This is a genomic window from Leuconostoc aquikimchii (assembly GCF_040838325.1).
Lineage (GTDB): Bacteria > Bacillota > Bacilli > Lactobacillales > Lactobacillaceae > Leuconostoc > Leuconostoc aquikimchii.
Window position 1 is genome coordinate 57,672 of record NZ_JBFPER010000001.1, and the last position, 115,343, is coordinate 173,014.

Sequence of the window (115,343 nt, forward strand, 5' to 3'; positions counted from 1 at the left end):
ATTGATAATGCTTTGTTTCGTCTTTATTAATAAAAACAAAAGTGTAGGTTAGAAAAATAATTAGCAAGACGATTGGCCCTATTAGGGATGTGAGTGCAACCGAATGCGTTGCACTAAATGCTGAATCATCTAAAAATGACGGTAAATTGAATAAAAAATGGGTTGCAAATGGGATTAATAAGCTTCGTGATCGAATATACAGCATACTGACTAAACATCCAAATCCAAAAGTATAAATCATCTGTCCGAGTGTTTGTATCACATTTTGATTAAGTAAGTTCATCAAATGAGACAACGAGAACATAGAAGCAGATAATAAGATGCTAAGCTGTACACGCCATTTATGATTTTTAAAATAAACCAGTAATGCGCCAAAAACAAGGCCACGATCGATATACTCTTCGAAAAAAACACTGGTGACAACAACGAGTAAAATCATGAGATAGTGTGGGATGTGATTCACGATCAGACTTAATTTGCCAGGTTCATCAACAAAAAATAGTAATAAGCGTAAAGCGTACAGAAGGATTGGTATGATATAAACTGATTTATCTAACCAAGTATCATGTGCTGGTTTTATGAATACTTTGGTTAATTTGTATTTGTGATTAACTAAGTATAAGATACCTATACTTAATAAAGAATTCAGAACCACGATCGTATATTGTGATAACTGTGTCGAATAGGCCAGTAAGTTCTCAAAACCAATTGTGAATACGAGGCTACCAAGCCATACTAACAAAATTTGTATCAGTAAATTTTTTCTAGATGTCATAGTGTTAGTGTAGCATAAGTTAGCTGGTTTCAAAAAGTGCCATTTTGGCAATGTAAAATTGATGGTGCTGTTGTATGATGAAGAGTGTACTGACCATATGTTGATGTTATGAACTAGTAATATCTAGTTGAATAGGGTTAATCTATGAATTATTTGTAATATATTAAAAACAAAAAGGAGGCTTATATAATGTTATCAAACAAAGAACTAAAAAGGTTATCAGTTAAAGATTTATCTGAGATTAAAGGTGGCTCTCAAATGATCTCGCGTGGTGCTTTGTACATGCAAACACCATCTCAACGTAGATCATTTGGTCATGGATTTTTGAATGGATTCAAAAAAGCTTGGTCTTAAGAACAAAAATATATGGAGGTGAAGGAAATGACTGGTTTAGAAAAATTAAATCAATTAAATGATAACGAGTTGAGCACTGTTTTAGGTGGTAAAAAGAGCAGTAACTACTCAGCGGGACAAGCTTATGGATTTATGGCTGGCGCAGTAATTAGAGGCGCTTTGTTTTTCTATTGATACTGAATATGAAAAAAATAGTATTAGATCGCGATTTTTATAAAAAGCATGACATCTATTTTGGGGTTATAGCATTAATATTCTCTTTAGTGATACTTCAAAGAGCACTGAGTGTACCACTTTTAATATTTAATGCTATTTTCTTAATATTATCCCTTATAAAGATTACTTTTTCAGTTATTTCGATTAGACGAATAAATTAAAGTATAAAATGATATTTGTTAGCACCGTAGTCAGTACCGTTGCTAACAAATATTTTTTTGTGCCAATAGATATCGTATTAAGTTAAATATCTGAATGTTAATACCACAAAAAGCAATAAATGTCACTAATATATTTCAGCAAAAATTTCGATAAACATGTGTAAAATTAGGGGTTGTAATTTGCTAAACTGTAAATTAGAGGATGATAAATGTTTATCAAAAAGCTTAGTTACATCCCTCAAGTCGACGAACGTGATTGTGGTGTTGCAGCCTTGGCAATGATTGCCGCACATTATAAGACACGGTTATCCTTGGCACATTTACGAGAAATAGCCAAGACAGACATGGAGGGCACCACAGCATTAGGCATTGTTAGGGCAGCACAAGCACTTGATTTTGATACCACGCCTGTTCGGGCAGATCTTTCTATATTTGACCAGAAAGATTTGCCATATCCATTTATTGCACATGTTCAAAAAGATGGTAAATACCCACATTACTATGTTGTCTATGGTGTACGAGGGAATAATTTATTAATCGCTGATCCAGATATTACCGTTGGTAAAACAAAAATGTCAAAAGACTATTTTGCTAAGGAGTGGACGGGTGTTGCGATATTTATTGCCCCCAATCCAACTTATAAACCAACTAAAGATCAAAAGCGATCATTAAGTGCGTTTATACCCATTATCGGTAAGCAACGTGGGTTAGTGACTAACATCGTGATTGCAGCGTTGATGGTTACCTTAGTTAGCATTTTAGGTTCTTATTATTTACAGGGGATTATTGATACTTATATACCAGATAATATGAAAAACACCTTAGGTATTGTTTCGGTGGGACTCATTGCTGCTTATGCGATCCAACAAATGTTATCATATGCTCGAGATTATCTGTTAATTATTATGGGGCAAAGATTATCAATTGATATTATCTTGTCTTACATTAAACATATTTTTGAACTACCAATGTCTTTTTTTGCAACCAGAAGAACGGGTGAAATTATTAGTCGTTTCACGGATGCGAATGCCATTATTGAGGCGCTAGCTAGTACGATATTATCTTTGTTTCTAGATGTTGGCATACTAATGATAGTCGGGACAGTGCTGGTTATTCAAAACACGACATTGTTCTTAGTGTCATTAATTGCGGTGCCAGCTTATGCACTCGTAGTCTGGCTATTTATGAAACCCTTTGCCAAGATGAATAATGATCAGATGCAGGCTGGTTCGATGCTGAGTGCTTCAATCATTGAAGACATTAATGGTGTCGAAACGATTAAAGCATTGAACAGTGAACAGACTGCTTATAAAAAAGTTGATCATGAGTTTGTGACTTATTTGGATAAATCATTTATCTATGCAAAAACGGAAGCCATTCAAAATGCACTCAAGAGCTTATTACACTTAATTTTGAATGTTGTAGTCCTTTGGATTGGGGCACAACTGGTCATGTCAAACAAAATAAGCATGGGGCAGTTGATTACATATAATGCGTTACTTGGATTTTTTACTGATCCGTTACAAAATATCATCAACTTACAAACGAAGTTGCAGCAAGCTGCAGTTGCTAATAATCGTTTGAATGAAGTTTATTTAGTTGATTCAGAGTATCAAGAACATACAGCATTAAGTGAAGAAATAGCAGATAGCAGTGACATCAGCATGACACAGGTCACCTATAAATATGGATTTGGTGCACCGGCTATTGATGAGGTGTCGCTTCGCATTAGGGCAGGTGAAAAAGTAGCTTTGGTAGGGGTGAGCGGTTCGGGGAAATCGACATTAGTTAAGTTGTTAGTTAACTTTTTTCATCCAGAGTCTGGCACGATTATGTTAGGCAATAGTCGTTTAGAGAATATAGATAAACATGAGTTACGTGCTTATATCAATTATTTGCCACAAGAACCTTATATCTTCACGGGTTCAATTATTGATAATTTAGTACTCGGAGCTAAACAAGGCACCACACAAGCAGACATTATACGTGCGACTGAATTAGCTGAGATTATAACTGACATTGAAAATATGTCACAAGGATTTAATACAGAACTAGCAGAGAGTGGTAATATTTCAGGTGGTCAAAAGCAACGAATTGCTTTAGCACGAGCGTTACTTGTTGATTCACCAGTATTGATATTAGATGAATCTACTAGTAATTTGGATGTATTGACGGAAAAGAAAATCATTCATAATTTGATGTCATTAACTGATAAAACAATTATTTTTGTTGCTCATCGCCTGACAATATCCAAAAGTGTACAACGTATTATTGCCATGCAATCGGGGAAAATCATTGAAGATGGGTCTCATGATGAGCTACTGGCACAAGCAGGTTTTTATGCCTCGTTGTTCAATGATTAGGGGGTTAAAGCATGTTTGATTCAAAATATCTAGAAAGTGGCGAGTTTTATCAACGACGTTATAAAAATTTTTCGACATTAATTATTATCCCTTTATTTATATTATTAATTGCAGTTATCTTGTTTGGTATGTTTGCCACAAGAGAAATCACAACAAAGGCAACGGGTCAAATTGTACCAGCTCAAGTATTATCAATTATTCAATCGACAAGTAATAACGCTATTGATGAAAACAAATTATCAGAAAATAAAGTCATTAACAAAGGGGAACTATTGGTCTCCTTCAAACACGATGATGAGCAGTTATCTACGCAAGTATTAACGCAACAAATTAACAATGTCACTGAGCGACTACAAAGTCTAGCAACCTACAAAATGAGTATTGATTCAGGTAGTAGTCAGTTTTCTGGGCAAGATAAATTTGGTTATGATAGTTTATTCAATGATTATATTGCCCAATCTAGTGCATTAAATGATGATTTTGCACAACAAACAAGTGATAAAGTGACTGCAAATCAACAAGCAGATCATCAAATTGATGTTTTAAAGCAAAATCAAACAAAAAATAATGATAAATTACAACAATATCAGGATTTACGCAATGCTATTGATCATGATTCAAGTGTTAAACATAACACGTATCAATCTCTTTACGATAGCTACATTGCACAACAGAAAGCGGCGACGACACCAGCAGAAAAGGAACAAATCAAGCAAGCGGCTGCAGCGAATGTTCAACAACAGATTGATCAATTAAGTAACGGTAATGATACGTATGATACACAAATAGCTGGCATTGGTAAAAGTGGCCCGTTGTCAAAAAGTAGTACTTTAGACAAGGTGGCTGATTTAAAAAATCAACAATTAGCCAGTGTGCAGAAAGAAATTAATACCGACCAGGAAAATCTTGATGAATTAAAAGCGAAACAACAATCTGCCAATAACAGCTACCAAGATACAGTGATTAAGTCACCAGAAGCAGGCGTTGTGCATTTAGAAACTGATAAAAGTAACACTAAATATTATCCGAAAGGGACCACAGTTGCTCAAATTTATCCCAAGTTATCTGATAAAACAAAATTAGAAGTGATTTATTATGTCCCAGCAAGTAACATTGTCGGACTCAAGATCAATCAAAAAATACGGTTTACCGCGAATCAAAATGTCACACAACCAATGGTGTTAGATGGGACAGTCAAAGAAATAGGGACAGCCCCTATAGCCTCTAAGGAAGGGGCGTTTTATAAATGTGTTGCGGCATTAACAGTTTCTCGTAGTCAGCGTGACAACATGAAATATGGAATCAATGGTCGTGTCACTGTTATAAAAGGTAAGAAAACCTGGGCACAGTATTATAAAGATAAAGTAATGGGAGATCGAAATGATTGATAATTATGGTTTTTGTGAGTTAAATGAAGCGGACTTGGCGGCTATATCTGGTGGTAGTTCTGAAGATATTGCACAGAATTTGAGAACATTACGGGTTACTTCTCATTTGAGTAGAGAAGAATTAGCTGATAAGCTAAATATTGAATTGTCAACACTTGCACGATACGAAGTGGGAAACCGTATCCCAAGTATTGATACAATTATTACCATTGCAAAAATATTTAATACAGATGTTAGTAATATTATTCTGTGACGGTGTGGATCATAGTTTATAAGGGTTAATTTATTGATGATAAATACAATTAGGATGGACAATTTTATGGAATTAAAAAAGAGGGTTCAATATTTTTTTGATTTCTATGACAATATGTCACAATATTTTTTCAAACAAAGATGTATAGTTAGATGAAAGAAAGGGGGATAATTAATATGAAAGAAATAAATAATTTTCAACGCATTAACAACGATGATTTGAATAAGATTTCTGGTGGTGTTTTTTCAACAGATGGAGAAATTGTTGGATCAGGTTTGTACTTGCTTCTAAGTCAGTAGTTCGGACTATTTTTTATCTAGGTCTGTTTGGTTAAGCAACTTTCTTATTGTGATAAAGCAAGCCTTTTTTACGTCGATACGACTAACTTTGTGGTCATCTTAGCACTGATTTGATGGACCAAAATCTTGTGGATAGTTAAATCTGACAACGATGCAAGATAACCCCATTGTCAATCAGTTAATTTTAAATAAGTGACAGGCATGGGTAGGTTTTAGATGTTTATCAAATTTGGCTGCTTTTATCAAACGTCAATACGCTTGATGCCATGATGTAAATGTAAGCCAGTTAAGGCAATTTTCAAGCGTAGTATTTCATAAACACGATAGTTTTTCTGCCGAATTTCAAGCAGTAAATCTATCAAAATAATACCCTCACGTTGGCGAGTCGGTTCGTGATAATGTGCCCAATCAAAAAGCAAAGTACATACTTTGATTGAAATCACTAACATCTTCAGCACCGTGACTAACTTAAATCCTTTGTTTACAAGGGTTTGAATGATTCGCAGATGGGTCTTACGCGGTACTTGTGCTTTTTTGACCCAGTAACACAGTCTCAAATGCTTGTTAGGCAATGCATGGTAGAATTTTATTTTCTTCTTGTAGGCGGTCGTATGCTTTTTGAAGCGGTTGACCTTGATTATCCGTGCCAATGACTTCAGCTTTTTAACCCAACCAGTGATATTTTGGACATCTAAGTGGTATTCATTGGCTAACGAATTAGCTGAATGACTGTGGTTGTACAAGGTAACAATTGAAGATTTGAATTCTGGGGTATATGCTTTCGTAAAAGTTCCTATACGATATTGTCTTGGATGATAGCCTAGAAAGAAAATAGTCCAGAATTTCAGTATAGGAGCATCGGATTACAATTAAGGATGAATCATAATGAAGTTAAGATGTGTTGTTGTAAATTCAATGTCAATAAAAGTGAGCGTTCACTTTCTAAGGGATTTGTTGATGATTATGAGAAAAAGTGTAATTTGTAAAATTGCTGTAAAAGATGCTGGCATGGCACTAGCGGGTATACTTCAAATTATGATTTTTGTATCTTCTGTCCAAACGTTTCTGCTATTGGCTGGTCTTATTATTATCAGTGTTTTTATTTTTTATATGTTGGACATACTCTTTTTATCTTATACGCATAGTGGTAAAAAAAGGGTTGATAAATATACCAAAAAATTATAACAATAGGTTTTTTGTTTTTTAAACAATTCATAGAAGAAGCTTAATGGCTTGAATTAAACACAGTATTTTATAAGGAGATGTATTATGGAAAATTTTACAATTTTGGATGACACACAACTAGAAAAAGTTAATGGAGGGGGCCGATTAGGGACATTTATAGGCACTACAGCTTGGGCAGCAGGGACTGGTGCAATTGCTGGTGCTGCTGGTGGACCAGTTGGTATAGTTGGTGGTGCCGTTATTGGAGCACAGTTTGGTATGGTTGGTGGCGCAATGAAAGCATGGGGGCAGTAAATAAAATGGATAACGTTCTATGTGACTTCGAAGTATTAGATGACATGGCTCTTTCTGATATACAAGGAGGTAGAAATGCAGCAGCCTGCATGGCTGGATATACAATAGCAGGCGGGGCGACGTTAACTCCGTTTGGAGTAGCGGTTGGTTTAGGAATAGGTTCAATGGTATGCTTTCCTGGAAAAGCATCTTAGTTGTTTATTGCGTTTTGAGATCAGCATATCTTCGGTAGTGGCAACAATATTAAAAATAATTAATTATATTCATCGCTATCATGCTCCATATAGTGAATAGTTTTACATGTGGATAATACTTAATTGTAAATCAATTCTACCAGGAAGGTGTTATGAAGTTTAAAAAGTGGACCGCGATTTTAGGAATTCTCAGTGTTTTTTTTATATTTGGTATAACAAAAGTTGATGCTTCTGAAGCCATTGCTGAAAAAGGAGATCAAATTAGTTTTTCGGACTATAATCAAAATATTTCTCAAACAGAATCTATCAACCCGGCACAATTAGTCTCCATGGTGGAGAGTAACAAAACATTTGTCTTATTTGTTGGTTATGAAAACTGCCCTTACTGCAGAGGTTTTTCTCCAACGTTAAAGCAATTTATGGAGAGTTCTAATATCAGAATTAAGTATTTAGATATCAGTAAAATTACTTCAGACCAAATAAATAATGATTTTATAGACGTATATAGTAAAACTTTAGGTATTACGGTCGCACCAACTATTTTATTAATCAAACATGCAAAGGTAATTCATTCTTATGTGGGTAGTGACACTAACCTAAATCAATTGAATACATTAAAAAAATATAAGTATACTGATTAGTTTACTCTTTGAAGTACTTTGGCTGTATAAATTTGCAATTTGAATTTGATTATATTTAAGGGGCTCCCCCGTAAGTTGGATTTTACCTAACTTACGGGGGAGCCCTTTAGGGCTTTAGATTAGATGGTAATTATTTGAAGAGATGCTTTAATACCGACCAGCAAAATCTTGATGAATTAACAGAGAAACAACAATCTGCTAATAACAGTTACCAAGACAGTTATTAGGTCCCAGCAAGTAACATTATCGGACTCAAGATCAATCAAAAAATACGGTTTACCGCGAATCAAAATGTCACGCAGCCAATGGTGTTAGATGGGATAGTCAAAGAAATAGGGACAGCCCCTATAGCCTCTAAAGAAGGTTCGTTTTATAAGTGTGTCAGCATTAGCGGTTCCTCGTAGTCAGCGTGACAGCATGAAGTATGGGATCAATGGTCGTGTCACTGTTATAAAAGGTAAAAAGACGTGGGCACAGTATTATAAAGATAAAGTAATGGGAGATCGAAATGATTGATAATTATGGTTTTTGCGAGTTAAATGAAGCGGATTTGGCGGCTATATCTGGTGGTAGTTCTGAAGATATTGCACAGAATTTGAAGACAGTACGTTCAACTTTAGGTATGAGAAGAGCGCAATTAGCAGATAGATTACATTTGGACGTTACTACGATTGCGCGCTATGAAGAAGGCACAAGAGTGCCTGATATTGATACATTAATTCAAATATCGCGTGTTCTTGGTGTTGAAATAAATGATTTGATATTTTAAGTTAGGGTGTTTGATACTAAGGAGTTAATAACGATAATTAGATAGGTATTTCTTGTGCCATTTTGATAACTGAGAAAAATATATTTTTGAGGGGTGGATTTTTATGAAAGCCAAATTATTTGTGTTATTTTTTTCTATTATGGCTGGTCTTATTTTGGGGTGGAATAATTGGGGCTTATGTTTGGTTTTGACAGTATCAATATATGTATTAGTCAGTGGATTATTACATGATAATTCAAAAAAATGAGGGCATTTAACATGAACAACAAAAAAATAAAATTTTGGCAGATGGTTAATGAAGTTGCCACAGACTCGAACAGCGATATTTCTGGGCAAGAGCGCGAAATTTTAGCGCATACTAATCAAAGCATGAAAGATGGTATTGTTGATATCAAAGTCGCGGAGGATCTTAAATATAAACTTTCAGAACAGTTTTTAACGCAGGGAAGTCTATCCGCAAGATTAGTTCCCATTCAGTCTGAATTATTAAGATTATACTTAGGGTATGGTAGAAGAGATAACATTAGTTTGTGAGTGATTAAAATTAAATCATCAAGAATTTCTGCGGTCACATGACATGTAATTAATACAAACAATATAAAAAAACAATCAACGAGTTCACATCGATGATTGGTTCATTAAGCTTAATTTATTATTTGTTAGCTTTTTTTCTTGCTAGGTTATTGTAGTGTTTTTGGCCAATTTTAGTCTTTTTACCATACCAATACACATACAATCCCATGATTAAACTGGCAAATAATATAAAAATCGCCATAGGAATAATACGTGTATTTTTTACGGGATCAATCACGAAGTTTGATATGACTAATAATATGCCAAAAACAATACCTGAGAAAAGGCTATGCTTAATTACTGTATCCATGACCAATACCTTTCTATATCACAAAATTTTAAAAATTGCCGCCGCCAAAACTCATACCTAAGCCAGTACCAAAGCCCTGATATTTATTTTTAAATTCTTGACTTGTTATTTTTAAATAAAATGGTGATAGGCTTTTAGATAATTTTTGTTGCATCACTAAAGGTGTTAGCGATAGTTCTAAGCCGCTAATAATCCTTGGAAAATAAACGTGCTTTTCCAATTGTTGTTTAGCGAACTGTAATATGGACCGTTCATCTGTTGTCAAGTCTACCTGTATTAGTAAGTTAATGACGTCATTTAATATGTCAAGTTCTTTATCTTTTTTAGACATTTTTAAAACCCCCAATTATAGTTATTAATTGTATTATAGTCGTGATTTTTATAACAATCAAGTGCCATTATGGCACATTCATTTACAAACTGGCAAAGTATAATTAAAATACTGGATAAATTTTTCATGAAAGAATGTTTCTAGCAAGATGAGTATAAGAGTGATATAATTTATACAAATAGTAATATTAAAAAGGGGGATAAAAAATGAATAAGTTATTAAAAAGTAGTTGGGAAAGAATGCCTAGTAACCAAGCGCTATTTATAAAATCTTTCGTACAGGTCTTTACTGTCATTGGGGCAATTCAATTAGGAATGAACGTGATATCCCATGATTTTTTGATTGCTGAGTTTGATAAGGTAGCTATTTTTTCAGTTATTTTTAGCATGGTACTCGTTAGGGAGAAGCAGAAGCGTGTTAGAAATTAAAACAACTGATATCAACTAGCAATTATAATGTTAGTAAATGTCAGCTGCTGAAATGTTTTTGAACGATGATTTCTAATCGTGATAAATTAATAAAAGTAATTTTTTTGGGGGGATAGAAATGATTGATAAGGATAATTTTTACAAGTTAAATGAAGATGATTTGGCTGCTATATCTGGTGGTAGTTCAGAAGATATTGCACAGAATCTAAAATCATTAAGAAAAACACTAGGTTATAAAAGGAGCGAATTAGCAATTATGTTAAACATTAGTTCATCAACAATTGCTAAATATGAAAGTGGGTCAAGAATACCTGATATTGATACAATTATTCAATTAGCTGAGTTATTCAATACAAATGTTAACAATTTAATTTATAAGTAGGATTGCGATGTAGTTATTTTTAGGTACAAATTTTATAATCAAAGTAATGATAATTATACCTTGGACAATATGTCCTAATTTTTAAATAGAAGTTATTATATAATATAAATATCTTATATAGAAGGAGAATTATTCATTATGAAGCAATTATCAGAACAGGAACTAGCACAAGTATCTGGGGGATTTTGGCCTATAGCTGTGGGTGCATATCTTGGATATCAAGCGTTTGAGCATAGTGACCAAATCGGAGCTGGTTGGAAGCATGCTGGAAAAGGGCATCTGTAATAATAAATGACGCTTATAAAAACATTTTTGAAGTTATTTATTATTATTGGAATGGTTCAATTGTTAATAAATATTGTATCTAATGATTTTTGGATAGATAATGTTGAGAAAGTATTCGTTTTTTCCATTGTTATAACTATGGCAGAAGTGGGACATAAGAGAGGTAAATAGGATGACAGAAAAACATTTTGAATTTATTGCTGAAGAAGAGTTAGCAAATATTATTGGTGGTAGTAGTGATGGATTTTGGTATGCATTTGGGGAAACTGCTCATAAATTTATGAATAGTCCAATTAAAAGCCATCAATCAGGATTTACTGGAAATCATTGGAATTAAAAGTATCTTTAACTATTAAAAATACTTTTAATTCCAAATAGCATGCATAGTTATAAAGACATAACAGACAGTATGAAGTGACACAGACTATGTCGAAGTTACTTCAAATTGGCGGTTGTGTTTTTTTAAATTAGTACTGACAAATAATGTGTAATCGATAAGAAGGTGGGGTGTATGTTAGTTAAACGAATAATTCATAGCATATTCAGAAATTTAAAGTACTTTTTTGAGCTAATATTAACAACTTTACTCATCGTATTAATTATTTCAATACCTAATATCTTTTTGTCTATGGGAGATTTAAAGCAATATGCAGTTATTCTTATGCCTATATATGTTTCCTTGGAATGTTGTGTTGCTTTTTGTGGTTATCAATATTTGATTAAACGGTCGGATATTATTTTCGAACGTGTCAATATTCAGAAACTTATTTTCGTTATGATGATGATAATCAGTACCTTATTAATTATGAACTATGGCATACCAGCTATATTTAGCAATAATCAATCAAGCGGGATAAACGAAAAAAACATTGATATATTACTCAATGGATCAATAGGCTGGTTACCAGTACTTCTATTTAAATTTAGTCTCGTTGTTTTGGGACCAGTTATTGAAGAAATATATTTTCGAGGTATTATGTTTGAAGAGGCACAAACTTTGGGGAAATTTGTTCAGATTGTCTGGCCCACTGTCATCTTTTCAGCAATTCATTTTCCTCTAACATTAGAACAATGGGTTACTTACTCAGTAGCTGGTGGGATGTTAATGTTGGTAAGGGTATTGACAAAAAGGTTGCAATATTCAATCATTTTTCATATATTACACAATTTCATAGTCTTAGTATCTTAAAAATATGGATTTTATGCTAAAAATTGGATTGATTTTATATGATAAGTTGTTACTCGAACGCAGAGTTCAAAAGGAATTATGATCAAATGGATAACACTAAAAGGGGGGAGTAATAATGTCAGCTATAAAATGGTTTACAGGTGGTCAAGAGAGAGGGAAATCTGCGTTAGAGCTGCTCATACAATTACGTCAGCAACTAGATGATGTGAAGTATAGTGAGTTGCAACATGTTTTATCAGAGTATTTTAATGACATTAAAACAGAATCAGGATCGATACCATTGATACTCAGCAGAATGAATCTTGAACTATCACATATCATGCTAAAAAATCACACAGTGTTACCAGAAGGCGCGCAACAAACGATGAAGAAATTAACTGAACTGAGTCAAATAAGGTATGGGTATTAATGTTAATGCAATAACTGACAGCATGCACTTAACATATTTTCGTTAAAAGTCAATAATATATATTAACCTAAAAATCCAAAAACTTGTGTAAAATTGGCTATTTGCGTTTGCTATAATGTGTGTTAGAGGCTGATAAAAAATGAAACAGAGTTCTCACTAGGGGTACCTATACTTGAAGTCTGACGATGCCACTTAAAAGTTGCATTTAAGATCGAAAGATATAGGTTTTTTTAATTCATATTAAGAAGGGACAATCATGGACAAAACACAGCTATTAGCAGTATTAACGGCATTCAAAAACGGTAATATGAACGAACAACAAATAGTTGATCGGGCATGTGATCGTATCAGAGATAATGTTATGGCGTCAGCTTGCAAACCCTGATGTCAATATACCAAGTCGGTTCTTTTTTAGTCGGTGACGTGTCGCGTATTAAGTAAGAGAAGGGTCAATCATGGGTAATAAAAAGCAACAATTATGGGATAATATGTCCACGTTAATAAAAGATGACACACTTAGTCAAATGGAAACAGACATTTTGGTCATCGCTGATAAAGCCTTACGTGGTGGGATAGATGATCGTAGAATTGCTAGGAATTTAAAACACGAATTATCGTTCTTGTCATTTAATCAGCCACTGTCTAAAAACATGGTGCCTTTTTTTTCAGAACTATCCCGTTTATACTTGGACTATGGCCGTCGTGATAATATTAGTATATGATCTATTGTGCGTGTATAATCTAAGGACGTACTATCGATATAGGCAGTCATAACAAATAAAATAGTGAGAGGTGAATAGTGTGGTTAATCACAGTGCTTTAAATGATTTTGTGACAAAAAGCGGGACGAATGAACCTGTGTCTCTTGATCCAAATGATTTATTATCTCATCATTTAATGATTGTTGGTGCGACAGGTAATGGCAAGTCGACATCATTATTATCGTTAGTCGAATCGTTACAGCAGTTGCAACAAACGAGTATTATTTTTGATGCAACAGGTGAGTATCGTCACATACCAAATGCTATTACCTATACTTTAGGAGAAGATGCCAATTTAGATTTTTCAGAATTGATAGCCCATGATGCTGCCCACATATTAGGTATCAACAGCGATCATTTAATCCAAAAAATAGCGACGGCAATCGAATCACTTAGGATTCAGAAAAATGTCATCAAAAATGATGGCACCTATATCAAAATCAATAAAAAACTGACGACATTTAATCAAGAACAGCAAGAGCTGTCAGTCTTTGGCTATGATTATGATGCAACACTGTTGATGTCACAAGTCATTCAAGAATTTGCTGTACCATTTGGTGATGCAAAGGCAAATTATGATTTGTTAGGGCAAGAAATAGATCATGCAGCGGTAAGAGCACATTGGGGTGAACTATTAAGTGGTCAATCTCGTGTGGGACAAGCTACTTTAAATCGTGTATTTAATATGCATCATCATACTAATGTGCCGCGGGCAACGCAGACAGATATATTTTATATTTTAAAGTTGTTTTCTGAAAGTCGAAGCCAGAAACGCACACTTGTCATTGATGTAAGTCAGTTAAAAACAGGGAGCGCAGTTAGCCGATTAGTATTGTCACTATTACTTAAAAAGTTGTTGGCCATCAGAACGGCCAGTACGGCGCGTTTCCCAATCACAATTTTTCTTGATGAGGCACACCGTTACATGCCAGATAATCAAGCACAACTTAATGATACTGGTTTATTTAAAATACTGCGTGAGGGACGGAAATATGGTATTTATTCAGTGGTCTCAACGCAATCGCCATTAGACATACCTACACAGTTAAGCGGGCAATTTGGTAGCGTACTGATTCATCAATTAAATAATCCAGATGAATTGCAACAGATAGGCACTTTAAAAAATATGACGGCGTATCGTCATTTAGCTGTCGGGCAAGCCATACTAAAAATGTATCGTAATTCCCATACAATGCTAGTAAACGTCGTGAATCCAACGACTAAACATGACACAGCGTCGCCGAAGTTTAGGTAAACAGGCCAAATAGCTAAAAAATGTCTGAATGAGATATATTGATATGTCATTCAGGCATTTTTATTGTTGCTTCGTTTGTATTTATCATAGTTTGTGCTTTTCTAGCTATGATTGTGTTGAGAAACTTGCCGCAACCAACAGTTGCAACCTCAGCAATCAAAGGGTTACAGCAATATTGTATATAAGATTTTAAAAAATATTGTTTCATGTATAATCAAATTCATAAGTGTTGTCATCTAAACATGCTAGGAGAAAAGAGTATATGAAAAATGTTTTTAAATCGCAATTGAGCCTATTACGGCAAAAGAAGCGTTTATCACAAGAAGCTTTAGCTCAGAAATTATATGTGTCTCGGCAGTCCGTATCTAAATGGGAACATGGTGAGGCTGAACCAGACATTGATAAGTTAATTGCGTTAGCAGAGATCTTAGCAGTTGACTTAGATTTTCTACTATCAGGTCAACAAAGCAATGACGATTTAATTATGCAAGTACAGAAAATTAGCAAGAAATTTAAAAAAACAGTACTTAAAGATATTAATTTATCAGTATATGGCCGTGATCGCATTGCGCTGTTGGGTGCTAATGGATCAGGAAAGACAACGATTGTTAATACAATCGTTGGGCTGGTTAAGCCTGATAATGGCCAAGTAAAGCGCTTTTTTAATCCAAGTGCTGATCTAAGTGTTATGCCACAGAAAAATGTATTAATTGAGTCCTTAAAAGTGCGAGAACATGTGACGCTATCAACACAAATTCAAAGACAGTATTCACCGACATTTGTGACTGAAATGATTAAAAAGTTCAATCTAAATGAGCAGTCACAAGTTATTATTAGCCAATTGTCTGGTGGTCAAAGAAGAAGACTAGCCTTACTGATTAGTTTGTTGAAACCAGCAAAACTATTAATTTTGGATGAACCAACAGTGGGGATGGACTTGGAATCAATCGATTTTTTTTGGCACTATCTGGATCATGTTGGTGGCAGTGTGATAACGATTACACATGATTTTAACCAAATCGATCACTATTTTACGCGTGTTGTGTTGTTAAAAGATGGGGTGATTGCAAAAGATGAATCAGTGGCAGCAATACATGCCAACAACCAAACCATTGAACAGTGGTATCGGGTTAATAATCAGGCAGTGGGGTAGCATAGGATGATTATGTGGTTGGATATTAAAGAAACATCTCGTAATAAACGTTTTCTATTGTTTACGCTTATTTTTCCACTGGCTTGGTATGTGATGATGATTAGCATGGCCAAAGCATCGGGATTTTTCACGATGTCAAATGCCTATCTCTGGCTGAGTGCTGCGTGTGCAATTGGCATTGCTGGAAATGCTGTCGTAACTTTTTCGAAGAAAATTAGTCACACTAGAAAATTTTATCAGCTGCAGGCCCCCCATACATCCAACTACAGTATGCGGTGTTGGTTGATGGATCAAATAGCAGTGCAACTTATTTTAAATCTTGCCATTTGTGTTGTGATTATAGGGGCTGGTTTATTGATGCAGTCGTTAGTGTTTAATTTGAATATTGTTATCATGTTAGTCCTGTTTTCTTTGATGGGTATTTACTTAAGTGCTATCGGATTTTTATTAGGTATTTTTGTAGATAGTAGGACGCTTGATGCGCTCAGCATGCCATTGAGCATGGGGTTTTGTATGCTAATGATACGATTGGATACATGGTTGTCTGGTACTGTTATAACAGTGATAATGATGATTCAAAAATTTTTTCCAGGATATTATTTGTTTGATATCGTACAAAAAATGATTTTGAAGAAAAATCTTAACGACGCACTACTAAGATTTTTGCTTAGTTGTTTACTCATTGTGATACCATTTATGATTATAATTATTGTGCAACATCAAAAGCATGGCCCTAACTTGTCAGCAGATGAGGTGACACAATGATTAATCTGCATGAGTATGTTAAAAGTCAGTATGAATCTGGTGTGTATAGCAATTACGGAGAGCAAACAAAACAGCAAATAAACGATTATGATTTGGGTTGTCAACAAGCTAGGCAAGACTTCATCAACCATAAGCGCCGTCATTATCCTGACGTTTTGTTACGATTGTTGAATGTCGTAGTACATGGTAAACTAACTGAAGTTGCAGTATTTGTCCAAGGTTATTATGATCAAATGTATATATTGCGCCATAGATAAGTTGTTTTAGTATATCATGTCACAAAAAAAGCTGAGAATTTCAATTCTCAGCTTTTTATAATACGGTTGTTTTTTCAGGTTGTTTGCCACGTAACGCGATGTAAAATTCTGCTCGAATGGCAAGTGTATAAGGTAAAGTAAATAAATTAGCGAGACCAAAAGTGAAGAATCCTAAGAAATACCAGCCAATAAGACTCAAGTACATCATGAATAATTGGCCTTTATAGTCAGTCATTAATTGTTTGGATTGCGTGATATAGTATTTAGCTGATTGAATATCACGGCCAGCGCGCAGGTCATCACGATATAAATATAGCGCTTGCGAGTATGAAAAACTCTTGATAATACCGGGTATGATGAACAACAATGTCCACAATAACGTATAAACAGCGCGTAGATATGCAATTTGAAATGCAGTACTAGTTAACAAGTTAAAACTAGCTTTAATTGGTGACTCGGGTGTCTTATCAGTTTCGTGCCAATCAATAAAGCCACTAATTGTACTTTCAGTAAAGAAATCACTGATGGCTGTCATCAGTATGCCGATCATAATAATAATAATGAAAACGATGAGACTAACAATTGTAAGAGCTAGCCAATTGTCTTGGAAAAAGTGACCCATATTGCTTGCTGTATCAGTTACTTTTTGTGCTGTTGGATTGAAATCTGGTGAAAATGTTATGTCCCGATAATTATGATCCGACATGACACCGAATACAGTGAAAATCATTGGCACTAACGATAGTAAAAATGCGGCCTTAAAATGTGTTGTGACGCGTGACCACGCGATGTTTTTAATTTGTCTATTATTTGTCATATTGTTTAAATTACTCCCACTAATTGTAAAACAATGGTAACAAGAAAAAGGGATATTTGCAAGTTAAACCTGTTATATAGTAGGCGGAAATGAGGTGATTCGTGACATAAAAATAGTTGTTTATGTCACAGCAAAATGGCTAGCATTTAATATTCAAATTATGATATACTATTTTGGTTGCTGAAAAAAGGTAAACGCAAGTCAAAAGACTTGAAAAAATAAAAAGTGGGGGAATGGTTTATGAATAAAGCAGTACTGGGATCGTTATTAATTGGAGGAGCACTAGCGTTTGGTGCGGTGACTAAGGCTGATGCAAAATTGTATTATATACCTTTTAATTTTACAATTAAACCAAATAGTGCAGCCAGTTATACTGGAACACGCTATCGCAATACATCGAATTATCAAGATAATTTTAAAGTTGGTGTTGGTAGCTCTACTGAAGGATATAAAGTTAATTATTCTTTCAGATTACAGGCTAATAAATGGTTTGGTTGGGGGGATGCATCTCGAATTGTGTTAGCCGGACCATATTTAGATTACGCTTACTCGCCAAGTGATGGTTCAGCAGAAAAAAAGAATACACGTCTTAAAGCGGCTAATCCTGCCAGTGATCCATATTCATATCAAGTTTCAGGCTGGTGGGACGAAGCAACAGGGTACCTTGCAACAACGGATTCACGTCGAAAAAATTAGTTAGGAGAAAATAATGGCAAGTAATTTTTTTATTAGCCGTATTCTTGCTAGCCATGCTTATCAAATGGTGATGGCTGTTATTATCATGATTATGATTGGAATCTTTATTGGCATCCACCCGTTGAACTATGGATTATACGAAGGTCATGCGCTATGGCGTATGACTTTTGTTTTGGTAAGTAATGGGGATAGTTCATTTAGCTTTTTGAGTACAACTATGCATAGTATGTTACCATTATTCATTTTAGGTAGCGTAACATTGAACCAAATTAATGACCACAAATCTGGTTTTAATTTATCAGTCATCGCACGATTAGGACAGAAAAAACATTTGCAACAATTATATATTGGATCAGGTATAATGAGTGCTTTGTTATTTGTTATACCATTAATCATTAACCATTTAGTTGTGTTTGTTACTAAATTATTGGTTTCCAAAACTTATGTTGATCCACTGAATGCAGATGTTATGCTACCTTTAAAAACGGATGCAATTTGGCAATGGGGTGTGTGGAGCTGGCAGCATCTAATTGTCACAGACTTGGTATATAGCATTTTAAATACCTGGTTATTTATATTATTTGGTACATTGCTCGTATCATTAGCATTGCTAATCACAAAGACATACCAGTTAGTATTATTGACATTAGCCATGTATCTGCCATTTTGGGGAGGATCATATAGTGTTAATAAGCTAATGCAACCAATAGTGCCTGCATATATAGAAAAAATTATGTTTGCCTATATTGCCTTGACTGTTTGTATATTAGTAATTAATGTTACAGTTTACCGTTATTTTGCAAAGCAGGTAATTTGATGAATAAAATAAAGCCGCTACTTATCTGGATGCTTGTTACTGTTGTCATTTTCCTGATTTTTTTTCTTCATTGGTATAAATTTGGTATGGTTTATGATTTTAAAGATTGGACACGATATGAAGCAAGTTTATATTTGGGATTTCTTGTTTGGTGGACATTATTTGTGCCTTCCTTTTTGGCATTAGCCATGACAAACTTATCAATTAATCCGCAAAGTATCATTCGACAGAAGAGTCGTGTTAGTATATTTAGAAAAAATGTATCTCATGGTATACGAGATGCTTTTGTTTTTGTCATGATTACTGGTGTCATGGGACTGCTACGCTTACCATTTATCACGATGAACAGGTATGAATTGCGCACGTTCTTATTATTGTGGCTGATGCAATTAGTAACAGCTTTTATAGCGCTGACTATGATGCATGTATTCATGATGCTTGTTTATAATTATACGAACAGGCGCTGGCTGTCTTTGTTGGTTACGGCGTCAATTTCCATCATATTAATGGCATCAACAAGGTTGCCAGTCGAGTTACCTTGGCATTATTATGCAATTATTACAATGATTGGGGATTGGACGAATATTGTTGTGTTGATACCCTACTTTATGATTATTCTATGGATTTTGATGATTATAGGTATTTATTTAATTGGTGAATCGAAAGCAAAATGGTTGACATGGTACAGATAACAAAATTTCAAATCATTATATTTATCGTGTTGTCGGTATTATTGGTCGGCGGACAACAGTTATTGTATGATGAACCAATCTACTTGATTGATACAACAGTCCTAACTTATACACAAAAAGCCACTTTAGTAACGGCACAATTAGCACCAATGACCCTGATAATTGGTTGGGAAGAGCGTATGCAATCAGGGCATAGTCTGAACTATGTGGTGAGGCAAGTGAATCGCAGACGATTGATGATTAATAGCTATTTATTGTCTACAAGTGTGATTTTGTTAGGTGTTCTATGTGTAGGGTCACTGCAATTGATAATGACACAACAGTATCGTATTGATACTAGGTGGTTAGGAGTCATGTTGTTCTATATCATGTGGCATATGATACAACGGATCATAGAAGATAGAAGCAATAGTACTCTTGGTGTTTCTATCATAGCTAGTGTGTTTGGCTTTGGTCTATTTGTTAACATACCAATACTACAGTCACTACTATTTGTCTTTGGCAAGTTATCATCGTTGAATGCTTGGAACAGTGTCACTTTAGCTATCATCATTTTCGGATTGGGAATTGCGTTGAAATACTCGTATATAAAAAAGCAGGTAATCTAATGATTGAAGTAAATAATATAACAATAACCCTTAAAAAAGATACGGTATTAAAAGAAGTTTCATATGCCTTTGAATCTGGTAAGATTTATGGTTTGCGTGGTCGTAATGGGGCAGGTAAAACAATGCTTTTAAGGGCATTAGCAGGCTTAATACCTGTTAAAGAAGGTCAAATTAAGATTGATGATCAGGTGTTAGGAGATAAAATCGACTTTCCACCGAGTATGGGGCTGTTAATAGAGAATAATAACTTAGCACCTGAATTTACATTAACAAAAAATTTACAGTTACTGGGCAAAATTAAAAAGGTGGCGACTGATGACGATATTGCGACCACTATTACACGGGTTGGTCTAGATCCAAAAGACACACGCAAGGTGGCAAAGTTTTCTTTGGGTATGAAGCAACGTGGTGCGATTGCCCAAGCGTTGTTTGAAAAGCCAATGTTGATTCTATTAGACGAGCCAACGAATGCGATTGATCAACAAGGTGTGATAGAGATACGTGAGTTACTGGCTGCTGAAGCCAAACGTGGCGCAACAATCATCTTAGCAAGTCATAATCCAGAAGACTTGTCAGTATTAGCAGATGAAATTATTGATCTATCTCATGGGGAGATTGTAAAACATGCGTAAAAAATGGGTGATTATAGCAATTATTGTTTGTGGTTTTGGCATTTCTTTGTGGCGTGTGATACCGGTCATTCAAGAATATGTGATGCCAGAAGGACCTAAGACAATGCTTGGAACTACTAAAAATAACGCGACAACAAAAGTTGTTGAAAACATTGGTGGCGTTAAAGGTATGGATCAACTTGGCTTGGCAGCGGGTGTCTATGATATTACCATATTGTCTGATCATCTAACCAATTCACCTGACCTACCAGATGGTCAAAAAGGTGATCGTTATCTTGGCCTATCCCTAACAAAGTCAAGTAGTTTCAATGTAGGTCATCAAGAGGCGGTTAAGTTTGAGCCAGCTGCGTTTAAAAAATTAGTATTACAAGATGGCGCTTATACGATTTCAATACCAGGAAATTATGTGGTTAATCGACAAATTCCTGAAGGACAGTATAAAGTAGACATTCATGAAATTAAGCGTGATAATCTGAGACGAGAGAAATATAATCCAGCCACCATAGCCGTAGACAGCCGATTTTTGAATGGTAATGGTGGTGGTGACGGCAATGGCGGTGTCATATCATCCACTTTACAACGTTCAAGTCCGGTTGTCGTTCTTGAAAAGCATCGACTATTGAGTATTTCATTTTCTGGCGTGAATAAAGGGAGTTACGTTAAACTCACACCATTGACGGATTAAGTATTTGATCATGTGATATTAACGTATAAAAAATTTTGAATTTCACATATCACAGATGTTATCTGTTATAATGAAGACATCATTAGTTGCTAAAGAGGCAAATGGGTGTGTCAAAGAAAGTTAGTGGTTGCTGTAAACTAACCCGCCGTTGTCTCGAGTTACACAACGTAAAAAACATGACGTATGCCGCGATAAGGCATTTTAAGTGGTAGGTCCGATGACTTACAATTTAGGTGGTACCACGGTAAAAACCGTCCTATGTTTATAGGGCGGTTTTTATTATGTATAAATTAAGGAGAAAAAAATGAATTTTATTGAAGAATTAAAATGGCGCGGCGCGTTAAACCAAGTGACGGATGAAGCAGGTTTACTTGAAGCCATGGCAGATGGCAAAATGGGTGCCTATGTTGGGACCGATCCAACGGCTGATTCATTACATTTAGGCCATCTAATTCCATTTATGGTATTGAAGCGGTTTCAAAATGCCGGTGGTAAAGCAGTTATCATTATAGGTGGTGCGACGGGTGCCATTGGTGATCCACGACCAACCACAGAACGTAAACTACTCACGCAAGAACAATTGGCTGAAAACGAAAAAGGTATTACAGCACAAGTTACTAGACTTTTCGGTGATAATGACACACGCATTGTTAACAATAACGACTGGTTAGGAAAACTGACACTCACAGACTTTTTACGTGATTATGGTAAGTTATTCTCGATTAATGTGATGTTGAAAAAAGATGTTGTAGCGTCACGTTTAGAAACGGGAATTTCTTTTACGGAATTCACTTATCAAGTGCTACAGGGCATTGATTTTCATGAATTGTGGCGTCGAGAAGACGTGAAATTACAAATTGGTGGTTCTGACCAGTGGGGAAATATCACATCGGGGATTGATTTGATTCACTCACTTGAAGGTAATGCGGCCAAAGCCTTTGGTTTGACCATTCCTCTCATGACAGATTCAACGGGTAAAAAATTCGGAAAGTCTGAAGGCAACGCGATTTGGTTGGACCCTGAAAAGACATCACCCTACACATTCTACCAATTCTGGTTGAACCAAAATGATGCTGATGTCGTTAAATATTTGAAATATTTTACCTTTTTGACTATTGAAGAAATTGATACGTTGGCCAAAGAAATCGACATTAATCCCGGCGCGCGTGAAGCACAACGACGCTTAGCACAAGAAGTTACCAAGTTTGTTCATGGTCAGGCAGCTGTTGACGCTGCTGAACAATTATCAAAATCGCTGTTTAGTGGTGATGTTGCAACATTGTCATCAGCACAAATTGCTGATGCATTTGGTGGTGTCCCTAGTTTTGACATCACCGCTGAAAGCAAAAATATTATTGACTTTTTGGTTGATGGTGGTGTGGAGCAGTCTAAGCGACAAGCACGTGAAGATGTTAACAACGGCGCAATCACAATTAATGGTGAAAAAATAACCGATGTGGCTACTGAAATTGCACCAACAACGCACTATGATGGTAAATTTGTATTGGTACGTCGTGGTAAGAAAAAGTATTTCTTAGGCAAAGTACAATAATGAGAAGCAATCCTTTAATTTAAAGTGTATGATAGCGTTAGTATTAGGATAAATAAAGGGAGCATATGATGAAAATTTTAATGTACAATAGTGTGGATAAAGAGGTGTCTTACGTTAAGGCGTGGGCGGCTAAGACAGGACATGAGGTCGTAACGGTATTTGAACCATTATCGGTAGATAATGTTGATAAAGCACAGGGATTTGACGCTGTCACGACACAACAAACAACTGATGTGCCGGCACCTATCTATCAAAAGCTTGCTAGTTATGGCATTAAACAAATTGCCTTACGCCAAGTTGGGTATGACGTGTTTGATTTGCCAGCTGCTTTTAGTAATCATATTCGTCTGTCAAATGTCGCCGCCTACTCACCTCGCGCTATTGCCGAATATACGCTAACACAATTATTTAATATCCTACGTAACAATAAAAAATTTGATCGTGCCATGGCAACTGGTGATTATACATGGGCTGCGGGTGGACAAGTGCGCGAGATTTATCAACTAACAGTTGCAGTGATTGGTGTTGGTCGGATTGGCACAGCATTTGCACAAATGTTGCATGCATTAGGGGCCAAAGTGCTCGCTGTGGATCCTATCTATCATGCACAAAATGAAGCCTTTGTTGAATATACAACTTTGGATGATGCGTTATCACGTGCAAATGTGATTAGTTTTCACACGCCATTAAATGCCGAAACGCAAGGGTTGGCAGATCAGGACTTTTTTGCCAAGGTTCAACCAGAGACGATTATGCTTAATATGGCGCGTGGTGGCATTGTTGATATGGACGCCTTAGAGTCTGCTTTGTTATCTGGTCAACTTTACGGTGCTGCATTTGATGTGACGCCAAATGAAAATGAGTTTATGGACCAAAAACAAGCAGTAGCGGAATTACCGGAAAATATTCAACGACTCATTCAATTAGATAATTTTTACTTATCACCACATATTGCATTTTATACGAATACAGCTATCAAAAATATGGTTGAAATTGCACTAGATGATGCGGTTATCATGGCAAATGGTGGGCACACCGAAAACGAAATTTTGAGGTGAAAAAATGAAAATTGGCTTTATTGGGACTGGTGTCATGGGCACAGGCATCGTTAATAATTTCTTGCATGCTGGACACCAAGTGACGGTCTATAACCGCACACAATCCAAGGCCGACAACGTTATTGCCAATGGCGCTGTATGGGCTGATACACCGGCCGAAGTCGCGCGCGTGTCAGAAATCACCTTGACGATGGTTGGTTATCCAAAAGATGTTGAAGATGTTTGGATGCGAGAAGATGGGGTGTTTGCTGGTGCTAAAGTCGGTGATATTTTAATTGATATGACAACATCAACGCCAAAATTAGCTGAACAATTGGCTGAAAAGGGTGAGCAATTAGGCTTTCAAGTGCTAGATGCCCCCGTTTCTGGGGGTGATATTGGTGCTAAAAATGGCACCTTATCCATCATGGTTGGTGGGTCAGCGACAACTTTTGAACAAGTTTTGCCAATATTTCAAGATATTGGGCAACAAATTGTGTTGGTGGGTTCAGCAGGCAAAGGGCAACACATGAAAATGAGTAACAACATTGGCGTTGCTGCAACAGTTATTACAATGGCAGAATCGATGGTTTACGCAAAGGCAGCAGGTTTGAATATGACGGATGCTTACAATGTGTGGCGTAGCGGGGCAGCAGGATCTTGGTCTGTTACAAATTATATGCCACGTGTGATGAACGGTGATTTTGCTGCGGGATTTTACGCTAAGCATTTGTTAAAAGATCTTAGAATTGCACTTGATGCGGCAGCTGATATGCAAATTAATTTGCCAGGTGCACAGTTAGCAGAACAACTTTTTGCTAGATTGAGTCAAGAGCACGGTGATGAAGGTGTGCAGGCGATTGTTAAGTTGTGGTCAGAATTTCAGTAAGTCATGATACTGTTTCACGTGAAACGAGACCAATGACAACCAGTTTCTAAGTGTCAAGTGACAGCTAATTTGAATTAATCTTTGACTAACATATACCCTCAAGTGCTGAATAACATTTGGGGGTGTTTTTGTAGGTAATCAGAACAGGCGATGAGAAAAAATTCCAAAAAAAGCTAGTTGCCAATTTAATTTTGGCAACTAGCTTGTAAAATGTCATTCATTTACTATGCTACACTGTGACTTACTTGATTATTCTCTCGTGAAATTTTCTAACACACCAGCTGGGTAACGACTTCCTGCTGAACCGTTTGGCAATATAGCTAGAATATCATCTAGGTCCTGACGTGAAAGTTTTACTTGAGTAGAACCTATATTTTCTTGCAACCGCTTAATACTACGCGTTCCAGGAATTGGTACGACATTTAAATCTTGATTCATTAACCAAGCTAATGCTAATTGCGCAACAGAAATATGCTTATTTTCTGCAAATGCTTTTAATTGGTTGACGGCGTTAAGATTGTATTTGAAGTTTTCTTCGTTCCAACGCTCGTCATGGCGACGCATATCATCTTCCGGATATTCGCTTGCTGGTTTAACAGCATCAGTTAAGAAGCCTCTACCTAATGGTGCGTAGGGTACTAAACCAATGTTTAATTCTTGCAGTGTTTCTATAATATGTCTATCTTCAAGTTCGCGTTCAAAGATTGAATATTCACTTTGTAACACTGAAACAGGTGTTATCTTGTTTGCACGACGAATGCTATCGGAACCTGAATTACTTAGTCCAAAGTATTTAACTTTACCTTCTTTAATTAAATCACCAACAACACCAGCTACTTCTTCAATTGGCACGTCTGGATCTGGAATATGTTGATAAAATACGTCAATATAATCGGTACCAAGTTGAAGAAGACTATTTTCAGCAACTTTTCGAATGTTATCGGGCCGACTATTAAATTTTGAAGTGATGGGTTTAGCAGACATGTCGAATCCGAATTTTGTCGCTAAAACAATGTCATCACGAAATGGCTTAACAGCTTTTCCAACAATTTTTTCATTATCACCATATACTTCAGCGGTATCAAAAAAATTAACACCAAGGTGATAGGCTTCACGAATCACATCTACACCCTTTTGAGGATCAGATGCGCCATAAGCGACTGAAAATCCCATGCCGCCTAGTCCAATTTTTGAAACGCGTAGACCTTGAGTGCCTAAAGTAATTTTATCCATGTTATCAATTCCTTTCAAAACAAAATAATAGTGAGAAATAGTTCTTATACTAACTTCTTACTTATATATTAACACAATTAAATAAATAATGTATACAAAAAGTGTCTTTTTTGTATACACAGTATATTTTAATGTCTTTTTGCAACAAAAATAAGTATAATAAAAATAAAGGAAAGTTTAAATGGATGATACAAAAACGCAAGAAACACGAATTAAGTTACTATCAAAAGTATTGCCACAGATAAGAAAAAATGGTTTTCAGTCGTTAACAATGGATGAAATAGCTAAGTTAATGGGCGTTAGTAGAGCAACCTTATACAAGTATTTCTCTACCAAAGAAGCGATTATTAGTTTTATGATTAGTGAGTGTGTTGAATTTATACACAAAACCACAGAAATTACTGATATATCAGATTTTGCGAACTGCTTTCAACAAATATTCGAGCAATCTGTCTTATTAATTGAATATTGTACAGAAATTTTTATGACAGAAGTTAAGATGGCTTATCCGGAAAATTATGTCATTTTGGATGACGCATTAAAAGTACGGAATAGTGACATTTTAAATTTCTACAATGAGGGCATTAAGCATGGTATTTTTAATAACATTAATGGCATAATTGCGATTAAACAAGATGAAATATTACGTAGCATGTTAAATATTTCATTTTTGATGGCAAATAATTTAACGGTAAGAGATGTTATTTCAGAATACTATCTCATTAAAAAAATACAGCTGTTTAGACCAGATAAAATTAGTCTCGTTGATGACCATGTTATGGCGAAAAAAATTGATTATTTAGCTCATAAAATTACTCAAAACTTAATTTAGTAATCATGTTAAAATGAAATGATTATCCAAAAAAGTACGCATATGAAATCAATAAAGGGAAGTTTAAATGGCAGAAATAAAGCAACAGACAACGACTGGGCATAAAACCAGTCATTTTAAGGTACGGTTAGTTATTTACCTGAGTTACATTGTGCAAGGTTTTGCGTTAATTATCTTAGCACAGACGGTCCAGCAATTGAGCACATTGTGGCAAAGTTCTATTGCAAGTGCAACTGCTGTGGTTTCGGCAATTGGCATTGGAAAACTCATTGCTTATCCAATTTTAGGAGAATTATCGGATCATTTAGATCGAAAGAAACTGCTCAGTATAGCAGCAATGACGTATATTTTGTTTTTTACATTATTACCATTAACACACACCATTTTTTTAGCGATTATCGTTACAACTTTGGCTGGCTTAGCTAATGCGGCTTTAGATGCAGTTGCATATCCAACGTTACTAGAGATCAATCACGGTAAGTCGAGTGGTAACGTCTTAATTAAAGCAATGATTTCATTGGGCGAAGGGTTACTGCCCATCATATTAGTGACATTGATTAATCAAAAAATTTGGTTTGGCTGGTTATATTGGTTAGCAACTGCGATCTTAATTGTAAATCTTGGCATCATGCTGTCCATTAAATCTAAAACATTTTATACAAAAGCTCAGGTAACGTCAAAAATCATTAAAACTAAAGTTAAATGGCAGTGGGATATCACAAAAATACTTTTCTTAGTTTATGGGTTTAGTTCGATGTGGTTGATGCTTCATTTTACGCAGTGGGTTACACGGTACTTTCATGTTGTGCAGTCATTTACGACTGTTAATTCACATTTGCTCATGACTTTTTATAGTGTTGGGTCGTTAATTGGTGTGGGATTACTGTTTTTAATTACCAATCAAAGGTGGATACGCGAAGCCACATTACTTGTTTTAACGGCTATTGGGACAATATTAGGTTTGGCTGTGGTTGTTTCAAGCCAAGAGATGTGGCTTGCCAGTTTCGGTTGTCTTATTTTTGGTATTTCTGCTGCCGGTGGGTCATTGCAACTAGGATTAAGCCAATTAATTGCACATAATTCAAAATTTGCTGGTCGACTCACAGGTCTTTATTTTTTCTTTGGTAGTGTGGCATTTTTCTTAATGCCAATCATTACCGGATTGTTTGCTACAAAACATTTAGCAAACATTATGACTAGTTTATTCATTATTGCTGGTTTGAACTTGAGTATTGTCGTATTTAATTTTCTTCATGAACGTAGTAGATGATTTATTTTGATTGCTTCAACAACTAAAACCCGATAACTGACACATAATGTGCAGGTTATCGGGTTTTATTATGTTAGAAGTGTGAATAATAAATAGACCTTATTGGTTACTAAACACTTGCTTTGCTATGGAAATTGCGTTTAAAACTCTTGGAAAGCCGACGTAGGGTAAGCAATGAATAAAAATTTCAACAATCTCATCACGTGTTACGCCAACATTTAAAGCACCTTGAATATGAATGTTAAGTTGACTTGCTGTGTCGCCTTGGGTGAGCAATGTCGTCAGGGTAATCATCTCTCGTTGTTTCATATCTAAAGTTTTTCGTTGGTCAGCTTCATCAAATGCCAATAAAGTTTTTTGATTCAAAAGCGGTGCGATGTCTGCTAAACTATCTGAAACGAGTTGACTCGCTTCTTTGCCAATGACTGATTCACGTATTTTTAAACCATTTTCGTAATTATCCATAATATTTTCTCCTGTTTTCATATGATAAAATAAGTATAAACTATCAAGTAAACTTTATAGCAAGCGATAATGACATTTAAAAAGAGGCAATTATAAATGACCAAAACTTATAAAATATCAGAAGTCGCTGCTATGACAGGACTATCAATCCCAACTTTACGTTATTATGAAACATTAGGACTGTTGAAACCAGTTCGGCAAGAAAATAATTACCGTCTGTTTACTGACAAGGAGTTAAATTGGATTGAGTTTATTAAACGCGCTAAAGCAACTGGTATGCCACTTGCTAAAATTATGACATATGCTAAATTACGAGAGCAGGGACATGAAACAATTAAAGCAAGAATCGCCATTTTAGAACAACAAGAGCAGATACTTCATGAGGAACAAGAGAAAATACAAGGCCATATTGATTTTTTACAAAAGAAAAAGCAGTACTATGCACAAATCACTGCTAAAAACGAGGCGTAACACATAAATGATGGTTTTTGAGTCATTCAGTACGCTTTGTCAAATGATTTTGGCAGTGTGTATAACCTATAACAACTACTTTTGACTGAAAAATTAACGATTCTACGGTACATTAGATGAAACAGAAAGGAAACGCATTAATGAAATTAGGGAAACAAATAAAAGTTATCCTGATATTCACAATCTTTTGTTGCTTACTGTCATTTTTGACGTTTCTTTAGATGATTTAGTCAAAGGAGACTTAGTGTTCATGGAAAACGAATTACAAAACAACGACAGTCGTCATAAAATGAATCAATATGCGGCCATTATGATGACTTCATTTGTGTTAACTGCCTTGTCGTTAGGTGGCGTTTTTTGGTTAAGAGGGTTACAGTGAGTCTACTGGTACCACTTTTTTTATTGGTACTCGGTATATTTAGCACATTCAAAATAGAAAAGTTAAAAAAATCCGCAGACGTCAGCACGTTTGCGGAAATTATCGCTTTTTCAAAGGGTAAACCATTAGAGCAATTGAAAAGAAATCGCCAAGTTAGTACCAAATTTTTTCAAAAAATTGGTGTGGTGACTTTGTTTACAGTAGTATTTTTGATGATCTGTTTACTCGCTATAGGGATTGCTTACTTATTGAAATAATGGGCAATTTTTTTGAAATTAGTAAATGTATTCAAGCAGAATGACGAGTATGTAAAGTTAACAGCAATGGCGCGAACGTTTGTTCTTTTTCGCGGATTGGATTATAATAAGAATAGTATAGGAAGGTTTCATGGCTCTCAAAAGTTTGAATTATGAGAGCTATAGCAAACTAATAAATTTTTAACTGAAAGCGGTTTTTTATGAAACAAGCAGTTTTTTTAATGTTAGATGACTATGCTGATTGGGAAGGTGCACATCTTTCAAGTATGTTGAACGTAGAATCAGATTGGGACGTTAAAACTGCCTCCGTTAAAAAGGAAGTTGTTTCGATTGGCGGCTTAAAAACATTAGTTGATTATCAATTAGAACAGATACCTGTTAACAGTGACCTTTTGATATTAATTGGTGGTAATTCTTGGTCTCTCGAAAATAACAGCTTAAGGCAATTAATTGCTGAAAGATTAGCGAATAATAAACCGGTAGGTGCAATATGTGGAGCGGTCGATTACCTGGCTAAAAATGGTTTACTGACACATTTTAAACACACCGGTAATGCGCAATATCTATGGCAAAATTTTGACCAATATCAAAATAAAAATGATTTTATTGAAAAACAAGTAGTAAGAGATCAAAATTTAGTAACGGCGAACGGGACTGCATCATTAGAATTCACCCAAGCAGTATTAAAAATGATTTGTTTTAAGAATAGTGCACAAATAGATAAAAATATTGATTTATATAAAATAGGTTTTTATCAATATTGTGCTAAGTATGGGAATCCATTTAATTGAATTTTAGAATCAAGTATGCAGTTGGTTATCAGTGGGCCAGCGACTTAGAAATAGTTGTTTAAGCAATCAATTCAGATCAGCCAATGCTTTTTATTCAATGCTAGCCTGTTATGTCTGAAAAATCAAACACCTTGTTTAAGTCATCGGTTGTTAGATACTTTGACAAGTAATGTTTCTCGTTATTAATGAAATTCGAATTGTGTTCTGAGAGATATGAGATTAAGTTTGATTTTTTAATTAATATTAAGCCTAACTCTTTTTTATTTTGTAGATATAATGCCAACCCTTGTAGATTAAAAAGTCGTGCACGGTGATAATAATCTTTTTCTTGTTGATTAAAATAATTGGTTAGTTTTTGGATTAATAAGTCAGCAGTGTCAAGGTGGTTATAATCATTATGATTGCTGGTATCATTCGCACATGTGCAGGAATTATGGCTAAATTATCGCCTTTAGGGAAAGAAAATTAAAAGAATGGTGATTACCGACCATTCTTTTAATACGATTAATTATTCATTTCTGAAATTAACTATATCGTGGTTATCCGCGAGTAAATGGCCCCTTTGGTGCAATTAATTCAAGATTTGTACCATCCGGATCAGTGAAATAAGCGACGCCGGTACCAAAGCCACTTTTTAACCCATCTTGTGTTTCAAAAAATATGGGTTTACCGTCGGGATTGACACCAATAGTTTTTAAGCGAGCAACCGCAGCATCGATATCATCAACTTCAAAACACATATGCATGGCACTAATTTGGCCATTTGAATAATGCGCTTTACTTGGTTTTGGTTCAACATATTCTAGAATATCGATGTTGACGTTATCTAGATGAAGATTGGCGAATTTGATTAATGTGTCGTCCAATCCTTGTGTTTCTGCCATACGCTTGCCGCCGATTTCATCTTTATTTGCTATCTTTTTCCCTGTTAATGCCTCATAAAATATGATTGAATTTTCTAAATTACTTACAGTGATACCAATATGATTGATTACTGAAAAACCTGTGGTTGATTCTGTCATGTTGACTACTCCTTTTTTTGTATGGATTATTTGAAATCAAATATATCTGGATCTGGGCCAATGCTAGTACCCGCCTCATTACCATAAATTGCAGCGGTATCAATTGAACGATAGCCAGAAACAATCGCTTTTTCAACTATTTTAGCAGTATCTTCGTTTGGAATTTGAAAGACACCTAGACTGATACTCGGGATTTTTTGTCCATTGTTACGTAGCACAGTATCTGTTAATGAGTTAATCATGTAAGCCAAGCCTCCTATTACTTGTGTATATAGTTTATAATGTAAAAGTACTTATGTATAGTACATACTTTTTTGTACTATACATACTTAAATGTTATTTTTAGACATAGCAAGAGAAAGGTGACAAAAATTGGCAGATAAAATTTATAACATTGGTGTAGAGGCGACTATGGCGGTGATCGGTGGCAAATGGAAGCCGATTATACTTTGTAATTTACGTCATTCTGCGTTACGACCAAGTGACTTGCGTCGAAAAATCCCACGAATAAGTCAAAAAATGCTGACACAACAACTTCGTGAATTGGAAGAGGCTAATATTGTCTATCGGAAATCGTATAATCAAGTCCCTCCGAAAGTGGAATACTCATTAAGTGACTATGGCGAGACATTGGGTGAATTACTTGACAACTTGTGTGCCTGGGGAGAAATGCATGTGAACACCTTAAAAGCTAAAGGTGAGCATGTTATTCTGCTAAATGAAACGTTATAAAGGTGAAGTGATACAATAATCACAGGGGAGAAAACAATGATGACAAAATATAAGAAAATTTTAATACCAGTTGCACTCGTGTTGCTCATATTTCTAATAGGGTATGCTCATGCTAGCAAAGGGGTGACTAAATCAGCTGGGGATGCAACAAAAAGCACCATTACACCGACCCTCTTTTTTCACGGATATGGTAGCAGTTACAAAGCTGAGCAACAGATGACCCATTATTTGGTGGAAAAGGGTGATTCAAATACCATTATTAGAGCCAATGTCTCGAAAAATGGGACAGTAAAATTAAGTGGTGTGATTGACAAAAAGGCAAAAAATCCTTTAGTTGAAGTCAACTATGAAAACAACAGAAATACGAATTATCATCAAGATGGGCAATGGCTAAAAAATGTGCTTGTTGCGCTACAAAAACAATATAAGATTCAGGAATTTAATGCGGTTGGTCATTCCATGGGCAATATGTCGATTGTCTTTTATGTATTAGATCATTCAAGTAATGATAAATTACCTAAACTAGCAAAGCAAGTTAATATTGCCGGTCATTTCAATGGTATCTTAGGTAGAGATGATAAAGCCAATCAAATGGTGTTGGATAGCCAAGGCAAACCACAAAAAATGAATGCTACTTATCAGGAATTACTGAAACTAAGGACAAGTTATCCTAAAAACCAAGTCAGCGTTCTAAATATATTTGGTGATAAAAACGATGGTAGTCATTCTGATGGCTCAGTTAGTAATGCATCGTCACAATCATTGCGTTACTTGATTTCTGCTCGTACGAAGTCCTATAAAGAGTTAAAAATTACTGGGAAAGATGCGCAACATAGTAAGTTACATGAGAATAAGGCAGTTGATCAAGCACTGAATGCTTTTCTTTTCGACTAGTTAGTAACACAAAAACAGACTGAATTTTTCAGCCTGTTTTTTGTTTGCGTTATGAGTCTGGTCTGTTGCTTTGTGTGGAATTAGGCTGCGGCGCAATCTGTAATCGTTTAGATAATCCTCAAAAATATTTACATGTTTCATGTTAATCATTTACAAACGCTTGGTATAGTTGACGTGTTAACAAAATAAAGTGTCATCGATGCGGAACGGAAGAGGCTAGTAGGTATGTCAATCGAATTGCAACATTTGAAAAAGACGTATGAAAATGGAGAAGAGGTACTCACAGATATTAACACGACAATTGCAGATGGGCAATTTTATATACTGGTGGGCGCATCAGGATCAGGTAAAAGCACGATTTTAAATGCGATTGCAGGATTCATTCCGATAGATAAGGGCATAATCACGATTAATGGGAAAGATGTCACGAGACTCCCCCCAAAAGATAGAAACTTATCGATGGTTTTTCAAAATTATGCATTAATGCCTAATCTAACAGTATCTGAAAATATAGTATTTGGCTTAACAGCACGACATACAGCAAAAGCCTTGAGACAAAAAAAGTTGCAGGAAGTATTAGATTTAGTGCATTTAGAGGCATACAAGAATAAAAAACCGGGAAATTTGTCAGGTGGTCAAAGACAGCGCGTATCCTTAGCCCGAGCACTCGTATCTGATGCCAAAATCATACTGATGGATGAACCATTATCTAATTTAGATGCAAAATTACGTGCAGAAATGCGTAAAGAAATTCGCTTGTTACAACAACAACTTGGTATCACAGTGATTTATGTCACACACGATCAAACTGAAGCAATGACAATGGGTGACCAAGTCATGCTACTCAATAAAGGGAAAATCGAGCAAATAGGGTCACCGCTTGAGCTTTACAATGTACCCGCCAATACGTTTGTAGCTGATTTCTTTGGTTCGCCAGCAATTAACCTCATTGATGTTAATATTGAAAATGACATCCTGAAAATGAAAAATGGCGTAGCGATGCCGTTCAATTGGGAACATATTAATGGCACATTTAAACTAGGTGTCCGCCCAGAAAATATTGTGATGACACGATCTGGTAAAATGGCAGGCACTATCGCTCATATTGAACCTTTAGGTGACGGGACAAACTTAGAAATTAACCTTGGTCTAGATACGCCCTTTAGAGTTAAGGTGAATGAACAAATTCATTTGGGCGTTGGTGATGCGATTAATTTTGATATTTTATTGGATAAAGTATTACTATTCACACAAGATGGCCGATTAATCAAAGTAGGACAGTCTGAGCTAGCAGCAGCTGTTGGTGGGTAATTAGATTGAAAAATATGACAAAAACGCGCGTAACACAAGTATCTCATCAAAATATATTAGCACTATTGTTCTGTTACCGTCACTTATTATTTTAGGCATTTTTATTTTTTATCCAATGATAAAAACATTTTATCTGAGTACACAATTGACTAATCTCGTGGGGAATCCAATTAAATTTATTGGTTTAAAAAATTTTGTCAACCTCATTAAATCAGATAGTTTCATCACGTCATTTACCATCACTTTAATTTTTGTTTTGTTTTCTACGGTACTCACATTATTTATTTCTTATATTATGGCCATTGCGGCCAGCCAAAAAATGACAGGCATCGCAATTTTTAGGACCATGTTTTCGTCAACGATGGGCGTTTCGGTTACTGTGGCTTCCATTTTATGGTTATTCATGTTTAATCCGCAAATTGGCTTATTCAGTAAAATACTAACCGTACTGAATTTACCTCAGATTAATTGGTTATCTGATCCGACTTGGTCACTTATCGCAATCATTGGCACAACAGTCTGGATGAATCTTGGCTTTGCATTTTTAGTTCTGCTAGGCGCAATTCAAGCCATTCCGCAAGATTTATACCAGGTCGCTGATTTAGATGGGGCATCTTGGTGGTTGAGATTAAGAAAAATAACATTACCAGCGACGCGACCCACTATTTTTTTCGTCACCGTTGTGACGTTGATTAATGCTTTTCAAACTTTCGGTCAGGTTGATATACTGACTTCAGGTGGCCCAGATTATCACACTAATCTGTTAGTTTATGCCATTTACCAAGATGCGTTTGTCAATCATAATATCGGTCGTGCGAGTGCACAATCAGTTATTTTAACGTTAATAATCATGTTGTTCACGCTTATTCAATTTTATGTGAAAAACAAGAGAGAAGGTCGCAATGCAAAGTAGTCGTTTTCAAAAAAATAGCCGTTTTGTATTATTGCTGATTTTAGCACTACTATTGTTATTACCTTTGTTTTTAGGTATTTCGTTGAGCTTATCATCTAGTCAGTCAATTGCGCAAGGCAATCTATTACCACAGCATTTAGAATTTGAAAATTATGTTAAAGTGTTCACCAATACGCCAATGGCCCGATTCTTAATGCATAGTTTAATCGTGTCGGGATTAGTTATGATTGGTCAAGTTGTACTGTCTGTTATGGCTGCTTATGCGTTTGTATTTTTGAATTTTAGATTTAAGAAGACGTTATTTATTTTATTTTTAAGCACCATGATGTTGCCATTTGAAGCACAAATAATTCCAAATTTTGCGACTATGCGTGATCTGAATTTACTAAATACCTATGCCTCGATAGGCTTGCCGTTTTTAGCTTCAGCATTTGGTACTTTCATGATGAAAACAAGTTTCGAACAAGTGCCTATTGAACTTAAGCATTTAAGTGATATTGAAGGGTTGAATCACTGGCAATTTGCGACGCGTGTCGTTATGCCTTACACAAAGGTAAATATTATTACATTTGCCTTATACAGCTTTTTAACGAACTGGAATATGTATTTATGGCCACTCATTGCAACAACGAATGACAATGTTAGAACCGTACAAATTGGCCTCAGACAACTCCGTTCGCAAGATACTGCAAGTAACTGGGGACTCATTATGGCCGCTACGATAGTTTCAGTTATACCCACACTATTAATTATTTTCTTAGGCCAAAAGTACTTTAAAAATGGCTTAACAAATGGTGTTATTAAATAATGATGACATATTATATAAACGGGAGAATATCACATGTTTAGAAATACAACAAAGTACGTCGCACTTGCAACAATTGGTTTGGGTGCAGTGTTACCATTAACGCAGGTTCATGCTGCCGACAATAAACGTCAAAATATTGTGTTTTGGCATTCGATGACAGGTCAAAACGCACAAGCCATTGATCGTGTTGTGACTGATTATAATGCCTCACAAACGAAGTACAAAGTGATACCTGAGTTTCAAGGGCAGTATGTTGAAGCATTACCCAAATTTCTTTCTGTAGGTGGTACCAGTAAGGCGCCTGATTTGTTTCAATCAAACGAGATTTCGACCAAACAGTTATCAACATCAGGCATGATTCAACCCATGCAAACACTTATAAAAAAATACAAGTTCAACACCAAAAATTTGCGTAAAAACATTTTAAACTATTACACAATCGATGGCAAATTATACTCTATGCCATTCAACTCGAGTGCGCCCGTTCTATATTATAATAAAGACGCCTTTAAAGAGGCGGGCATTGCTGACTTGCCAACAAGTCCAACATACGAACAGGTCACTGATGCTGCCAAAAAATTAAAGGAAAAAAGTGGTCGTGCAAAATTGTCGATTCTGCCTTATGGTTGGACTTTTGAAGAGTTATTAGCCAATCAGAATCAGACTTTGGTGAATCATGGCAATGGTCGTAAAAAAACAGCAACTAAAGCGACGTTTGATAACAAAGCTGGTAAAAATATTTTAAATTGGATTAAAACAAATGCAGACGCTGGGACGTTGGTTGATTATGGGACGGGTGCTAATGCGGGAGACACAGAATTGTCTGCCTTTACGTCTAGTCAAATTGATATGTTTATGAACTCGTCGGCTTCATTAGGTAATATTAAAAAAGATGCTAAATTTGATGTTGGGGTGACGTACTTGCCTCGTCCTAAAAATGTCAAAGCCAACGGTGTTGTCATTGGCGGCGCAAGTATTTGGCTTTCTAAAGGTAAATCTACTAAAGCACAAAAGGGATCATTTGATTTTCTAAAATTTGCGACATCGGCTAAGGAACAAGCACAGTGGTCAATTGACACAGGTTACTTTGCGGTTAATAACAAATCTTATGATACTAAAATTTTGAAAGATGCTTTCAAAAACACGCCTATTCTGGCAGCACCAGTTGAGCAACTAAAGGCTACGACAATTAATGCTGCTAGTGCTGGTGCCTTGATTACGTCTATGCCTAAGGAACGTGTGAACACGCAAAATGCAATGGAAAATGTTATCAACGGTAAAGATGTCGATTCTGAACTAAGCAAAGCAGTTAAGCAAACAACGGCTGATATTAAAGATGCTAATGAACAATCTGGGGAATAACATAAAATGAAGACAACCATTTTTGGACACCGAGGTATTCCTGTAAAATTTATCGAAAATTCAAGGACTGGATTTGAATATCTAGCGCAAAAGGGCGAAGCTGTTGAGTTTGATGTCCATTTAACTAAGGACAATGTACCTGTGATCATGCACGATGAACAATTAGATCGCACAACTAACAGCACAGGTTACATTAAAAATTTTAATGCCATAGAGTTAAAAAATGTCCATCTGATAAATGATAGTAACAGACATCAGCAACTTGTCAGTAAGCATGAGAGTATCCCAACGTTAGAAGAAGTTTTTGAAATATTTAACCATACTAATATTTTTTTAAATGTTGAGTTAAAAACAGATTATTTGTCATATCCTGGCATAGAAAAAATCGTATTAAATTTGCTTAAAAAATACGATTTAAGTCGGCGAGTTGTATTGTCATCGTTTAATATATTCACATTACAACGTTTATATCAACTAGATCACACCCAAAACTTGGCATTTTTGAGCGGTAATAAAATTAATAAACCACAGCAATTTATGGCTACTAATCACTTAAACGCATTGCATTTAGATCGCAAGGTTGTATCAGATGCGCCTGTTTTACAACGTATTTGGACAGTTAATTCTGAAGTAGAAATGACCATGGCATTTGAACAGCAATTAGGTGGTTTGTTTACAGATGATTTTGAGAAAGCCGATCAGTTGCGAGATAGCGTACAGTAACCAAAATGAAAAAAATTAACTTATATTTTGTTCGGCATGGTGAAACTTATTTTAATACTACTCACAAGATACAAGGTTGGTCAGATTCTTTATTGACAGAGAAGGGTGTGTTAGAAGCTACGCATGTTGGTCAGTGGATTAATAATAATTTACAATTGTCTAGCATATATTCTAGCGACTTGGGTCGCGCAAAATGCACAACTAAGCTCATATTATCAGAAAATGATGATAGCAAATCAATACCATTAGCCTATTTAAGTTATTTTCGTGAAGAATTTTTCGGTTCTTTTGAAGGGGATAGGTTAAATCAATTGGCCGGTTTGTTGGATATGACACAGCCCGTCGCAAACGATAGTGAGCTTGCTGCATATGTTGATGAAGATGAGATTATGAATCAAGTCAAACAATCCGATCCAACACATGATGCTGAAGATGCCACGACATTTTGGACACGTGTACAGCAAGGATTAGAACAGATTTGGTCAGACTCTGATGATGGGGATAACATTTTAGTCGTCACACATGGTGCCGTGATTCGCAAACTAGCAGCGCGAACAGAAAATCACTATTATGAAAATCCTGCTAACGCTTCTATATCACTATTTGAAATGACCGATGTTTTGAATTTGACATTACAAAAATATAATCAATGCCACTGATAAAGTGTGTTTATCAGCATCGATTATTAATGTGGGAACTATCATGTGCTGGGTAACATATACCTAGCACAATTGAGACAAGTAGAAAACTCAGTGGTGAATTGCAGGTAATGAATCTGTGATAAACTGCTGCGTTTTTTGTTACTATTTGGCAGGCCCTTGTGCCCCGTTTAAAGCTGTTGACGTGCTGCAATCAGTTGCGTAGCTAACTGCACCATAGTTTCAATGTCGCTATCGCTATAATGACTTAAAATGCGTTCTTCTTGTGCTTGAATAGTTTGATGTAATGCGAGATGTAACGTCCCTAATTCATAGCCGAGTTTAGTGGGACGCAAGAAAACTTCTTTTTTGTTATCAATTGGGTGGTATTTTTCAATTAATGTTTGTGCCGCTAAACGATTCACATAGCGTGACAACATACCTTGTGATAAAGGCGATGCAGCTTGTAATTGTTTAAACGGTGTAGCGGCCTCAATGCGCGTTAAGTCACTTAAAATTTGTAATTCTGAGTGTGTCACATGTTTTTGGTTTTGAATAAATTGCCGTGTTGTTTGCGAAGGCGCATGTTTAATAAACCATTCACGCTCAAAATCACTATTTTCATGTGTTTCTCTCAGTTTATGTTTCAGTTGTTCAATTTGTTTGTATTTTTCCATTTTTATTTACCTGTAATAAATATTGACTTTTTAATTTCAAAGTTCTATACTTATTTTACATTACAAGTAAACAAAAAACAATTAAAGGAGCAGCATAATGAGAGCAGCAGTTGTAAAAAACTTTAGTTTAGCACCGCAATATGAAGATAACTATGCCAACCCACTACCAAAAAAAGACGAGGTATTAATTCATGTCACAGCATCGGCATTATCTAATCGTGCACGAAGTGATGCTAATGGCTCACATTATGCAGCAGAAGATAGATTGCCTATGATACCAGGTGTCGATGGCGTGGGCCGATTACCGAATGGCAACAAAGTATTTTTTGTCAGCAATGGGAGCTTTGCGGAACAAGTAGCGGTCGCAAGTGGGCATTGGGTAATAGTGCCAAATGACTTAAAAGATGAAAAAATTGCTGGCATGATGAATCCAGCGTTGTCATCTTGGCTGGCATTAAAATACCGCGTTAATTTTGAAAAAGGGCAAAAAGTGTTGATATTAGGCGCGACAGGCAATGCCGGATCTATGGCAGTACAAATTGCTAAGCGATTGGGTGCTTCAAGTATTGTTGCAGTTGGGCGAAATACAAGGCAATTAGCTGAATTGCAACGTTTAGGTGCGACCCAGACGATTGCCTTGGGCGCTGATGTTAAGGCTTACCAAAAAGAATTAGCGCAAGCAGGACAAGATGTTGATATTATTTTAGATTATTTATGGGGGGATGTCACAGTAAATGCGATGCAGGCGATTATCCCAAATCGTTTGCATGATGAACAAGAGCTCAAATGGGTTGAAATTGGCAGTTCAGCAGGACAAACAGCACCTATTCCTGGCGCTGCTTTTCGCGCTGTCAAACTACAATTGATAGGTTCCGGACAAGGATCGGTTGGCGTGCAGGCGATTCTTAAGTCTTTTGAAGAAATTTTACAGGCAGAGCAGAAAAGCCCGTTTGAATTTAATGTGCGTGCGGTTATGCTGTCTCAAATTGAAAGCGTATGGGACAAGCAAAGTGGTGAGCGTTTAGTATTTTTACCGCATGCGTAAAAAATAAGTTTCAATGGGACGGTGTGGCTGATCTAGTTCTACTTCAACAAATTCCAAAAAATTACAACCAGTCAAGGGGATTATCATAGATTATTTATTTTTTAAGAAAATCTGATAATATAACGTGATAATTTTAACTTATAATAAACTTGTTACAAAATCTCCCTTGATTTTGTGGTCCGTACTTACAGTTGAAAAGCACAACCTTTTCCCTGAGGCTGTGCTTTTTTTCATATCAAAAAACTAAAATCTAGCCATAAAGTTATCGATTTTTACTGCGTTTAACTTGGATGGCTATAAAATATTTGATTCTTATTTAGAATTGTTCTAAAATAGTAATAGAAGATGAATAGCTACTATCATATAAAAAGATAATAACTATCCACCTGTTGCTAATTGCGAATGAACAAGGAGAAATAGCAGTGTCGAAAACAAAAATTATTATTGTTGGTGCTTCACATGGTGGGCACCAGTCTATTTTGGAGTTAACGCGTCAGTATCAAAACATTGATATTAAATTATTTGAAGCTGGCGACTTTATCTCATTCATGTCATGTGGCATGGAACTTTATCTCGAAAACAGTGTTACGGATGTGAAAGATGTACGTAATTTTCGACCTGAAGATGTTGAAAAACTTGGGGCAGAAATTTATAATAACCACGAAGTCACGGCAATTAATTCAGGCAACAAAACCGTTACGGTTAAAGATGTGACGACAGGTAACGCCAAAAATTACGACTATGACAAGCTAATTCTTAGTTCAGGTGTCACGCCTAATCATTTACCGGTCCCTGGAAATGAGTTAGAGAATGTATATCTCATGCGTGGTAAAGATTGGGCAACAAAGATAAAAGCTAAATTAGAAGATCCCACAGTTAAAAATATAACGGTTGTAGGTGCAGGATATATCGGTGTTGAGGCTGTTGAAGCCAGTGTCAAGGCTGGTAAACATGTGACCTTAATTGATATGATTGACCGCCCTTTAGGTAATTATTTGGATTCAGATATGACGCATCTTATCAATCAAAAATTACTTGATAAAGGTGTCACGGTAGTCACTGATGTTCAGATTGAACGTTACGAAGGTGATACAGATAATCAAGTGGTTGCAGTTCAGACGAATGAAGGCAAATATCCAAGTGATTTGGTGATTCAAGCGGCGGGCATCAAACCAAATACTGACTGGTTAAAAGGCACAATTGATTTAGATGAGCGAGGTTGGATTAAGACAGATGAGTACCTTAGAACTAATGTACCAGATGTTTATGCCGTTGGGGATGCTGTTCTAGTTTACTCGATTCCAGCGCAAACTAAAATGCCCATTGCTTTGGCTTCAGTTGTTCGTCGTGAGGCGCGCTACATAGCTGCTCATTTATTTGAAAAGACACCTGCAGTTGCATTTAGTGGTGTTGTTGGTTCCTCAGCGTTGAGCGTCTTTGATTATCATTTTGCGACTGCTGGCTTAAATACGACAACCGCTAAAAAAGTTGGCGTGGCAATTAAAACGTCCTTTTATCAGGATACATTGCGCCCTGACTATGTTCCTAATCAGATGGGTAATCCCAATGTTTATGTTAGCCTAGCTTATGATCCACAAACGCATCGTCTGTTGGGTGGGGCAGTTCTTTCAACGCACGATATCACATCCCAAGGGAATGTTTTATCTCTAGCCATTCAACAAAGACTTTCTTTGGAAGATTTGGCGCAAGCTGATTTCTTTTTCCAACCAGGTTTTGATAGACAGTGGAGTTTGTTGAATTTAGCCGCACAGCATGCACTTGGCGAACCACGTTTTTAATTGTTGATGCATAAATGCTAAAAACGACTCTTTCTGAAATATATTTCAGAAAGAGTCGTTTTTTAGTGCAATATTAATTGAAAATTACTGGGGGGCAACATTTGATTAAAAAGCAGTAGCAATTAATTGCGAGCCGCTACCCAATGTGTAGGCGCGCCGATAAGTTGTTGGCATATCAATGATTGTTGCAATGACCTCGGCGACGTCTTGACGGGAGATCGCTAATTGCCCTAAGTCTGTTTGCTTATCCGTTACGCGTGCGATATGGCCTGTAGCAGGTTGGTTCAGCAAAGCACCTGGGCGTAAAATTGTATAATCTAATGGTGATTGTGTGAGTATTTTGTCGGCATAGTATTTAGCGATCATGTAGGGTTTGATACCTGTTTTATCCCATGCGCTACGGTCATTACTGGCTGCTGAACTCACTAATATAAATCGTTTGATACCCGCTAATTGTGCGGCTTCCATTGCTTTGACTGCGCTGTCCAAGTCAATGATCAGCGTGGCATCATCACCAGTATTACCGCCAGAACCAGCTGAAAAAATGATTGAATCAACTTTGGCGGCCTTAAATTGTTCAGCCATTGTTTCGGGTAATACCGTTAAATCAAACAATTCAGGTAGCAATAAACTGCTCTCAGAAAAATCTGTTACTTGGTTCAGATCTCTTAAACCTGCATGAACTGTGATGCCTTTGTTGATTAACTTTGGTACTAATTGTTGGCCGATTTGACCATGTGCACCGATTAAAAAAGTTGCTGTCATATTGAACCTCTTCCTATGATTTTGACTCAATGCTAACACGTTATCATACGTATGTATAGCAAAATGATACGAGATAGCAGCATTAGTAAAAAATAACGTGATATTTGACGGCTTTTTTTGGCGTATAATTAAAATATTAAGTGGTTAGGTGTCGTGTGCAATGTGTATGTTTATTTAGGAGATAATTAACATGGTAATTAAGCGAATTGTATTTTTTGACTTAGATGGTACGCTGTGTCCGAATCAGGATATGCAGGTTGCACCAGAATTAATCCCTTTATTTCGTGAATTTAAAAATGACGGGACGTTACCGGTTATTGCGAGTGGTCGCAGTTTCTATGAAGTTGCACCATTGTTAGATCAGTTACAGGTTGACTCTTTTATTTTATCTAATGGCTGCTATATTGTGTCTCAAGGGCAGGTTGTACAAAATTATCAAATGCCTAATGAATTGATTCAAGCAGTTATACAAGTTGCTGAGGCGCACCAGCACAATGTGGGCTTTTTTAATCAATCTGAGTACGCAGTGACTGGTATGAACACTGTGACACAAAACCACATGACTAGCATGCATTTAGAACATACACGTATCGCGCCACTTTTTTACCAAAGCCACCTGACTAATTTTCTAAATGTTTATTTAAATGATACACAAGAACAAATATATCATGAGTTGTTTAACAAACAACTCAATATTATTCGTTATGCGCCGCTGGCAATAGATATTTTGCCATTAGGCATCTCCAAAGCACAAGCCATTGCAAAAATGATCGCAAAGAATGATCTATCGCATGTACCAACCTACGCTTTTGGTGATCAAAACAATGACTTATCAATGTTTGAAATAGTTGATTATGGCATTGCTATGAAAGATGCGATACCTGAACTAAAAAAAGTTGCTGCGTATACAGCAACCACAGATCAGGGTGTTTTTGAGGGCTTAAAGCATTTTAATATTATTTAATATATAAAGGAGCGGTACTAATGGTAAAAGTAGTTTTAATTACTGGTGCATCAAATGGGATGGGGTTTGAAGCGGCAAAGATATTTGCGGCAAACAATTGGATTGTCTATGCGGGGGCGCGTCGTCTAGAAAAAATGGCACCTTTAGAAAACAGTGGTGTCAAAACAGCAAGATTAGACGTTACCGATCATCAATCTAACGTCAAATTTGTCGAACGTGCGTTAAGCGAACAGGGGCACATTGATGTATTGATTAATAATGCTGGATATGGTGAATATGGCCCGCTTGAAGAAGTTTCGTTAGATACTGCGCGAAAACAACTCGAAACAAATTTATTTGGGGCAGCTGATTTAGCGCAACTTGTACTACCTAGTATGCGTCAACAATCATCAGGACGCATTGTTAACATTTCTAGTATAGCCGGAAATCTATACACCCCCTTGGGTGGCTGGTACCATGTGACTAAGTTTGGATTGAATGTGTGGAGTGATGTGCTAGATGCTGAAATTAAACCATTTGGCGTGCGGTCAATCGTGGTTCAACCAGGACTGACTAAGTCATCGTGGCTTGATATTGCGTTTACTAATGCCAGAAATAATCTGAAACCAAATTCGCCTTACGAAAAATTAATTGGCAAAGTCAGTCAATTCTTTCAACGTGCTAGTTCTGGTGCAACATCGGCTGATCTAGCAAAAGTCTTTTATCGTGCAGCAACAGACGTGAAGCCTAAACAACGTTATTTCAATTCAATAACGGATCGCTTAACGGTTTATCTTGCACGTAATCATCCCAAAATTTGGCGTGCAATCGTCGATCGTATGGTTAAATAACAGACAAAATTAAAAGGCTACGCATCGGTATATTAACGATGCGTAGCCTTTTGATGAATAAAGTGATTGTGCTACAATTTTTGTGCGCAGATCATAATATTTTTTAATTTTCTTTTCTAATTTCGAAACGTTCTTGACCACTAAACCAGCTAGCATGCTTGAGTGTACACGCTTCGGCTTCTTCTAAAGTTAAATTAGTAATCACTACCTTATTGTCTTCTAATACGCTGTAACTCATTATGTTATCCTCTTTCTTTATTCTGACGGGTGTGTATTTGATGGTTGTCTATCTGACGACGTCTTCATCAAAAAATGGCGCATGTGATGCTGATGTGGATGTCCAGTTACCAACTTTAAGATGGGCGTGCCCACGGTCAACTGGTGACACGATGGCATATTCACGAGTATCAGGCGTACCACTCAAATCATTGACATCTTTAGCGGTACCTTTTCTTAGTGGTGTGTTGAGATAGAATTCTGTTTCTGATTTATCGTTGACATGCGTTGTATTTAATGTGAATGGCTCAGATGCTTGACCATATTTATTGGCTATTTTAATGGCTTCTTCTTCGGTAATGTCTTGCGTAGCTTTGGTGTCCGCGTCTACTATTGACGCAGGAATGTCGAATAGATATGGTGTGGCGGCTTGTCCGTCAGATTCAACGGTAATCATACCGTACTTTGGGGTGGCTCTAATAATCGTTAAATTATAAGTCTTGTCATTGTGTTTTAAGCTGATTTTCCAGCTATTATCGTTAGGCACAATGCTAATTAAAGTTGAATTGTTCAAGTTGGGGACTGATGCGGCAACGTCTAAAATACTATTTTCATCAAGTAATTGCGTTATTGGTGTGATGTGACCGAATGCACCACCCACACCACCAGTTTGTAGAACGATATGGTAATCAGTGCCGCTAGCTACCAAAACACGTTCTTTTGGCGCACTACTGCTACTACTTACTTGTTCTGTGACCGCACTACTTGTTGTTGCTTTTGCTTTTTTTGAAGTCACGTTGGCGACTTTTTTAGTGGTTGCAGCGCTGCTTGCCTGCTGGCTTTTATTGTCTTGGTATCCAGAGTAAAGCGTAACACCTGCGATGACTACAACACCAATTGCGCCAGCAGATAGTGTTGTATACAATGTTTTAGTTTTCATATGTCATTCCTTTTTTGTTCAAGTTATTACTGAAATGGTTCAAAAAGCTTATATTATATAATATAAGAGGCTTTTAGTAAAGCTATTACAAGAATCATAGCTTTACTAAAAGCCTCTTATAAAACCTAGCCACCAGTTTGAATTTTAAGAAGAGAAAAGGGGAAAAGAAGTATGGGCAACAAAAAAACAGCAGTTTCAATGGCAGTCATTTCAGGAGCAGGTTTGGTTCTTATGGGGTTAAGTACTCCTACAGTTTCAGCAGCAACGAACGCACCAGCGAATGTTATTCATAGTAAAAATACGGTAACAATTGATGGAAAAACATATAATATTACACAAGAGCAATATATAAACAATGATAGTGATTCAAATACAGGTAATGAAACTTATAATCCAGCGCCAGTTGTACAAGATACTCGTCCTGTAAGTGATTTCTTTGATACAGATGACAATGGGAATCCAATTGTTTCGAAAGCACATCAACAAGAATTAGATGCACAAAAAGCAGCACAACAAAAAGTTACTGATGCAGCTAACGCTACTCAAACTGCACAGCAAAAGGCGACAGATGAAGCAAATGCCAAGGCAACCGCAGATCAAGCTAAGGCCTCAGCGCAACAACAAGCAAAAGATGATTTAGCTGCGCAACAAGATTTACAACAAAAGCAAGCACAAGCTGAAAAATTAGTAGCACAACAAGCAGCTGCAGATAAGGCTGATGCAGAAGTTAAACAACAAGCAGATATCGATGAAGCAGATGCTAAGGCAGCGACGCAACAAGAATTACAACAAAAACAAGCACAGGCTCAAGAATTATTAATGCAACAAGCCGCAGCACAAAAGATTCAAGATCAAAAAGATGCACAAGCAAAGGTTGATGCGAAAGATCCTAAAAAGATTTATGATAAGTTACAAAAGCAGTACCAAAATGAATTTGATACGACACAAAAGGAAAATCAAAAATTACCACAAGTTGGCGAAAAAGGGCTTATTGTCTATCCTGAAAGAGTGAATAAGTCAAACGGTGTTAGTGCATTTGGTAAAACAGATCGTATTCGCGGTATTGCAGCTGTTTTGAACCAATATTATCCAGTAATCAACATTGGTGATATGGAATCACCGGAAGATATTGAATATGGTGGTGGAGCTGTTGGTACAGAAACAGGTCCAGTGAGTTATGGTTATTATTCTCGTAATGGTTCTGATATATTTAAATTTGAGTTGTATTCTGGAAAGATTCTTTATTCGAATCTTTCAAAATCAACTGCGGGTCCTGAATTGATAGCTAAGTATGCAGGATTTAAGCCTCTTATTTCAGATGATATTGTCGCTGCGATGATTGATAATGAAGGTGTGATTTCATATATTCATAATACTGGTGTTCTAGATAAGACAATTGATCCAAATGTTAAATTTGACTCAACAGGACATGTGTTAGCTCCTGTATATCCAGTAGATGTTGCGAATGCTATTGCAAATTCTAACGAAGTTAATGGTAGTGGATCTATTGCACCAGCAAAGCCTATTAATTCAGTGACTTCGATTGCACCAGCTAAGCCTACAGCACCATCAACAGAAGCCACTCCAACAGCATCAGTGCCATTAAAAACACGAGCTGAAGTACAGGCAGACATAGCAGCGCAAAAATCCGCAGCGAAGTCAGCGGCCAAGGCAGCTAAGAAAGCAACACGAAAGGTATCAACAGCAACTGTTGTGCCGGCTGCATTTACAGTGAATAATTTGACACAAGCAACAAATTCTAATCATGTGAACGTGTCATCACCAGTAAACACAACTATTTCACAATCATCAGTAGCAAATACTGATAATCGTGATAACTTACCAAAAACTGACGTTTCTAATGATTCAAAAACTAACAATTTTGGCATATTCGCGTCATTATTGGCTTTGATTTCAGCTGCAGTATTGGGCTTGAAGAAGAAGTTCAATTAATAAAATTAAGACCTTTCGGTTAATTCCGAAAGGTCTTTTTTAGGTTATTAGTATAGCTCTTAATATGATGATGTGACATATAAGGGCCTTGCGTTAAAGGTTGAAATGGGTCCTTGATATCTTTTTATATCAGCTGAACAACATAAATAACAAAGCGGCACAGGTAAATAGCACTCTAATTCATATAATACTTCTCTAGAAATTCTCGAAAATACGGTTGTTTATATTTCAGTAGTCCATGCCCAGCAACGCTAAACATTTCGGCATTAATCAATCGTATACGGTAGGTGGAAATACTATTATCAGTCATCCCCGCCAATTCTTTCAAACGGGCATAAACAATCATATGATCTTCTATAGCTGCAACTGAAGATTTGATTACAAGTTGATCGTTTTTAGATAAATCATTTATCATTGGTTCGTAAACTTCTTTAAATAGTCTGCTTTTAGATACTTCTATCGCAGTGTCTATATCGTCTTGTATGTATTTTTCTTTATTCATTAACCAAATATTGAAGCCAATGAGTTGGAATAAAAATGCATAATTAAAGGTGTGTTCAGCCATATCATTGATTAAGCGAAAGTCTATACGATCGCCGAAAACTTGTTGATAATTGATTAATATATCTTGCGCATTCAAGGCACTAATATGGACTTGATTAGCGCGTTTAAAAAAGGTCAGCACATCATCATTGAGCATATCGTTAATAGCGCTGGGTAGGCCCGCCATTAATGTTGCTACTGGTAGCTTTTGCATTTTCCATTGTTGATAGGCTGCCACGTAATCACGTAGTGCCTCTGAATGTTTTTGAACCTCATCTATGGCAATGATGACATTAATCTTTTGGGTATTAGCAAATACGAGCATGTCTTCAATATCGTACCTAAAGGATGATGATTTTTTGGGAAATTCATAATTCAAGTCAAATATTGAGGGTAATTTTATGCCAAGCGACTTTATTTTGGGAGATCGAGGTATTTTTCGCTGCATACCTGCGACAATTTCTGCTAACATGTCATTAATTTCAGAGGCAGTAATAGGGTATGAAAATACAGTTATACTACGATTAAGAAACAACATTAACCGGTTTGTCGTCCAGATAAGATTTTAAATTCTCAACCGTAATATCTAATAGTCTTTCGCGTGTTTCAAGCGGGGCCCAAGCAATATGCGGGGTAATATAACAATTTTTAGCTTTTAACAGCGGGTTGTTACTGATAATCGGTTCTTTTTGAACAACATCGGTGGCAAAGGCGTAAACTTGATCGTTATTAAGTGCGTCCGCCATATCGATTTCATTTACTAATTTTCCTCTGGCTGTGTTGAGCACAATAACGCTGTTTTTCATTTGATCAATTGTTGTTTTATTAATTAAATTAATTGTTTCTGGCATTTGGATAACATGCAGGCTGATGACGTCAGATTGTTTCAACAGCTCATCAAGTGATACTTGCTTAACCCAGTCGTTATCAACCTGCTTAGGTCGATGGTTATAAAAAATAACAGACATAGAAAAGGCGTGGGCTATTTTAGCTACTTTTTGAGCAATATGGCCGTAACCAATCAGACCGAGGGTTTTACCTTTTAATTCAAATAAGGGTTTATCCCAGAAAGTGAAGTCAGGGCCCTCAGACCACTTATCCTTGTGGACAAGTTGATTGTGTAAGCCAACTTGTCCAGTTACTTCGAGTAAAAGTGAGAAAGTAAATTGTGCGACCGCATCACTAGCATATGTGGGAATATTAGTCACAATGATATTTTTTTTATGGGCACTGTCAATGTCCACAACATCATAACCAGTACCCATAATACCAATATATTTTAGTTGAGACGCTTTGCTAAGTACAGCTTCATCTAACGGTGTTTTGTGGGTAAGTACAATATCAGCATTTTTTATTTTGTCTAAAATTTCTGCATGATCATCAACAGCTGTTCGATCATAAAAAATCACGTCGCCCAATGCTTGTAAAACGGACCAATCTAGATCTTTATTAAGTTCGTAACCATCTAAAAGTACAATTTTCATCACGTCTCCCTCGTTCGGGTTTCAAATTTCCGAAAAATGAATTAAGTGTAATTTGCAATCTTACCATCAAAATTGACGACTTGACCAGATCGATTAATATGATCAGTGATTAAGCTAACAGCCAGTTCCCCGGCTACTTGTGGCGTTTTAAAACCAGGTCCTTCTAAACGATTGTTTAGGTCTGTTGTAACGCCACCAGGCATCAGAGCAAAAATTTCAACTGGCTTATGCTGTGCTTTGAACTCAATACCCCAAGTTTTTGTCAATATGTTAAGTGGTGCTTTTGCTGACATATAGGCAAAGGGGTGAAAGAAACTGACAGGTTCAATTGGTATCGTCACGTTAAAGATTTGTCCTTCATTTTTTTCTAGGATAGGCAACAGCGAACGGCTTAATTCATAAGGACCAATAAAATCAGTGACATGTGTTGCTTGTAATTCTGCCACTGTAAACTCCCAAGCAGGTTTACTCATGTCTCCTGGAATACCTGCATTGTTAACTAGCAAAGAAAAATCGGGATAATTGGTTATAATTTCTTTTGCAATACGCGGTAATTCAGCAATTTTACTGACGTCAATGATCTGCAAATGAACGTCACCAAACGCTTTTAGCGTTGAAACAGCTTTTTCGCCACGTTCAACATTTCGCGCACCAACTAAAACAGTATAGCCTTTTTGTAGCAAATTTTTAGCGATTTCGTAGCCAATACCTTTGTTTGCACCGGTTACTAGAGCAGTTTTTGTCATGAATATAGCCTCTTTTCTGACGTGAATTGTAAGTCACCTTCATTATACTACTTATTATAAGTAAGTTAACCAAATGGCTATTTTTTGTTTAGTATAGGGCTTTAAGCTTTTTTTCTGACTTTACCGTATGATGTGGTATCACAAGAAAAAGGTAGGGAAAATGAAAAAAATAGTAACAGGTTTACTGACCTTAGGTATCGTTGGTGGGTTGGCAATTAATACTGCCAGTGCAGCAGTAATGGGGGATGATTATCCAGCAACCTTGAAAAATGCTTCGCCAGATTCTATGGTGGATAGTTGGACAATGTATAATCGAGAATGTGTCTCATTTGTGGCGTGGCGGTTGCATGCACAAAATCATTTTGAATTACCAGTCGGCTTTGGTTCGGCTTGGCAGTGGGGTTCACAGGCAAAAGCGAAAGGTTATCGCGTTGATAATACACCAAGTGTTGGCAGTGTCGCATGGTTTGGTGCAGGTCATGTGTCTTGGGTCGCTGAGGTATCCGGTGATAACGTCGTGATTGAAGAATATAATTACAACTATAACCATAATTATTATCGACGGACTGTCAACAAGCGTGACGTGTCTGGTTTTATTCACTTCAAAGATTTAGTAGGTGCCAAAGCTGCTACTGCTAATACCACACCAAAGCAAACACCACAAAATAAAAACATTGCTATTGGGAGCAATGTCCGCTTTTCTGGCGTATATCAAGTGAACGTTGTCAATATCGCTAAAAACAGTGTCGCTAGTGATAAATTATCAGGTGGAAAATCAACCACATTGAATCTTATTGATGCTATACCATTAGATGAAACAAATACTAGTGGGACAAAATCAGGTAATCAAGTATTGGCAGTGGGAGAATACTTTAAAGTTAACGGTACTTATCGTGTGTTAGCAATTGATGTGGCGTCTAATGGGATAAAAGTTAAAATTGGCGCCTACGAAACTTGGTTAGATATGAATCAAGCAACACCTGTCTAAAATTTCATAACCAGTGAGGGATAATATAAAAAATTGCGAGACATTATAGTGTCTCGCATTTTTTTGATTTAATTTTCAATATATTGGGTTAAATCACGATCGCTGGTCAATGTTCTTGCCTGACCATTATAAGTGATTTTAAGCGTGCCTTTTGTGACATTCATGAGGGTATCAAAGCCAAGTTTATGTGCTTGAACATAAGATTTTTGTAACTGTTTTGGAACATTTGGTAGATTTTCGGGCCATGTATTTTGGCGACGTTTTGCTAAAATTTCCGCGCCACGTTGCAAGCCAAAAGTCATTAATGAGGCATGCGCAATGAAATCACTCAGTTGCGCGCCAATGGTTAGCTTTGGTTGCCGTACGGCAGAACGCGCAAAGGATAGCGCGGCTTTGAATTCTGATTTTTGTGAGGATGGTGCTGATTGTACAAGTTTGTCCAGACGTAGCAATAAATCATCAGCGTATTCTATTGCGATGTCCGGTAACAACTCATTTGGATGTTGTAATGACACGACATGATTGAGCGCACGTGCGCTGTTCAAGGTATGTTTTTCCCACGTTATTGGATTCACAATGGCATCCATGATGAGTAGATGTAAGAAACTGAGGGCGTTTTGAGAAATACCTTCCTGTGTGAAAGGATTAATATCAAACATTCTAAATTCCATATATTCTGCGCCATTTTTAACAAGATCAGTCATAGCTCCAGGTGCTTTCAACCGCACGGGACCATAGAATTCGCTTTTATCGTAAAAATCACCGTTAGCAATATGTTGTTGAATTTGATAGACTTGTGTTTCAAAATCAGTATAATCAATTGCAATTTCTGGACGATTAGCAAAACCAAAATCACTTGCACGCCAAGAGCGCACGGGTTGAATGGCATGACGATTATTTGGTAAGTTATCAGCAGGATTCTCACTGACTGGTGACGCACCAAACAAGTAGGTTAGTAACCAACGATACCCAGCAACTTGTTGGGCGATTTGGAAGAAGAGGTGATTTTTAGCGTCTGGGCGGGAATCAATTTGATTTTGTTGGCTATACCAAGTAATCACATCATCAGCAGGCGAAAAATTCACATGCACACCGGCCATAATATGCTGAAAACTGCCATAGCGAGCTAACAGTTTATTGCGATAGTCTTGATACCAAGGGCGGTCAAAATGTGCATTTAAAAAAGTAATGTCGGCAGTTGTCAGATGGGGTGGCATTGACAATGGCCATATGATCTCGTCATCAGCTAATTCTTCGCTGAGCATAAGCTGTAATTCATGTAAGTGTGCAAGTGCTTTGGCAGAAGACGATTTTGGTGCGGTTACGAGTTCTTCAAGGCTCTCGGAAAAGTCGGTTTGAAAGTAAGGCTGAAGGCGTCGGTCGCCAAGGTTATGTGGGTGCGGGTGCCGAGATAATGTCTTGCTACCAGTTTGAAGGCGATGCTCTTCGATCTCAATACCAAAACGACCAGTATATAAAGCATTGTTTAAGTTGTGCGCAATTGTTTTGTGATGTAAGTGTGACATGTGGTTCCCTCACAGAGTTATATTTCTTACAGTTTACCTTATTTTTAGCTGCAAAGGGCAAAATGTGTTCTGTGGAATTTTGTAATTAATCATATAAGTATGTGAATTAGTAGTTGCTTTAATATCTTATTTACTTTATTATTGTTATTAATAAATATGTTAAACGTTTCGCTAAAAAGTTCGCTCTAATTTTTTGAATTAGAACGAACTTTTGCGTAAATTATCAATGAATAGCAATGGAGACTGAATCATGTTTCATTTTTTAAATGGTTTTAACGCCATAACGTGGCCAATATTTGAAAGTGTTGTGATGTTAATCTGGTTCAGCACCTTATCTGGGCACCGTCATTTGTCGAAAATGACTGTCCTGACAGCGAGTATGAGTTTGTACATCATCAACATGATTGGTAATGGTTTTGAGTCACCATTACTGCGGGCAAGTTTGGCATCAACATTGTCTATTGCGGTGCTATTTTATATTGGTTGGCGTCAACGTGTTATCGGCAGTAAACGTGTGCTGCTACTTTATGTGATTGTCAGTTCCTTATTAAGTTATTGGGTTGTAAACCTTGAAATGACGATGACATCTTTGGTTAGTGTGCCTTTTTTTGTGCAAACTAGCCTAGATTTTTTAGCTAATATATTGGCGGTCATCTTTGCACTGGTGTTTAGGCGATTGAGATATGAATGGCTGACTGAAAAATTCTTAGAACAACATATAGGACAGTTGCAATTACTACTGATTGGTAGCCTGTTTTTAAGAATAATGAATGATTTATTAGCTTACTTATTTGCAGTGCAACAGTTTGCGGGCTCAATTTGGTGGGATTTTTTCTTATTAAGCACCACCCTAGCAATAATTATTATACCGGTGATAAATAATCAACATGAATTATTAATGGCAAAAATCGATCAGCACGATGCTGAATTAACGGCTAGTCAAAATTATACGCAACAACTTGAAATGAAATATTCAGAATTTCGATTTTTTAAACATGATTATCAAAACATATTAGCCAGTCTCGAGTATGGTATTCAGGCCGAAAATATCAGTGATATCAAAAGTACATACTATTCAGTCATTAAGAAAAGCAATGAAACATTACCAGAACCTCAAATATTAAACTTAAATCGCATAGATGACGTGAATTTAAGAAGTCTTATTTTAGTTAAACACCAAGTGGCACTTGAAAAGTCAGTTTTATTTACTGTGGAAATGAATCAATTATTTAAAGTGACAGCGATTGAAAATGATCTTGATTTTTATCGTGTTATTGGTATTTTGCTAGATAACGCAATCGAAGCAGCCGAGAAAACAGTTAAAAAAACTGTTTCGGTGTTGCTAACTGATTGTGAAGAAATAGTCATTGTTAATAGTTGTTCTAGTTTATTAGACTTAACGACACTATCTAAAACCGGCTACTCATCTAAAGTAGGCCACAGTGGATTTGGCTTGAGCTATGTTAAACAATACATTGCGCAACGTGACAATGTTGTATTAACGACGATTACGCAACCAGATTATTTTTTACAAAAGCTACTAATTGAGGCATAATGTCATGAATTACTACTTGTTAGAAGACAATTTTATACAACAACAACGTATACAACACATTGTTGAAAACTGTCGCGTGTTTGAACAGCCGGCTGATTTTTTAGTCGCTTTAAAAGAAGATTTGACAGACAAAGTGATATTATTGGACTTAGAAATTCATACAGTAGCCAATGCCGGGCTCACTGTGGCAAAAATGATTCGACAATTTGATGCGACGTCGCCAATAATTATTGTCACGACACATTCAGAAATGCTTGAGCAAGGTCTAAAATACCATATTGGCATTTTAGACTTTATTAATAAAACACAACCAGAATTATTGTTCGCAAAACGGGTACAGTCTGCTGTGAGCGAAGCCGAGCAACAAATCCGCATACAAAGTGGCGTTGAATCAGATTTTATAGCATTGCCAAATGGTAAAAAAACTGAAAATATTAATTTGAACGACATTGTTTATGCAACCTGTAGTGAATCAACGAGTCATCAGTTAACTATTTATTGCGAACAAAAGAACGTACAAATTCGTGCGACTGTTAAGTCGTTACCGAAACTACACCCAAATTTGATGCAAATTCATGCAGCATATGTTATCAACAAAGATAAAGTCATGGTATTTGATGCCAAAAAAAATACCGTCCAATTAAACAATGGTGTGACGCTACCTTGCGCCAGAAAATATATCAAACCCATGCGACGGCTATTTGAAGTGTCATGCAATGTTAATACACTAATTTTTGAAAACACCAGCAAAAACCATTATAATAAATACTAGTTTAAATATAGAATAAAGGCGTTCGATGTGATGCGCTTTGGAGAAAATAGATATGCAAGTTGCAATTATTGGCGCTGGTCCGCGTGGATTAGCCGTTGCTGAGCGCCTAATTAATTTAGCGGACGACGACACACAGCTCGACGTTCAAATTTATGACCCATATGCGATTGGTGGCCGGGTATGGGATCCGTCTATTCTTCAAAATAAGTACTTTTTAATGAACACGGTCATTGGCCAAATTACCTTGTTCACTGATGAGTCGATTGAAAATGGTGGAACGCCTTATCCCGGGCCAACAATGATGCAGTGGCTGGCACAAGATGCACAGACGTTTTTAGCCAATCACTCCGAGTTTGATGCACATTATAAACACGAAGCTACGCAGTTAACTAAATCAGGTGATTTTGCCTCACGTGGTATGATGGGCGTGTATTCAGCTTGGTTCTTCGACTGGTTAACACGACGTGTACGGCATCATCAGACACTTAATTTTACTCAGCAAGCGGTAAAAAATGTCGTGAAAATTGGGACAATATTTCAACTAGAATTAGCTGATGGGGCACAAATATTGGCGGATCATGTTGTCATGGCGCTTGGTCATTCTGATGATCAATTGACTGAAGAGGAAGCGGCATTTGAAACTTATGCGGCTAGACATCATTTGAAATATGTTGCACCGACACATCCATCTGAAGCTGATTTATCTGATTTTGATGAACATGATAGGGTGATTATGCGTGGTTTGGGATTGAGCTTTTTTGATTACGTTGCCGCATTGTCACTCGGTAAAGGCGGCATATTCAGCCGCGATAATACCGGAGAATTGGTGTATCATCCGTCAGGTCATGAACCACATGTTATAGCAGGGTCGCGCGGTGGCTTTCCACTACATGCGCGTGGTGTAAATGAAAAATTAACAGGTGAGCTATACCAGCCATTATTCTTTACATCATCGGCGCTCAATGAATTACGAGCCTTAGGGAATGGACATATCACTTATGACAGTTTTGAAAAGTTAGTTGTTAAAGAATTAACATACAAATATTGGTTAAATCGTCTGGCGTCAAAAGACAGTCAACTAACCGCTGATCAAGCTGAAGAATTAAAAAAAGCGCTAGCAACAGGGGATAATTTAAACGAAACAGCGAAACAATTTGGGTTGGACAAGTTCCCTGATTTTGATATTGTGTTAATACGTAATCCGGCGCGTGATTTACCTGATAATGTAGATTATCAAGCTTGGTTTTTACAGTATTTATCAGCGAATGTTAAAGATGCTAGATTGGGTAATAAAAGTGCACCATATGCAGGCACGTTTGATATTTTGAGAGACCTTCGCGATTTGGTGCGTGATGTCATTGCGCAAGATTATTTTTCAGCAGACGATTATGAAAAATTTATGACACATTTTAAGCCCCTAGAGATACGTGTGTCAGTTGGTCCGCCTTTAGAAAGAGTAGAACAACTGAAAGCATTAATTGAAGCTGGTATTTTTGAAATAACTGCAGCAGACATTAAGGTGACAACAGTGGCTGGGAAATTTGTGGCACATGATATCCGTGGACAGGAGTTTCAGGGTAACGCAATGATTGAGGCACGATTAGGGGCAACTGATTTAGCGATATCTAGTAATCCATTGATTGCTGCTTTACGAGATAATGGTACATTTGTGCAACCTATACGGACACGTGAGAATGGCGCAACTTATAAATTAGGTGCAGCGAACGTTGACCGCCAAACTTTTGAAGTAATTGATGCTTCAGGGAGAACTATTCCACATTTATATCTTTATGGCATCACGTTAGAAGGCTTGAAGTGGTTTGGAACAGTTATTCCAAGACCAGGTGTTAACACCGTCATTTTACGTGAAGGTGCTTGGATTGCGAAGCGTATTTTGTCACAAATCTAGTTGTTAAGTCTCACGTTAAACGATCATAAACTGCAATTTTTCTTGATTAACGCAACAATAACAAATAAATGAAGGACTATTAGGGCGATTCATGGCAAATATTCAGCTGATTGCAACTGATTTAGATGGCACGTTTTTATCGGATGATAAATCATTTGATAAGGCGTTATTTCGTGTGGTACTGGCGGCACTTAAAAATAAAAATATTCAATTGGCTATTGCGACTGGGGTACACCAAGAGCGCATTAATGTTTTGTTGGCAGATTTTTTAGATGAAAAAATGGCTTACGTGACTAATAATGGCGCGCGTGTGATGAACTCTGATGGTCGATTGATTTACGAACGTACAATTGCTATGCCAATATTACAAAATGTACAGCAACTATTAGCTGATTTTCCCGTCAAACCGAGTCGTGGGCTGGTTTATTCAACAGATGATACGGCCTATGTCCCGCGTGCGTATGCCGATATGATACGCAATTCACGACGTCGCTATTTTAAGAAAATTATTTTATTTGATGACTTAGCAGAAATTAATGAGCCCATTTTCAAGGTAACAATGAATTGGCAAGATTTTGATGAAACACAATTTTATGATGCAGCGCAACGGGTACTGGGTGATAGTGTCCATATTACCGAAACAGGTACTGGGGCAATTGATATTGTCCCGGCTGGCGTGAATAAAGCGACAGGACTAAAAGCTTTAGCTGACAATATCGGCATTAGTATGGACGGTATTGCGGCATTTGGTGATGGTGAAAATGACTTAGAAATGTTGAGAGCTGTTGGGCAACCATTTGTTATGCCAGGTGCTAGTATTGTTGGACCATTTGCGCCGGTAATGGCAAATAATAATCATGCTGGTGTTTTAAAAACAATATTAAGTATCATCTAAAAAAATCGTTGTATCCAGCCGCTTCATTATGTTGCGGGACTGGATGCTGCGATTTTTTGATCATGTTTAATAAAGGCTAATTTTTGATCGTGAATCGCATCGTTGTTATAGTCTTTGGGTCCATGGACACCATCAAGTACCCATTGCGTTTTAATATTTGGACCAACAATCATACGATAAGCGTTAGCCAGTTGCACACTTTGAAGATAAGGCACCACTGGATCTTTTTTTCCGGCAATCAACATCAGTGGTGGCATGTTTTTTGTAAAATAAGTTGCAGGGTTAGCCTCGGCAACTAAATCAGGGACACTTTCAGGTGCCTGATCATGTAACATAATGCCTTCAAATGATTGTGCAGTACCTGTTTCATCAAATTTAGGTTTGATAGCTAGTGTTTGAAATTGTGTTTTGAATTTATCCACTTGATAAGGACCATATAGCGCAATGACACTGTTTATTTTTGGAAAGTTTGCATTGGATGACAAATTAGCAGTTGCACCTAACGTTTGCTGTGCCGAAAACGTCGCTGCCGCTAAGACTGCTAATTGTGCACCACTGGATTCGCCAATTAATGTGACTTGATCCATATCAAGTTGATATTTATCTGTGTTTGCTGATAAATAATCTAAAGCGGCTCGCAGATCACTGATTTGGTTAGGAAATTGGCTATTAAACTGTGCATTAAGACAATAATCAACGCTAATAACAGCAAAATTATTTTCTAAAAATCGCAAGCTTGGATTTAATTTAAATGATGATTTTTTACCACGTAACAAGCCACCACCATATATATCTAAGATGACTGGGAAAGGCCCCTTACCTGCTGGTAAGTAAATATCTAGACGTTGTCGTGGATGAGATGCGTAAGTAATATCAAGAAATAATTTGTCTGCGAACATCGGTATAGTGGCCGGTAAAAAAGTGTCTAACTTGTCTTTGAATAACATATTAATGCCTCCAAACATCATATCATTAAATTCATTATACAAAAAATGGCGTCAGATATAAACTAGCATGGGGATAAAAGTAGCTATAAATAAAAATAATCAGCTAATAATCACAACAGAGTTGAAACCGCTTACATTTTGTTGTATACTAATATCATGAAGGATTGTTACCGTGTGAACGGGCAAAACCTGACGTTGATTTGTTGCAAGCTTTTTGCGGGCGATGCGATCATTGTCAGGTTTTTGTCTTATAACGGTTGCTAAAAATCGGGAGGTTCGGGAGGCGATGCATGTAAAAAAGATTTTTAATAATAATGTTCTGCTGGCAGATAATAATGGTCATGAAGTGGTTTTAATTGGTAAAGGATTAGGCTTTCAAAAAAAAGTTGGGCAAGTCATCGATGAATCAGCAGTTGATAAAATGTACACACCGACAGAGGATCGTTGGTTGGCGCTGTTCGATGAATTAATTAACGACATTTCACCGCAATATTTTGAAGTGGCCTCCCAAATTATAAAAGTAGCTGAAAAAAATTTAAATACAAAATTTAATGCTTACTTGTTAATCGCAATTACTGATCATATTCATTTTGCGATTCAGAGAATGACAGATAAAATCGTTATCCGTAATGAATTATTATGGGAAATACAGCATTTTTATCCAACGGAATATAGGGTAGGTAAAGAAGCGCTGCAACTGATTGATACGATGTTTGGTGTACAGTTAGCAGAAGATGAAGCTGGCTTCATTGCCTTAAAACTTGTTGAAAATCGTGCGTCATCGCAATATCTCACGGACAAGGGTATGAAAATGACGAAATTACTGGGCGATATTTTAACGATCGTGCAGTATCAATTACAGACGCATCTTGATGCAGAGTCCATGAGTTATCAACGGCTTCTAGTGCACTTACGATTTTTCGTTGAGCGCATGACCGATAGTAAAAAAGTGAACGCGACAGAAGAGACGGATGATGTGTTATATGCGCATGTTTTTAAAAAATATCCGCAAGCCTTTAACTGTACGCAAAAAATAACTCAGTTTATCAAAAGTACCTTAAATAAAGATGTTTCTTTGAATGAACAAGTTTATGTCACGATTCATATTCAAAGAATTATTAATGAAATGAGTCAACAAAGTTGACGGGATTGTAACTATTTGATTAGGCAAAACCCAAGTTCATGATAACAAGCGCTTTTAAGCGTTTGCTATCATGAACTTGGGTTTTCTTATTAAAAGGAGAAGAATATGGTAGATTATAAAGTACTAGCTGAAAATATCTTAAATGATGTGGGTGGCAAAGATAATATTAACACAGCTTGGCATTGCGCAACGCGTTTACGTTTCAAGCTGAAGGACGAAACATTAGCTGACACACAAAAAATCGAAAATTTAGATGGTGTCGTCACAGTTGTGAAGTCTGCCGGTCAATATCAAGTCGTTATTGGCAATGCTGTTGCTAAGGTATTTGATCCTTTGGCAGAAATGGCTGGTTTAGAAAATACTGACAGTCAGAGCGCTGGTTCAGCAACTGAAACGAAAGATAATGTTGTGAATAAATTCATTGGTTTTATATCCAGTGTCTTTACGCCTTTCTTGGGTGCCATGGCTGGTGCTGGTATATTAAAAGGTCTCTTAGCATTATTTGTTGCATTAGGTTTATTAACGACTAAAAGTGGCGCGTATCAAATTTGGTATGCGGCAGGTGATGGCTTCTTCTATTTCTTACCGATACTATTAGCATTTACGGCAGCAAAAAAATTAAAGGTCAATCAGTTTGTCGCTGTCGCTTTAGCGACGACATTGGTTTATCCAACTTTAGTTGCCATTACTAGTAGTTCACAAACAATTAACTTCTTTAATATACCAGTGATTCCGACAACTTACACGTCAAGTGTTATTCCAATATTGTTGGCAGTATGGGTTATGTCCGTGATTGAACCCTTATTGGATAAAATATTTCCGGAGTCTATTCGAAATATTGTCACACCATTATTCTTACTGATCATCATGGCGCCATTGACGCTTATCGTGGTCGGCCCACTTGGTGCAAGTATTGGGGCAATGCTATCTTCTGGTGTATCAGCCATTTATAATTTTGCACCTGCTTTTGCTGGCGCATTACTCGGTGCTTTCTGGGAAGTGTTTGTTATATTCGGGGTGCATTGGACGTTTGTACCAGTTATGATGAACAATATTAGTCGATTAGGATATGATCCACTTTTGCCAATATTAAGTGTCGCAGTTATTGCACAAGCTGGGGCGGCACTAGGTGTGTTCTTGAAGGCAAAAGATACTAAAATGAAATCATTAGCCGGCTCTTCAGTCGTAACAGCTTTGTTAGGCATTACGGAGCCAACAATTTACGGTGTGACTTTGAAACTTAAGCGACCATTTATTATGGCCTCAATTGCCGGTGCTATTGGCGGCGCCATTGCTGGTGGTGGTCAAGCACATGCTAGTTCGTTTACTTTACCTAGTCTTTTAGCTTTGCCAACGTATTTGGGTGGCGGCTTCATAAGTGTTATTCTAGGGCTAGTGGTTGCCTTTGTTCTTGGTACAGTACTGACATATCTTTTTGGCTTTAGCAAAGGAGGAAATGATAATACAGCGACGGTTAAACCCGTTCAAAAAAATGGTGTGCAACAAGTTATCGCACCAGTAACCGGAACGATTATTCCGTTGAAAAATGTCAAAGATGACGTATTTGCTTCTGAAGCCATGGGACAAGGTGTTGCAATTGTGCCAAATGACAACATCATTAAAGCGCCTGTTACTGGTACAGTGAGTGCGGTGTATCCTACAGGACATGCAATTGGCTTGATTTCACAATCCGGTGCTGAGGTGTTGATTCATATTGGTATTGATACAGTTGAATTAAACGGTCAATTTTTCAAAACACTGGTCCAACAAAATCAAAAAGTTTCAGTTGGTGAGCCACTCGTTGAATTTGATCGTGAAGCCATTCGTGCAGCAGGATTTGATACAACAGTGATGTTAATTATTACGAATACACCAAATTATAATGTCGTTGTGACTGAAAACACATTAGCACACGCGGATGGTTGGGTGCTCAATTTAACTAGTCGGCAAGATGACAGTCAAACAGAATATAAAGGAGAAGTACAACATGTATAAAGCAACATATCCAAAATCATTTCCCAAAGATTTTTTGTGGGGTGGTGCTACGGCAGCTAATCAAGTTGAAGGCGCTTGGGACCTTGATGGTAAAGGTATGAGCACAGCTGAAGTGGTACAAAAAGCCGATGATCGGCGACAAATGTCTATGAGTGATGTGACACAAGAAACATTGCAAGTCGCATTGGCTGATACGACAGTTGCACGCTATCCTAAACGTCGGGGCATTGATTTTTATCACCATTATAAAGAAGACATTGCACTTTTTGCTGAAATGGGCTTTAAAGTTTATCGGTTCTCTATTGCTTGGTCAAGAATTTTTCCAAAGGGTGAAGATCAAGTCCCTAATGAAGCTGGCTTAGTATTTTATGATTATGTTTTGGCAGAATTGGCTAAATATGATATCAAACCTTTAGTGACTTTGTCACATTATGAAATGCCAATTGCTCTGACGCAAAAATATAATGGTTGGGCGGGGCGTGAAACCATTGCTGCATTTAATCGGTTTACGACCACAGTATTTAATCGCTACAAAGGTCAAGTGCCCTACTGGTTAACGTTTAATGAGATCAATACGGGTACTTGGGGATTTCATGAAACGGGTGCCATTGATAAGGGATTGACTGAAAAAGAACAATTGCAAATTCGTTATCAAGCCTTACATCATCAATTTGTAGCCAGTGCTATTGCGACAAAACAATTACGTGAAATTGATCCAACTGCCAAAATCGGGTCAATGCTAGCACGTATGCAAACATATCCAGCGACTTCGAATCCAAAGGATGTCCGTGCAGCGCAATTAGAGGATGAAAAAAATTTGTTTTTCACCGATGTACAGGCACGTGGTGAGTATCCTGAATATATGAATCGATTCTTTCATGAAAATGACATTGTTATTCAAATGAAAGAAAACGACCAAGCTATTTTACTTGAAAATCCAGTTGATTTTATTAGTTTCAGTTACTATATGACTAATGTGACCGCACATGATCAAGTGGGCGGTGGTGCTGGAAACATGGTCATTGGCGGCCGCAATCCTTACTTGAAAGAATCAGACTGGGGATGGCAGATTGATCCTATTGGCTTACGTATTACTTTAAATGTCATGTGGGACCGCTACCGTAAGCCATTGTTTATTGTAGAAAATGGGTTAGGTGCTGTTGATAAACTCGAAGATGGGCAAGTACATGATCACTATCGTATTGATTATTTGCGGCAACATATTGAACAAATGAAGGAAGCCATTAAGGATGGGGTTGATCTTTTAGGATATACGATGTGGGGACCGATTGATTTGATTAGTTTTTCGACATCAGAAATGTCTAAGCGTTATGGCTTTATCTATGTCGATCAAGATGATGATGGTGAGGGCACACGCAAAAGGATTAAAAAGGATTCATTTGGATGGTATCAGCAAGTCATTAAAACAAATGGTGAGCAATTATAATTTGACATGATTAGTGCTGTAAGCGTTTGCAACGATGGGGGAAATAAGCTATAATATAAATGTAGATTCGGCGGAGCGCTAAAAATAATTAAGCTTGTTTAAGCCATCTTCAATGGCGAGCGAAGTCAGTTTCGTTCAATCCAAAGTAGTTTACTCTTAAAGTGTTAGCATGTGGCGTGTGCGTCCGAGAGCGTGTGCAATATGTGATGATACTAAAAACAATGTGTTGCGGGATTATTCTGGTAGCTATTGTGAAAGAGTAGACTATTTTTTATCATATAAAATAGTGCGTTAATAGTTGATTTGTCATATAAAAAAAGAATCCGCGTACGGATTCTTTTTTGCGTTATACATTTGTTAAATGGCCTTTTTTATCTTTAGCAATCAAATAATAAACTGTGGCAGCAATTGCCCACGCCCATACGATATGCCCAAAGAATTCTGAGAAGTGTTCTGCAAATGGTTGGTTCCAAGGCGCTGGGACCGTACCGAATGCGGGCATCAAGATAACATGCCAAACTATCCAAAGTACAATACCATAGGCTGCGCCTTGCCACAAACTAATTTTTGACCAGTATTGTGAGATAAAAACATATAGTATTGAAAATGCAATTGCAAATGAAAAATGAAGAATCAGTGTAAACCAGAATACTTTTTGATCTTGTGAATAATAAACAAATGACTCAACTAATTTCTTAGGAATGCCAATTTGCATAGCCATATGCTGTGGCGGATTGATTAAGTTACGAGCAATCGTGCGAGGTGGAAAAATATTCTCCCAGCCAATCTTGACCATACCAGAAATCATACCAGCTATGAAACCAAACCAAACACTTTTGATAATAATTTCTTTCAAACCAGCTTGTGGTTTTTGTAATGTAAACATAATTTCTCCCTTTCAAACGAAACAATGATATGTAATATATTTTCTATTACAAATAGTAAGTTTAAACGTTTGTATGTGAATTGTCAAACATATTTTTATGTTTTATAGTAAATTAATATTATTTGATTAATTAATAGAACAGCGCTTGTTATTCGGAAAATCATTTCAGTTATTTGCTATGTTATTAAAGTAATAACAGTGGTGTTTAATTTATTTATTGGTTGACAGTTTGAGAAATATAACGTATATTAAAGTTAATTAATCAGCAGGAGTTTGTTATGATACCCAAATATACGACAGTTCAACTTAATTGCTGCAGTACAACACGTTTCCGATGTTGTACTGCTTGTTAAGCGTGAACTTTTTGGGTAAAACATGACCAAAATGGGCAGGCTGCTATCAAGGCAGTTCAATTATCGCAGGCGTGGGAATTCAGTCGAATTTTCATGCCTTTTTGTTTACATTTTTCAAAAAAATAAGAGGGAAATAGCATGTTAATTAAAAATATATCCCAATTAATTGGTCAAACACCATTGATTGATTTACAACTTAATATTCCAAATCATAGCCGTATTTTTGCAAAGTTAGAGATGTTTAATCCAGGTGGTAGTATCAAAGATCGTTTAGGGCAATCCCTGATTAATGATGGCATCGCACGTCAAGTGATTAATCAAGATACTGTGATTATTGAACCAACAGCAGGCAACACAGGTATTGGACTGGCTTTAGCAGCACAGCAACATCATTTGCGTACAATTTTGGTCGTACCCGAAAAGTTTAGCTATGAAAAGCAACAATTAATGCAGGCTTTAGGGGCTGAAATTGTGAACACGCCTTCGAGCGCAGGCATTAAAGGGGCGATTGACAAGGCAAAAGCATTGGCGGCAGAAATTGATAATAGCTATGTACCCATGCAATTTGCCAATCCGGCTAACCCGAAAACTTATTACCAAACATTAGCACCAGAATTAATTGCTGATTTGGCTGGTGAAAAAATTACCGCATTTGTTGCTGGTGCGGGTAGTGGTGGTGCATTTTCCGGTGTTGCGCAATACCTTAATGAATACGATAGCACCATACAAAACATTGTCGTTGAACCAGAAGGGTCGATTTTAAATGGTGGCCCGGCACATGCCCATCGCACAGAAGGCATTGGTGTTGAATTCATACCACCATTTTTCAAGAATGTCCGCATTGATCAGACATTAACGATCAGTGATGCAGATGCTTTCCGGCAGGTGCGTGAGGCTGCAGCAAAGTTAGGGCTGTTTATTGGTAGTTCAAGTGGGGCAGCTTTAGCAGCAAGTTTGAAATTGGCTGAAACGTTACCAGAGAACAGTACCATTGTTACTATTTTCTCAGATAGCAGTGAACGCTATATGAGTGATAAAATTTATGAAAAATGAGGCAGATAAAATGAAATTTAATACACAATTAATCCATGGTGGCATTAGCTTTGATCAGACGACCGGTGACGTATCAGTACCGATTCATATGGCGTCTACATTTAAACAAAATAAAATTGGTGAATCAAAATATGAATATTCACGTTCTGGTAATCCAACACGTGAAGCAGTCGAACATTTGATTGCTGATCTTGAAAATGGTGTGGCTGGCTTTGCCTTTGCATCAGGCTCGGCAGCAATTAGTACAATTTTCACACTGTTTTCATCTGGTGATCACATTATTGTCGGTAATGACGTTTATGGTGGCACATTTCGGCTAATTGACAGTGTGCTTAAACGCCAAGGGTTGACATTTACAATCATTGATACACGTGATTTGAACGCCGTAGAAAATGCCATTCAAGATAATACCAAAGCGATTTATTTTGAAACGCCGACAAACCCGCTATTGCGCATTACTGATATACAAGCAATTTCTAAAATCGCACAGCAGCATCAATTATTAAGTATTGTTGACAATACTTTTGCTTCACCGTACATTCAAAAACCGATTGTATTGGGCGCTGATATTGTTGTTCACAGTGCTTCAAAATATTTGGGTGGACACAGTGATCTCATTGCCGGCTTAGTCGTTACCAAGACGGCAGAGTTGGGCCAAAAGATCGGCTACTTGCAAAATGCCATTGGTGCTATTTTAGCACCACAAGAAAGTTGGTTATTGCAGCGTGGTATCAAGACATTGGCACTGCGTATGCAACGTCACCAAAGTAATGCACAAATTATTTTTGACTATCTGAATGCCCATCCGCAAGTCGCTCGTGTCTATTTTCCGGGTGATCCCAATAATGCTGACTACGACCTTGCCAAAAAACAAATGAACGGGTTTGGCGCAATGATTTCATTTGAGTTACAGGCTGGTTTAAGCCCAGAAACATTTGTTGAAAATCTAAAAGTTATCACATTAGCTGAGAGTTTAGGTGCACTTGAAAGTTTGATTGAAGTGCCAGCAAAAATGACCCACGGCGCCATACCGAGAGATATTCGTTTGGCTAATGGGATTCAAGATGAATTGATTCGTTTGTCAGTTGGTGTTGAGGATATTACTGATTTGATTGCTGACCTTGATCAAAGTTTTGATCAATTAAAAGGTTAAATTGGCGGCCCTATGTTTGCAACTGCTAAGGCCATCCTCAAACAAGATCCGGCTGCTCACAGTTTAATGATGGTTATTTTAACTTATCCTGGGCTACATGCGCTAGGATATCACCGGCTGGCACATTGGCTTCATTTACACAAACAATATCTACTAGGCGCCATCATAGCGCGTTTGGCAGCCAAACGAACTGGCGTGACGATTGCGCCCGGAGCACAAATCGGGCAACGGGTTTTCATCGACCATGGCATTGGCGTCGTTATTGGCGAAACAGCGGTTATTGAAGATGACGTGACCATTTTACATGGTGTGACCATAGGTGCCCGTAACATCACTAGTGGTCGACGACATCCACATATTAAGCATCACAGTTTTATTGGAGCACATGCTCAAATATTAGGTCCGATAACGATTGCAAGCTATAGTAAAATTGGTGCCAATGCAGTCGTACTCAATGATGTGCCTGCTCATGCGACAGCTGTAGGAAATCCTGCGCGGATTGTAAAATAGGTTATATTTGAAAAAGCATCTAACGCTAGGATAAAAACGTTAGATGCCTTTTAAATTAACTAAATTTTGTGCCAATCTATAAAAATTAAACCAACACTCATTAAAATAAATAGGAGAATAACAGACATTTGGACGGGCCAAGGTGTCCAAAGGCTGAATGGTCCGGCCAATAAACTACCAATCGCTAGGCCTAAAACGGGAAACATTTCGCCCTTGCCTCGTGCTGATTGCCGTTCTTGCGCAGTGTATGATTGCGTTAACAGGGCACTTCCCGAAGCATAGCTCAAACTCCAAAAAACACCAATCAACAGTAGTGTGATCATGATAGTTGTATGATTAACATAAAATGCACTCGTCAGCACAGCAATGATGCCAATAACTGCGGCACTCATAATTTGAATCTTTAAGGCAAGGTACTTGGCAACAAAAAGTAAGATAATAACTGGTAAGTACATACCAACCATATGAAGTTGCATACCAAACATGCGTTGCGTAGCCGAGTTATGTAATATATTTTGCATAAATATCGGCGCACCTGCCATAATGAGTGACATAGAAAAACAGCTGCAGAGTAAAATCAATGCACCGTTTCTAAATGATGCCCGTTTTAAAAGTGTCGAAAAGCCAATTTTAATCTCAGTTTTGTCTGCTTGGGCGACTGAATGTTGCATGGTTGCATTAATTTGTTTTTTAGGTAAGCAGGTATTAATAAATAATGCGCCGATACCAAGAACTGACACCAATAGGTATGCACCGCTGTACAATGGGGTTAATAGTTGACTTGACCACGTGGCTAATAAAGGGCCAATAATTGCGGCAAAAACACCCGCAGTTAATACGAGGGAAATACTTCTAACTTCCTGACCGCGACGAGAGGTATCAGCAGCAACATAACGATAGTAATTTGCAATGGCTTGATAAATACCAACACAAGACGTGCCAATACAAAGTAGTAAAAACGAATGAACAGCTAGGCTATACCATGAGAATATACCGCCAATGGCGGCAATGCCACCACCAGAAATTAATAAATTTTTGAGACCTAAACGTGTTGCAAGTTTAGGGATTTGAGGGGCAACAATGACACTAAAAATAGAAATCAGCGCCATTGGTAAGGTAGCATAAAGACGATTTGAAGCAAGTGTCGTGCCAACTAAAGCAGTTATTGTCAGATCAATGCTCATGGCTGATAAATAACAGGCTTGTGAAAGCATCAATAACACAATTATTTTTTTAGAATTATTAGTATTGGTCATAAGGGATTGCCTAATTATGATTGTGCAAAGAAATCTTGCTGTGTTGGTTGTGACTTGTATCAAGCATATTTATTCTCCTTTTGACATGTGCTTGATAAAAAGTATACTACTTAAAAATATAAAAACAAATTTTTGATTAACGGTAAACAAGAAATCAACATATAAATTATGATAAAAAAAGTCAAACATATGGCGCTTAAATATTTTTATTTAACCTGTATTTAATGTTACCTCGGTATGATAGCTATATTGATAGGACAACTTAACTTATCAATATAACGAAACCTCGACAGATAATACACATTTTTCATTTCATTCTCTCCCAATCTCTCTTCTCATTCTTAAAAATATTTTCTCCCCTCCGTATTATCTCGTTGATATGGGGTTTCGTTTTGTAAATAACAAAAAAATGCTGACCAGTTATAATTGGTCGGCATTTTTTTGTTATATGAACTATTTTAGTACAGGAGATAGTTGATTGCGCAATCGTTCACCTAAGACTGGATAAACAATTAAGACAACCATCATGGTTGTCACGCAATTAACAATTGTCGGTATAAGTGCCGACAAAGTCGCAAGGATTGCCGGTTGTAGCGTCAACCCTCTGACTAAGCTCATGATAAAATTGTGACATGTCGTTGTGATGAATTTGGCTGTAATAGCTGCTAATATAATCAGAACTAATTTAAATGGTTGTGGTTTAACGCGATAGTTTAGGAGATGAATAACAAGTGATGCCAAGCCACCAACAACAAAAACTTCAAAAAAGTAATAGGGTGCGTCCAAAACATAATTATGCGTCACATCAAAAAGTGCCAAACCCATACCACCGGCCAATGCACCACGCTTGTAGCCTAATAAAAGAACAGAAAGTAGCGCAGCTGCGTTACCAAGATGCACAAATGGTTTACCGACCAGAGCAGGCATAGGGACTTGTATACTTGTTGCTACGAAAGTGATGGCAGCAAAAAAAGAGACAAGGACAATTGTATTTGTAGTGTGTTGGGTTCGCATATTTTTCCAATCTCAGAAATAATAGTAAGGCAACTAATGGTCATCTTACCATATATTATAACGCACGCTAGTTCTTTTTGATGACCTGAATTTGACTGAGAAAATTATAAGATTTCGAAGCTATCAGAAGGTTTCTTGACAAGAACACGTGTACCGCGTAACATAGTACACGTGATACACTCAGTAGCATCGAAAAGTGTGTCTTGGGGAATAATGAAACACAGTTAATAATAACATCGGTCAGTTGACGAACTTAACAGATGTTAAAAAATAAAAAGGAAGTACATGAATGGCACAAATTCAGCGGAATCAGCCATTATATGAACAACTCATGTGGCGTATCAAAGCGCAAGTTGCTTCAGGCGTGCTGATAATTGGGGAAAAATTACCATCGGTAAGAGAAATGGCTTTAATTGAGGGATTAAATCCAAATACCGTGGCCAAAGCTTATCGTGCTTTGGAAAACCAAAATGTTATCGAAACGGTAACTGGGAGAGGGACATTTATTCGTGCAAATGATGGGTTTGCCGCAGATGAACAACTCATTGCAAGCCTACAACAACAACTTGGGGAAGTTGTGATTGAAGCAAAACGCGCATCAATTTCGGTGCAAGAGTTACACCGATGGCTTGATAGTTGTTATAGCGGGAAACCACATTCGCCAAGGAGGATGCATGACATTAGTCATTGAGAACATTTCTAAAAAAATTCAAGATAAACAAGTGTTAGAAAATGTTAGTTTTGAGCTACATCAAGGAGAGATTGTTGGATTGGTCGGTCGAAATGGTGCCGGTAAAACAACGTTATTTGGTACAATTGCCGGAGAGCTGTTGCCTGATTTTGGTCATATTGGTTTAGATGATCTAGATTATAATAAGACAACACGTATGCATGATCAATTGTTTTATGTCGATATGCCAGAAAATTGGTTGCGCTACTATTCACCTAAAAAAATAAAGGCTATTTTGAAAGTGTCATATAAGAACTTTGATGAAGCTTGGTATGATGCTGAAATTAAACGGTTTGGTTTGAACAACAGTAAGCGTATTCGAACATACTCAAAAGGCATGTGTGCCTTGTTTGCTATTATTGTCAGCTTTGCAAGTCGTGCGCAATATGTGTTACTTGACGAGCCGCTTGATGGGTTAGATGTTTTGATTCGTGATCAAGTGAAACAGTTAATTGTCAACCAAGTAACACAACATAACACGACTATTTTAATTGCTTCACATAATTTAATCGAGTTAGATACGTTAGTTGATCGCATTTTATTATTAAAAAATCAAACTATTGATCGTACTTTTGCTATTGAAGATAATAAAAACATCAAAAAATATCAATTGGCTTTCACTGGTGAGGAACTACCGCGATTTTTACGTGATAGTGGCACAATTATTGCGCAAACCGGTCATATTGTGACAATTGTATTTAACGATTTTTCGGAAGATCTCGGTATTAAATTGGCTGGACCAGAATTTAAGTTTGTGGAAGAACTTCAGATTAGTAGTGAAGCTGTTTTCCGGGCGAGTTTTGCTGAAGAAGCCTTTTTGTGGCAACAAGAATTAGAGGTGGACGCGTGAGACAAGCATTTAAGTTATATACAACGATTAGAAAAAATCAATTTATGATGGCTGCAGTCATTGGCATGATTTTAATTATTTTATCAGTGGGGTCGGTTATGTTGATTCCAGGTATGCCTAATCAAGATATTGAAAATGCATTGGGACCAGAATTGATCGTTATATGGTTAATCATTGCTGTAATCGTGTTTTTAAATGATCAATCACGTCGATTAGATACCTGGCTATACACACAGAATATTTCACGTGGGCAATTATTTTTAACACGTGTGATTTTATTAATTGTGTTGCCAATTACGGTGGCGAATGTCGTTGATTTAGGTCTAACTGCTGCCTTGCAACCACATGTCTTAATAGAAGCGCTAAATATTGACATCACAGTATCTGCTAATGTTTTTTTTATGTCTAGTTTATTTGTGATTATTGCTACAATTATTGGTCCGAACTGGTTGAAAGCAGCGGGGACAATTTTCACGCTGGGGCTGATTTTTCTTGCAGGACCTACGATTGCGTCATTTTTTAAAAGTATCAGTAGTGTAACATCTCATTTTGAAGGATTCGTTCAGCCAATCATTACGGTGTTAGCTGCATTGTTGCTGTTTACGATAGGACATTACTTAGCTCAAAATATTAGTGATGATACTGTTGATGAGGCAGTACGCGTTCATTATCTTAAGTGGCCGATTGTTATTTTTGTGTTTATTGCAGCGTTAATGAGAACAATGTCTAGCCCAGGTCGCGGTAGTGTTGATGGTTTCTTACTAGGACTTGTCTTACCTATTATTTTGACAGTTGTGACATTTATCCTAGTATTTAAACCAACCTTTAAAGTGACGTGGGATAAATGATTTGTTTAGCAAGCCACAACGCAATATGTATTGTGGCAATGGCATTTATATGGGGGAATAGAAATGGCTTTATTAGAAGTAAAAAGTATTGATAAAAGTTTTGGTAAGAAAAAAGCAATGACAAATGTTAGTTTCAGTGTTGAAGCAGGGCATATTGTCGGACTTATTGGCCCGAACGGTGCTGGAAAATCAACAACCATGCGTGCAATTACTGGTTTGATGAGTTATTCGAACGGCACAATTGTATTTGATGGTAAGCCGATTACTTTTAGTAATCATCAAGCCCTTGATAAAGTTGGTAATCTGATTGAATATCCGTCAATTTATCCAAATTTGACGGCATTAGAACATCTGAATTTATATGCAATGGATACACAAACGCCAGCTGATTTCAAAGATTTGATGCACAAAACACAAATTGATGGTGATAATTTTGGGAAGCGCAAAGCTAAGCATTTTTCATTAGGCATGAAACAACGTTTGGGTATTGCTATTGCTTTAATTCGTAATCCCAAGTTAGTTATTTTGGATGAACCAATGAATGGTTTAGATCCACAGTCGGTCCATGATTTACGCGAATTGATTCGCGATTTAGCCAATCAAGGTGTGGCATTCTTGATTTCAAGTCACTTATTAGATGAATTACAAAAGTTAGTTGATGATGTGGTTATTATTAACCATGGTAAAATCATTGAAACAGCAACAATGACAGAATTTTTCAGCCATGATAAGGTACGTTGGGTAATGGATACGTCAGATAACGAGGCAACAGTTCAGTTAGCGCAAGCAAACAAATGGACAGTGACAGTTGATGATGGTCACGTGCAAATTTCTGGGGCAGATAACTTGCAAAATGTTATTACAGCAATGAACCATGCTGATATCCAAATTCAAACATTGAATACAGTAACTGGTAATTTGGAAAAGTCATTACTTGATATGTTAGCCACTGATGATAAGGGGGAATGATAGATGTTAACTTTAATGAAGCAAGAGTATTATAAAACTTTCAAGCAAAATCGTTTGTACATTTGGTTAGGTTTAAGCGTGATTTTCCCATTAGCGATTATGGGTATATTTAAATCTCAACGTGGGGCTGGTGCGATTACTGATCTCGGGCATGCAACATTCTACGTTTATCTGGTTGGTATTATTATTACCGCACTCAGCGTATCTCAAGAATTTGGTTTTGGGACAATTCGTCCCTTGTTATCACGTCGATTTAGTCGTGGTATGATATTTACCAGTAAGTTATTGTTAAATCTGAGTATCTATATTGCACTGTTTATTGGCGCATTTATTGGCACGATGATAGGACAATTGATATTTGCACCTGAGTTCGATTTCTCAGAGCGCGTCAGTTATGCAGGTAACGGTTGGCAGACTATGGGGATCACAGTTGTGGGCACATTGTTCCAAATGATATTTGTAGCTGCACTCGTATTGTTAATTACAAACCTCGTAAAAAGTTCGGGCGCTGCCATTGGTCTGGGTGTTGTGATGATTGTTGGTACACCAATTTTGAGTAGTATTTCAATGCTACTGATTAATATGGCGCCGATATTAAAGTGGAATCCATTTAACATATTTATTGGTATGGCTTCGTACGGACAAGCAAGTCCTAGTGTGATCAAAAGTATGGTGCATATGTCACAAGGCACAGTGGTGATTGCATATCTTGTTTATATTTTCATCATGTATGCGATTGCTTATCTAATTTTCAAGAAACGGTCAGTTTAACTGCATAAAAAAAGTGATTGTTTCACGTGAAACAATCACTTTTTTTATGCTTAGAATGCTACTTGATCAGCGTTAATATGCAATTCACCAATGGCTTGTAACTTATCCAGAGATGTCATGTCGTCAATTGTTAAGGCAAAATCAAACACGTCAGCATTTGCTTGAATATATGCTTCATGGGTCGATTTTGGCAAAGGCAAAAATCCTTTATCTAGTGACCAACGAATTAAAATTTGGGGAATAGATTTGTTATATTTTTTAGCCAGAGCGTTTACTTGGGGTAGGTCGATTAATTTACCAGTACCTAACGGTGAGTAAGCCTCATTTAAAATATTGTGTGCTTGATTGTAAGCAACAAGTGCTATCTGTTGATCAGAAGGATTAAGATAATTTTGGTTCACCATAGGCGCTATATGTTGTGTTTTAGCTAATTCTTCTAAGTGATGAATTTGAAAATTAGAAACACCAATAGCCTTAACTTTACCAGCAGTGTAGACATCTTCGAAAGCACGCCAAGTTTCGGCATTTGCAGACTGCCAAGCGTCTTCACTTGTAGCTTGAACGCTTGCTGGATTAGGCCAATGAATTAAATATAAATCCAGGTAATCAAGGCCTAATTTATTAAGTGATACATCAAGTGCTTTGCTCGCCATTTCGTAGGTGTGTGCATCATTCCAAAGTTTAGATGTCACAAACAATGATTCTCGTGGCAGGCCTGAATCTTTGATTGCCCGACCAACTGATGCTTCGTTACCATAAACGGCAGCTGTATCAATGTGTCGATAACCAGCATCAAGCGCCCATTTGACTGCTTGATAAGCAACATCGCCATCGGCGGATTGCCATGTTCCAAAACCAAGAACTGGTATTTTAGTACCGTTTGCCAGTGTGTAAGTGTCTGTAAGAGACATGAATATTACCTCCATCATAATAAATTACTAATCTTGAAGCGTATCAGAAAGGTCTGATACGCTTCAAGATTAGTATAGCATATTTAAAACGCATGTTGGTGTGGTGGGATTATTGCTTAATTTTTTGTATTTGTTTTAACTCTGATATTTTCCAGCTAACATAATGTTCATGACGTGGAATTGTTTCGGTAACATTAATAACAGGCACGTTATTGGCTTTTGCCAGATCAACAATAGTTGAAACGGTTGTGCTCGTTGTTTGCTTATTATTGACCAAAAATGCGATTTGATGGTTTGTAATAGCTGAACGCAGGCGTGTTAGTGTCGCAGGTGAAGGATCATTTCCTTCTTCAATGGCTTCAGAAAAATCATTATCCATTACTTTGTAACCTAAAGCTGTTAGCATATATTCAAACACAGGTTCAGTTTGGGCAACCGATTGGTTTTTAGCCTGTTGTTTGAGTTGACTGACAAGATCTGTCACGGGTTTCAAACTAGCAATATATTTTTTAGCATTAGCTTGGTACGCTGTTTTATGTGTAGGATCTTGCTTTGATAAATCATCAGCTAAATATTGTGCGGTTTTTGTCATTGTTTCCGGATTATTCCAAAGATGAGGGTTAATGCCAGATTTTTCCTTTAAAACATTTTCACCAATGCGAATGAGTTGTGTGTTTTTAGATGTCTGAGCCAATTTATTAAGCCAAGAATCATATCCTAAACCATTGGCCAGTGCGATGTCAGCACCACTGACTTTTTTGGCAACTGCAGTGGTTGGTTCATAATCTTCAGGTGACACATTAGGATCGTTAATAATTGCTGTGGCAGTGCCATGACTACCAACAACTGTTTGAGCAAGTTCAGCATAGAAATCAGTCGATGCAACAATGTTTATTTTGGTTGTGTTTTGTTTTGGTGAATGGCCCTTAAACGCGGCAAAACCTACGACTGCAATGATGATAATGGCCAGAATGGCAATTAATTTTTTCATGATTAGTTATCCTTTAAATGATTAATTTGTTTAAGAAATTTGATAATTGTTGCCTTTTGCTCGGGTGTGAAATCTGAAACGGTCGTACAAATATCATGATGTAATTTTTGATGCGATTGTTCATGTTGCAAAGCAAGTTTGACACCGTCAGGTGTTAAGGTGTACTTAACACTACGTTTATCGGCTTCATCTTTTGTCGATGTTACGTAGCCATGCGTGGTCAAGTTTTTAATCGCTTTTGTAATGGCTGGCTTGGTGAGTTTCATTGTGTCAGCGAGCATGGTATTGGTTGCGTTTTGCGATTGTAATAGCATGAGTAAATGTGCCTGTGTGGCATTGATTTGTTGTGCTGTGGTTGTGCGAATAAACTCAGAATTTGCCGCGTACGCTTGGACAAATGTGTTGAGTTCTTGAATAATGTTGTCGGATTCTGACATGATTGGCCTCGATAGTTTACTAGTTAATTAACCAGTAAACTATAACAAGAATAGCCCGCTTTTGTCAAGGGGAATTTGTAAAAAAATTATTCTGACATTTTTGTCAGGTTGTGTCACAAGGTGTAAGTGAACAAGGCACGCAATTATTAGATAATGAGACTATGAACTGGAGGAAGCATTATGTTATTAGAAGTGAGTCATCTTGAAAAAATATTTAAAACACGATTTTCAAAAGAAACAACGGTGGCATTACGAGATGTCGACTTTAGTGTTGAAAAAGGTGAATATATCGCCATTATGGGTGAGTCAGGGAGTGGTAAAACAACACTTCTTAATGTTTTAGCGACATTAGAACGGCCAACTAATGGTACGGTGTCATTGAATGGTACAAATATAACGACAATTAAAGCGAATAATTTAGCTAAATTTCGTCGTGAACATCTTGGATTTGTTTTTCAAGACTTTAATTTGTTGGATACATTAAATGTTCGGGATAATATTTATTTACCACTGGTCTTGAATCGCAAATCCATACAACTCATGCAAGAGCGACTCAATATTTTGGCACCTTTGTTAAATATTTCAGAGTTGTTGAATAAACAACCATTTGAATTATCTGGTGGTCAAAAGCAACGTGTGGCAATTGCGAGAGCTTTGATGACAGAACCCGACTTAATTTTGGGCGATGAGCCCACTGCGGCGTTAGATTCAAAAAATTCAGATCGCTTGTTAAATTTGTTTGAACAAATCAATGATAAAGGTCAAACTATTTTAATGGTGACACATTCAAGTGTTGTTGCCAGTCATGCTAAACGTGTGCTGTTTATTAAAGATGGTATGATTTATCATCAACTATATCGCGCTGAGCGTAGTACATCGGATTTTAACAAAGAAATCAACTTAGCCATGAGTAGTGTTTTAGGAGGCAATTGATATGTTTTATCTGAAATTAGCGCAACGTAATATTCGAAAGTCATTCAAAAACTTTGCACCATTTTTACTGGCAACCCTGATGATGTTTGTTTTGAATTTTATTTTGGCATCAATTGCTTTTTCACCAGAATTAGATAAATTAGACATCAAGTCAGTAGCTGTTGTTTTAATTATTGGTCAAATCATACTTATTCCTTTTTCGATTGGGATTGAAATCTACGCCTACCGTTTTTTATTAAAAAAACGTTCACGAGAGTTTGGCTTGTATGATATTTTAGGCCTTGGCAAGGCGCAGATTATTGTTGTTGCCTTACTTGAACTACTATTCTTGTTAATAGCAACGTTATTACTCGGCACAATAGTTGGTATTATTTTATCAAAATTCTTATTTTTAGTTTTTATCGCCTTAATTGGTGGTAATTATTTCAATTTAACTTTTTCAGTTGTCGGCAGTGTTATGCCGATTATTGTTACTTTAACGGCTTTTGTCTTATTAGCAGTGATTAGTATGTGGACGATCCATCACCATTCTAGTTTGGCTTTATTGCATTCGGAAAATCAAGGTGAACGTGAACCAAAATCACGCGGATTTTTAGCGTTCTTAGGCATGATACTACTAGTTATTGGCTATTATATGGCGATAACGATTAAAGTAAATTCGCTTATGATTATCACATTTGCGGGTGCCGTAGTGTTAGTGATTGCAGGTACTTACTTATTTTATGTCGCATTTACTATTTGGTATTTAAAACGTCAAAAACGTGGCCGCAAATACTATCAACCAGAAAAATTTATTACAACAAATGCTTTACTGTACCGCATGAAACAAAATGCTATTGGGTTAGGGAATATTACCATACTCGTCACAATGGCCATCGTGACTTTAGTAACGACAGTTATGTTACAGGCTGGATTAAAACAAAATATGATGGCAAATATGTCATTTACAACCGAGCTTAGTGCCATGAATACAGGCGATGCTCGTGTTGGCAATGTAACAGAAGAACAGTTTGATCGTCTTTTGTCGCTAACTGAAAAACAAACACATATTGATTTGACAAAAGGTATTCAATACGTTGACTATGGCGCAGCGTCGGTGCAATTGCCTAGTAGCAAACATGTGACGATTAATCATGTCGTATCTAATGATAACCAGTCAGGTGTTGCGACTGTACAGGTTGTTTCCCGTGATACGTTAATTAAGCTTGGCAATAAATTACCAAAGTTGGCACCAAATGATATATTAATTCATAATTATGCTGGGCAGTTTAATCCAAAGAGCATCAACTGGTTTGGTCAATCATTGCGTGTTAAAGGTCAAACAGAAAATGTCAAAAACTATCCAACTCAAAGTATTCCAGGTGATAGTACGATGATCGTGACAGCAAATGAGGCACAAGCCAAGCAGTTTTATCAACGGACAAGATTTAATGCAAATAGTTACTCGATTTCACAACGTAAGCTAGTTATTAATTTAAGTAAAAATGATAGTAAGCGCGTTGTTAAGGCATTTAAAGAAGTGGGTGAAAATAGTAGTAACGGCTCCCCAGTATCAGCATTTGGAATGGATCGATTTTCACTACTAAAAGAGGGACGAGCATACTCGGGGGGGTTCTTGTTCATTGGTTTCACACTGGGACTAACCTTTATAATTGGTGCGGCGTTAATCATTTATTATAAACAAATTGCTGAAGGCGAACAGGATAAGGAAGCGTTCCGCATACTACAGGAAGTCGGCTTATCTAAAAAAGAAGTATCGCAAACAATCAATAGTCAAATACGTTTGTTATTTTTCATGCCAATTGCCGTGGCTGTCGTTCATTTTGCTGGGGCTTATGTGATGATCTCTAAAATTATTAACGTCTTTGGTATTACGAATAAAACATTAATGTTATCTGTTAGTGGGGGTGTTATTCTCTTGATTGTCGTATTGTACTATGCGATTTATAAAGTGACATCACGTAGTTATGTTAACATTGTGCAACGTCACGTATAATGAAGGTATGCAAAAAATATTTATTGTCGAAGATGACGTCAGTATTGTCAACAGCTTAAAAAAAATATTATCATCAGAATTCAGCGTTGCTTCAACGCTGAATTTTCGTGCTGTTGTTCAAGAAATTAATGAATCACATGCAGATCTTGTGTTGATGGACATTACTTTACCCTATTTCAATGGTTTTTATTGGACAACTGAATTACGTAAAATAAGTAAAGTGCCTATCATTTTTATTTCAAGTGCTGACGATGAGATGAATCAAGTGATGGCTCTGAGCATGGGGGCAGATGATTTTGTTGCTAAACCGTTTAATTTGACGGTTTTGAAGGCAAAGATACAAGCGTTACTACGCCGCAGTTACCATTTTAGTGCGTCAGAGTTGCTATTTGAAAGTTATCGCTTGGTAGACAATCAGTTAATAGGTCGTGTGGGGAAAGTTGACCTGACGAGTACTGAAACTAAAATGTTACAGATTTTGTTTGAGTATGGCACAACAGTTGTGCCCAAAGATGTTTTGTTGGCAAAGCTATGGGAAAATGATGATTTCATTGATGCCAACACATTACATGTGAATATGGCGCGATTAAGGAAAAAAGTAGCGAGCATTGATTTCGATAAAATTCATACCGTACGAGGAGTTGGTTATGTATTGGGGTAAGTATTTAAAACGTCAATTTGGCTTATTTTTCACGCTTATTTTGGGGATGAGTTTGTTTTTGTGCACCTTTATGTTGTGGCAATTACCAATGACATCGCTGTTAAATGCCAGTCTATTATTTTTATTAATGATTATAATTTACGCAGTGATTGATTACCAAAAATTTCGGCATGAGCAACGTTATATGGCGGAATTACAGTCAGAGAATGAACAAATCCGTACAAAATTGGCAACACAAATGCAGCAGGATAAAAATTTTATGGATATCATGCGTGTTTGGACGCATCAAATGAAAGTGCCATTAGCAAGTCTAGATCTTGTGGCACAGACACAACTACCCGAACTTCAAAAACAAACATTTGAACTAGAAAACTACTTAACCATTTTGCTTGAATATCTTCGTGTGCAGAATACGATGACTGATTTTCGCTTTGAATTAGTCAATGTTCGTGAGTTAGTTAATACGGTGATTAAAAAATATGCTGCGCAATTTATTCATAAAAATTTAAAGGTAACAATTGTCGGTGAGGCAATGATTAAAACAGATGCTAAATGGTTGGCAGTAGCTGTCGAACAAATTATTAATAATGCTGTGAAATACACAGAAACAGGTGGCGTGAAAATTGAAATAACTGATAGACAACTGCGCATGATAGATAGTGGCATTGGTATATTAGCTTCCGATTTACCGCGGTTATTTTCACATGGTTTTACTGGCTATAATGGGCGTTTAGATAAGAATTCAAGTGGTTTGGGACTGTACTTAGCAAAATTAGTGTTAGATAAATTATCATGTCATATTGCAGTGACATCTGAGATTGATGTTGGTACGACAGTAGTTATTGGATTTTCACAACAATAGGTGTTATTGCCTCATACATTATGATATGATGATATAAATAATTTTGTATAATAAAGTCACTTATTAATGATGAGCCAACAAGCGGGGTTGATAGTAATAATACAAAAGTTATTTTAAGGATGATTGCTTCCTTGGTACAGGAACGCGGTAAATTGGTTATCATGACCTCGCATAATTTGGAACAGCTGTCGGATTTCCCAGTTCAAGTGATTACTATAGGACAGTAAAAATTTATCAGCAATTAAACCAGTGATAGACTAATGTCTTATTGTTCGCTATAATCAAACTCAGGAGAGTTTTGATGCGATATATACGATTAAAGATTTTAGAGTCTGTTGGATTTCTATGGCGTAGTAAAAGGTATTTCAAAAATGTCCTTGCTGTCCATGTCTTATTTATTTTCATACTGTTGCCATTGTTGGGTAAAGTCAGTCAATTTATTTTAAAGACTAGTCACATAAACTATTTGTCGGTCAACACTTTAGGCGCAATGATGTGGCAACAACCGATGATTTTTTTGGCTTTAATTGGTGTTTTTATTTTATCAATTTTGTTATCTTTTTTTGAATTTGCTTTTTTGCTTATGAGTGTCTATTTCATTCATGTTAAGCAACCGATTGGCGTGTATCAACTGCTCATTAGGACATTGCGTCAAATTAGAAAAATCGGCATCAGTACAGGTTTGTTCTTCATGTTTTACCTGGTGTTAATATTACCCTTGGGCGGTGTGAGCTACGGATCGGATTTATTATCAAAAATAAAAATACCATCATTTATTATGGATTACATTTTTGATCACCGTTTAGTGATCGTTGGGGCATTTATTTTAGTCTATCTGTTACTAACTTATATCGGTGTACGACTAATATTTGTCTTACCAAACATGATATTAAATAATTTGCCAACCCGCGAGGCAATTAGAAGTAGTTTGGATTTAACACGTAACCGATTTTTTAACATATTAAAAAAATTAGGTATAATTGCTTTTGGTACAGTCATATTTACGTCACTGAGTTTCGCTATTTTAATTGGCATTCAAAAATTAGTTGAGCAACATATTGGTGTGTACACGTTAGTTAGTGCAGCAATTATTATGACGCTACTGCAGGTGATTATTTTGACTAATTTGGCATTAACCACGGTGGGGATGTTTCTGGTTATTGTTGATGATATGTCACATAATAATGTATTACCAACGCCAAAAATAGGGGCAAATGTTTTAGTTCATAAGCATCAAAAGGTTTTTGGACAGTTAAGTGCTTATCTTATTTTTGGAATTTTAAGCGTGAGTCTTGTCGGATATTATAATTTAACTTATTTAAAGTCAATTGATATTTCTAGACCAATTAGTGCATCACATCGTGGTGTTTCTGAACAAAATGGGGTTCAAAATAGTATTACTGCCTTAAATAAAACGGCAAAAGATCATCCTGATTATATAGAAATGGATGTACAATTGACTAAAGATAATCAATTTGTTGTTTTTCACGATTTTAATTTAAAAAAATTAACCGGTGTTAATAATACGCCAGGAAATATGAATTTAAAGGACTTGACCAAGTTAAAGGTTCGTGAAAATAATCAGGTGGCACCAATGGCATCGTTTGATGATTATTTGAAATCTGCCAATGCGATACATCAAAAACTTTTAATCGAATTTAAGACGACGGATAAAAATAATACGCAATTAGTCGAACGTTTTATGCGCAAGTATCAAGATAATCTGGTAGAAAATCATCACATCATCCAATCGTTAAATTTTGAGTTAATTGAAGATGCGAAGAAAATTGCGCCAACTGTCGAAGCGGGCTATATTGTACCATTTAATATTATTGGCCCACCAAAATCACATTCGGATTTTTATACGGTTGAATTTAGCACGGTTAATAAGCATTTCATACAGGCAGCACACAATGATGGCAAAAAAGTGTTCGCTTGGACACCAAATGATGAAAAATCTATTCTACGGATGATGTACTTTGGCGCAGACGGCGTTATCACGGATAATATGGCCGCCGTGCATAAAGCAACCTTTGATGCAGATCATGTAACTTACTCTGACAAGCTGTTATATTATGTTGCAGGTGTTGGCTGATTAAAAGGTGTTATATATCATGATATAATAAAAGGCCTCCCACATTTTGTGAGAGGCCTTTTATTATTAAATTTTAACCTTTAAACACCCAAGCGTCACCGTTACCGGCTAACAACTTATCAGATGCTTCTGGTCCCATTGAACCTGACTTGTAAGTTTCAAGTGGTGCTTTACCGGCAGTATAAACTGCTGAAATAGCATCAACGAACTTCCAAGCAATGGCGACACCATTCCAGTCGGCGAAGTTTGAACCATCGCCGTCCATAGTATCATGAATCATACGTTCATATGGTTCTGGTGTGTTTTGCTTATCTTCATCAGAAATTGTCCAACCAAGATCAATTGTACGTGTGTTGAATGAATCTTCAACAGACTTTGAGTTAATCTTGAACTCTATGCCACCCTTAGGGTCAATCAAAATTGATAAAACAGACTCTTGCGCTTCTTGTGCTGTACCAAAGTCAAATGTACCAGCCTTGAAGACGATATCAACACGTGTTTGCTTAGTAGCTAAACGCTTACCTGAGCGAACATAGAAAGGGACACCTTCCCAACGAGGCAAGTCAAATTGTAGTTCACCAGCAATAAATGTATTGTTCTTTGAATCAGCAGGGACATCAAGTTCTTCAAGATATGGCTTGAAATCGGCTGAATCACCGGCACCGTATTGCGCGCGAACGAAGTATTTATTGACTTCTTCTTCATCATAAATCTTCAATGCATTGAAGGCAGCATTCTTAGCAGCACGGATATCCTTGTCATTAAATGAAGCAGGTTTTTCCATAGCTAACCAACCAACAATTTGCATGGTGTGGTTTTGAATCATGTCGAGCAATGCACCAGTAGTATCGTAGTAACCAGCGCGTTCTTCAACACCCAAAACTTCTGCTAGTGTTACTTGCACATTTTTAATATAGTCTTTGTTCCAAGCAGCATCAAAGATTGGGTTACCAAAACGTAACGCAGCAATGTTTTGTACCATTTCTTTACCAAGATAATGGTCAATACGGAATAATTGGTCATCTGAAAAAGCATTTTCTAAATCATTTTGCAATTCTTCGGCTGTAGTATATGATGTACCAAAGGGCTTTTCAATCATCAAACGATTGTAACCAGTTGATGCCAACAAAGCTTCAGACTTCAGGTATTTGGCAATTGTACCAAAGAAGCGGGGTGCAACTGACATATAGAAAATGCGGTTGCCATCAATATCAAATTTAGTAGCTGCTTCTTCAATGGCTTCTTTTAAGATAGCATATGAAGCGGCATCTGTGACATCATGTGCACGGTATGAGAAATGGGCAATAAATGCCTCGGCTTGATCTTGATCTTCTGTAAAGTCCGCAATAGACTCGCGAACTAATTGCTTAAATTCTTCGTCCGTTAGGTCTTGACGCGCCGTGCCAACAATGGCAAAGTGTTCTTGTAGGTAACCTTTCTTATAAAGGTTGAAAACTGATGGGTAAAGCTTGCGCTTTGCCAAATCACCAGTACCGCCAAAAAATGTTACCAATGTCTTGATTTCTGAAACCATAATGTTCCCCTTAATATTAGAATTGAATTCAACTATTATTATAACGCAAAATCAGTTAGAAAGTACGCGTTTTCACAAACACGTCAATCGCTTAGCAAGGAAAAAATGTTAATTAATGACTTTACCCCAAAACAACAACAAATTTTACGACAATTAGACATTGGCCAATATGCGGGTCAAACGTTGATTGCCCACGCACCGACCAAAAAAAATACTAAAAATTATTATGTGATTCATGTTGATGTGAAGACTAATCATTGGCGGTATCAACCTGATGAGCCAATTAAACCAGTCGAAGTAGCTGAATTGTTAAAGTCAGGTGGTTTAAGGACGACACCTGTGCGACATCAATATGTTTTAAATTCTGCTGTCTTTAGCAAGCCAATCAGACGTTTTTTAAAAAAATTCATTGGTAGATGACAGTATTTTAAAAACCGAATTTTTAATAGGATATTTTTTGTTGAAACAGCTTAAAATACATCATTTTAAGCTGTTTTTTATGCTACAATAAACCTACTAATTGGAGGATTTATGCAAACAAGTTTAGCTAATAAGCCGCGACAGCTTAATGAGAAATGGCTACTTCTGGGCACGTTACTATCAAGTACAGGGAATTCTATGATTTGGCCTGTTATGACCTTATACATCACTGGTGTGTTAAATCAGAGCTTTACAACCGCTGGTGTCGTGTTGATGATTGGTGCCATGGTGAGTCTGTTGGGCTCTTTTGTTGGTGGCAAATTATTTGATCATTGGCGGCCTTATGCCGCTATGGTTATGACAAGCATCATCATTTTAACAGCTGTGGCAAGTCTTATTTTCTTTAATAAATGGCCAGTATTTGCTATTTTAATTTGGATAGCGAACTTTGGTATGGGGATTGAGCAAACATTAGTGAATTCTTTTGCGACAACTGTACCCGGTCAAAAAACGCGTGTGATATTTAATAATATGTACATCGTTTTAAATATTGGGGTTGTACTAGGAACGTTAGCGGTCGGTTATTTATTTGATTATGGTTTTAGTTTGCTGATGATGATTTCGACTGCCATTTATTTTGGGCTAATGCTGATCATTGTGACTAAATTTAATGTGTCGGTGGATGCTGCTGATCCGGTGGTTAGCAACGAAGAAGAACAGGGCAACAAGCCAACAATCACAAGGAAAAAATTCAAGTTAACACCTGTTTTAATTGCTATTGGGGCACTCTTATTTATTACGTATTTATCTTACATGCTTTGGGAAACAGTGATGGCACCACATATGAAAACCTTGGGCATGCCAACACGTAACTATGCTGATTTATGGATGATTAATGGTGTCACAATTATTGTGTTGCAGAAATTTGTCTCAAATTGGGCCAATAAACATCCGTATCATGTGTCCGTTATTTTAGGCAGTGTGATTTTTGCGTTGAGTTTCTTTTTCTTGATTTTTGTGACGACATTTTGGCAAATTGTGTTAGTTTTTGAATTATTAACCATTGGTGAAATGTTACAAAGTCCACAAGTACCAGCATGGGTTGCCCAAATTACACCCAAAGAAGTTGCGGGACAAGCACAAGGGTTTGTATCAATGATGATTAGTTCAGGTCGTGTTGTTGGCCCAATATATTCAGGGGTTATGATGGATCATGGGTGGACAGATATACTATTTTTATCGGTATTTATTGTTATGATAATAATTACTGGTTTACTAGCAGTGACAATGTCGCGGCGTGTTGACAAGAATCCAGTGGCATAGAGATTATTGTTAAGTTGTTCGTATTTTTGAGATGACAGTTAATTGGATCGATTTAAATCAAACTTTTAGTGTATAAAAGCACTAAAACACGTAATGATATTGAAGTGAACCCGCGACGTTGGATAAAATCTAACGCTGCGGGTTTTAATATGATCAAAATTATGGCATAAGGTTTCTATTTATAATATTAATATAAGACATTATAAACATTTATTTTGCAAATAGAAACCGTCGTGTTTAAATTTAGATAGGGGGTAGGAGGAAATTTAATATGAATAAGGGGTGCTACTAGCTTATGAAAACGAAATTGATTGCCTTGGATTTAGATAATACGCTACTAAATCCACAAAAAAATATTAGTACTAGAAACGAGTTGATTTTAAAAAAACTGCATCGAAAAGGAATCAAAATTATTTTAACCACTGGCCGACCGATTAAGGGAATTGTACCCTTTATCAAGCAACTTGATCTTTTAAAAGCAGATGATTATGCGATTAATTTTAATGGTGCAGTCGTTGTCAATAATTTAAATAAAAAGACACTATTCAGTCAGGACATAGTTAAAAAAGATATTTTACCAATTTATAATTTGGCTATGACATACCATTTTCCACTGGATATCGTCTCGCTGCAACAAGCGTATTCAATTATTGAACTTGGAAAATCAACTTATGAAAATTATATTGGTTCGCTTATGACATTCAGTAATTTAAGTTTTACGAATTTACCGGACCAAAAATATTATAAATTTGTTTGCCAAGATGATCCTACTAAATTAGATAAAATTGTTGCTCTTTTAAAAACAGTTGATGATTTAACAATTGTGCGATCGCGACGAAATTTGCTTGAATTTTTGCCAAAAGGAACAAATAAGAAAATCGGATTGGAAAAACTAATGTCTCATTTTGGAATCGAGTGGTCTGAGGTTATTGCTTTTGGCGATGAGGAAAACGATGAAGATATGATTCAAGCTGCAGGTGTTGGTGTGGCGATGGGGAATGCTGTTACAAGCGTGAAAAGAAGTGCTAACGATGTGACTGTGTCAAATGTGGATGATGGTGTCGCGGTATTTTTAGAAAACTATTTTACCAATGTTTTATAGTAGAAAAAAGCATGATGTGCATGCCTAGAAAAAATTAAAAAGTAGTTCATGAAGGAGAACAAATGACAATTGATTACGATTCAAAAGATTATTTAAACTATATTGATGCCTATTGGCGAGCTGCTAATTACTTGTCTGTTGGTCAGTTATTTTTGAGAAATAATCCCTTACTACAAAGCGATTTAACATCGGATGATGTTAAAATCAAGCCGATTGGACACTGGGGAACAGTTGCGCCACAAAACTTTATTTATGCGCACTTAAATCGTGCTATTTTGAAATATGACTTGAATATGTTTTATATAGAAGGATCAGGCCACGGTGGCCAAGTAATGGTATCCAATGCCTATTTGGATGGTTCTTATACGAACATGTATCCTAAGATCACTCAGAATATTCAGGGCATGCAACGTTTGTTTAAGCAGTTTTCTTTTCCGGGCGGTATTGCTTCTCATGCTGCGCCGGAAACGCCTGGTTCAATGCATGAGGGGGGTGAACTAGGTTATTCTATTTCTCACGGCGTTGGGGCTATTTTGGATAATCCTGGCGTGATTGCTGCTGTAGAAGTGGGTGATGGTGAATCTGAGACTGGACCTTTAGCGGCATCGTGGTTTTCTAGTAAATTTATTAACCCGATTCACGATGGTGCTATTTTACCAATTGTACAGGTAAATGGTTTTAAAATTTCGAATCCAACAATTTTGTCGCGCATGAGTGACAGTGATCTTGAGAAATATTACGAAGGCATGGGATGGCAGCCATTGTTTGTCGAGACTGATGGCAGTGATAATTTTAAAGCCCACGGTGCTATGGTTAAAGCTGTTGATACAGCGATAGAAAAAATTAAAGCGATTCAAAAAAATGCGCGTGATCATGACGACGAATCGTTGCCAATTTGGCCAATGATTGTTTTAAGAGCACCGAAAGGTTGGACAGGACCAAAGAAAGATTTGGCAGGTAACCCAATTGAAAATTCTTTTCGTGCGCACCAAGTACCTATTCCTGTTGATGCCAATCATTTAGAACACAAAAAAATGTTGACCGATTGGCTGACCTCTTACAAACCTGAAGAATTATTTAATCAAGATGGGACGTTAACGGATATTGTACGAGTCAACCAGCCTAAGAATGACAAGCGTATGGCGATGAATCCTATTACTAATGGCGGTATTGATACAAAGCCTTTGAATATGCCTGATTATAAAAAATATGCGGTTGTTAGCACGGAACTCAAAAACAATCAAAAGCAGAAAATGGATTTACAAATCGTTTCCACTTTTATAGCCGATATTATGACCAAAAACCCTGAAAATTTTAGGCAGTTTGGTCCAGACGAAACGATGTCTAACCGTCTATGGGATGAATTTAAGGTGACTAACCGGCAATGGATGCAAGACATTCATACGCCAAATGATGAATCTATGGCACATTCTGGTCGTATATTAGATGCACAGTTATCCGAGCATCAAGCTGAAGGCTGGCTAGAGGGTTATGTTCTGACTGGACGACATGGTTTCTTTGCATCATATGAAGCTTTTACGCGTGTCATCGATTCTATGCTGACACAATATTATAAATGGCTACGTAAGGCGACCGAACAAACTTGGCGTCATGATTATCCTTCGTTAAATATTGTCAACGCGTCTCATGCTTTCCAACAAGATCATAATGGTTATACTCACCAAGATCCTGGTATGTTGACACATATGGCTGAAAAAGGGCACGAATTCGTTAATGAATTCCTGCCAGCCGATGCGAACTCACTTTTAGCTGTGATGAATAAATCATTTAAGGTTCGTAATAAAATCAATATTATTGTTGCTTCCAAACACCCACGGACGCAATGGTTCACAATCGATGAAGCGACTGAGTTAGTTGATAATGGACTAGGCATTATTCCTTGGGCTTCAAATGACAATAATGTTGCGCCAGATATTATTTTTGCAGCTGCTGGTACTGAAGCAACTATGGAAAGCTTAGCAGCTATCTCTTTGTTGCACGATAATTTTCCTGATCTAAAATTCCATTTCATAAACGTTGTAGATTTATTGAAACTGCGTAAAAAGGGGGATGATCAAGATAGTCGCGGTTTAAGTGATGACGAATTTGATCGTTACTTTACGATTGATAAACCGATTATTTTCGCTTTCCATGGTTTTGAGAGTCTAGCACGCGATTTGTTTTATGATCGTCATAATCATCACGTTATTTTTCATGGCTACCGTGAAAATGGTGACATTACAACACCTTTTGATATGCGTGTACTTAACGAGCTTGATCGTTTTCACTTAGCTAAGGATGCAATTAATGCGACTAGTTATGCTGATGCAGCTGGTCAATTCAATCAAAAAATGGATACGATACTTGCGCAGCATACTGCTTATATTTGTGATAAAGGGACCGACTTACCGGACGTTGTCAATTGGCAATGGCATGATATTAAATAAATTAAGTTGCAATAATTAAGTGTTCTGGTGGATGTGGTTTCATGAAAAAGTCCTGTGCTTTCAGTATAGTGGCGTGTTGACAAGAATCCAGTGGCATAGTAAACTAAAATTACTTGAAATTAGCAATTATTGAGTAGAATAAACATTCGGCGTTAAGAGAAGCAGTGGTTGGTGAAAACTGCACAGGTGTTGACATTCGAAATACAGCTATCGATTTAAGCATGGCAGCACCATGTTATCAAATGCCAAAGTGATGTGCTTTTTAGCGCGTAAGCTGGGTGGTACCACGGATTTTAAATGTCAATTCGTCCCTTCTGTCAATGTGACAGCGGGGACTTTTTTATTGTTGTTAAAAAATTGGCAGGAGAAATAAGATGAACAATAAATTAAACACAGGAACTTCAGTGGCATTAGTTGTCGCAACAATTATGATTTTAGCAATCGGTGTGATTGGCTTTGGGCTGGCACCGATTGCGCCGATCTTACTTGTCATTGGTATGATTATGGTCGTTGCGCGCTTTAGGGGTATTTCTTGGCAAGCTAGCCAAACAGCGCTGATTAAGGGTGTTGAATCCGGGTTGACACCGTTATTTTTATTCTTATTAATTGGCGCACTCATTGCATTATGGTTAGCTATCGGTGTGATTCCAACGATGATTTGGGTTGGTTTTAAAGTGTTAACACCGGCTTTTTTCTTGCCAACAGCCTTCATCACAACATCAATTATTGGCACATTAATCGGTAGTGCATTCACAACGTTATCGACAGTTGGTGTCGCTCTGATGGGTGTTGGGACTTTAATGGGCATCAATCCAGCCATAGTTGCCGGCATTGTGTTGTCAGGGGCAATTTTTGGTGATAAGAATTCGCCATTATCAGATTCAACTAACTTAGCAAGTGCCATTTCCGAAACTGATTTGTTTGCACATATCAAAAATCTGATGTGGACGACTGTGCCAGCGTGGAGTTTAACATTTATTGTGACAATTGTAATGAGTTTGGGTCATCAAACTCATGCAGATGCTACGCGTAAGATTACGGCGTTGCTACCATTATTGCAACCGACATGGTGGGCAATTGTGCCGCTTGGTCTATTGGTCGTGACCGCATGGTTGAAAATCCCTGCCATTCCAGCACTGATGATTAACGTCTTAGTATCAAGCGTCATGTTTTTAACGCAGCATAGTCTGAACGCATGGGCCGACTTATTAGTTAATGGTTTTCATACGACAAGTACTAACGCAACGTTGATGTCACTGCTTAATCGCGGGGGGATGTCTGCCATGATGGAAACGATTATGATGATCATGTTGGCCTTAGCTTTGGGTGGGTTACTGAGTGGCCTAGGTATTTTAAATCGTGTCATGGCGCCAATTGTTGTTCATTTGCGAACACAACGTTCAATTGTTTTGGCAACATTATTGACGGGGATTGGGGCTAATTTCTTAGTTGGCGAACAATATTTGGCAACTATTCTACCAGGTCAATTGTTTAAAGAAAGTTTTAAAAAGGTTAAATTGTCAGCACTGTCTCTCGGTCGCACAATTGAAGACTCAGGAACAGTGATGAATTATTTGGTGCCTTGGGGTGTGGCAGGCGGCTTTGCTGCACAAACATTAGGCGTGCCAGTCATTGAATTTGCACCATTTACATTATTTGCCTTATTGTCGCCAGTCATGTCAGTTTTGTCAGCAGTGACGGGTGTTGGGTTGAGACAAAAAGAACAGAAGTAGTTAATGTTGGTTTTGTATAAATAAAATCCAATGATTGGGATAGATCATTGGATTTTATTTTGTTAAATTACAACGTTTTTTTAAACAAAAAAATGTTGATAAGAATATATTAAAATAGCTTCATTTTGCATTTTGTGTTGTATTCTTTAGTTCAAATGTACTTGAATAATACTGGATGATATTTTTAAAGAGATTTAAAATGAATCAAGTCCTCCATGAAAATGCTTTAGGAGAATTTTTATGATTGTAATATAATTACAAAAACCTGTGATTAATAGATTAAACTTACAGCTAATCTATCAATCACAGGTTGAAATAACACTAATGTTTATTTGATTATGAGCAGCACGTGAACACGAATTGGAATGAATTCATGTTGCATTCATGACTGATAGTGTTAATAACACCACTCTTACGAGCACCTAGAACAGCGTCTAATTCTGATTCAGTAACTTCTTCCAAAGCAGATAAAGCAACTTCATTTACTTTCATGATAATGACCTCCATTTTTTGTATTGTTTAGCTAAACAATAATAGGATACAACTAAAATGGTTAATCGTAAAATTGACCGAAACGTTTAAATTAGCGTATGAATATCCCTAAAACTAGTTTTAATAGTAACTTTATATGCGTAAACATCAATATTAAATAATCCAATCGAACGCAGCTAAATCAGATTTTATATCTTTGATTCTTGCTTGCGAAATAGGTGGTAATTTTAATTGTGAACGCAGTTGAATCGTGTAACGTTGGGTTGATTGCTTGTAATCAATAGCAGTAATATCACGAATAGGGACAATGATCGATCGCGTCACCATAACAAAACCATAAGCTTTTAATTTAAGAAACAAGGCATTGATTGTTTCTGTTGTCGTTAATTTTGAGTCATCAGTTAACAGCAATTTAACGTGACGTAATTCTTTTTTGATTAATTTGATGCTATCAATATTAACCATGTCGATCATATTTTTATTTTTAATACCAATTTTAACATCGTTATTTTTCAGAATATGATGTTTATCGATCTGTCGTATTTTTGTTAGTGCTTTTTGTAATCTGACAGCGTTGATTGGTTTGGTAATATAGTCAATAGGTGAAGTATCATAGGCATCAAGCGCATAAGAGGCTTCAGAGGTGGAAAATATAATTTTAATGCTTGGATATGTTTCATTAATTGTTTTTGCGATATCTAAACCATTTTCATTGTGGAGTAAAATATCTAAAAACAACAAATCTACTTGATCAGCATGTAATTGCAAGTAATGCCAAAGCTGGTTGAATGAAGTCGACGTTTGCACGACATTGATGTAGTCATAAAATGATAGCATTGACTCTAAATTTTCAATTGCTGAGGGTTCGTCATCTAAAATGATTGTATTTATTTTATGTGGCATCATTTTCTCCTTAATTATGACAATGGTATCGAAATTTCAATCTCTACATAATCGTTGTTAGTTTCTTTGATGACTAACTCGCCAAAATATTTATCAACAAGTTGCGAAATAATATACATACCAAACCCATGTCGATCTTGGTTTTTAGATTTTGAACTAATACCTGGTTTTATTATGTTTGTTTTGATTGCTTCTTTTATTTTCCCAGTATTTTTAATCAAAATGTTAACGTGTTGATGAGATTGCGAAAAAGATAATTCAACTTGTGGCTTTTGCTCTAAATATGCTTCACTGGCTTCAAATGCGTTAGTAATTAAGTTGCCTAGTAATTGACTTAAATCATACAGGGACATTGGTAGTTTAGATAAATTATTATCAAAATAAATAGTGAGAGCTATTTGTTTTTTTCTAGCCAATAACTCATAGCGATATAGCAATGCGCTGATTTCTGGAAATTTGAGTCCAGCTACATTTGAAAGGTAGTTGTTATCCATTATTAACTCGGTCATGTAGTCATTCAACTGTTGTAGTTGATTACTCTTTAACAATTGATGAATTGTGTTGATATGAGAGTTGTACTCATGTCGACTAGCTTTCAGTGTGTTCAAATATAATTGTAAATCCTGTGCTTGCTGTTTGACAGCTGTTTCCTTTAATAATTGGATTTGGCGTTCGTGTTGCAAAAAAAGAAAAGCAATACTAATCATTATGAGGGCAACAACTAATATAATCAATGATTGCAAGATGGTCATTGGTAAAGTAGTGATTGATTTTTTGAGATGACCACTGAAAATATAGAAAACAATTAAACTGCCAATAATTAATACGAGCGCTTTATTCATGTTTTGACGCCAAAATTGTTCTTGATAATGTTGGCTATTTCTTTTTGATATTAGCCATCTTAATATTATCGCGCAGGCGTTGACAATACCAAAAAATAAGATATAGGTTATAGGACGATTCATGAGTTGCTCATCTACACCATTTAAGAAGATGGCAAATATAACGTATAAACTAGTGATTGTTATAAAACCTAATAATAAATTTAAAATAGCAGGCCGTGAATCTAAAATAATTAATAATGTCAAGGAGACTAAGACTAATGGAGTTAGTAACCAAAAGCTGGTTTTATTTTGGCTGAGATAAAGTATAATACTCGCGCTGATAGTTAAGTAGCTGATTAAATTTTTTAAGGTAAATGATTCTGGGTGGTAGGTTATCGTATAACCGCAGTTAATAGCAGTTCCTAATAAAATAACTGATTCTAGTACAAATACTAACATATATCCCTAATCCTTGCATTTTGTTGTTAATCACAACTATACAGTATTTGAACTTGAAAAGTAGTGGATTCAGACGTAAATATGGATCATTGGTGCATTTTTACAATAATACAAATACAGTTTATGCTATAAGTATAAGCTGTATTTGTTGAGATAAAAAGATTATTAAAGGAAAAACCAATGACGAATAATATATTAGAAATAAACAATTTATCTAAAAGTTTTCAAGGCAATCGTATACTGCAAGACGTATCCTTGACAGTGCGAGAAGGCGATATTTATGGTTTATTAGGTAAAAATGGCGCTGGGAAGTCCACAACGATGAAAGCTATTTTAAAGTTAATTACACTTGATAGTGGCACCATCAAGTTATTCGATCAATATAATATAGCAGAAACAAACGCCTATTTATCCGATATTGGTTCTTTGATTGAAGCACCATCTTTTTATCCTAATTTGACTGCGATTGAAAATTTGAAGATCTTACAACGTTTGGCAGATGTCCCGCAGAGTAACATTGAAAAGGTTTTAACAATTGTTGATTTGCAGAATGTCCCCAAAAGGAAATTGGTTAAAAATTATTCTCTGGGTATGAAACAGCGCCTAGGTATAGCATTAGCTTTGTTGAAATTCCCAAAATTAATTATTTTAGATGAACCTACAAATGGTTTAGACCCTAAAGGGGTAAGAGAGATTCGAGAATTAATAGCATCGCTTCCTGAAAAATATGGGACAACAGTTTTAATTTCTAGTCATATTTTGTCTGAAATTGAGAAGATAGCTAATCGGGTTGCGATTATCAATAATGGGCAGATAAAATATGAAGGCAGTTTAGCAGAACTTGAGAAAACCAGTCGGTTAGTGATTAAGACGGACAATAATAGCGCGGCGGTTCGTTTGTTAGAACAACATCAATACTTGATTAATAAACAAAATGAAGATGATTTTGAACTCAACAGCATTGATCGTACGACAATTATTCAGATAAACCAGTTATTGGTAACTAATGAGATTGGTGTTTATGAGTTACACGTCGTAAAAAATTCATTAGAAGATATGTTTCTAACGATAACGGAAGGTGTGTAATGATAAAAGATGTGTTTATTGAAGTGTCTAAAAACAAACGGCGTCCATTTTGGTTTGGGCTGATTTTAATTATGATTGTTGAGGTTTTTTGGTTTTACGCTAGTATGATTCGTACACAATCTTTATCTAACAGAACATTTATGTTGGACCAAAATTATTTATTATTGATGTTAATGACAGTTAATGGTTTCTTTGCGCCATTATTTATCAGTATATTAGCATCGCGTATTGTGGCAATTGATTTTGATAATGACATGCCAAGTGTTTTGCGTGTTAATAACCAAAATCACCGACAATTATATACAGCTAAATTATGCTTTGGTAGTTTAATCGTTCTGATGTACTGGCTAATACAGGTGATGTCAGTAAAATACGTCAGTCAAAATATGCATATTGTTTTTACAGGGCACCTTTTTGTCATAACCATGGTTTGTTTGTTAACGGGTTTAGTTGGTACACTAGCGTTTCAAATGTCGGTATCGTTTATCGTTGAACGCCAAGTGGTGGGTATATTATTAGGACTAGCAGGCAGTTTTATTGCCATGATGACCTCTGGTATGTTGCCACAAGCTATGATGCGTTTTATACCTATATTATATGTGTCCTTGTTAAATCCTTTGGTGTTGCAAGCAAAAACGATTGTAGTCAATCCATCTATACTAATCAACTTGTTTATCGTGTTTTTTGTTGGCTTAGTCGTAGTTCTTTTCACAGAATGGTATACAAATAAGACATTGGAGGTATGATATTGTGCAAAATGTAATGAGTTTGATGTATGCCGAGCATCTAAAGAATAAAAGATCTATGAGCATGACGATTCTGCTGGTTGACTCATTTTTAGGTTTGCTGTTGGGAACACTTTTATACACTGCTAATAAACAAGTTTTTATTCAGAGTCATACGCAGTGGTTAGCATTGTGGGGAGAGAGTAACTTATTTGCTTCTCAAATATTTATCCCTCTATTTTTGGGCATTATTGTCGCAAATAATATTAAAAATGAATTAGATAACAATAATTTACTTAGAATGGTCGTATCACCACTTAAAGTATCACATCTTGTCATGTCAAAATGGTTGTATATTGCTTTTCTAAGCTTACTCAATCAAATCATTGGGTTTGTAATTTTTGTGATAATGGGTTATTTATTACATTTACCTGGTTCCGTTAATATTGGTCAATTTTTGACTTGGTCTATTCTGGGTTGGCTCGGTAGTTTGGGTGTTATTGCGATTCAGCTTTGGATTGCACTGAAAGTTAAAAATTTCACGACTAGTTTATTAGTAAACTTTGGTATTATCATTTTTGGTTTGATTATCTCAATTATTAATAGCACATTAGGTGACTTTTATCCATATAATCAAATCATGATTGGGTTGCATGCTAAGTCATTGGTTAGTTTTGATCAGGGTCAAATTGTTGTGTTTTTGTTGGTTGTTTTTGTAAGTATAATTGGTGGTTTAGCTGGTGCGACTGGAATTGTTAAAAGGATGTTGAAATGAGCTAATGTGACCAAAAGTTGGGTATGTTGTGATTTTCAAATGAACAACATATAAGCTGAATCGGTCACTATGATTTAGCTTTTTAATTTAGTTAAACTAAGTGTTTAATTAAAAAGACAAATACCATCTTTACTACGATAATAACTTGACGGATTAAAATTAGTCATAAGCAACAAATTGATAGTGACAGTAAAAAATACTTAGAATAAAAATTCTAAGTATTTTTAAAAACTTATTCAATCAATCTTTCTCAAGTTTAGGAATTGATTTTTAGTAGCAATAGGCAGTCTGTTAATTAGAAAAATACTATTGCCAAAAAACGACTTAACATGATTGTTAATATAAGCAAAAGAGTAACAGTAGATTGCTTGACCTGCAGACCAACACTCCAAAACAGGAAGCCAAACCAAAAGAAAGTAGATACACATATTCCTAAAATTGCATGAATGCCTTGTTCAAAATAGAGTGAATAAAGCTTTATGATAATAAAAGGAACAAAATAGGGTAAACTCATAGAAAAATATGCTGTGAGTTTTTTTAATTGCGTAGGTTGACGAATAAGTAAAAATATTTGCATATTTCGCAGTTCGATAGTTGGTATAATCAACGAGATGTAATCGAAACACATAATGATGACGGTCATCATTGCTAAATAAAATGGACTTTCCTGATAATCAAAAACTAACGCGGCGTATTGATGTGTTGTTATTTTAGGGAAATAGTTGGGTACTAGTACAAATAATAAACTACAAATTATAAAATATATCCACAAAAATATTTTTCTATTCATTCAACTAGTTTTCCATTTTTCAATGATAACGTTTTATCGTAATGTATACCGTCAATATGATCGTGACTAGCTACGATAACAATTTTATTTTCTGTTTTCAATTTTTGTAGTAATTCAATAAATTGATCTATGCTTGCGGTATCTAAACCTCTTGTTGGTTCATCTAGAAGAATAACATTTTGGTTCTCCATTACTGCTTGAATAATACCTAATTTTTGTCGCATGCCAATAGAATATTTAGAAACTGCTTGACTATTTTTGGGATCTAATTCAAACTGTTTCATTAGCTCAGTAGTTCGTTTTTCATCAAAACGATGATTTGAATTACCTAAAAAGCGTAAGTTGGTTAAGGCACTTTCAAATTCTAAAAAACCAGGATTTTCAATTAAAGCGCCCACGACATCTGCAGTATCCATCGTTATCGTTCCAGTATCTGGTTGTAACAATCCAGTAATAAGTTTAAATAATGTTGACTTACCAGAACCATTACTTCCTTCAATGTGTACTAATTCACCATCTTTGACTTCTAATGTTAGATTACTTAGCACGTTAGTTCTGTTAAATGTTTTTTTAATTTTTTTTATTAGAAGCATGTTAAAATTCCTTGTCTTTAACGATTATAAATGTGATGTAATGCCCTATATAGCGGGTCATAAAGTTTACTATATTTAATTAACAAAAATCCAATCTCTAATCCATAATGATAAGCTAAATTTAGAATTTGTACACCAATCAATAATGACATGACATGGCCATAACGATAGGCAATTATCGTTATGAACGCAAGTATTAATGTCACAAAGAATCTTGAAAATAGCAGCAAAATTCCCATCTGTGCGTTCCCATCAACAAATAGTTTGTTATCCATAAACACCACTGAACTATAATAAACACCAAAATATAAAAACACTTCAATACCAACCATTAAAAAAAGTTGTTTTTGAACACTTACTAATTTGTGTCGAATGCTTACTAAATCAGCCACTGATTTGTAAGTCACTACTTGCCACATGATAAACAGCAATAGTAATGATTGGGTGATTAATACAGAAAAATTGGGATTAATATATGCTGCAATTATGTCGTGATTTTCCGAATTATGAGTTAATGCATTAATTCCTGCGATTGAGGCTAAAACAATAGGGGGAATAATTGTAGGCCAAGAGAACAATATGTCATGTTTTTTTAGCAAAGTGTTCATTTATCCTACTTTCTGTTTTCTGACAATCCATAATCTTGTCAGTGCCCATGTCACTGTGATGTAAATAGTCGTTGCTATAATAAAGGACGAGTAGACTGGTGTAATTGCTGGTCCATTACCCACTAACTGCATTTGGCCGGGTACGATTAAAGTAGGTAATATGAACAGATTGAGAAAAGGAACTAATGTTCGATTAAACGCATTACTAATTAAAGCAGGGGCAACAATTAGTATGGTACCAATCACTGCACCAGTAATAAGATATACGGGTGTTTTTTTAATAAACAAGCCTACCGAAAAAATAAAACTAGCGTAGACTCCCCAACCAAGAGACGATAGTGCAATAAATATGACAATACCACTCAAACTACCGTTATCAAAAAAACCTAAACCACTACTCAAATTTTGATTTTCAGTGAACATAAGATCAATGGGGTGTATCATCAAAGTAATTAAAAGTATTTCATATAACGAAGTTATCAATGATGAGAGAGTGGCAACTATGGCAGTTCGTAATAATGCTTTTTTAATGAATGCATCATAACCAATACGTTGTTGAATATTATAAAAAATTGGATTGTTTTTGCAATAGACAGCTATTAATGAACCTGATGCTGTAAAGTATACGAGCATGGTTGTGCTAACTGAAACAGGTAAAATACCAGCGATTTGATTGTTGAAAAAAGCATTGCCCGCGGTAGCAGCAGTTGCTGATATTCCCCTATAACTTGAAATGGTATTTAAGGTAGTCCATGTGATAATACTAAAAAAAATAATTATGACAGCTGTAAATATTAATGTGGTACGTTTTGTCATATTTTCTCCTTTTAAATAATAAAAAATATGGGATCAATAAAATCCCATATTTTTTATTGCTTTTTGTTATTATTGATAATCTGAACTGAAATGGAATTTAACAGTGCTACTGTTTGGTTCATAACTACGAGAACGTATATCATCGCCATAGTAGGCATAGCCTCGCGCCCCAGTATTCCCATCAGCATGTTGTGTCACATCTTTTAACAAATTAACAGTGTTTGAACGCCCTGCTGCATTTGAATTAATTAAATGCGCACTATATCCGTAAGATGCAGGTTGAACATCTCCGTTGAATGATGCGTAATTAGAGTTACTCTGCTTAACATTTCCAGATCCGTACGAACTCCAATTGCCATGAGCACGGACAGTTTCTGTCGAAACTGTCCAATATGCGGCATAAGCTATGGTTGCGCTTAATACTGTGGTTAACGCTACACCAGTTAGTAGCGTTTTACCAATAAATCCATTAATACCCATAATTCTTTTCCTAGAATTTTCTACGTTATTTTACATAACTTTAAAATATTATCATATGATTACACAAATGTCTATCGTTTACTAAAAATATTTAGTATTATATTTAATTATGTGCACAATTAATTTGGTAGTGAGTAATTTCCAATTTGAATTGTGTGCATGTTGAAATTGATAGTCACAATTCAGAAGGGATTCTTTGTTATAGTGAAAAAATGTTGTCTCTTTTGAAGACGCAGCGACGTTAAATTTGATATTATTTTCAACCTAATTCAAGGTGTTCAGTTCAGGTAGGGATTTTTAAGTAACAGTCGATCAAGGCATTTTATAGTTGTCATAAGCAGTATTATCGGTTTACTGGAACTGTTAAAACATCAGATTATTGAGTCGCTTCTTTTGTATAATCTGGTGATGATCTGAAGTGGTATAATCAAATTATTCAAACTGTCCTGATAACACTGTGCAAAATCATAAATAATGGAGAAATGCATGATTCGTGACATGGTTCGTGCCAAGCCGTTGAGCTGGCTACTTTTTATTTTAGGTTCAGACATCTTAACTGCCTATATTTTAAATATCATGCATCAGCAACACTTTAATGTGACACATGATTATTTGACAATTCTTAAATTAGTGGGGATGGATCTTTTTAGTTTTATTTTTATTATGTTGTTTTTGGATTGGTTACATGTGAAATTTTTGGCTGGTCAACCTGAAAATTTGTTCGATAAAATAACACGAATTGGTGGTAATATTTTAGCGGCTTATTTTGGGTGGTTTAGTATGTTGTACATGATAATTCAAGTTATCTATATATTATGTGGTCAACTTGCGGGTTTTCAGGAGACACAATTATATGCCTTGATGATCACGGCTGGCATAGCTGCTACAGTGCATTTTTTAGTGCGACGAAAAATATCATGGCGTTTTCAATTGAATCCATTTTAAGTACAAACAGTCGTGATGAGAAAAAAGCGCTGTCTCTTTTTGAGGAGACAGCGCTTTTAAATACAAGTTATTTGCTGGTTTTAAAACACAGTCAAAAAATTCAAATAAACAGAGGCACTATCAAAGCTTATGATCATAAAAAATCCAAGCAATTAAGTAAACAAATAACATCAAATTCAAGCAAACCGCGATTAAAATAACTGGCATGAGACGAAGCACTAAAATAGAATTTGTGAGGGCGTTGCCGAACACAAGAATAACTAAAGATGCGGCTAGAATATTAGTCATGAATTGATAAGTGATTTTGGTCGCATGTTGCGAAATGATTTGTTCACGTTCGTCTTGATAACTCAGTTCTGCATTTTTAGTATCATAACCATCATGTTGCCCAAGATATCTACTGTAGCCGTAGCGCAAAACAGTGAAAATAAAAGATGTCAATATAAACACTAACCATAACCTGTCAAAATTAATTTTGACAAAATAATCAGATGAATTTGTGTTAATTGTAGAACGTGCGATAGTTGTTGCTACTGCACAAGCCAGTAGTGTTGCAAGAATCATATTGGCTACTTGTTCGAAAATGATTTTTTTCATGGGATAACATTCCTTTTTATTCTTTGATGCTAAAAATATCATTAATATCTAAATGAAGTACTTTTGCTATTTGTAAAGCCAATAACAATGAGGGCGTATAATTGCCGCGCTCTAAAGAATTAATGGTTTTTCGAGAGACAGTGACTAACTGAGCTAGATTTTCTTGTGTGAGACCAGCTTGCTTACGATAATATTGAACATGATTAACAACTTCCAAAACTATCACCTTCTTATGTGATATAATGTTTTGTTGGTTAAATGTATGATATAGTTTACTTTTAGTCGTATATAAGTTATATTTATATGGGAAGTATAAGAAAAAGGGGAATTATTGATGGATAACAAAAGAAGAAATCATTGGGGACGAGATGAGTTTCAAGTTGCAAAAACAGGCGGGATTGATACCAGAGGATTGTATATTGCTATGAGTAGTATCATTGCTTTAGTAGGTATTTCACTTTTTGACATTAATTGGGCAGATACTAAAACACAAATGATCTTTGTTATATATATATTACTTATTCATCAAGCTATTGAACAAACGCTAGGTTTAACAGATACATATTTGTTAAAAATGAGTACCAATCAGCAGTTACTATTTGCAGTTGTTATGTTGATATTAGGTATGTTTTATTTGTGTTTCTGCTTTAGTACTAATGTTTTGGTTAATCGTCAGATTACTTTTGAGGGTATGTTCAATATGATGAATACGATGTTTTTATTTTGCTATGCATTGACGGTACTATTTGTCGTTTATAGAGAGAAGAAATCTATTGATGGCGAATCATAAAAATTTAAAATTAAAATCAGCTAGAACACTTGCTGGTATGACGCAAATTGATCTTGCTAAATCTGTGAACGTTTCACGTCAGACAATAGTAGCAGTTGAATCGGGCAATTATAATCCTTCCATTAACCTGTGCATTGATATTTGTAAAGTACTGAGTTGTACATTGGATGATTTATTTTGGGACGAGGACAATTAAAAAGTCGAGTGACCATCTGTTTTAAGTACACAAGAATCGACCAATAGCTTATAATAGAATTATGCAAAAACCGCGTAAAATTTTAAAAGAAGTATTTGGGTACGATGATTTTCGTACAGGACAATTAGATATTATTGAAAAAGTATTGGCACACAAGCATGCGTTAGCAATTATGCCAACTGGTGGTGGAAAATCCATCACTTATCAGTTACCAGCACTGATGTTCCAAGGCATTACGTTGGTGATTTCACCTTTGATTTCGTTGATGAAAGATCAAGTCGATGGACTTGATGCTATGGGAATTGATGCAACATTTCTTAACTCAACGTTAAGCGGTCAGGTTCAAGCGCAGCGTATGTCGGATCTGCGATCAGGCCATTATAAGATGCTCTATGTCTCACCCGAACGCTTGGAAATTCCAAGTTTTTTTAGCTTTATTCAGCAATTACCTATTGAATTAGTAGCGATTGATGAAGCGCATGTCATGTCACAGTGGGGGCATGATTTTCGACCAAGTTATCTCAATATTTTACCGTTATTGGCTAAAATTCCTGGGAATCCAGCTATTTTAGGTTTGACGGCTACTGCTACAGAGCGTGTGCGTCAAAATTTGCAACAGTTACTTGGTGTAGCAGACGAAGATACCATTTTAACTGGTTTTGCGCGTGATAATTTGGCGTTGAAAATTATGCATAATGTTGATAAACGACAGTATGTGCAGGAATTTTTACGTGAAAATAAAGAACATAGTGGTATCATTTATGCAGCCACACGTAAACAAGTGGATGAACTATATGAATTTTTAAACAAAAAAGGCGTTAAGGCAGGGCATTATCATGCTGGCTTGCCAGAGCGCGAACGACAAGCAATGCAAGATGCTTTTTTGTTTGACGAAGTACAAGTGATTGTGGCAACCAATGCCTTTGGAATGGGCATTAACAAGCCCAATGTGCGGTTTGTGATTCATTATTCAGTACCAGGAAATATTGAAGCGTATTATCAAGAAATTGGTCGTGCTGGCCGTGATGGTTTACCTGCAGAAGCAGTGTTATTATATGCGCCACAGGATATTCATTTGCAAGAATTTTTCGTACAAAAATCAGAAGGTACGGAAGAACATAAACAGAATGAATATAATAAGATTCGCGAAATGAACGCATTTGCTAATACACAAACGTGTTTACCACGTTATCTATTAGGTTATTTTGGTGAAATTGTTGCTCATGATTGTGGGCAGTGCTCGAACTGTTTAGATTCTCGTGAAATGGTTGATGTGACGACCGACTCTCAGCGTGTTTTGGCCAATGTTGTGCGTATGAATCAAAGTTTTGGTAAGGCAATGGTTGCTAAAGTTTTGAAAGGGTCACAAGATGCTACTGTGAAAAAGTATGACTATTTGATGAAGTTACCCACATATGGTTTGATGAGAGACCGCACAATTAAAGATTTGAGCAGTTTTATTGATTATTTAACGGCGGATGGCTACCTTAGGATTGAAGGTGGCGAGTTTCCGGTGTTAAAGGTCACTGAAATTGGGGCACGTGTGTTAAAAGGTCAATTAATTGTGGAAAAGCGTGTTAATCGACGCGCTATTGCCCAACAAAAAGTCACATCAGCGGCTAAAGGACTTAAATTATCTGAAAATGATAACAAACTATTTGCTGCATTGAAATCCAAGCGCCTAGAATTAGCGCGAGAAGCAGGGATTCCACCATTCTTGATCTTCTCAGATAAAACCTTGATGAATATGGCTATTTTACGACCCAAGACGGACGAAGAATTTTTAGCTATTTCTGGTGTGGGTGAAAAGAAGTTTGATATTTATCATAAGGATTTTTCTGGTGTTATTATGAATTAGTAAAATTCATGGTAGATGGTGTTACAGTCTAATAATGACAAAAAATGAGATAGAGAAATCTATCTTTTTTTAGAAGATGATGTATGACTAATAATCACTGGATGCATCACAAATCAGATTATTTTAAATATATAACGTCAATATTCACTATTTTTGAATATTATCGTCAAAAAATTAATAGACATCATATGTTAAAGTTGAAAGAAAATAACTATACATTATGTTGAGCATGCTAGTGTATCAACGACTAAATTTGATATTAAAAAAATTAATTGCATAAATTTATCATAGTTGGTTGCGTGAACGAACTAACCGTGATATAGTAGTCCTTGTAAGAATTGTTACCGCTTTCAAAAAATGCGATGTTCTTAAGAGGGATGGTAACAGTCAATAAAATAATCTGTTGAAAACAGAAGGAGAACAATTATGGATGCAAATATTCAGAAAAATGATGAATTTGCAAAGCTATCAACATGGGATCGTGTGAGTTATGGTTTTGGTGATTTTGCACAAAACTTAGTGTTTGGTACAGTTGGCGGATTTTTGCTTTTCTATCTCACAAACATCAACGGAATTTCAGCTGGTGTCGGGGCGACAATATTTCTTGTTGTGCGATGGATTAATGTTATTTGGGATCCATGGGTTGGTACAGTCGTTGATAAGGCAAAAATTACAAAAAATGGTAAGTATCGACCATTCCTAGTAAATTTTGGTATTCCATTGGTTATTTTGGCCGCTTTGTTATTCTTGCCGGTAGCGAAAGTTCTTGGTGCTGGTACAATGGCCACGACTATCTATGCTACATTATCATATATGGCTACCGCCTTGGTTTATTCATTTGTTAATATTCCGTATGGTTCATTAAACGCCTCATTAACGCGTGACGAAATAGAAATCGGAAAATTGACTTCCACGCGTATGATGTTAGCAAACATTGGTAACTTATTTGTATATACACTATTTCCGTTGTTTGTACAATTGGCATCACCAAATGCTAAGATGACTGATACGGGGCTATTTGGTTTAAAGTTGAAGCTAGGTAATTACGCTGCGCCGTCGGCTGCTGGCGCTTGGTTTAAAGTATACGGTATCTACATGATATTGGGTGCAGTCTTGTTGTTCTTGACATACCGTAATACAAAAGAACGTGTGCTAGCTTCAGAAGAGGCAACCGATCAAGTAAAATATACTGATTTGTTCGCTGAATTAAAGCGTAATAAAGCTTTGCAAATTCTTGGCTTGTTCTTTTTGGTAGGATTTACATTGATGTTTTTTGGTAATACAGTGTGGCCATATTTTATGCAATATAATTTTGGTGTTGAAGGTGGAAAGTCAGCCTTAATGGCATCTATTGGTTTGATTGGTTCAATTCCTGGTATTTTCTTGGTTGTTATTTGGCCAAAATTACGTGCAACTTTGGGTAAGAAAGGTTTCTTCTATACATTCCTTGGTATTTTCGTTATTGGTCAATTATTGCTCTTTGCTTGGACAAAGAGTCCATCATCTGATTGGCTTGGTTTCACTGGTCGATTTTTCCAACAATGGGGATTGACATCGGCTACCGGATTTATGTGGGCGTTAGTGCCTGAAGTGGTCTCAAATGGTGAATATATTTCAGGCAAGCGTGTAGCGGGTATTATCAATGCCATTATGGGTCTTTTCTTCAAAATTGGATTGGCCTTGGGTGGGATCATCCCTGGTTATTTGTTACAATTCATGCACTTTAAGTCAGGAGCATTGACACAATCAGCTGCTGCACAAACAGGTATTGAATGGTCAATGATTTGGTTACCCACAATCATGGCATTCATAGCAATGTTTGTCATTAGCCGTTATCCCTTGTCTGATGCATATGTTGATAAAATGAATCACACGTTAAAAGAAAAGAATAGCTAATTTTGCATAAAGTTAAACTGATAGGAGAAAATTCATGCAAATTCAAAACCCTGTATTACCTGGTTTCAACTCAGATCCATCAATTATTCGTGTTGACGAAACATATTATATTGCCACATCAACATTCGAATGGTTTCCTGGTGTACGAATTCATGCGTCAAAGGACTTGGTTCATTGGAATCTTGTTAAGAACGTATTAGACACGACTATGATGCTTGATATGAAAGGAAATCCTTCTTCTGGTGGTGTTTGGGCACCTGATTTATCTTATGCAGATGGCAAGTTTTGGTTAATTTTCACAGATGTTAAAATTACTGATGGTAACTTTAAAGACATGAAAAACTACTTGACGACTGCTGAAACAATCGAAGGTCCTTGGTCAGATCCAATCATGGTTAATGGTGTTGGTTTTGATGCTGCATTGTTCCATGATGATGATGGTCGTAAGTACCTAGCGCAACAAACATGGGATCATCGTGAATACCACCATCCCTTTAATGGCATTACATTGACAGAATTTGACACAGTTACAATGAAGTTGAAATCAGAAACTGCTCGTACAATTTTTGCGGGCACAGACGTTAAGTTGGTTGAAGGGCCACATTTGTACAAAGTGAATGGCGAATATTTCTTATTTACAGCTGAGGGTGGTACCATATTTACGCATCAAGAAGTTGTCTCGCGCTCAAAATCTTTGGATGCGATGTCGTTTGTTGTTGAACCAGACGGACCATTTATCACAAACTTTGACACGCCTAACTCATACTTGCAAAAGCAAGGACATGGGGCCTTAGTCTCAACACCGGGTGGCGAATGGTACTATGCCTCCTTGACTGCAAGACCATGGCACCACGAAAATGAAAGTTCAACTGACCCACGTGGTTGGTCAACCTTGGGTCGTGAAACGGCAATCCAAAAAGTTGAATGGGATGAATCAGGTTGGCCACGTGTTATTGGTGGTCACGGCGGACAAACGTTTGTCGAAGCACCCAAGGATGCGATTTTGACAGACGCGCCTGCGGACCATTCACAACACGATGAATTCAATGATGCCACATTGGACATCAACTGGAATACCCTGCGTGAACCATTTACTGAAAAGATGGGTTCAACTGGAAACGGTAAGTTGACTTTGATTGGTCAAGGCTCATTGGTGAACACATTTGATTTGTCATTGGTTGCACGTCGTTGGCAAGCATTCTACTTCGATGTGGAAACAAAGGTTAAGTTCAATCCCTACTCATACCAAGCTATGGCTGGTTTGACAAACTACTATAACCACTCACACTGGTCATGTATTTTCATCACAAAAAACGATGAAGGACAAAATGTGATTGAAGTGGGCGAAAACAAGGGTGGTCTGCGTAACGGATTATACACGTCATACTTGCGCGACAACGCACCTGTTATCCCTGACAACACAGAATATGTTTACTTCAAGTCAGAAAACCGTCAAGAGTCATACACTTATTTTTACTCATTTGACGGTGACAATTGGATTTCAACTGGGGTGACATTGGATGCCGCTGTGTTGTCAGATGACTATGTTGTACGTGAATATGGCGGTTTCTTTACAGGAGCCTATGTTGGATTGGCAGCGGTTGACTATTCGGGGTATGCGTCCACCGCTGAATTTGATTATTTCGATTACAAAGAATTGGGTGATCATAAGGCCGCTGATGGTACGTTGTCATGGCAGAAATCAGAATCACGCTTTTACTAAATAGGTAGGATACTTGCAGGCGAACCTTAATCGAGGGTTCGTTTTTTTGCAATAATGATATAAAGAAGATCAAGCGTAACAGAATTTGGATAATAGAGCATCATAAAAGGTTGATGATGAATAAGAATGTGAAAAAATTAATAGAAACCTTGAAGGATAAGGCGAGTTCGCGTACAATAGAAATAATGTCGAACAGAAATGGGCTTGTTGTGCTCATGGTTAATGCAATAATGTCAAATATGTTAAATGATCACGATAATAGCCTTAGAGCTATAATTTTTTGGTATGTGATGCTGAATTTATGGAAAAACGACAAGAAATAAGCATCTATCAATATCATCAGCAATTCTAATTGGAGCGTCGATAAAAAGATAAAAATGAATAAATCAGATCAAATAACAATGAGAGATCATAATCAACGTTTAGTGTTACAAGCGCTATTTAACGCGAAAGAAACATCTCGTGCACAATTAGCTGTTGATTTAAATTTACATAAATCAACTATTAGTTCAATCTATCGTGATTTAGATGACATGGGATTCATCGAAGATCTCGGTGAGGGTGTGACAACAGAAACAGGTGGACGTAAGGCCAAAATGATTCGCTTTAACCGGAATTATGGTTACGTTATGAGTTTTGATATGGGACGACATCATTTACGTGTCGCATTGGTTCGTCTAAGTGGAGAAGTGATTCTACAAAGTTCAGAAGATGTGGATGGCATGACTGTTGAAGAAGTTATTGCACGCATGAGTAATCATGCTAAAGTTAATAAAAATAAAAAGCATGGAACCAAGAAAGGACTAATGGGTATTGCCGTTGGTATTCATGGCGTTGTGGATGATAATTTCGTTGTCTACTCACCATTTTTTGACTATAGTCAGGTAAATTTGGTCGAAATACTTGAAAAAGTGAGTGGGGTACACGTTACTTTGGAAAACGAAGCAAATTCAGCCGCTGTCTATATTCGAGACTATCACGACTATTTGAGTACGGATCAGTATGATAGCTTAGTTGCATTAAATATCCATTATGGTATTGGTGCCGGAATCATTATTCAGGGCCAACTTTACCGGGGTATGCAGGGGCGTGCCGGAGAAGTTGGTCGAAATATCGTTTCAATGAAAAATAATGGACCTGTCCGTGTAGAAGATTTATACTCTGAAGATGCCATGCTCAAACGTTTAGCAGCACTAACAGGGCAAGTAGTTGCAAATCGTGATGCGTTTGTGACGTTTGCGAATCAAAAAAGTACTATTGTGACGAGCTTGTTAGATGATTGGGTGATGGGAATTGCACAAGTGGCCTATAATATCATTCAAACTGCTGCCCCGCAGGTTTTATTTATCCATTCACGCTTTATCGCCGAAATGCCGGAATTGCTTGGTCGCGTTGTGATTGCTTATCAGCAGATGAACCCGACAAATGGCAGCGAAATTTTATTTGCTAATCGTTCAGTTTATGAAGCTACCCTTCTCGGTGGCGCTGCAATTGTGACACGCAACATACTTGACCTAGACAATCTTGACTTGAAATTTAAGCATTAACCATAGAACCTAACTGGGTTCTTTTTTATTGTCGTTACTTTTTCTGGGAATCAAAAAACTGCGTAAAAGGGGTTGCGCTATTGAATGAAAGCGTATACAATAATAAGTGTAAGTTGGTTGTTTAAACCAACCAACTTACACTAAAACGTGAGTAGGACAAATGTCCAGAAGGAGTATCTAACATGTCTGAATTATTCTCATTTCCGAAGGTGTCATTTGTAGGACAAAAATCCTTACAAGCCGGTGATGGTTATCATTATTACAATGCCGGTGAAGTTGTTGCAGGCAAGAAAATGAGCGAATGGCTCAAGTTCTCAATTGCTTATTGGCATACAATGGATCAACGTTTAACAGATCCATTTGGCGAAGGGACAGCAACGCGACCATGGGACGCAGCTGGTGATCCTGACACAATGGCCGCAGCTTTGGCCAAGGTTGACTACTTGTTTGAGTTTTTGGAAAAAACGGGTGTTGAATACTTTGCTTTCCATGATCGTGATTTAGCACCAGAAGGTAACACTTTGTTCGAAACAAATGCTAATTTGGATAAAGTTATTGATAAAATTGAACAAAAGATGCAAAAAACTGGTAAGAAGTTACTTTGGAACACGGCATCATTATTCACAAACAAGCGCTTCTTGGCTGGCGGCGCAACAACACCATTTGCGGAAGTATTTGCCTACGCTGCTGGTCAAATCAAGCACTCACTTGACATAGCTAAGCGTTTGGAATCAGAATCATATGTATTCTGGGGTGGACGTGAAGGTTATGATTTCTTATTGAATACAGATACCAAACGTGAATTAGATCACATTGCAGCTTTTTTCAAGTTGGCAAAGGATTATGCGGACGAAATCGGTTATACGGGTCAATTCTTGATTGAACCAAAGCCAAAGGAACCTACGCAACATCAATACGATTTTGATGCACAAACAGCTATTGCCTTCTTGAAAACATATGGATTGGAAGACACATTCAAGTTGAACTTAGAAGGGAACCATGCTTATTTAGCTGGTCACACGTATGAACATGAAGTGCGCTTTGCGCGAGAAGCTGGTTTGTTAGGATCATTAGATGCTAATATGGGAGACAAGTTGACTGGTTGGGACATTGATGAGTTTCCTAATGACATTTACGAAGCGACTATGGTGATGTACGAATTCTTGAAAAACGGTGGTTTACCAACTGGTGGTTTGAACTTTGATTCAAAGCCACGCCGTCAAAGTTTTGAATTTGAAGACTTATTCTATGCACACATTGCTGGCATGGACACCTATGCTGCTGGTTTGAAGGTGGCTGCTAAGTTGATTGAAGATCAAGTGATTGAAAACATTTTGAAAGAACGTTATGCTTCCTTTGATGTTGGAATTGGTGCTGACTTTGAAGCTGGTAAAGTGACCTTGGCCGATTTGGCAGCTTACGCAGAAAATAAGACAGATCAAGAAATTAACGCCACATTACAGTCAGGTCATCAGGAGCAAATCAAATCAACATTGAACAATTATATTTTCTCGGTTTTAGGGAACTAAAATGTCAGTGCTAATATCAGACGTACAAATCCTATGAAGATTTGCGTCAAATATACTTTTAAATGAATTATAGTATGTCACACTCACTCTAAAAGATGTGCGAAAAAAGGGTCGGTGTTCATTTTCCGGCCTTTTGTACATAGCATACAGTGTGCGCGTTTTAGAAATTTAAACGAGGCATGTGTGCGAATATCTCATTAAAAAAATCAAACTATATTGGAGAAAAAAACATGGCACAAGTTGTATTAGGTGTTGATTTAGGCACATCATCTGTTAAAGTTTCTGCTGTTGACCGTGAGGGGCACATTGTAGCACAACAAAGTTTCGACTATCCATTAACGCAACCACATCCCGGTTGGTCAGAGCAAAATCCTGAAGATTGGGTGAATGGCACAACAGTAGCGATTGTGAATTTAATTTTGAAAGATGGCTTGAAACCGGCAGAAATTGCAGGTATTTCATATTCTGGTCAAATGCATGGTTTAGTGTTGTTGGATGACAAAAATCAAGTTTTACGGCCAGCAATTTTGTGGAACGATACGCGGACGACACCGCAAACAAAAGAAATTTCTGAAAAGATGTCTGAAAAGTTTGTGGCGATCACGCGAAATCATGCGCTGGAAGGTTTTACTTTGCCAAAAATTCTTTGGGTAAAAGAAAATGAACCAGAAATTTTTAAACAAGCGGCGACATTTTTGTTACCAAAAGATTATTTGCGATATCGAATGACAGGTAAATTAGCCATGGATTATTCAGACGCAGCGGGTACTGTCGCGCTAGACGTGGTGCACAAAACATGGTCAAAAGATGTGCAAGAAGCTTTTGATTTACCAGCTTCATTCTTTCCAGAATTGATTGAATCAATTAGTTTTGCAGGAAACATTTCTGACTCATATGCCACATTCTCTGGTTTATCAACAGCTACTAAGGTATTTGGCGGTGCTGCTGACAATGCAGCTGGTGCTATTGGAGCCGGTTTACTGCAATCGAATATGGTCATGTCATCAATTGGAACTTCTGGTGTTGTTGCCAAATTTGAAAACACTGCTGATGTCGACTATAGGGGAGACATTCACTTCTTTAATCATGCAATTCCTAACAAATTTTATTCAATGGGTGTGACTTTGGCCGCTGGAGACGCAAATTCTTGGTTCAAGTCAGTCTTTGGCCAGAATGTGCCTTTCGGAGAATGGGTTAGTGAGGCAGCTGATTCAGCCGAGGGTGCTAACGGTTTGATTTTCACACCATACATTTCTGGCGAACGAACACCATATCCAGATGCTGATATTCGAGCTAGTTTTACTGGTATTGATCGAACACATACGCGTTCAGACTTTATTCGTGCAGTTTTGGAAGGAATCGTTTTCAGTTTTAAGGACATAATGGCTATTTACGACCGTGAAGGCGCGGACTTTGACACAGTGGTTGCTATCGGTGGTGGGGCAAAAAGTCCGCTTTGGCTGCAAATCCAAGCAGATATATTTAACAAAAAAGTGATAACTTTAGCAAACGAGCAAGGTCCAGGAATTGGCGCAGCAATGTTAGCTGCAACTGGTTTGGGTTGGTCTGATTCCGTGCAAGATGCAGCCAAGGACTTTATTAGTTTCGGTACAACTTATGAACCAAACCCAGTAGCAGTGGCTAAGTATAAACAAATTTATACGATTTATAAGAAAGTGTATGCAGCTACTACAGAAATTTCACATGACTTAATGGCATATCGCCGTCAAACAAAAAGTAATTAATTTTAAAGTGTTTTAGCCGCCATAAGTTAAACCAAAACTGAATAATATATCAAAAACACTTGCTAATATCTCATTTATTTGGTATATTAGTATCTGTTATGGAGAAGTACTCAAGCGGTTGAAGAGGCGCCCTTGCTAAGGGTGTAGACGTGTTAAAGCGTGCGAGGGTTCGAATCCCTTCTTCTCCACTATAATAGATCATGGCGCTACATCAGGTTTTATAAACCTGATGTAGCGCCTTTTTTGTACAAAAAAAGGTTCATAATATTATATACAAAAAGGTATTTTTAGAGAAATATTTTAAATAAACGAGTAAGTATTATATCAACATTTTTTGTTTGTAAAATATTCTATACATGAAAACTACAAGTTTAATACTTTTTTGATGATGAATAACAATAATGTGGCGTTATCATTTGATTATTGAGAAAGGGAAAAAATGAAGATGAAAATGAAAAAAGCTGTATACACTGTAGCGATTGCCACTATTTCATTAGTAGCATTAAGTTATGGCCTAGTAAATACTACTAGTGCAAGTAGTGAGAAAAAGGTAGTTAACATATCATATTGGCATGTTAATGCACAGACACAAGGAGGACAATCGGTTGATGCCCTTGTTAAGAACTTTAATAAAGCACACAAGTATGTTAAAGTAACCGCTAAGTATAATCCGAATATGTATCAAGGATTGATGCAAAACTTGCAATCTGCTCAAGCATCTGGAAAAGTACCAGACGTAGTTCAAATTGGGTGGGCTTATACAAATTATTTTTCGGATAATTTTAAATACTTAACACCGGAAAGTGCAGAAAGTAAATTTGACAGTAAAAAAACATTTATTAAAAAGACATTTTCAAATCATACGTTAGCCTTTGCTAAAGACAGTAAAGGCAATGTTGTTGGGCTACCTTATTCATTAAGCACGCCTATTCTGTACTACAATAAAACGATGTTGAATAAATATGGGATAGATGAAAAGAGTTTAGATACGTGGGAAGGAGTTAGCAATGCAGCCAAAAAAATCAAACAAGCAAGTGGTGAATTTGGTTTGTATATGCAAGAACCGGGTGATACTTGGGCACAACAATCATTAATTTTAAGTAACGGTGGTGTTATTGAAAAAAACGGTAAAGCTTCTTTTGCTAGTTCAGCTGGCATAAAATCTTACCAACTTTATCAAGACATGGTTAATAAAGATAAAACAGCATTACATGCTCCGTGGGCACAAGGTATTGACGACTTCGTTAATGGCAAAGTGGCAATGGCTTATACAACCGTGGCACAAGCCTCGCATATTAAGCAAAGTGCAAATTTTGATGTTACAGCGATAGTATCTCCTCATTTTGAGGGGCATAAATCTGTTGTGCCAGTCGGGGGATCAATGTTAGCTATAACTGCTCGTACAAGTAAACAACAAAAAGCTGCATGGAGTTTTGAAAAATATATGTACAAAAACAGTTCATTAGTAACAT

123 protein-coding genes, 1 tRNA gene and 1 pseudogene (2 of these 125 cut by a window edge) are annotated in these 115,343 nt (G+C 36.6%); 91 read left to right on the forward strand and 34 right to left on the reverse strand.

Going from position 1 to position 115,343, the window contains the following annotated elements:
* Positions 1-775, reverse strand: partial view of a CPBP family intramembrane glutamic endopeptidase gene (locus AB3K24_RS00310; protein WP_367973082.1) — the 5' portion only. Its footprint begins 5 nt before the window's first position; only the first 775 of its 780 coding nucleotides appear in the window; its start codon is at positions 773-775; its stop codon lies off the left edge, out of view.
* 189 nt (positions 776-964) lie between these two features.
* On the opposite strand from AB3K24_RS00310, the gene AB3K24_RS00315 reads away from it, so the two are divergent.
* The 6 genes from AB3K24_RS00315 (at position 965) to AB3K24_RS00340 (ending at position 5,809) form a co-directional block, all read left to right on the forward strand.
* Positions 965-1,129: a hypothetical protein gene (locus AB3K24_RS00315; protein ID WP_367973084.1), complete on the forward strand. Its 165-nt coding sequence runs from the start codon at positions 965-967 to the stop codon at positions 1,127-1,129.
* A 27-nt stretch (positions 1,130-1,156) separates the two neighbouring features.
* Positions 1,157-1,303 carry a bacteriocin gene (locus tag AB3K24_RS00320; protein ID WP_367973086.1) on the forward strand — a complete coding sequence of 49 codons (147 nt, stop codon included), beginning with the start codon at positions 1,157-1,159 and terminating at the stop codon, positions 1,301-1,303.
* A 412-nt stretch (positions 1,304-1,715) separates the two neighbouring features.
* Positions 1,716-3,869, forward strand: coding sequence for a peptide cleavage/export ABC transporter (locus tag AB3K24_RS00325; protein WP_367973088.1), 2,154 nt, complete (start codon positions 1,716-1,718; stop codon positions 3,867-3,869).
* Positions 3,870-3,880: 11 nt separating this feature from the next.
* Positions 3,881-5,257, forward strand: a complete 1,377-nt coding sequence (locus AB3K24_RS00330) for a bacteriocin secretion accessory protein (protein WP_367973090.1) — start codon at positions 3,881-3,883, stop codon at positions 5,255-5,257.
* On the forward strand, positions 5,250-5,510 hold the full coding sequence (locus tag AB3K24_RS00335; RefSeq protein WP_367973092.1) for a helix-turn-helix domain-containing protein: 261 nt from the start codon (positions 5,250-5,252) through the stop codon (positions 5,508-5,510). Before AB3K24_RS00330 ends, AB3K24_RS00335 begins: the two co-directional genes overlap by 8 nt.
* Positions 5,511-5,686: 176 nt before the next feature.
* The gene (locus tag AB3K24_RS00340; protein WP_367973094.1) at positions 5,687-5,809 is read left to right on the forward strand and encodes a ComC/BlpC family leader-containing pheromone/bacteriocin; all 123 of its coding nucleotides are present in this window, start codon (positions 5,687-5,689) and stop codon (positions 5,807-5,809) included.
* Between the two features lie 242 nt (positions 5,810-6,051).
* On the opposite strand, the gene AB3K24_RS00345 is transcribed toward AB3K24_RS00340, so the two are convergent.
* Positions 6,052-6,552: a hypothetical protein gene (locus AB3K24_RS00345; protein ID WP_367973096.1), complete on the reverse strand. Its 501-nt coding sequence runs from the start codon at positions 6,550-6,552 to the stop codon at positions 6,052-6,054.
* 214 nt (positions 6,553-6,766) lie between these two features.
* Between AB3K24_RS00345 and AB3K24_RS00350 the strand changes: the two genes are divergently transcribed.
* From AB3K24_RS00350 to AB3K24_RS00380, 6 genes are all read left to right on the forward strand, one after another.
* Positions 6,767-6,994 (forward strand): hypothetical protein, encoded by a 228-nt coding sequence (locus AB3K24_RS00350; RefSeq protein WP_367973098.1) that lies wholly within the window; start codon positions 6,767-6,769, stop codon positions 6,992-6,994.
* Positions 6,995-7,078: 84 nt separating this feature from the next.
* Entirely contained in the window at positions 7,079-7,288 is a 210-nt protein-coding gene (locus AB3K24_RS00355; RefSeq protein WP_367973100.1) for a Blp family class II bacteriocin, read from the forward strand.
* 346 nt (positions 7,289-7,634) lie between these two features.
* Positions 7,635-8,123, forward strand: coding sequence for a PedC/BrcD family bacteriocin maturation disulfide isomerase (locus AB3K24_RS00365; protein WP_367973102.1), 489 nt, complete (start codon positions 7,635-7,637; stop codon positions 8,121-8,123).
* 378 nt (positions 8,124-8,501) lie between these two features.
* Positions 8,502-8,639 carry a hypothetical protein gene (locus AB3K24_RS00370; protein ID WP_367973104.1) on the forward strand — a complete coding sequence of 46 codons (138 nt, stop codon included), beginning with the start codon at positions 8,502-8,504 and terminating at the stop codon, positions 8,637-8,639.
* Complete coding sequence (locus AB3K24_RS00375) at positions 8,632-8,892, forward strand: helix-turn-helix domain-containing protein (protein WP_367973106.1); 261 nt, start codon at positions 8,632-8,634, stop codon at positions 8,890-8,892. Before AB3K24_RS00370 ends, AB3K24_RS00375 begins: the two co-directional genes overlap by 8 nt.
* A gap of 258 nt (positions 8,893-9,150) precedes the next feature.
* Positions 9,151-9,426, forward strand: coding sequence for a hypothetical protein (locus AB3K24_RS00380; protein ID WP_367973108.1), 276 nt, complete (start codon positions 9,151-9,153; stop codon positions 9,424-9,426).
* Positions 9,427-9,544: 118 nt separating this feature from the next.
* Here the strand turns inward: AB3K24_RS00380 and AB3K24_RS00385 are convergent, their stop codons facing one another.
* Positions 9,545-9,775 carry a hypothetical protein gene (locus AB3K24_RS00385; RefSeq protein WP_367973110.1) on the reverse strand — a complete coding sequence of 77 codons (231 nt, stop codon included), beginning with the start codon at positions 9,773-9,775 and terminating at the stop codon, positions 9,545-9,547.
* A 28-nt stretch (positions 9,776-9,803) separates the two neighbouring features.
* Positions 9,804-10,106 carry a bacteriocin immunity protein gene (locus tag AB3K24_RS00390; RefSeq protein WP_367973112.1) on the reverse strand — a complete coding sequence of 101 codons (303 nt, stop codon included), beginning with the start codon at positions 10,104-10,106 and terminating at the stop codon, positions 9,804-9,806.
* A gap of 206 nt (positions 10,107-10,312) precedes the next feature.
* Between AB3K24_RS00390 and AB3K24_RS00395 the strand changes: the two genes are divergently transcribed.
* The 12 genes from AB3K24_RS00395 (at position 10,313) to AB3K24_RS00450 (ending at position 16,990) form a co-directional block, all read left to right on the forward strand.
* On the forward strand, positions 10,313-10,534 hold the full coding sequence (locus AB3K24_RS00395) for a hypothetical protein (protein ID WP_367973114.1): 222 nt from the start codon (positions 10,313-10,315) through the stop codon (positions 10,532-10,534).
* 118 nt (positions 10,535-10,652) lie between these two features.
* Positions 10,653-10,916, forward strand: a complete 264-nt coding sequence (locus AB3K24_RS00400; RefSeq protein WP_367973116.1) for a helix-turn-helix domain-containing protein — start codon at positions 10,653-10,655, stop codon at positions 10,914-10,916.
* A gap of 138 nt (positions 10,917-11,054) precedes the next feature.
* The gene (locus AB3K24_RS00405) at positions 11,055-11,201 is read left to right on the forward strand and encodes a class IIb bacteriocin, lactobin A/cerein 7B family (protein ID WP_367973118.1); all 147 of its coding nucleotides are present in this window, start codon (positions 11,055-11,057) and stop codon (positions 11,199-11,201) included.
* Between the two features lie 172 nt (positions 11,202-11,373).
* The gene (locus tag AB3K24_RS00410) at positions 11,374-11,538 is read left to right on the forward strand and encodes a hypothetical protein (protein WP_367973120.1); all 165 of its coding nucleotides are present in this window, start codon (positions 11,374-11,376) and stop codon (positions 11,536-11,538) included.
* A 378-nt stretch (positions 11,539-11,916) separates the two neighbouring features.
* The gene (locus AB3K24_RS00415) at positions 11,917-12,390 is read left to right on the forward strand and encodes a CPBP family intramembrane glutamic endopeptidase (RefSeq protein WP_367973122.1); all 474 of its coding nucleotides are present in this window, start codon (positions 11,917-11,919) and stop codon (positions 12,388-12,390) included.
* A 115-nt stretch (positions 12,391-12,505) separates the two neighbouring features.
* Positions 12,506-12,799: a bacteriocin immunity protein gene (locus AB3K24_RS00420; RefSeq protein ID WP_367973124.1), complete on the forward strand. Its 294-nt coding sequence runs from the start codon at positions 12,506-12,508 to the stop codon at positions 12,797-12,799.
* A 256-nt stretch (positions 12,800-13,055) separates the two neighbouring features.
* Positions 13,056-13,184 (forward strand): hypothetical protein, encoded by a 129-nt coding sequence (locus AB3K24_RS00425; RefSeq protein WP_367973126.1) that lies wholly within the window; start codon positions 13,056-13,058, stop codon positions 13,182-13,184.
* 70 nt (positions 13,185-13,254) lie between these two features.
* Entirely contained in the window at positions 13,255-13,521 is a 267-nt protein-coding gene (locus AB3K24_RS00430; protein WP_367973128.1) for a hypothetical protein, read from the forward strand.
* A 79-nt stretch (positions 13,522-13,600) separates the two neighbouring features.
* Positions 13,601-14,815, forward strand: a complete 1,215-nt coding sequence (locus AB3K24_RS00435) for an ATP-binding protein (protein WP_367973130.1) — start codon at positions 13,601-13,603, stop codon at positions 14,813-14,815.
* A 262-nt stretch (positions 14,816-15,077) separates the two neighbouring features.
* Complete coding sequence (locus tag AB3K24_RS00440; protein ID WP_367973132.1) at positions 15,078-15,968, forward strand: XRE family transcriptional regulator; 891 nt, start codon at positions 15,078-15,080, stop codon at positions 15,966-15,968.
* 6 nt (positions 15,969-15,974) lie between these two features.
* Positions 15,975-16,733, forward strand: coding sequence for a multidrug ABC transporter permease (locus tag AB3K24_RS00445; RefSeq protein WP_367973134.1), 759 nt, complete (start codon positions 15,975-15,977; stop codon positions 16,731-16,733).
* The gene (locus AB3K24_RS00450; RefSeq protein ID WP_367973136.1) at positions 16,730-16,990 is read left to right on the forward strand and encodes a hypothetical protein; all 261 of its coding nucleotides are present in this window, start codon (positions 16,730-16,732) and stop codon (positions 16,988-16,990) included. The genes AB3K24_RS00445 and AB3K24_RS00450 overlap by 4 nt, the downstream gene beginning before the upstream one ends.
* Positions 16,991-17,045: 55 nt before the next feature.
* Here the strand turns inward: AB3K24_RS00450 and AB3K24_RS00455 are convergent, their stop codons facing one another.
* Complete coding sequence (locus AB3K24_RS00455) at positions 17,046-17,807, reverse strand: DUF975 family protein (RefSeq protein WP_367973138.1); 762 nt, start codon at positions 17,805-17,807, stop codon at positions 17,046-17,048.
* A 240-nt stretch (positions 17,808-18,047) separates the two neighbouring features.
* Between AB3K24_RS00455 and AB3K24_RS00460 the strand changes: the two genes are divergently transcribed.
* The 9 genes from AB3K24_RS00460 to AB3K24_RS00500 all read left to right on the forward strand — a co-directional run bounded on the left by AB3K24_RS00460 (position 18,048) and on the right by AB3K24_RS00500 (position 25,415).
* Positions 18,048-18,503: a DUF2712 domain-containing protein gene (locus tag AB3K24_RS00460; protein WP_367973140.1), complete on the forward strand. Its 456-nt coding sequence runs from the start codon at positions 18,048-18,050 to the stop codon at positions 18,501-18,503.
* A 13-nt stretch (positions 18,504-18,516) separates the two neighbouring features.
* Positions 18,517-19,320 (forward strand): hypothetical protein, encoded by an 804-nt coding sequence (locus AB3K24_RS00465; RefSeq protein WP_367973142.1) that lies wholly within the window; start codon positions 18,517-18,519, stop codon positions 19,318-19,320.
* Positions 19,320-20,012 carry a hypothetical protein gene (locus AB3K24_RS00470; RefSeq protein WP_367973144.1) on the forward strand — a complete coding sequence of 231 codons (693 nt, stop codon included), beginning with the start codon at positions 19,320-19,322 and terminating at the stop codon, positions 20,010-20,012. Before AB3K24_RS00465 ends, AB3K24_RS00470 begins: the two co-directional genes overlap by 1 nt.
* On the forward strand, positions 19,991-20,620 hold the full coding sequence (locus AB3K24_RS00475; RefSeq protein ID WP_367973146.1) for a hypothetical protein: 630 nt from the start codon (positions 19,991-19,993) through the stop codon (positions 20,618-20,620). Before AB3K24_RS00470 ends, AB3K24_RS00475 begins: the two co-directional genes overlap by 22 nt.
* Entirely contained in the window at positions 20,620-21,252 is a 633-nt protein-coding gene (locus tag AB3K24_RS00480) for an ATP-binding cassette domain-containing protein (RefSeq protein ID WP_367973148.1), read from the forward strand. The genes AB3K24_RS00475 and AB3K24_RS00480 overlap by 1 nt, the downstream gene beginning before the upstream one ends.
* A complete protein-coding gene (locus AB3K24_RS00485; protein ID WP_367973150.1) occupies positions 21,245-21,937 on the forward strand; it encodes a hypothetical protein in 693 nt (230 codons plus the stop codon). The genes AB3K24_RS00480 and AB3K24_RS00485 overlap by 8 nt, the downstream gene beginning before the upstream one ends.
* 304 nt (positions 21,938-22,241) lie before the next feature.
* Complete coding sequence (tyrS, locus tag AB3K24_RS00490; protein ID WP_367973152.1) at positions 22,242-23,489, forward strand: tyrosine--tRNA ligase; 1,248 nt, start codon at positions 22,242-22,244, stop codon at positions 23,487-23,489.
* Positions 23,490-23,557: 68 nt separating this feature from the next.
* Positions 23,558-24,547, forward strand: a complete 990-nt coding sequence (locus AB3K24_RS00495; protein WP_367975517.1) for a D-2-hydroxyacid dehydrogenase — start codon at positions 23,558-23,560, stop codon at positions 24,545-24,547.
* 4 nt (positions 24,548-24,551) lie between these two features.
* Entirely contained in the window at positions 24,552-25,415 is an 864-nt protein-coding gene (locus AB3K24_RS00500) for an NAD(P)-dependent oxidoreductase (protein WP_367973154.1), read from the forward strand.
* Positions 25,416-25,664: 249 nt separating this feature from the next.
* Here the strand turns inward: AB3K24_RS00500 and AB3K24_RS00505 are convergent, their stop codons facing one another.
* On the reverse strand, positions 25,665-26,648 hold the full coding sequence (locus tag AB3K24_RS00505) for an aldo/keto reductase (RefSeq protein WP_367973156.1): 984 nt from the start codon (positions 26,646-26,648) through the stop codon (positions 25,665-25,667).
* 181 nt (positions 26,649-26,829) lie between these two features.
* On the opposite strand from AB3K24_RS00505, the gene AB3K24_RS00510 reads away from it, so the two are divergent.
* Both AB3K24_RS00510 and AB3K24_RS00515 read left to right on the forward strand, forming a co-directional pair.
* The gene (locus tag AB3K24_RS00510) at positions 26,830-27,480 is read left to right on the forward strand and encodes a TetR/AcrR family transcriptional regulator (protein ID WP_367973158.1); all 651 of its coding nucleotides are present in this window, start codon (positions 26,830-26,832) and stop codon (positions 27,478-27,480) included.
* A gap of 67 nt (positions 27,481-27,547) precedes the next feature.
* Positions 27,548-28,750: an MFS transporter gene (locus AB3K24_RS00515; RefSeq protein WP_367973160.1), complete on the forward strand. Its 1,203-nt coding sequence runs from the start codon at positions 27,548-27,550 to the stop codon at positions 28,748-28,750.
* Between the two features lie 99 nt (positions 28,751-28,849).
* Here AB3K24_RS00515 and AB3K24_RS00520 read toward each other — a convergent pair whose 3' ends face one another.
* A complete protein-coding gene (locus tag AB3K24_RS00520; protein WP_367973162.1) occupies positions 28,850-29,215 on the reverse strand; it encodes a carboxymuconolactone decarboxylase family protein in 366 nt (121 codons plus the stop codon).
* Between the two features lie 96 nt (positions 29,216-29,311).
* Here AB3K24_RS00520 and AB3K24_RS00525 point away from each other — a divergent pair, with 96 nt between their 5' ends.
* From AB3K24_RS00525 to AB3K24_RS00535, 3 genes are all read left to right on the forward strand, one after another.
* Positions 29,312-29,686 carry a MerR family transcriptional regulator gene (locus tag AB3K24_RS00525; RefSeq protein ID WP_367973164.1) on the forward strand — a complete coding sequence of 125 codons (375 nt, stop codon included), beginning with the start codon at positions 29,312-29,314 and terminating at the stop codon, positions 29,684-29,686.
* A 250-nt stretch (positions 29,687-29,936) separates the two neighbouring features.
* On the forward strand, positions 29,937-30,065 hold the full coding sequence (locus AB3K24_RS00530; RefSeq protein ID WP_367973166.1) for a hypothetical protein: 129 nt from the start codon (positions 29,937-29,939) through the stop codon (positions 30,063-30,065).
* Between the two features lie 457 nt (positions 30,066-30,522).
* On the forward strand, positions 30,523-31,113 hold the full coding sequence (locus AB3K24_RS00535; RefSeq protein WP_367973168.1) for a type 1 glutamine amidotransferase family protein: 591 nt from the start codon (positions 30,523-30,525) through the stop codon (positions 31,111-31,113).
* Positions 31,114-31,652: 539 nt separating this feature from the next.
* Here the strand turns inward: AB3K24_RS00535 and AB3K24_RS00540 are convergent.
* On the reverse strand, positions 31,653-32,135 hold the full coding sequence (locus AB3K24_RS00540) for a VOC family protein (RefSeq protein WP_367973170.1): 483 nt from the start codon (positions 32,133-32,135) through the stop codon (positions 31,653-31,655).
* Positions 32,136-32,191: 56 nt separating this feature from the next.
* Positions 32,192-32,377 (reverse strand): annotated as a pseudogene (locus AB3K24_RS00545) (aldo/keto reductase); the annotation flags it as partial.
* A 130-nt stretch (positions 32,378-32,507) separates the two neighbouring features.
* On the opposite strand from AB3K24_RS00545, the gene AB3K24_RS00550 reads away from it, so the two are divergent.
* From AB3K24_RS00550 to AB3K24_RS00585, 8 genes are all read left to right on the forward strand, one after another.
* On the forward strand, positions 32,508-32,867 hold the full coding sequence (locus AB3K24_RS00550; protein ID WP_367973172.1) for a winged helix-turn-helix transcriptional regulator: 360 nt from the start codon (positions 32,508-32,510) through the stop codon (positions 32,865-32,867).
* A 36-nt stretch (positions 32,868-32,903) separates the two neighbouring features.
* Entirely contained in the window at positions 32,904-33,761 is an 858-nt protein-coding gene (locus tag AB3K24_RS00555) for an alpha/beta hydrolase (protein ID WP_367973174.1), read from the forward strand.
* Between the two features lie 225 nt (positions 33,762-33,986).
* Positions 33,987-35,072: an ABC transporter ATP-binding protein gene (locus AB3K24_RS00560; RefSeq protein ID WP_367973176.1), complete on the forward strand. Its 1,086-nt coding sequence runs from the start codon at positions 33,987-33,989 to the stop codon at positions 35,070-35,072.
* Positions 35,073-35,217: 145 nt separating this feature from the next.
* A complete protein-coding gene (locus AB3K24_RS00565) occupies positions 35,218-35,985 on the forward strand; it encodes a carbohydrate ABC transporter permease (RefSeq protein ID WP_367973178.1) in 768 nt (255 codons plus the stop codon).
* Positions 35,975-36,793 (forward strand): carbohydrate ABC transporter permease, encoded by an 819-nt coding sequence (locus AB3K24_RS00570; RefSeq protein WP_367973180.1) that lies wholly within the window; start codon positions 35,975-35,977, stop codon positions 36,791-36,793. The genes AB3K24_RS00565 and AB3K24_RS00570 overlap by 11 nt, the downstream gene beginning before the upstream one ends.
* A 33-nt stretch (positions 36,794-36,826) precedes the next feature.
* Entirely contained in the window at positions 36,827-38,155 is a 1,329-nt protein-coding gene (locus tag AB3K24_RS00575; RefSeq protein ID WP_367973182.1) for an ABC transporter substrate-binding protein, read from the forward strand.
* A gap of 6 nt (positions 38,156-38,161) precedes the next feature.
* The gene (locus AB3K24_RS00580) at positions 38,162-38,878 is read left to right on the forward strand and encodes a glycerophosphodiester phosphodiesterase family protein (protein WP_367973184.1); all 717 of its coding nucleotides are present in this window, start codon (positions 38,162-38,164) and stop codon (positions 38,876-38,878) included.
* A 5-nt stretch (positions 38,879-38,883) separates the two neighbouring features.
* Positions 38,884-39,537 (forward strand): histidine phosphatase family protein, encoded by a 654-nt coding sequence (locus tag AB3K24_RS00585; protein ID WP_367973186.1) that lies wholly within the window; start codon positions 38,884-38,886, stop codon positions 39,535-39,537.
* 170 nt (positions 39,538-39,707) lie between these two features.
* On the opposite strand, the gene AB3K24_RS00590 is transcribed toward AB3K24_RS00585, so the two are convergent.
* Positions 39,708-40,193 carry a MarR family winged helix-turn-helix transcriptional regulator gene (locus AB3K24_RS00590; RefSeq protein ID WP_367973188.1) on the reverse strand — a complete coding sequence of 162 codons (486 nt, stop codon included), beginning with the start codon at positions 40,191-40,193 and terminating at the stop codon, positions 39,708-39,710.
* Positions 40,194-40,290: 97 nt separating this feature from the next.
* Between AB3K24_RS00590 and AB3K24_RS00595 the strand changes: the two genes are divergently transcribed.
* Together AB3K24_RS00595 and AB3K24_RS00600 are read left to right on the forward strand one after the other, a co-directional pair.
* A complete protein-coding gene (locus AB3K24_RS00595) occupies positions 40,291-41,238 on the forward strand; it encodes a quinone oxidoreductase family protein (protein ID WP_367973190.1) in 948 nt (315 codons plus the stop codon).
* A gap of 422 nt (positions 41,239-41,660) precedes the next feature.
* Positions 41,661-43,037: an FAD-dependent oxidoreductase gene (locus AB3K24_RS00600; RefSeq protein WP_367973192.1), complete on the forward strand. Its 1,377-nt coding sequence runs from the start codon at positions 41,661-41,663 to the stop codon at positions 43,035-43,037.
* 105 nt (positions 43,038-43,142) lie between these two features.
* Here the strand turns inward: AB3K24_RS00600 and AB3K24_RS00605 are convergent, their stop codons facing one another.
* The gene (locus AB3K24_RS00605) at positions 43,143-43,802 is read right to left on the reverse strand and encodes an NAD(P)-binding oxidoreductase (RefSeq protein ID WP_367973194.1); all 660 of its coding nucleotides are present in this window, start codon (positions 43,800-43,802) and stop codon (positions 43,143-43,145) included.
* Positions 43,803-43,992: 190 nt separating this feature from the next.
* Between AB3K24_RS00605 and AB3K24_RS00610 the strand changes: the two genes are divergently transcribed.
* Positions 43,993-44,766 carry a Cof-type HAD-IIB family hydrolase gene (locus AB3K24_RS00610; RefSeq protein ID WP_367973195.1) on the forward strand — a complete coding sequence of 258 codons (774 nt, stop codon included), beginning with the start codon at positions 43,993-43,995 and terminating at the stop codon, positions 44,764-44,766.
* A gap of 20 nt (positions 44,767-44,786) precedes the next feature.
* The gene (locus AB3K24_RS00615) at positions 44,787-45,596 is read left to right on the forward strand and encodes an SDR family NAD(P)-dependent oxidoreductase (RefSeq protein ID WP_367973197.1); all 810 of its coding nucleotides are present in this window, start codon (positions 44,787-44,789) and stop codon (positions 45,594-45,596) included.
* Positions 45,597-45,699: 103 nt separating this feature from the next.
* Here the strand turns inward: AB3K24_RS00615 and AB3K24_RS00620 are convergent, their stop codons facing one another.
* Positions 45,700-45,834, reverse strand: a complete 135-nt coding sequence (locus AB3K24_RS00620; RefSeq protein ID WP_367973199.1) for a hypothetical protein — start codon at positions 45,832-45,834, stop codon at positions 45,700-45,702.
* A 48-nt stretch (positions 45,835-45,882) separates the two neighbouring features.
* Positions 45,883-46,752, reverse strand: coding sequence for a glycerate dehydrogenase (locus AB3K24_RS00625; protein WP_367973201.1), 870 nt, complete (start codon positions 46,750-46,752; stop codon positions 45,883-45,885).
* A 171-nt stretch (positions 46,753-46,923) separates the two neighbouring features.
* On the opposite strand from AB3K24_RS00625, the gene AB3K24_RS00630 reads away from it, so the two are divergent.
* Positions 46,924-48,705 (forward strand): hypothetical protein, encoded by a 1,782-nt coding sequence (locus tag AB3K24_RS00630; protein WP_367973203.1) that lies wholly within the window; start codon positions 46,924-46,926, stop codon positions 48,703-48,705.
* Positions 48,706-48,880: 175 nt separating this feature from the next.
* Here AB3K24_RS00630 and AB3K24_RS00635 read toward each other — a convergent pair whose 3' ends face one another.
* From AB3K24_RS00635 to AB3K24_RS00645, 3 genes are read right to left on the reverse strand one after another with little or no spacing between them, the layout of a single operon-like run.
* Complete coding sequence (locus AB3K24_RS00635) at positions 48,881-49,786, reverse strand: hypothetical protein (RefSeq protein ID WP_367973205.1); 906 nt, start codon at positions 49,784-49,786, stop codon at positions 48,881-48,883.
* Entirely contained in the window at positions 49,773-50,732 is a 960-nt protein-coding gene (locus tag AB3K24_RS00640; protein WP_367973207.1) for a D-2-hydroxyacid dehydrogenase, read from the reverse strand. Before AB3K24_RS00640 ends, AB3K24_RS00635 begins: the two co-directional genes overlap by 14 nt.
* A gap of 41 nt (positions 50,733-50,773) precedes the next feature.
* Positions 50,774-51,478, reverse strand: coding sequence for an SDR family NAD(P)-dependent oxidoreductase (locus tag AB3K24_RS00645; protein ID WP_367973209.1), 705 nt, complete (start codon positions 51,476-51,478; stop codon positions 50,774-50,776).
* 160 nt (positions 51,479-51,638) lie between these two features.
* Here AB3K24_RS00645 and AB3K24_RS00650 point away from each other — a divergent pair, with 160 nt between their 5' ends.
* Entirely contained in the window at positions 51,639-52,466 is an 828-nt protein-coding gene (locus AB3K24_RS00650) for a CHAP domain-containing protein (protein ID WP_367973211.1), read from the forward strand.
* 68 nt (positions 52,467-52,534) lie between these two features.
* On the opposite strand, the gene AB3K24_RS00655 is transcribed toward AB3K24_RS00650, so the two are convergent.
* The gene (locus AB3K24_RS00655) at positions 52,535-53,992 is read right to left on the reverse strand and encodes a glutamate--cysteine ligase (protein WP_367973213.1); all 1,458 of its coding nucleotides are present in this window, start codon (positions 53,990-53,992) and stop codon (positions 52,535-52,537) included.
* Positions 53,993-54,242: 250 nt separating this feature from the next.
* On the opposite strand from AB3K24_RS00655, the gene AB3K24_RS00660 reads away from it, so the two are divergent.
* From AB3K24_RS00660 to AB3K24_RS00675, 4 genes are all read left to right on the forward strand, one after another.
* Positions 54,243-55,547 (forward strand): GHKL domain-containing protein, encoded by a 1,305-nt coding sequence (locus AB3K24_RS00660; protein ID WP_367973215.1) that lies wholly within the window; start codon positions 54,243-54,245, stop codon positions 55,545-55,547.
* A gap of 4 nt (positions 55,548-55,551) precedes the next feature.
* Positions 55,552-56,319, forward strand: a complete 768-nt coding sequence (locus AB3K24_RS00665; RefSeq protein WP_367973217.1) for a LytR/AlgR family response regulator transcription factor — start codon at positions 55,552-55,554, stop codon at positions 56,317-56,319.
* Positions 56,320-56,371: 52 nt separating this feature from the next.
* Positions 56,372-58,228 (forward strand): FAD/NAD(P)-binding protein, encoded by a 1,857-nt coding sequence (locus AB3K24_RS00670; protein ID WP_367973219.1) that lies wholly within the window; start codon positions 56,372-56,374, stop codon positions 58,226-58,228.
* A 91-nt stretch (positions 58,229-58,319) separates the two neighbouring features.
* The gene (locus AB3K24_RS00675) at positions 58,320-59,123 is read left to right on the forward strand and encodes an HAD-IIB family hydrolase (protein ID WP_367973221.1); all 804 of its coding nucleotides are present in this window, start codon (positions 58,320-58,322) and stop codon (positions 59,121-59,123) included.
* A gap of 26 nt (positions 59,124-59,149) precedes the next feature.
* Here the strand turns inward: AB3K24_RS00675 and AB3K24_RS00680 are convergent, their stop codons facing one another.
* The gene (locus tag AB3K24_RS00680; protein ID WP_367973223.1) at positions 59,150-60,070 is read right to left on the reverse strand and encodes an alpha/beta hydrolase fold domain-containing protein; all 921 of its coding nucleotides are present in this window, start codon (positions 60,068-60,070) and stop codon (positions 59,150-59,152) included.
* Positions 60,071-60,356: 286 nt separating this feature from the next.
* Between AB3K24_RS00680 and licT the strand changes: the two genes are divergently transcribed.
* From licT to AB3K24_RS00695, 3 genes are all read left to right on the forward strand, one after another.
* Positions 60,357-61,214: a BglG family transcription antiterminator LicT gene (gene licT, locus AB3K24_RS00685; protein ID WP_367973225.1), complete on the forward strand. Its 858-nt coding sequence runs from the start codon at positions 60,357-60,359 to the stop codon at positions 61,212-61,214.
* A 105-nt stretch (positions 61,215-61,319) separates the two neighbouring features.
* Positions 61,320-63,209 (forward strand): beta-glucoside-specific PTS transporter subunit IIABC, encoded by a 1,890-nt coding sequence (locus tag AB3K24_RS00690; RefSeq protein ID WP_367973227.1) that lies wholly within the window; start codon positions 61,320-61,322, stop codon positions 63,207-63,209.
* On the forward strand, positions 63,202-64,656 hold the full coding sequence (locus tag AB3K24_RS00695) for a glycoside hydrolase family 1 protein (RefSeq protein WP_367973229.1): 1,455 nt from the start codon (positions 63,202-63,204) through the stop codon (positions 64,654-64,656). Before AB3K24_RS00690 ends, AB3K24_RS00695 begins: the two co-directional genes overlap by 8 nt.
* Before the next feature lie 346 nt (positions 64,657-65,002).
* On the opposite strand, the gene AB3K24_RS00700 is transcribed toward AB3K24_RS00695, so the two are convergent.
* Positions 65,003-65,542: a YagU family protein gene (locus tag AB3K24_RS00700; protein WP_367973231.1), complete on the reverse strand. Its 540-nt coding sequence runs from the start codon at positions 65,540-65,542 to the stop codon at positions 65,003-65,005.
* Positions 65,543-66,033: 491 nt separating this feature from the next.
* On the opposite strand from AB3K24_RS00700, the gene AB3K24_RS00705 reads away from it, so the two are divergent.
* Genes AB3K24_RS00705 through epsC form a run of 3 tightly spaced genes read left to right on the forward strand, consistent with a single transcriptional unit; the run spans position 66,034 to position 68,611 of the window.
* Entirely contained in the window at positions 66,034-66,948 is a 915-nt protein-coding gene (locus tag AB3K24_RS00705; RefSeq protein ID WP_367973233.1) for a PLP-dependent cysteine synthase family protein, read from the forward strand.
* Between the two features lie 10 nt (positions 66,949-66,958).
* Complete coding sequence (locus AB3K24_RS00710) at positions 66,959-68,101, forward strand: trans-sulfuration enzyme family protein (protein ID WP_367973235.1); 1,143 nt, start codon at positions 66,959-66,961, stop codon at positions 68,099-68,101.
* A gap of 12 nt (positions 68,102-68,113) precedes the next feature.
* Complete coding sequence (gene epsC / locus AB3K24_RS00715) at positions 68,114-68,611, forward strand: serine O-acetyltransferase EpsC (protein WP_367973237.1); 498 nt, start codon at positions 68,114-68,116, stop codon at positions 68,609-68,611.
* Between the two features lie 59 nt (positions 68,612-68,670).
* Here epsC and AB3K24_RS00720 read toward each other — a convergent pair whose 3' ends face one another.
* Together AB3K24_RS00720 and AB3K24_RS00725 are read right to left on the reverse strand one after the other, a co-directional pair.
* Positions 68,671-69,867, reverse strand: coding sequence for an MFS transporter (locus AB3K24_RS00720; RefSeq protein WP_367973239.1), 1,197 nt, complete (start codon positions 69,865-69,867; stop codon positions 68,671-68,673).
* A 453-nt stretch (positions 69,868-70,320) separates the two neighbouring features.
* Entirely contained in the window at positions 70,321-70,881 is a 561-nt protein-coding gene (locus AB3K24_RS00725) for an ECF transporter S component (protein WP_367973241.1), read from the reverse strand.
* A gap of 289 nt (positions 70,882-71,170) precedes the next feature.
* Here AB3K24_RS00725 and AB3K24_RS00730 point away from each other — a divergent pair, with 289 nt between their 5' ends.
* The 5 genes from AB3K24_RS00730 (at position 71,171) to AB3K24_RS00750 (ending at position 75,049) form a co-directional block, all read left to right on the forward strand.
* Positions 71,171-71,572, forward strand: coding sequence for a GntR family transcriptional regulator (locus AB3K24_RS00730; RefSeq protein ID WP_367973243.1), 402 nt, complete (start codon positions 71,171-71,173; stop codon positions 71,570-71,572).
* Entirely contained in the window at positions 71,556-72,461 is a 906-nt protein-coding gene (locus AB3K24_RS00735; RefSeq protein ID WP_367973245.1) for an ATP-binding cassette domain-containing protein, read from the forward strand. Before AB3K24_RS00730 ends, AB3K24_RS00735 begins: the two co-directional genes overlap by 17 nt.
* Positions 72,458-73,309 carry a permease gene (locus AB3K24_RS00740; protein ID WP_367973247.1) on the forward strand — a complete coding sequence of 284 codons (852 nt, stop codon included), beginning with the start codon at positions 72,458-72,460 and terminating at the stop codon, positions 73,307-73,309. The genes AB3K24_RS00735 and AB3K24_RS00740 overlap by 4 nt, the downstream gene beginning before the upstream one ends.
* 63 nt (positions 73,310-73,372) lie before the next feature.
* Positions 73,373-74,278, forward strand: a complete 906-nt coding sequence (locus tag AB3K24_RS00745; protein ID WP_367973249.1) for an ABC transporter ATP-binding protein — start codon at positions 73,373-73,375, stop codon at positions 74,276-74,278.
* Between the two features lie 3 nt (positions 74,279-74,281).
* A complete protein-coding gene (locus AB3K24_RS00750; protein ID WP_367973251.1) occupies positions 74,282-75,049 on the forward strand; it encodes an ABC transporter permease in 768 nt (255 codons plus the stop codon).
* Positions 75,050-75,099: 50 nt separating this feature from the next.
* Here AB3K24_RS00750 and AB3K24_RS00755 read toward each other — a convergent pair whose 3' ends face one another.
* From AB3K24_RS00755 to AB3K24_RS00765, 3 genes are all read right to left on the reverse strand, one after another.
* A complete protein-coding gene (locus AB3K24_RS00755; protein ID WP_367973253.1) occupies positions 75,100-75,960 on the reverse strand; it encodes an aldo/keto reductase in 861 nt (286 codons plus the stop codon).
* 109 nt (positions 75,961-76,069) lie between these two features.
* Positions 76,070-76,951: a metal ABC transporter solute-binding protein, Zn/Mn family gene (locus AB3K24_RS00760; protein ID WP_367973255.1), complete on the reverse strand. Its 882-nt coding sequence runs from the start codon at positions 76,949-76,951 to the stop codon at positions 76,070-76,072.
* Between the two features lie 2 nt (positions 76,952-76,953).
* Positions 76,954-77,388 carry a MarR family winged helix-turn-helix transcriptional regulator gene (locus tag AB3K24_RS00765; RefSeq protein WP_367973257.1) on the reverse strand — a complete coding sequence of 145 codons (435 nt, stop codon included), beginning with the start codon at positions 77,386-77,388 and terminating at the stop codon, positions 76,954-76,956.
* A 180-nt stretch (positions 77,389-77,568) separates the two neighbouring features.
* Here AB3K24_RS00765 and AB3K24_RS00770 point away from each other — a divergent pair, with 180 nt between their 5' ends.
* From AB3K24_RS00770 to AB3K24_RS00790, 5 genes are all read left to right on the forward strand, one after another.
* Positions 77,569-78,321 carry an ABC transporter ATP-binding protein gene (locus AB3K24_RS00770; RefSeq protein ID WP_367973259.1) on the forward strand — a complete coding sequence of 251 codons (753 nt, stop codon included), beginning with the start codon at positions 77,569-77,571 and terminating at the stop codon, positions 78,319-78,321.
* Position 78,322: 1 nt separating this feature from the next.
* On the forward strand, positions 78,323-80,317 hold the full coding sequence (locus AB3K24_RS00775) for an FtsX-like permease family protein (RefSeq protein WP_367973261.1): 1,995 nt from the start codon (positions 78,323-78,325) through the stop codon (positions 80,315-80,317).
* A 7-nt stretch (positions 80,318-80,324) separates the two neighbouring features.
* Positions 80,325-80,978 carry a response regulator transcription factor gene (locus tag AB3K24_RS00780; protein ID WP_367973263.1) on the forward strand — a complete coding sequence of 218 codons (654 nt, stop codon included), beginning with the start codon at positions 80,325-80,327 and terminating at the stop codon, positions 80,976-80,978.
* Positions 80,965-81,840 (forward strand): sensor histidine kinase, encoded by an 876-nt coding sequence (locus tag AB3K24_RS00785; protein WP_367973265.1) that lies wholly within the window; start codon positions 80,965-80,967, stop codon positions 81,838-81,840. Before AB3K24_RS00780 ends, AB3K24_RS00785 begins: the two co-directional genes overlap by 14 nt.
* 301 nt (positions 81,841-82,141) lie before the next feature.
* Positions 82,142-83,935: a glycerophosphoryl diester phosphodiesterase membrane domain-containing protein gene (locus tag AB3K24_RS00790; protein WP_367973267.1), complete on the forward strand. Its 1,794-nt coding sequence runs from the start codon at positions 82,142-82,144 to the stop codon at positions 83,933-83,935.
* A gap of 73 nt (positions 83,936-84,008) precedes the next feature.
* Here AB3K24_RS00790 and zwf read toward each other — a convergent pair whose 3' ends face one another.
* Positions 84,009-85,469, reverse strand: coding sequence for a glucose-6-phosphate dehydrogenase (zwf, locus tag AB3K24_RS00795; protein ID WP_367973269.1), 1,461 nt, complete (start codon positions 85,467-85,469; stop codon positions 84,009-84,011).
* A gap of 105 nt (positions 85,470-85,574) precedes the next feature.
* Here zwf and AB3K24_RS00800 point away from each other — a divergent pair, with 105 nt between their 5' ends.
* The 5 genes from AB3K24_RS00800 (at position 85,575) to AB3K24_RS00820 (ending at position 92,494) form a co-directional block, all read left to right on the forward strand.
* Entirely contained in the window at positions 85,575-85,889 is a 315-nt protein-coding gene (locus tag AB3K24_RS00800) for a hypothetical protein (protein ID WP_367973271.1), read from the forward strand.
* A 111-nt stretch (positions 85,890-86,000) separates the two neighbouring features.
* Positions 86,001-87,212, forward strand: coding sequence for an MFS transporter (locus AB3K24_RS00805; RefSeq protein WP_367973273.1), 1,212 nt, complete (start codon positions 86,001-86,003; stop codon positions 87,210-87,212).
* Positions 87,213-87,507: 295 nt separating this feature from the next.
* On the forward strand, positions 87,508-88,314 hold the full coding sequence (locus tag AB3K24_RS00810) for a Cof-type HAD-IIB family hydrolase (RefSeq protein ID WP_367973275.1): 807 nt from the start codon (positions 87,508-87,510) through the stop codon (positions 88,312-88,314).
* Positions 88,315-88,376: 62 nt separating this feature from the next.
* Complete coding sequence (locus tag AB3K24_RS00815; RefSeq protein WP_367973277.1) at positions 88,377-90,761, forward strand: phosphoketolase family protein; 2,385 nt, start codon at positions 88,377-88,379, stop codon at positions 90,759-90,761.
* Between the two features lie 374 nt (positions 90,762-91,135).
* Positions 91,136-92,494 (forward strand): Na+/H+ antiporter NhaC family protein, encoded by a 1,359-nt coding sequence (locus tag AB3K24_RS00820; protein ID WP_367973279.1) that lies wholly within the window; start codon positions 91,136-91,138, stop codon positions 92,492-92,494.
* A gap of 336 nt (positions 92,495-92,830) precedes the next feature.
* Here AB3K24_RS00820 and AB3K24_RS00825 read toward each other — a convergent pair whose 3' ends face one another.
* The 3 genes from AB3K24_RS00825 to AB3K24_RS00835 form a co-directional block, all read right to left on the reverse strand.
* Complete coding sequence (locus tag AB3K24_RS00825; protein WP_367973281.1) at positions 92,831-93,001, reverse strand: lacticin 481 family lantibiotic; 171 nt, start codon at positions 92,999-93,001, stop codon at positions 92,831-92,833.
* Positions 93,002-93,139: 138 nt separating this feature from the next.
* The gene (locus tag AB3K24_RS00830) at positions 93,140-93,889 is read right to left on the reverse strand and encodes a LytR/AlgR family response regulator transcription factor (protein ID WP_367973283.1); all 750 of its coding nucleotides are present in this window, start codon (positions 93,887-93,889) and stop codon (positions 93,140-93,142) included.
* 14 nt (positions 93,890-93,903) lie between these two features.
* On the reverse strand, positions 93,904-95,172 hold the full coding sequence (locus AB3K24_RS00835; protein WP_367973284.1) for a sensor histidine kinase: 1,269 nt from the start codon (positions 95,170-95,172) through the stop codon (positions 93,904-93,906).
* Between the two features lie 180 nt (positions 95,173-95,352).
* On the opposite strand from AB3K24_RS00835, the gene AB3K24_RS00840 reads away from it, so the two are divergent.
* Genes AB3K24_RS00840 through AB3K24_RS00850 form a run of 3 tightly spaced genes read left to right on the forward strand, consistent with a single transcriptional unit; the run spans position 95,353 to position 97,758 of the window.
* A complete protein-coding gene (locus AB3K24_RS00840; RefSeq protein WP_367973285.1) occupies positions 95,353-96,258 on the forward strand; it encodes an ABC transporter ATP-binding protein in 906 nt (301 codons plus the stop codon).
* On the forward strand, positions 96,258-97,004 hold the full coding sequence (locus AB3K24_RS00845) for an ABC transporter permease (protein ID WP_367973286.1): 747 nt from the start codon (positions 96,258-96,260) through the stop codon (positions 97,002-97,004). Before AB3K24_RS00840 ends, AB3K24_RS00845 begins: the two co-directional genes overlap by 1 nt.
* 4 nt (positions 97,005-97,008) lie before the next feature.
* Positions 97,009-97,758 (forward strand): ABC transporter permease, encoded by a 750-nt coding sequence (locus AB3K24_RS00850; RefSeq protein ID WP_367973288.1) that lies wholly within the window; start codon positions 97,009-97,011, stop codon positions 97,756-97,758.
* A 786-nt stretch (positions 97,759-98,544) separates the two neighbouring features.
* Here AB3K24_RS00850 and AB3K24_RS00855 read toward each other — a convergent pair.
* The 4 genes from AB3K24_RS00855 to AB3K24_RS00870 form a co-directional block, all read right to left on the reverse strand.
* Positions 98,545-99,141 (reverse strand): ATP-binding cassette domain-containing protein, encoded by a 597-nt coding sequence (locus AB3K24_RS00855; RefSeq protein WP_367973290.1) that lies wholly within the window; start codon positions 99,139-99,141, stop codon positions 98,545-98,547.
* Positions 99,142-99,158: 17 nt separating this feature from the next.
* The gene (locus AB3K24_RS00860; protein WP_367973292.1) at positions 99,159-99,749 is read right to left on the reverse strand and encodes a hypothetical protein; all 591 of its coding nucleotides are present in this window, start codon (positions 99,747-99,749) and stop codon (positions 99,159-99,161) included.
* Complete coding sequence (locus tag AB3K24_RS00865; protein ID WP_367973294.1) at positions 99,750-100,565, reverse strand: hypothetical protein; 816 nt, start codon at positions 100,563-100,565, stop codon at positions 99,750-99,752.
* A 69-nt stretch (positions 100,566-100,634) separates the two neighbouring features.
* The gene (locus tag AB3K24_RS00870; RefSeq protein ID WP_367973296.1) at positions 100,635-101,045 is read right to left on the reverse strand and encodes a choline-binding protein; all 411 of its coding nucleotides are present in this window, start codon (positions 101,043-101,045) and stop codon (positions 100,635-100,637) included.
* 486 nt (positions 101,046-101,531) lie between these two features.
* Between AB3K24_RS00870 and AB3K24_RS00875 the strand changes: the two genes are divergently transcribed.
* On the forward strand, positions 101,532-101,990 hold the full coding sequence (locus AB3K24_RS00875) for a Tellurite resistance protein (protein ID WP_367973298.1): 459 nt from the start codon (positions 101,532-101,534) through the stop codon (positions 101,988-101,990).
* A gap of 120 nt (positions 101,991-102,110) precedes the next feature.
* Here the strand turns inward: AB3K24_RS00875 and AB3K24_RS00880 are convergent, their stop codons facing one another.
* Positions 102,111-102,587 carry a hypothetical protein gene (locus tag AB3K24_RS00880; protein ID WP_367973300.1) on the reverse strand — a complete coding sequence of 159 codons (477 nt, stop codon included), beginning with the start codon at positions 102,585-102,587 and terminating at the stop codon, positions 102,111-102,113.
* A gap of 16 nt (positions 102,588-102,603) precedes the next feature.
* A complete protein-coding gene (locus AB3K24_RS00885) occupies positions 102,604-102,804 on the reverse strand; it encodes a helix-turn-helix transcriptional regulator (protein ID WP_367973302.1) in 201 nt (66 codons plus the stop codon).
* 117 nt (positions 102,805-102,921) lie between these two features.
* On the opposite strand from AB3K24_RS00885, the gene AB3K24_RS00890 reads away from it, so the two are divergent.
* The 10 genes from AB3K24_RS00890 to AB3K24_RS00935 all read left to right on the forward strand — a co-directional run.
* Positions 102,922-103,377 (forward strand): hypothetical protein, encoded by a 456-nt coding sequence (locus tag AB3K24_RS00890; RefSeq protein ID WP_367973304.1) that lies wholly within the window; start codon positions 102,922-102,924, stop codon positions 103,375-103,377.
* Positions 103,364-103,573 (forward strand): helix-turn-helix transcriptional regulator, encoded by a 210-nt coding sequence (locus tag AB3K24_RS00895; RefSeq protein ID WP_367973306.1) that lies wholly within the window; start codon positions 103,364-103,366, stop codon positions 103,571-103,573. Before AB3K24_RS00890 ends, AB3K24_RS00895 begins: the two co-directional genes overlap by 14 nt.
* 61 nt (positions 103,574-103,634) lie before the next feature.
* Positions 103,635-105,431 carry a DNA helicase RecQ gene (gene recQ, locus AB3K24_RS00900; protein ID WP_367973308.1) on the forward strand — a complete coding sequence of 599 codons (1,797 nt, stop codon included), beginning with the start codon at positions 103,635-103,637 and terminating at the stop codon, positions 105,429-105,431.
* A 426-nt stretch (positions 105,432-105,857) separates the two neighbouring features.
* On the forward strand, positions 105,858-107,327 hold the full coding sequence (locus tag AB3K24_RS00905) for an MFS transporter (RefSeq protein ID WP_367973310.1): 1,470 nt from the start codon (positions 105,858-105,860) through the stop codon (positions 107,325-107,327).
* Positions 107,328-107,361: 34 nt separating this feature from the next.
* Positions 107,362-109,050 carry a glycoside hydrolase family 43 protein gene (locus tag AB3K24_RS00910; RefSeq protein WP_367973312.1) on the forward strand — a complete coding sequence of 563 codons (1,689 nt, stop codon included), beginning with the start codon at positions 107,362-107,364 and terminating at the stop codon, positions 109,048-109,050.
* 377 nt (positions 109,051-109,427) lie between these two features.
* Entirely contained in the window at positions 109,428-110,597 is a 1,170-nt protein-coding gene (locus AB3K24_RS00915; protein ID WP_367973314.1) for an ROK family protein, read from the forward strand.
* A 182-nt stretch (positions 110,598-110,779) separates the two neighbouring features.
* On the forward strand, positions 110,780-112,126 hold the full coding sequence (gene xylA, locus AB3K24_RS00920) for a xylose isomerase (protein WP_367973316.1): 1,347 nt from the start codon (positions 110,780-110,782) through the stop codon (positions 112,124-112,126).
* Between the two features lie 230 nt (positions 112,127-112,356).
* A complete protein-coding gene (gene xylB / locus AB3K24_RS00925) occupies positions 112,357-113,871 on the forward strand; it encodes a xylulokinase (protein WP_367973318.1) in 1,515 nt (504 codons plus the stop codon).
* Between the two features lie 100 nt (positions 113,872-113,971).
* A tRNA-Ser gene (locus AB3K24_RS00930) sits at positions 113,972-114,059 on the forward strand.
* A gap of 257 nt (positions 114,060-114,316) precedes the next feature.
* Positions 114,317-115,343, forward strand: the 5' portion of a protein-coding gene (locus AB3K24_RS00935) for an ABC transporter substrate-binding protein (protein WP_367973320.1). 257 nt of this gene lie beyond the right edge of the window; the window shows 1,027 of its 1,284 coding nt (coding positions 1-1,027); the start codon lies at positions 114,317-114,319; the stop codon falls past the right edge of the window.

Excerpts from the sequence above, each read along its gene's own strand:
- AB3K24_RS00430 (WP_367973128.1), top strand. The coding sequence starts at position 13,255 with ATGGGTAATAAAAAGCAACAATTATGGGATAATATGTCCACGTTAATA.
- AB3K24_RS00440 (WP_367973132.1), top strand. The coding sequence starts at position 15,078 with ATGAAAAATGTTTTTAAATCGCAATTGAGCCTATTACGGCAAAAGAAG.
- AB3K24_RS00400 (WP_367973116.1), top strand. The coding sequence starts at position 10,653 with ATGATTGATAAGGATAATTTTTACAAGTTAAATGAAGATGATTTGGCT.
- AB3K24_RS00495 (WP_367975517.1), top strand. The coding sequence starts at position 23,558 with ATGAAAATTTTAATGTACAATAGTGTGGATAAAGAGGTGTCTTACGTT.
- AB3K24_RS00445 (WP_367973134.1), top strand. The coding sequence starts at position 15,975 with ATGATTATGTGGTTGGATATTAAAGAAACATCTCGTAATAAACGTTTT.
- AB3K24_RS00485 (WP_367973150.1), top strand. The coding sequence starts at position 21,245 with ATGCGTAAAAAATGGGTGATTATAGCAATTATTGTTTGTGGTTTTGGC.
- AB3K24_RS00425 (WP_367973126.1), top strand. The coding sequence starts at position 13,056 with ATGGACAAAACACAGCTATTAGCAGTATTAACGGCATTCAAAAACGGT.
- AB3K24_RS00525 (WP_367973164.1), top strand. The coding sequence starts at position 29,312 with ATGACCAAAACTTATAAAATATCAGAAGTCGCTGCTATGACAGGACTA.
- AB3K24_RS00750 (WP_367973251.1), top strand. The coding sequence starts at position 74,282 with ATGTTAACTTTAATGAAGCAAGAGTATTATAAAACTTTCAAGCAAAAT.
- AB3K24_RS00540 (WP_367973170.1), bottom strand. The coding sequence starts at position 32,135 with ATGACAGAATCAACCACAGGTTTTTCAGTAATCAATCATATTGGTATC.
- AB3K24_RS00805 (WP_367973273.1), top strand. The coding sequence starts at position 86,001 with ATGCAAACAAGTTTAGCTAATAAGCCGCGACAGCTTAATGAGAAATGG.
- xylB (WP_367973318.1), top strand. The coding sequence starts at position 112,357 with ATGGCACAAGTTGTATTAGGTGTTGATTTAGGCACATCATCTGTTAAA.
- AB3K24_RS00380 (WP_367973108.1), top strand. The coding sequence starts at position 9,151 with ATGAACAACAAAAAAATAAAATTTTGGCAGATGGTTAATGAAGTTGCC.
- AB3K24_RS00705 (WP_367973233.1), top strand. The coding sequence starts at position 66,034 with ATGTTAATTAAAAATATATCCCAATTAATTGGTCAAACACCATTGATT.
- AB3K24_RS00585 (WP_367973186.1), top strand. The coding sequence starts at position 38,884 with ATGAAAAAAATTAACTTATATTTTGTTCGGCATGGTGAAACTTATTTT.
- AB3K24_RS00775 (WP_367973261.1), top strand. The coding sequence starts at position 78,323 with ATGTTTTATCTGAAATTAGCGCAACGTAATATTCGAAAGTCATTCAAA.
- AB3K24_RS00520 (WP_367973162.1), bottom strand. The coding sequence starts at position 29,215 with ATGGATAATTACGAAAATGGTTTAAAAATACGTGAATCAGTCATTGGC.
- AB3K24_RS00735 (WP_367973245.1), top strand. The coding sequence starts at position 71,556 with ATGACATTAGTCATTGAGAACATTTCTAAAAAAATTCAAGATAAACAA.
- AB3K24_RS00410 (WP_367973120.1), top strand. The coding sequence starts at position 11,374 with ATGACAGAAAAACATTTTGAATTTATTGCTGAAGAAGAGTTAGCAAAT.
- AB3K24_RS00465 (WP_367973142.1), top strand. The coding sequence starts at position 18,517 with ATGGCAAGTAATTTTTTTATTAGCCGTATTCTTGCTAGCCATGCTTAT.
- AB3K24_RS00770 (WP_367973259.1), top strand. The coding sequence starts at position 77,569 with ATGTTATTAGAAGTGAGTCATCTTGAAAAAATATTTAAAACACGATTT.
- xylA (WP_367973316.1), top strand. The coding sequence starts at position 110,780 with ATGTCTGAATTATTCTCATTTCCGAAGGTGTCATTTGTAGGACAAAAA.
- AB3K24_RS00860 (WP_367973292.1), bottom strand. The coding sequence starts at position 99,749 with ATGAACACTTTGCTAAAAAAACATGACATATTGTTCTCTTGGCCTACA.
- AB3K24_RS00835 (WP_367973284.1), bottom strand. The coding sequence starts at position 95,172 with ATGTTAGTATTTGTACTAGAATCAGTTATTTTATTAGGAACTGCTATT.
- AB3K24_RS00890 (WP_367973304.1), top strand. The coding sequence starts at position 102,922 with ATGGATAACAAAAGAAGAAATCATTGGGGACGAGATGAGTTTCAAGTT.
- AB3K24_RS00570 (WP_367973180.1), top strand. The coding sequence starts at position 35,975 with ATGCAAAGTAGTCGTTTTCAAAAAAATAGCCGTTTTGTATTATTGCTG.
- AB3K24_RS00460 (WP_367973140.1), top strand. The coding sequence starts at position 18,048 with ATGAATAAAGCAGTACTGGGATCGTTATTAATTGGAGGAGCACTAGCG.
- AB3K24_RS00470 (WP_367973144.1), top strand. The coding sequence starts at position 19,320 with ATGAATAAAATAAAGCCGCTACTTATCTGGATGCTTGTTACTGTTGTC.
- AB3K24_RS00650 (WP_367973211.1), top strand. The coding sequence starts at position 51,639 with ATGAAAAAAATAGTAACAGGTTTACTGACCTTAGGTATCGTTGGTGGG.
- AB3K24_RS00765 (WP_367973257.1), bottom strand. The coding sequence starts at position 77,388 with ATGTCAGAATCCGACAACATTATTCAAGAACTCAACACATTTGTCCAA.
- AB3K24_RS00785 (WP_367973265.1), top strand. The coding sequence starts at position 80,965 with ATGTATTGGGGTAAGTATTTAAAACGTCAATTTGGCTTATTTTTCACG.
- AB3K24_RS00455 (WP_367973138.1), bottom strand. The coding sequence starts at position 17,807 with ATGACAAATAATAGACAAATTAAAAACATCGCGTGGTCACGCGTCACA.
- AB3K24_RS00820 (WP_367973279.1), top strand. The coding sequence starts at position 91,136 with ATGAACAATAAATTAAACACAGGAACTTCAGTGGCATTAGTTGTCGCA.
- AB3K24_RS00555 (WP_367973174.1), top strand. The coding sequence starts at position 32,904 with ATGATGACAAAATATAAGAAAATTTTAATACCAGTTGCACTCGTGTTG.
- AB3K24_RS00780 (WP_367973263.1), top strand. The coding sequence starts at position 80,325 with ATGCAAAAAATATTTATTGTCGAAGATGACGTCAGTATTGTCAACAGC.
- AB3K24_RS00700 (WP_367973231.1), bottom strand. The coding sequence starts at position 65,542 with ATGTTTACATTACAAAAACCACAAGCTGGTTTGAAAGAAATTATTATC.
- epsC (WP_367973237.1), top strand. The coding sequence starts at position 68,114 with ATGTTTGCAACTGCTAAGGCCATCCTCAAACAAGATCCGGCTGCTCAC.
- AB3K24_RS00720 (WP_367973239.1), bottom strand. The coding sequence starts at position 69,867 with ATGACCAATACTAATAATTCTAAAAAAATAATTGTGTTATTGATGCTT.
- AB3K24_RS00510 (WP_367973158.1), top strand. The coding sequence starts at position 26,830 with ATGGATGATACAAAAACGCAAGAAACACGAATTAAGTTACTATCAAAA.
- AB3K24_RS00645 (WP_367973209.1), bottom strand. The coding sequence starts at position 51,478 with ATGACAAAAACTGCTCTAGTAACCGGTGCAAACAAAGGTATTGGCTAC.
- AB3K24_RS00530 (WP_367973166.1), top strand. The coding sequence starts at position 29,937 with ATGGAAAACGAATTACAAAACAACGACAGTCGTCATAAAATGAATCAA.
- AB3K24_RS00350 (WP_367973098.1), top strand. The coding sequence starts at position 6,767 with ATGATTATGAGAAAAAGTGTAATTTGTAAAATTGCTGTAAAAGATGCT.
- AB3K24_RS00630 (WP_367973203.1), top strand. The coding sequence starts at position 46,924 with ATGGGCAACAAAAAAACAGCAGTTTCAATGGCAGTCATTTCAGGAGCA.
- AB3K24_RS00620 (WP_367973199.1), bottom strand. The coding sequence starts at position 45,834 with ATGAGTTACAGCGTATTAGAAGACAATAAGGTAGTGATTACTAATTTA.
- AB3K24_RS00340 (WP_367973094.1), top strand. The coding sequence starts at position 5,687 with ATGAAAGAAATAAATAATTTTCAACGCATTAACAACGATGATTTGAAT.
- AB3K24_RS00675 (WP_367973221.1), top strand. The coding sequence starts at position 58,320 with ATGGCAAATATTCAGCTGATTGCAACTGATTTAGATGGCACGTTTTTA.
- AB3K24_RS00845 (WP_367973286.1), top strand. The coding sequence starts at position 96,258 with ATGATAAAAGATGTGTTTATTGAAGTGTCTAAAAACAAACGGCGTCCA.
- AB3K24_RS00335 (WP_367973092.1), top strand. The coding sequence starts at position 5,250 with ATGATTGATAATTATGGTTTTTGTGAGTTAAATGAAGCGGACTTGGCG.
- AB3K24_RS00420 (WP_367973124.1), top strand. The coding sequence starts at position 12,506 with ATGTCAGCTATAAAATGGTTTACAGGTGGTCAAGAGAGAGGGAAATCT.
- AB3K24_RS00480 (WP_367973148.1), top strand. The coding sequence starts at position 20,620 with ATGATTGAAGTAAATAATATAACAATAACCCTTAAAAAAGATACGGTA.
- AB3K24_RS00590 (WP_367973188.1), bottom strand. The coding sequence starts at position 40,193 with ATGGAAAAATACAAACAAATTGAACAACTGAAACATAAACTGAGAGAA.
- AB3K24_RS00910 (WP_367973312.1), top strand. The coding sequence starts at position 107,362 with ATGCAAATTCAAAACCCTGTATTACCTGGTTTCAACTCAGATCCATCA.
- AB3K24_RS00725 (WP_367973241.1), bottom strand. The coding sequence starts at position 70,881 with ATGCGAACCCAACACACTACAAATACAATTGTCCTTGTCTCTTTTTTT.
- AB3K24_RS00395 (WP_367973114.1), top strand. The coding sequence starts at position 10,313 with ATGAATAAGTTATTAAAAAGTAGTTGGGAAAGAATGCCTAGTAACCAA.
- AB3K24_RS00610 (WP_367973195.1), top strand. The coding sequence starts at position 43,993 with ATGGTAATTAAGCGAATTGTATTTTTTGACTTAGATGGTACGCTGTGT.
- AB3K24_RS00330 (WP_367973090.1), top strand. The coding sequence starts at position 3,881 with ATGTTTGATTCAAAATATCTAGAAAGTGGCGAGTTTTATCAACGACGT.
- AB3K24_RS00760 (WP_367973255.1), bottom strand. The coding sequence starts at position 76,951 with ATGAAAAAATTAATTGCCATTCTGGCCATTATCATCATTGCAGTCGTA.
- AB3K24_RS00500 (WP_367973154.1), top strand. The coding sequence starts at position 24,552 with ATGAAAATTGGCTTTATTGGGACTGGTGTCATGGGCACAGGCATCGTT.
- AB3K24_RS00390 (WP_367973112.1), bottom strand. The coding sequence starts at position 10,106 with ATGTCTAAAAAAGATAAAGAACTTGACATATTAAATGACGTCATTAAC.
- AB3K24_RS00815 (WP_367973277.1), top strand. The coding sequence starts at position 88,377 with ATGACAATTGATTACGATTCAAAAGATTATTTAAACTATATTGATGCC.
- AB3K24_RS00575 (WP_367973182.1), top strand. The coding sequence starts at position 36,827 with ATGTTTAGAAATACAACAAAGTACGTCGCACTTGCAACAATTGGTTTG.
- AB3K24_RS00810 (WP_367973275.1), top strand. The coding sequence starts at position 87,508 with ATGAAAACGAAATTGATTGCCTTGGATTTAGATAATACGCTACTAAAT.
- AB3K24_RS00755 (WP_367973253.1), bottom strand. The coding sequence starts at position 75,960 with ATGTCTCTTACAGACACTTACACACTGGCAAACGGTACTAAAATACCA.
- AB3K24_RS00825 (WP_367973281.1), bottom strand. The coding sequence starts at position 93,001 with ATGGAGGTCATTATCATGAAAGTAAATGAAGTTGCTTTATCTGCTTTG.
- AB3K24_RS00505 (WP_367973156.1), bottom strand. The coding sequence starts at position 26,648 with ATGGATAAAATTACTTTAGGCACTCAAGGTCTACGCGTTTCAAAAATT.
- AB3K24_RS00320 (WP_367973086.1), top strand. The coding sequence starts at position 1,157 with ATGACTGGTTTAGAAAAATTAAATCAATTAAATGATAACGAGTTGAGC.
- AB3K24_RS00665 (WP_367973217.1), top strand. The coding sequence starts at position 55,552 with ATGAATTACTACTTGTTAGAAGACAATTTTATACAACAACAACGTATA.
- AB3K24_RS00895 (WP_367973306.1), top strand. The coding sequence starts at position 103,364 with ATGGCGAATCATAAAAATTTAAAATTAAAATCAGCTAGAACACTTGCT.
- AB3K24_RS00580 (WP_367973184.1), top strand. The coding sequence starts at position 38,162 with ATGAAGACAACCATTTTTGGACACCGAGGTATTCCTGTAAAATTTATC.
- AB3K24_RS00515 (WP_367973160.1), top strand. The coding sequence starts at position 27,548 with ATGGCAGAAATAAAGCAACAGACAACGACTGGGCATAAAACCAGTCAT.
- zwf (WP_367973269.1), bottom strand. The coding sequence starts at position 85,469 with ATGGTTTCAGAAATCAAGACATTGGTAACATTTTTTGGCGGTACTGGT.
- AB3K24_RS00880 (WP_367973300.1), bottom strand. The coding sequence starts at position 102,587 with ATGAAAAAAATCATTTTCGAACAAGTAGCCAATATGATTCTTGCAACA.
- AB3K24_RS00875 (WP_367973298.1), top strand. The coding sequence starts at position 101,532 with ATGATTCGTGACATGGTTCGTGCCAAGCCGTTGAGCTGGCTACTTTTT.
- AB3K24_RS00655 (WP_367973213.1), bottom strand. The coding sequence starts at position 53,992 with ATGTCACACTTACATCACAAAACAATTGCGCACAACTTAAACAATGCT.
- AB3K24_RS00365 (WP_367973102.1), top strand. The coding sequence starts at position 7,635 with ATGAAGTTTAAAAAGTGGACCGCGATTTTAGGAATTCTCAGTGTTTTT.
- AB3K24_RS00670 (WP_367973219.1), top strand. The coding sequence starts at position 56,372 with ATGCAAGTTGCAATTATTGGCGCTGGTCCGCGTGGATTAGCCGTTGCT.
- AB3K24_RS00830 (WP_367973283.1), bottom strand. The coding sequence starts at position 93,889 with ATGCCACATAAAATAAATACAATCATTTTAGATGACGAACCCTCAGCA.
- AB3K24_RS00915 (WP_367973314.1), top strand. The coding sequence starts at position 109,428 with ATGAATAAATCAGATCAAATAACAATGAGAGATCATAATCAACGTTTA.
- AB3K24_RS00710 (WP_367973235.1), top strand. The coding sequence starts at position 66,959 with ATGAAATTTAATACACAATTAATCCATGGTGGCATTAGCTTTGATCAG.
- AB3K24_RS00695 (WP_367973229.1), top strand. The coding sequence starts at position 63,202 with ATGTATAAAGCAACATATCCAAAATCATTTCCCAAAGATTTTTTGTGG.
- AB3K24_RS00800 (WP_367973271.1), top strand. The coding sequence starts at position 85,575 with ATGTTAATTAATGACTTTACCCCAAAACAACAACAAATTTTACGACAA.
- AB3K24_RS00385 (WP_367973110.1), bottom strand. The coding sequence starts at position 9,775 with ATGGATACAGTAATTAAGCATAGCCTTTTCTCAGGTATTGTTTTTGGC.
- tyrS (WP_367973152.1), top strand. The coding sequence starts at position 22,242 with ATGAATTTTATTGAAGAATTAAAATGGCGCGGCGCGTTAAACCAAGTG.
- AB3K24_RS00405 (WP_367973118.1), top strand. The coding sequence starts at position 11,055 with ATGAAGCAATTATCAGAACAGGAACTAGCACAAGTATCTGGGGGATTT.
- AB3K24_RS00640 (WP_367973207.1), bottom strand. The coding sequence starts at position 50,732 with ATGAAAATTGTACTTTTAGATGGTTACGAACTTAATAAAGATCTAGAT.
- recQ (WP_367973308.1), top strand. The coding sequence starts at position 103,635 with ATGCAAAAACCGCGTAAAATTTTAAAAGAAGTATTTGGGTACGATGAT.
- AB3K24_RS00905 (WP_367973310.1), top strand. The coding sequence starts at position 105,858 with ATGGATGCAAATATTCAGAAAAATGATGAATTTGCAAAGCTATCAACA.
- AB3K24_RS00315 (WP_367973084.1), top strand. The coding sequence starts at position 965 with ATGTTATCAAACAAAGAACTAAAAAGGTTATCAGTTAAAGATTTATCT.
- AB3K24_RS00730 (WP_367973243.1), top strand. The coding sequence starts at position 71,171 with ATGGCACAAATTCAGCGGAATCAGCCATTATATGAACAACTCATGTGG.
- AB3K24_RS00355 (WP_367973100.1), top strand. The coding sequence starts at position 7,079 with ATGGAAAATTTTACAATTTTGGATGACACACAACTAGAAAAAGTTAAT.
- AB3K24_RS00595 (WP_367973190.1), top strand. The coding sequence starts at position 40,291 with ATGAGAGCAGCAGTTGTAAAAAACTTTAGTTTAGCACCGCAATATGAA.
- AB3K24_RS00840 (WP_367973285.1), top strand. The coding sequence starts at position 95,353 with ATGACGAATAATATATTAGAAATAAACAATTTATCTAAAAGTTTTCAA.
- AB3K24_RS00635 (WP_367973205.1), bottom strand. The coding sequence starts at position 49,786 with ATGTTGTTTCTTAATCGTAGTATAACTGTATTTTCATACCCTATTACT.
- AB3K24_RS00690 (WP_367973227.1), top strand. The coding sequence starts at position 61,320 with ATGGTAGATTATAAAGTACTAGCTGAAAATATCTTAAATGATGTGGGT.
- AB3K24_RS00790 (WP_367973267.1), top strand. The coding sequence starts at position 82,142 with ATGCGATATATACGATTAAAGATTTTAGAGTCTGTTGGATTTCTATGG.
- AB3K24_RS00450 (WP_367973136.1), top strand. The coding sequence starts at position 16,730 with ATGATTAATCTGCATGAGTATGTTAAAAGTCAGTATGAATCTGGTGTG.
- AB3K24_RS00560 (WP_367973176.1), top strand. The coding sequence starts at position 33,987 with ATGTCAATCGAATTGCAACATTTGAAAAAGACGTATGAAAATGGAGAA.
- AB3K24_RS00475 (WP_367973146.1), top strand. The coding sequence starts at position 19,991 with ATGGTTGACATGGTACAGATAACAAAATTTCAAATCATTATATTTATC.
- AB3K24_RS00745 (WP_367973249.1), top strand. The coding sequence starts at position 73,373 with ATGGCTTTATTAGAAGTAAAAAGTATTGATAAAAGTTTTGGTAAGAAA.
- AB3K24_RS00605 (WP_367973194.1), bottom strand. The coding sequence starts at position 43,802 with ATGACAGCAACTTTTTTAATCGGTGCACATGGTCAAATCGGCCAACAA.
- AB3K24_RS00535 (WP_367973168.1), top strand. The coding sequence starts at position 30,523 with ATGAAACAAGCAGTTTTTTTAATGTTAGATGACTATGCTGATTGGGAA.
- AB3K24_RS00625 (WP_367973201.1), bottom strand. The coding sequence starts at position 46,752 with ATGAAAACTAAAACATTGTATACAACACTATCTGCTGGCGCAATTGGT.
- AB3K24_RS00615 (WP_367973197.1), top strand. The coding sequence starts at position 44,787 with ATGGTAAAAGTAGTTTTAATTACTGGTGCATCAAATGGGATGGGGTTT.
- AB3K24_RS00870 (WP_367973296.1), bottom strand. The coding sequence starts at position 101,045 with ATGGGTATTAATGGATTTATTGGTAAAACGCTACTAACTGGTGTAGCG.
- AB3K24_RS00855 (WP_367973290.1), bottom strand. The coding sequence starts at position 99,141 with ATGCTTCTAATAAAAAAAATTAAAAAAACATTTAACAGAACTAACGTG.
- AB3K24_RS00680 (WP_367973223.1), bottom strand. The coding sequence starts at position 60,070 with ATGTTATTCAAAGACAAGTTAGACACTTTTTTACCGGCCACTATACCG.
- AB3K24_RS00375 (WP_367973106.1), top strand. The coding sequence starts at position 8,632 with ATGATTGATAATTATGGTTTTTGCGAGTTAAATGAAGCGGATTTGGCG.
- AB3K24_RS00865 (WP_367973294.1), bottom strand. The coding sequence starts at position 100,565 with ATGACAAAACGTACCACATTAATATTTACAGCTGTCATAATTATTTTT.
- AB3K24_RS00325 (WP_367973088.1), top strand. The coding sequence starts at position 1,716 with ATGTTTATCAAAAAGCTTAGTTACATCCCTCAAGTCGACGAACGTGAT.
- AB3K24_RS00660 (WP_367973215.1), top strand. The coding sequence starts at position 54,243 with ATGTTTCATTTTTTAAATGGTTTTAACGCCATAACGTGGCCAATATTT.
- licT (WP_367973225.1), top strand. The coding sequence starts at position 60,357 with ATGCATGTAAAAAAGATTTTTAATAATAATGTTCTGCTGGCAGATAAT.